Origin of the sequence: Clostridium sp. CMCC3677, from assembly GCF_023845585.1 — a bacterium.
In the GTDB taxonomy this organism is placed as follows: Bacteria; Bacillota; Clostridia; order Clostridiales; family Clostridiaceae; genus Clostridium; species Clostridium aquiflavi.
The window spans coordinates 1-105,248 of record NZ_JAMQHS010000011.1 but is presented as its reverse complement, the minus strand read 5'-3'; the positions used below and the strand labels follow the sequence as shown (position 1 = coordinate 105,248).

Genomic DNA, 105,248 nt, shown 5'->3' with positions numbered 1-105,248 from the left:
GTAAGCTAGTAAGACCCCTTGAAGACTACAAGGTTGATAGGTCAGAGGTGTAAGTGTGGCAACATATTTAGCTGACTGATACTAATAGGTCGAGGGCTTGACCAATAAATAATTGTTATATACAATTTATGTGCAATTTTGAAAGAACATTCTTTCAATCCGAATCTGGTGATGATGGCATAGAAGTAACACTCCTTTCCATTCCGAACAGGACAGTTAAGATCTATAGCGCCGAAGGTACTGCACGGGAGACTGTGTGGGAGATTAGGACGTTGCCAGGTAAGGGATCTTTAGCTCAGTTGGTTAGAGCAACCGGCTCATAACCGGTAGGTCCGGGGTTCGAGTCCCTGAAGGTCCACCATTTTGGGGGTATAGCTCAGTTGGGAGAGCACCTGCCTTGCACGCAGGGGGTCAAGAGTTCGAATCTCTTTATCTCCACCATTTATTTAAAAGCTATGAAGCTAATTCATAGCTTTTTTTGTTATAATTAAAAGTATCTAACTTTTTATTAGGAGAAACAAATTATGTTATATAGAATAAAACAATTTATTTTAGGGGTGTTATCTTACTTTGAAGATGATGATATTGATTTTATAAATAGATATTTAAGTATAGAAGAAAAAAAATTATTTATGAAATTAAGTAAACCAGACAGAATTCATTCATTTAGAGTATGCAAAGAAGCAATTCTTATGGGAAAAGATTATGATACTATAGATGAATTTAAAATGGCTAAATGTGCATTGTTACATGATATAGGTAAGGTGAAAATTTCATTAAATATAATTGAAAAAGGGACAGTAGTAATTATAAATAAAGTTACTAAGGGCAACTTTTTAAAGTATAATAAATATAGTAGAATGACTAAATATTATAATCATCCTGCAATTGGTAAGGAATTATTAGAAAAGATAAACATTGAAGATAAAGAAATATTATATTGCATAGAAAATCATCATAAAAATTTAGACGAAATTGAAGAAAATTTATATTTAAAGATATTAAATATATGTGATAGTAAAAATTAAGCCTAAATAAACATAATAAGTTATGGAGGGTAAAATTTATGAATTCTATTGAAAGAAGAGAAAGTATACTTAAAAGTTTAATTCAAAGTAAAACCCCATTAAAAGGTGTTGAAATAGCAAATAAATATGGAGTAACAAGACAAATAATAGTAAAAGATATAGCTATACTTAGAGCTAAAGGAAATAATATAATGGCTACTCCTGATGGATATATTATTAATAATGAATTAAATAAAATAAAAGCTATAATAGCCGTAAGTCATAAAGAAGAAGAATTAGTTGATGAAATGGGTATAGTTATTAAGTATGGTGGTACTATTGAAGATGTTATAGTAGAGCATCCTTTGTATGGAGAAATAAGAGGGATGTTAATGATTAAGAATTATAATGAATTGAATAAATTTGCAGAAAAATATAAGAAGCAAGAAGGTAGATTATTATCTGTGTTAACTAATGGTGTACACATTCATACTATATCAGCAGATACTCAAGAAGATATAAATAGTATTATAAATGAATTAAAGGAAAATGGATTTATAGTATCTGATTAGGAGGAAAGTATATATGGATTATGACGTACTTATTTTAGGTGGAGGCATAGTAGGATGTGCTGTAGCTTATCAATTATCAAAATATAATATTAATATAGCATTAATAGAAAAGGATTATGATGTAGCAGATGACATATCTTTTATAAATACAGCTGTTATTTATGATGGGTCAGAAACTTCTAATGATATGATGGCAAGGCTTGAAAGCATAGGTAGAAGATTAATTGAAGAACATTGCAAAAAGTTTAATGTATCATATGAAAAAACAGGAGCTTTGAGAATAACATCTAATAATAATCAAGATTATAAATTAGACATTATGTATAAAAGAGCTAAAAAAAGAGATATAGAAGGTGTTCATTTAATAGAGAATGATAAAGAACTTCTTTATAAGATTGAGCCTAACTTAAATATAGAAGTTAATAAGGCACTATATTCTGAAAATGTAGCAGTTATTTCTCCATATGATCTAGCGATATCTTATGCTGAAGTTGCTGCTGATAATGGAGTAAACTTTAAATTAGAAGAAGAAGTAATTGATATTCAAAGTCTTGTTAGTGGTTTCAAGGTAACTACTAATAAAAATAAGTTTACTTGTAAAGTTGTAGTTAATACAATACCTGATGAAATATCTTTTAATCATATTCAAGAGGAATATGATTATAAAAATATGAACTATATAATGTTTGAAAATAAATCAGAAGACAAATTAAAAACAATTCTTATAGACGATATAGATGATACGACTTTTGTTATAAATAATCCTAAATTACAAAATGGTAATTTAATAGGAATAAAAAGTAATCATATTTTATCTTTAGAAGAGGGAATTGATATGTCTGCAAGTATATTTCCTGAAGGTAAAAAGGATTTTGTGAGTAATATGTTTGCAGAAGTATATAATAAAGATATAATGATAATAGATGATAGTAAGTTAGATAATGGATATATAAAGATTACAGGAACTCACTATGGTAAAATTACTATTGCTCCAGCTATTGCCCTTAAGATAAAAAATACTTTAAAGGATAATTTAAATATTATTAGAAAAAAAGATTATATAGATAAAAGAAGAGAAGTATATAGATTTAAGAATTTATCAAATGAAGAAAGAAATGAAGTTATTTCTTTAGATAAAAGATATGGTAATATAGTTTGTGTGTGCAACAATATATCTGAAGGTGAAATAATTGATAGTATTAGAAGACCTTTAGGTGCTCGTACTGTTGAAGGTGTAAAGAGACGTACTGGTATTGGTAGAGGAAATTGTAATGGAGCTTATTGCGATATAAAGATAATAAAAATATTAGCAAGAGAAATGGATAAAAATATTTTAGATATAGTGGAAGACTCTAAAGATTCAAATATAGTATCTAGTAGAATTAAGGAATTTAAGGAAATATAGAATTTAGGAGATGTATTTATGAGCAGTAAGGATATTTTTACTAGTTTAGTTAGAGTAAAAGGAAGCCCCAATCATAAAGTTGTTTCTGTAAAAAGCAATAATCCTATAGAAAAGGAATTATGGAGGGAATTTTCAAAAGTTCTCAGTAGAATTTATGTTAGTGCACCTATAGATATTGGTGATATAATATGTAAAAACATAATGAATACGGGAATAGATATTATATGTACTAAAAAAATTGATAATAATATATAAAAAAACTTATAATATATTGACAAATATAAGCATTTTAATATAATATATTTAATACAAGTTAATATGTAAACCTTAGATAAGGCTAGTAGTAATATCATGATTTTTAGAGAGTTAGTGGTTGGTGTAAACTAATATTCATGTATTGTGAATCCACCTTTGAGGGACTGTGATTTAAGCAGTACGGTAATATCGTTAAATTTTAGAGTGAATAACATTTATGTTATTAATTAGGGTGGCAACGCGGAGTTTTTCGTCCCTTTTATAGGGGAGAAAGGCTCTTTTTTTATATAAAAAATTAAAAGGAGAGAATAATAATGTTAGATTTAAAGAGAATAAGAAATAATCCAGAAGAAATAAAGAAATTATTATCAAATAGAGGAGAAGATTTTGACGTAGCAGTTATAGATGAAATTGTAACTTTAGATGAAGAAAGAAGAAAAATATTAGTTGAAGTTGAAAGCTTAAAGAGTAAAAGAAATCAAGTTTCAGCAGAAATACCTAAGTTAAAAAAAGCTGGCGAAGATGTTACTGAAATAATGAATGATATGAGAAAACTAGGAGAAGAAATTAAAAATTTCGATACTAGAGTAAATGAGATAAATGAGAGAATAGAATACATAATGCTTAGAATCCCTAATATTCCAAATCCAGAAGTTCCAGATGGAGAAACTGATGAAGATAATGTTGAAATTAAAAAATGGGGAGAACCTACTAAATTTAATTTCGAACCTAAAGCTCACTGGGATTTAGGAACTGATCTTAATATCTTAGACTTTGAAAGAGGTGGAAAGGTAGCTGGATCTAGATTTACAGTATACAAGGGATTAGGAGCTAGATTAGAAAGATCAATAATAAACTATTTCCTAGATAAACACACTACTGAAAATGGATATACTGAAATATTACCACCTTACATGGTTAATAGAGATAGTATGACAGGAACTGGTCAATTACCTAAATTTGAAGAAGATGCATTTAAAGTAGAAAATAATGGATACTTCTTAATACCAACAGCAGAAGTACCAGTTACAAATATGTATAGAAATGAAGTTTTAAGTGGTGATATTTTACCAATAAAACATGCAGCATATTCAGCTTGTTTTAGAGCAGAAGCAGGATCAGCTGGTAGAGATACTAGAGGCCTTGTAAGACAACATCAATTCAATAAAGTAGAATTAGTTAAGTTCTGTAAACCAGAAGATTCTTATGCTGAATTAGATAAATTAGTAGAAGATGCTGAATCAGTTTTACAAGGATTAGGATTACCTTATAGAATAGTTAGAATATGCAAAGGTGATTTAGGATTTACTGCAGCATTAAAATACGATATAGAAGTTTGGATGCCAAGTTATAATAGATATGTAGAAATTTCAAGTTGTTCTAACTTTGAAGATTTCCAAGCTAGAAGAGCTAATATAAAATATAGAGAAACACCAAAAGATAAACCTAAGTTTATCCATACTTTAAATGGCTCAGGTGTTGCGATAGGTAGAACTGTAGCAGCAGTACTAGAAAACTACCAAAAAGAAGATGGAACAGTTGAAATTCCAGAAGCAATAAAAAGATTTATGAACGTAGATTTTATAAAATAATTAATTTAAGATAGATATAAAGTAGTCTATATTGACACGGTAAGTTGATGTAGGCTACTTTTTATTGAATGAAATTTTTATAATAAAAATTAGTCATTATAATAGTATTAAGTTTTTAGTTTAATATTATAACTTATAATAAATTCTGTTTTTACAAGTGTAAAATAATTATAAAGATAGCATATAAAGCTTATTTTAGATCTAATAAATTAATGAAATGTAGTAAAATAGATTATTTAGAGGGATGTATAAATTCATAAATTATAATTTATATAAAAATATAAAATTTTTTAATAAATTATGTTGACAGAGTATATATATGTTGATATAATAACTCATGTAGTCACGGAGAGATGGTCGAGTTGGTTTAAGGCACCGGTCTTGAAAACCGGCGTGCGTGTGAGCGTACCTAGGGTTCGAATCCCTATCTCTCCGCCACTTTTTTTTTATATAGAATTATTTAGAAGGCACATGGAGAATTACTCAAGTGGCTGAAGAGGCGCCCCTGCTAAGGGCGTAGGTCGGGCAACTGGCGCCCGGGTTCAAATCCCGGATTCTCCGCCAAAACATCTAGTATTTTTACTAGATGTTTTTTTATGTATAGGAAATTATAGAATTTTAAAGCTTGAAAGGCTGATGAAATTTAAGGTTATGGATATATTTTTGAATTGACAATGAACAATTGACAATTTAGGTTGAAATAACAACGTTATTTCTAAATATATATTTTTTAAGGATTAAGAAGTAAAACCTAAAGAATAAAAAATCGATTACGTTATATTAGATATAATTATACTTAATTAAAAAATCATAACTAAATTTTTTTAATTATATTGACATATTAAATATTAGTTGTTATAATAAACTTCGTAAGTTGTGGAGAGATGGTCGAGTTGGTTTAAGGCACCGGTCTTGAAAACCGGCGTGCGTGTGAGCGTACCTAGGGTTCGAATCCCTATCTCTCCGCCATTAATTTTATATAAAAATTAATTTAGAAGGCACATGGAGAATTACTCAAGTGGCTGAAGAGGCGCCCCTGCTAAGGGCGTAGGTCGGGCAACTGGCGCCCGGGTTCAAATCCCGGATTCTCCGCCAAAACACCTAGTATTTTTACTAGGTGTTTTTTTGTTGTATAAAATTATAGAGTTTATATAATTTGCAGGATTAATTAACTTTCTAATTTTAAGTTAGAAATAGATTATAAATATTTTTTTGAATTTAGATAGTAATATTTACAAATATGATGCAGCATTTTTATTAGAGATAGTATAATAATAATATAAGTAATTCTTAAGAAGGTGAACTATGCTTAAAGGGGAAAAAGTTTATTTGAGATTAATGCAAGCTAGCGATATTAAACGATTATCTGATTTATCTAACGATTATGAGGTAAAAAAATATAATGATGAGATGTTAGATATTGATAAAAAAATTCATATTGATGAAGATTCAAGTAATGTTAGCATATGTAAAAGAAAAGCAGTAAGTATAATTAATAAGAAGAATGTTTTAGTAGGATTTATGACTTATAAACCAAATGATTATTGCAACAATGTTTATTCAATAGGTATTACTATAGGAAAAAAATATTGGAACAGAGGGTATGGTGAGGATTCTATAAAGACATTAATTAAGTATTTGTTTGATGATTTAAATGCAAAAAGAATACAATTAGAGGTTGCGGCAGAAAATATAAGAGCTATAAAATGTTATAAGAAGTGTGGGTTTATTGAAGAGAAAATAAGAAAAGCTATATATTATATAGATGGAAAGTATACAGACATAATAATTATGGGCATTCTAAAAAAACAGAGGGCTTTATAAATTATTAAATAAAAATATAGGAGTAATTATGAGTATAAGGTTTATTTATGGAAGAGCAGGTAGTGGAAAGAGTTCATTTTGTATAAATCAGATAAAAAAGTTAATAGATTTAGATAAAGAAAAGAAAATAATATTATTAGTTCCAGAACAGTATACTTTTACTACTGAAAATAAGGTTTTAAATAATATAGGTGAAAGAGCATTTTTAAATACTCATGTATTGAGCTTTAGAACTATGTGTCAAAAGGTATTTGAAGAATGTGGTGGAAGAGTAAAACAAATTATAAAAGACACTGGTAAGCATATGTTAATTAACAAAGTATTAAATGAAAAGATAGATGATTTAAGCTATTTTAAAAAAATGTCTAGAGAACAAGGCTTTAATAATATAATATCTGAATTAATTACTGAATTTAAAAAATATAATATAGATATAGATGCTTTAAGAGATTTAACAGATAAAATAGATGATAATGAATTAGTTGAAAAGATAAGAGAATTATCTTTAATATACGAGGAGTTTAATGTAAAAATGCACAGCTCTTATATAGATACTGATGATGAGCTTACTTTATTAGCTAAAAAGTTGTTAGATAATAACATTTATGCAAATAGCGAAATTTGGATAGATGAATTTACAACATTTACTCCTCAACAATTAGAGATTATAAGGATACTTTCTAAGACATCAGTGGTTAACATAACTTTTTGTATGGATAAAGTAGAAAATAGTGATGTTGAAGATATAACTAATGTATTTAGTAGTATTGAAAATACAGAAAATAGGTTGTTAAAGTTAATGGAGGAAAATAATATAGGTTATTTAAATCCTATTAATTTAAATTCTAAATTACCATATAGATTTAAAAATAGTGAAGAGTTAGCTCATATAGAAAAGTATTGTATAACATATCCATTTAAATCTTATAAGGGAAAAAATAAGGATGTAAGATTATACAAAGCAAATAACACCTATGATGAAATTGAAAAAGTAGCTCAGGATATAATTAGATTAGTAAGGGATAGAAATTATAGATTTAGAGATATATCTGTGGTGTGCAGAAATATAGAGGACTATAACAAGATAATTTCTGTTATTTTTAATGATTATGAAATACCATTTTTTATGGATCAAAAAATAAAATTATTAAATAACCCATTAATTATTTTAATAACTTCTGCATTTGAAGTTTTATTAAAAAATTGGTCATACGAAAGTGTATTTAAATACTTAAAGAGCGGATTAACAGGCTTTAATACTTATGATATTGATAGATTAGAAAACTTTGTATTAGAACATGGAATAAAGAGTTATAAATGGAATGAAGAAGAGATTAAAAAACTTAAAAATATAAGCATAGAAAATGGTGCTACTGAAGAAGAACTCACTATATTCAATGTGATGGAAGAGGTCAGAAATTCTCTTATATCATTCCATAAATTAATAGAAGGTAAACATAATGTTAGAGATATATGTAAAGCTCTATATGAGTTTTTATTAAGTGTTAAAGCTTTTGAAAGAATAGATGAGTGGATTATTAAATTTGAAGAATTAAAGCTAGAAGATAAGGTGAAGGAATATAAACAAGTTGAATCTATAGTAATAGATATATTAGATCAAGCTGTAGAAGTTATGGGATCTGATGTAGTAGATACTTTTGAATTTTTTAAAATATTAAATTCTGGTTTTGAAAATGAAGAAATAGGTGTTATACCAGTAGCTTTAGACCAAGTTAATGTTGGAGATATAGCTAGAATAAAAGGTAGAGAAGTAAAGGCATTATATATAGTTGGAATTAATGATGGGATATTGCCAGCTGCACATAAAGACGAGGGAATTCTATCAGATAGAGATAGAATTGAACTTAAAGAGTTTGGAGTAGTATTAGCAGCTGATGGTAGAAGCAAAGCTTTTGAGGAGCAGTTTGTAGTGTATACGGCATTAACAATCGCCAGTGAATATTTAATGCTATCATATCCTATGGCAGACTTTGAAGGTAAATCTTTAAGACCATCTATAATAATATCCAGAATAAAGAAAATATTGCCTAATTTAGTTGAGGAAAGTTCTTTATATGATTTAAGCAAAAGAAATGATCATTTTAATAAAGTTATTTCTCCAATACCAACTTTTAATGAATTAATATTTGCATTAAGAAGAGAGCTAGAGGATGAAGAGATAGATGAGGAGTATTGGGGAGAAGTATATAATTGGTTTAAAGAAAATGAAGATTTTAAATGGAAAATAGAAAATACATTTAAAGGGCTTAGATATTCTAACACAGGAGAAAAGGTGTCTAGAAATAAATTACTTTCCCTTTATAAAAATGATTTAGGAAAGTTATCCTTTAGTGTGTCTAGATTGGAGAAGTATGCAGAATGTCCATTTTCATATTTCATTCAATATGGATTGAAGGCTAAAAATCGTAAGGTATATGAATTTACTCCACCTGATTTAGGATCATTTGTACATGATATTTTAGATTCATTTACTAATAAAGTAAAGAAAGAAAAGATTGCGTGGTCAGATCTTGATATGATAAAGTGCAAAAATATAGTGTCTGAATTAATTGATACTAAGTTAAAAGAAGATAGCGGATCTATATTAAATAGCACTAATAAATATAAGTACTTTTCAAAGAGATTTAAGAGAGTTATATCTAAATCAGTATCTGTTATATCAGAACAAATGAGAAGAGGGGAATTTGAGGTATTTAATAATGAATTTTCTTTTGGAAGTTATAATGACGGAGAAGCTATTGTGCTAGAGTTGCCATCTAACGAAAAGGTATATTTAAATGGAAGAATTGATAGAATAGATACTTTAGATTTAGAAGGAAGTACGTATCTCAGAATTGTAGATTATAAAACAGGAAATAAACATTTTGATTTAAATCAATTTTATTATGGGCTTCAAATGCAATTGTTGGTTTATTTAGATGCATTACTAAAAAACTCTGAGTATATATTAAAAAAACAAGCCTTACCTGGAGCAGTACTATATTTCAGAGTTGATGACCCTATAATAAAAACTAAAGGCGACATAACTACTGAAGAATTAGAAAAAGAAGTTTTAAGTAATTTAAAGATGAATGGATTAATATTAAAAGATGCTAAAGTGGTTAAAGCTATGGATAGAGGTATTGAAACAGATGGGTATTCATTAGTTATTCCAGCTGCATTGAAGAAAGATGGCGATTTTAAAGCTGGTAGCGAAGTAGTGACTGAAGAACAATTTAATTTACTTAGAGAGTATGTAAATAAGAAAATGATTGATTTATGTGAAGATATGTTATGTGGAGACATAAAGATTCAGCCAACAAAGGATTCTGATGGTAGTCATTGTGAATTTTGTGATTTCTCATCTATATGCCAATTCGATAGTAGCATAGAAGATAATAAATATAAAATTATAATGAAAAAATCTAAGGATGAAATTTGGAATAACATAAGGGATGAATTAAGTGATGATAAAAAAGAAAATTAGCTATTTAGATAGGAGATATTAATTTATGAGTGGAACAAAATGGACTGAGGAACAGCTAAGTGCTATTACAACAAGAGATTGTAATCTATTAGTTGCAGCAGCAGCAGGTTCTGGAAAAACAGCCGTATTGGTAGAAAGAATTATAAAAATAATTACAAATGAAGAAAATCCTATAGATATTGATAAACTTTTAGTTGTTACATTTACAAGTGCAGCAGCTGCTGAGATGAGAGAAAGAATAGCTAATGCCATATCAAAAAAATTAGATGAAACTCCAACTTCTAAAAACCTTCAAAAGCAATTGACTTTATTAAATAGGTCTAACATTATGACTATTCATTCTTTTTGTTTAGGTGTAATAAAAAATAATTTTCATAAGATAGACTTAGATCCATCTTTTAGAATATGTGATCAAACAGAAGGTATACTTTTAAAGATGGAAATAATAGATGAATTATTTGATGACAAATATGATGAAGAAAATCAGGAATTTATAAAATTTATTGAGGCATTTAGTAGTTATAAAAGTGATAATGCGTTAAAAGAATTAGTTTTAAGCTTATATAATTTTACAATGGCAGGACCATGGCCTAAAAAATGGCTAAAGGATGCTTCAGAGGATTTTGATATAAAAACATTACAAGAGTTAGATGAAAGTAAGTGGGTAAGTGTATTAAAAGAAAGTATAAAAATAGAACTAGATGGATATATAAAAATGATGCAAAAGGCAATTGAATTAATAAATGAAACTGATGGATTGGAACCTTATTTTGAGGGATTTAGCAGTGAGTTAGATTTAATAGTTAATGCTTATAATAATGTTGAATCTAGTTTAAATGACTTATATAATTCATTAAGTTTAATAACTTTTAATAGATTAAAGACTATCAAGAAGAATACTGTAAGTGATGAAAATATACAAAATCTAGTTAAGCAAATTAGAGATCAAGTTAAAAAGAAAATATCAGCATTAATTGAGGGAACTTTTATAGCATCTCCAGATAAAATGCTTGATAATATAATAAAATCTTATCCATATATAAATCAATTAACAGAGCTTACTTCAGAATTTATAGATAGATTTAATGCTAAGAAGAAAGAAAAGAATATATTAGATTTTAATGATTTGGAACATTTATGTTTAAAGATTTTAATTGAGGAGAATGAGGAAAATCAAATAGTACCATCAACAATAGCACAAAAGTTTAAAGATTATTTTGAAGAGGTACTTGTAGATGAATACCAAGATTCTAATAATGTTCAAGAAGCAATAATAGAATTAGTATCAAGAAAAAATTCTTATAATCCTAATGTATTTATGGTTGGTGATGTAAAACAAAGTATATATAAATTTAGGCAAGCAAAACCAGAACTATTTATTGATAAATATAATAGCTATTCATTGGATAAAGGCATTAATAGAAAAATTCAACTTTATAAGAATTTTAGAAGCAGAGAAGAAGTTATAAATGGTGTTAATTATATATTTAAATCAGTTATGTCTAAGACTGTAGGTGAATTAGAATATACTGATGTTGAAGCTTTAAATTTAGGTGCAAGTTATCCTGAAAAGAAAAATGATGATGATATAATTGGTGGTCCAATTGAGGTTCATATTTTAGATAGAAGTGATAATAAAGAAGAAAATGATGACTCTAAATTACAGGTGGAAGAAGAAGAAATCGGTGACGTAAATTTAGAAGCAAGAATTATAGTAAAGAGAATCAATGAATTGATTTCTAAAAAAGATGGAAGTAAGTTTAAAGTGCTTGATAAAGATACAGGTGAATATAGAGACTTAAAATATAAGGATATAGTAATTCTATTAAGAGCAACTAAAAACTGGTCAGAAGTGCTATTAGACGAATTAGGATTAGCAGGGATACCTGTCTATGCGGATACAGGATCAGGGTATTTTGAATCAATTGAAATAAGGACCATTATGTCATTATTAAAAGTAATAGATAATCCTATGCAAGATGTACCTATGCTTTCATTATTGATTTCACCTATTATAGGATTAAGTGCAGAGGAACTTAGTGATATTAGACTTATAGATAAAGAAAAGTATTTTTATGAAAATATAATTAAGATTACTGAGGAAAAATTAATTTCAAAAGAACTTCAAGAAAAATGTGAATATATATTAACTAGCATTGATAAATGGAGAAAAAAATCAATATATATGCCTATAGATGAATTTATTTGGTATTTATACATGGATACAGCTTATTATGGGTATGTAGGTGCAATGCCAAATGGAGTTCTAAGACAAGCAAATTTAAAGATACTATTTCAAAGAGCAAGACAGTTTTCAGATACTAGTTTTAAAGGACTATTTAATTTTATTAATTTCATAAATAAATTAACTAAATCATCAGGTGATATGGGAAGTGCCAAGATTTTAGGTGAAAATGAAGATGTTGTTAGAATTATGAGTATTCATAAAAGTAAGGGGTTAGAATTCCCAGTTGTATTTTTAGCTGGATGTGGTAAGAATTTTAACTTAATGGATTTAAATAATAAGATACTTTATCATGAAGAATTAGGATTAGGTCCTGAATATATTAATTTAGAAAATAGAACTAGTATTACAACTTTACCTAAAGAAGCAATTAAAAAAAGAATGAAATTAGAAACATTATCTGAAGAAATGAGAGTACTATATGTTGCATTTACTAGAGCTAAGGAAAAATTAATTATAACAGGAGCAGTAAGAAATGCAGAAAAATCTATTGAAAAGTGGATTAACTCAGCAGTTTTAGATAAGGATGTTGTATTACCTTATGAGATATCAAAAGGTAAATCGTATTTAGATTGGATTGGTATGGCTTTATGCAAGCATAAAGATGGTGAAATCCTTAGAAAGAAATTAGGATTTTCTAGTGAAATGTGTAAAGATGACTTATCAAGATGGAGAATCAACATATGGAACAAACATGAATTAGATATGTATGATGAACTAGATGAAAATCAAGAGGAAGAGGATATTAAAATTTCAATTTTAGATAAAGATGTAAATAAAAAGGTTAAAAGTGAAGTTTATAGAAGATTAGGTTATGAGTATGAATTTAAAGAATCAACTAAGCTTACTAGTAATATATCTGTGTCTGATTTAAAAAGAAGAAATATGGACGATAATATTGATACCCTTGAGATATTTGATTTAGAAGAAGAGGATAATAAAAATAAAGATATAATAACTCCTAAATTTCTTCAAGAAGAAAAAGGAATATCAGCAGCAGAAAGAGGAACAGCTATCCATTTTGCAATGAAAAAAATAGATTTTAGTAAAGTTGGAACATTAGAAGAAATAAAGGGACAGCTAAACAACTTATATGATGAGGAGTTTATATTACAGGAAGAATATAGCTCAATTAATCCATATAAGATATTAAGTTTCTTTAAAAGCAATTTAGGTAAGAAAATCCTTGATGTATATAATAAGGGTGGCAAAGTTTATAGAGAAGTTCCATTCTATACTGAAATAAGTAGTTTGGAATTAGACGAATCTTTACCACAAAAGTACGCTAATGAAAAAATAAGATTACAAGGTATAATAGATTGTTTCTTTAAATGTGATGATGAAATAATTTTGTTGGATTACAAAACAGATTATGTAGAAAATGAAAAAGAATTTAAAGAAAAATATAAAAGTCAATTATTATATTATAGTCAAGCAATATTTAAAATGACAGGAAAGAAAGTTGATAAAAAATATCTATATTCATTCTATTTAGAGAAAGAAATTTTAATATAGAAATTGTCATAAGCGTATTGAGTTTATAAAGTAGTTTCTATTTCAAGGACATGGATAAGTAACTAAAAGTTGATTTCTGTATTGTACAGGTGTAAGCAAATATAGATAAAATTTCAAAAGATAAAAAACTACATTATAATATAATTGTCTTTTGAACATATAAACAGATTTTGAATAAAGAATTTAGATAAAAAACAAGTAAGTGTCTTAAATGTATGGGTAATTATAATTAAGACACTTACTTTTCTATATTTATTGGGGGGATAATTAGCTATTTAATTATGATTTTTGTATCTCTTGGGATGTTATCATATATCCATTTAGCATCGCTTAATGCTAATCTTATACATCCATGTGATGATTTTTTGTTTAAAGTAGTATCTACTACTGTAGTTTTATCCTGAGCATATGGAACTGAGTGAAATAATATATCACCATCAATTTGAGTCCAATACTTTCCACCTTGTTTAAACTTATCTGAGAAGAACCATTCACCTTTTTCTTTAATAGAAAAAGCACCACAAGGAGTTGGCTCGGAATCTATTCCAGTAGAACAAGAAAATGTTTTATCTAAATCCCATTTATTTGATTTACCTTTATAAATATAAGTTTTTTGATTGTTTATATCTATAAAAATTAAATAAGGGGTATTACTAACTAAATTTAATGTATTTATGTTTTGTGAAGAAATATTATTTATATAATAATCTGATACTGTTTTTGAATCAGCAGTTTTATCTAAATATTGTTGTTTACTAGATTTAATTTCAGCAATTTTTGTTTTTATATCTTCGTCATCATTTAGAACAGAAGGAATATTAGATATTTGATTTAATGCCTGACTATAATAATCGTTAGAACATAATTCATCACATTTAGCGAATAACTCTTCTTTAATTTGATTCTTGGCTTTCCTTAAGTAAATTAATGATTCATTGTAATTTAAATCTAAGGAAGATAAATTTGAAAAGTTAGTTATAGCTTCATAATATTCTTTGTTATTAAAATGTTCTATTCCATTAGAATAGTTGTTTATTGAATCTTGAAGACTAGAGACAGAATTAACTAATTCTATCACTTCGCTTGAATTAAAACCATATCTATTTATTTCATTAACTTTTATTAAAATTTCTTCTTCATTTAATTTAGAGGTTTCTAAATATTGCTTCAATGTAGTTATATTATCTGAAAAATATTTTTTTAAATCTCTCTTTAGCATTAAGTTTTTAAAAGGATTTAAATTTTCTTGGGTTAATAAAATATTATTAGCCTGAGAAAATTTGTTACCATCAAAATTTATCTTAAAATTATTAACTAATTTTTTATACTGATAACCTTGAAATAGTGTAGTTAATGTAATTAGTGTAAATAATAAGATATATATAATGGATTTATTTATATGAATATTTTTATTGATTTTCAAAACATACCTCCTATTTTTATCTAAAAATAAAATATACTTTTTTTATTATGAACATAAATTACTAATAATAAACATTTATATTTTATAAAATAGGAAGTATATGTTAATATATTTATTAATGACGTTCTTATTTAAAAAAGGATATTGGAGGAAATGATGAATAAAACAGATAATTTTTTTAAGAAATTTATTAATTGTATTTATAATTTAAAAGCATTAGTAACATATCCTAAATACGGAATATGGAAGGCTATATTATATGTATTATTAATGAGCACTCTTTTAGGCGGAATAAGAGGAATAACTATTGGATATAGAATAGACAAGGAATTAAATAATTTAAGTACAATACTGCAAAATGATGAATATAAATTTAATATAGAAGAAGGTATATTACATACGAAAAATTCACCATTAAAGGTAGAGGGAACGTCTAGTTTAATATATATTGATGAAAATAAAAGCTTGAGCGAAATTGATGGTTTAAGAGATACAACAATTCAGAATGATAACAACATATTATTTTTAAAAGATGGGATATATTTAGAAATAGGAGCTTATAAACAGCAAGCAGATTATAAAGATTTAATAGGTGACAATAAATTAGATAATAAGATTTTATTTGAAGAATTATCATATGTACTAAAAATAGTAGTAGCTATTGTAATTTTGTATACGATATTATTTACATTTATCAACATATTAATAAATTGTTTATTTGCAACCGCTTTTGCATCATTTGCATTGATAATTATGAGAGTATTTATGAAATATAGCATATTATATTCATTAAGTTTATATGCATGTACATTACCATTTATATTTCAAATTATATTACAAACTATTTTTCCAAATATAAATTTAGATACGATGTTTATAGTTGGCACATTAGTATATGTAATATTTATACTTAAGTATATAAAAGATGAAATGATAAAAACTAAATTAAATAAAGACGGAATGTAATAAAGGATATATCATTAAGTTTTAACCACTTAATGATATATCCTTTTTATTTATATTTATTTAGTTTTATTCTTGCTTACAAAGTAATCTACTATTAAAGATAAGGCGCCATCACCAGTAATATTAGTTGCAGTACCAAAGCTATCTTGAGCTGCATGTAATGCAATCATTATAGGCTTTTCTATGTTTCCAAATCCAAGCATAGATTCTAATAATCCAAGAGCGGCCATAACTCCACCACCAGGAACTCCCGGTGCAGCTACCATTGTTACTCCAAGCATTAATATAAATGGAATCATAGTAACTAAAGTAGGTGTTTGTCCTCTCATTAGCATTACACCAATTGAAGTTAATACTAAAGTTATAGTATCTCCTGCCAAATGTATTGTAGCGCATAGAGGAACAACTAAATCAGCGACCTCTTCAGATACATTATTTTCTCTAGTACAGCTTAATGTAACTGGTATAGTAGCAGCAGATGACTGAGTTCCTACAGCTGTAAGATATGCAGGAATCATATTTTTTAATAATTTAAAAGGATTCTCCTTTTTAAGTACACCAGCTATAGAATATTGACATAATAAATATACAAATTGCAATATAAACAATATTAAATAAATAGTAGCGAAAGATTTTATAGTAGTAAATATTTCACCACTTAAACTTAACTTAGAAAATATAGCTGCAATATAAAGCGGAACAAGTGGAATAAGAATTTTAGAAATAATCATTGAAACTATTGAACTAAATTCATGAAATCCTCTTAATAATGAGCTATTATTTATTTTTGAAAGTCCTATACCAAAAACAAATGCAAATACTAAAGCTGACATTATATTAAGCATAGGTGGTATATCAATAGTAAAATATGGTTCTACCTTAATTGTTTCAGTTGAGACTAATGTAGCTGCTTTTATTATTTTAGGAAGAAACGATATTCCTACAAAATAAGCAATAACACCAGAAATAATAGTTGATATGTAAGCTAGTATAGTAGTTCCTATAAGTACTTTTCCTGAATTTTTCCCAAGTGAAGCTATTCCAGGAACTATAAAGGCTATTATTATTAACGGAATAACAAATGATAAAAAGTTTCCAAATAAAGAACTAAAAGTGGCTAATATTCTTATTGGGAAGATTATATTTAAACTTCTACATGTTAAACCGAGTATTATTCCTAAGATTAAAAATGTAAATATTCTTTTAATTAGTGATAAATTCTTCAATTATAAATCCCCCTTTTATAATTAATGTTCATATATGAAATACATATGTATGTATTACAAGTACAAATATATCATTAAATTATTAGTGCGGTCAATAGTTATATAAAATTTTACTCGAAATAATAAAATTATCGAATATTTTACAAATAAATTACATAAAATTATAAAATAATATGTGTAAATATGAATAATTTTTTATAATTTTAGGATATTTGGAGTATTAAGGTAGAAGAAAAAATGTTAAAAAATGGTTGTTAGTATTTATAGTATGTGATAATATAAAAGTATAAAATTCAAAAAAATGGAAAATGATATTAATTATAAGGAGAAGCTGTAAATGAGTGTAGCGAAAAAAATTATAAATGATTTTATAGAAGAGGATAAAGAATTAAATAGATTAGAACTTTCTAAATTAACAAAAGAAGAACTAATAGATAAATACATGGATGTAAATAATTATAAGAATTTACAAGAAAATCTCCTTTTAAGTGTTTCTCATGATTTAAGATCGCCATTAAATGTGATTTTAAGCATACTTCAATTTTACGAATCAGGTTACATAACTGGCAATGATAACATGAATAAATATATGACTAGCATAAAGAGAAATAGTTATAGGATGCTAAAACTTATAGATAATCTTATAGATACAACACGATTAGAAAAAAAATATTATAAAATTGAAAGAAGAAATTTAGATATTGTTAAATTAATAGAAAATACGGTTTCTTCAATAGATAAATACGCAAAACAAAAAAATATATCATTAATATTTGATACTAATGTTGAAAAATGTATTATGGCAATAGATCCAGAGGCAATAGATAGGATAATTATGAATCTTTTATCTAATGCCATAAAGTTCTCTTATAATAATGGAAATATATACATTAACTTATGGAAGAGAAATAATGAATTAAATATATCAGTAAAAGATGAGGGTATGGGAATTCCAATAAAAGAACAGGATAAAATCTTTAATAGATTTGCTCAGTCATCTAATCATAAAAAAATAGAACAGTCAGGTAGTGGAATTGGATTGTCATTAGTAGAAAGCTTAACTAAAGCACATAATGGTAATATATCACTAAAGAGTCAGGAAGATAGAGGCAGTGAATTTATAATAAGACTCCCAATAATAAAATTAAGCGAGAATAATGAAGATAATCATATAATTCATGCAAAAACCAATATTGAAATATTAGAAATAGAATTTTCAGATATTTATTTATAAAAAAGAAATTTATTGAAATAAATACTTAATATTATGGAAAAATAATCTTAAGTATTTATTTTATAAACTTGCTTATTATGGTGGCTTGTGATAATATATTTCTTGAAGAAAGTTAGTTTTAAATTAATATGGAGCGTTAGTTAAACGGATATAACTTACCGCTACGGACGGTACATTGAGGGTTCGATTCCTTCACGCTCTGCCAAAAGACTTAGCTATGTTTTTAGTTAAGTCTTTTTTGTTGTATAAATAAACATGCTAATAAATGCTAATAATAAATTATATAAGTATATTAGATATTTAATAAACAATAGTGATGAAGTAAAGGTGGCAATTATTAATGAAAGAAGATATTTTAATTAATTTATTAGATGAGCATAATGAGGGGAATTTGTTAGCTACTGATAAATTTAGACCTTGTAAAGTAATTTACTTAAAGTATGAAGAAAATAGTGAATTATATGAGAAGCTAAAAAAGTATCATAAAGAAATTTTTCCGAGTATTGATATAGAAAGCTACATTATAAGTGAAGGTAATATAAAAGAAATAAACAATTTATTAAATAGCTTAGATATAGAAAAAACTATTATAAATGTAACTGGGGGAAAAAGAATAAACTCATTAATTTTATTAAATCAAGCTTTAATAAAGAAATTTAATATTGTTTATATAGATATTTTAAATAAGAGAATATATGAATTAGGAAATGATATTAAAAATAAGTCAGAAGAGTTTAAGGATATATATATAGATGACATACTTAAGATAACTGGTTCTGATATTTTGTTAGATTCTAGCAAAATAAGTAAATATTCTGATGTGATTAATATAACAGAAAAAATTTATGAAAACTTAGAATTATGGTATAAGTATAAGCAATGTCTTTATGATAATCATTTATTTATTCATGATTATTCTCAAAGTAACAAAGTTATTATTAATTTGTCTGACTTATATGGGCAAGAGGAAAAAGGAATATTAAATTCTTGCTTAAATTATCTAGAGAAAATTAATGCTATAAAATATAAAAAGAGCAAGAATGATATAGTAGTACATTTTCAACAAGATTATATGAAAGGATTTATATTTAAAAGTGGTACTTGGCTAGAAGTATTAACTAATATAGTTGTTAGAGAAATTGAAGAAATTGATGATGTTAAAAGTGGCGTTATATTTCTATGGAACAATAATGAAATCAAAGTTAAAAATGAATTTGATGTATTAGCAGTTAAGGATGATGTTTTAATATGTATATCATGTAAAGATAGTGCAAAATATGATGAAGATGCACTAAATGAATTAGATGTATATAGTAAAAGATTAGGTGGAAATAATGCGAAAAAAATATTGGTTGCAACTCAAGAACCTTATAAAAGATGTATTAAAGAAAGAGCAGAAATGATGGGGATTAGTTTAATTATATTAGATAAAGATATAGAAAAATTTAAGAATGAATTAAAAAAAGTCATTAATAAATAATGCTATGTTTTAGCAATGTGTTTATATATGCCACTTTGATTATTGCATATATAAACATGCTAAAACAGAACTTGCTTATTTAGAGATTTTAGTTCCAATCTTTTCGCCAAATAAGATTTTACATTCATATCCTTGTTTTGATTGCTCTAAAATATCAGGATCTATTTTTACTTTATTTTTTTCTAAGAACAGTATAGTTGTTGATCCACCAAATTTAAAATACCCTTTTTCATCGCCTTTTGTTACTTTTTGGTTAGGCTCATATGTTTGAATTATTGATCCAACACAAGTAGCACCTACTTCTACAGTTAAAATATCTCCAAAATTTTCTGATTTAAATATGCACCATTCTCTTTTATTTTCACAAAATAATTTTGGAATTGAATTAAGAGCTATAGGATTTACAGAATAGTAATGGCCCTTAATTTTATGAGTTTCGCAAGGTATACCAGAGTCTACAAAGTGAAACCTATGATAGTCTGTAGGACATAATCTTAATATTACACAAATACCATCTTTATATTTTTCTGATATTTCATCATTTTTTATTAATTCTCTTAAACTATAAGTTAAGCCTTTTACTTGAACAATATTATCTAAGTCTATATTATCGTAAACAGTAATTCGCCCATCTCCTGGAGAAATAAAAATATCTTCATTGTAATCTATAGGTCTTGAAGTAGAAGTCAAATTTCTAACAAAGAAGTCATTAAATGAATTAAATTCAGAAATATTTTTTTCTGCAATATTCATATCAATATTAAAGTCTTTAACAAAGTCAGGTATTTTTCTTGCACTGAATTTTGTATCACAAAATTTACCATAAAATTTTGAAAAAATCTTTCTCTTAGCAATCAATTCTGTCATACCTTTTCCAACGGGTGTTTCATAAGTCCACTTAATGAACTTTTTACCTGCCACGTTTTCCTCTTCATATTCGTTAGTAATTCTGTTATATACTTTAATCATAAATTCCTCTTTTCATTAATTTAAAAATATATTTATATATTATATACTGATTCTAACATATATATTTTAAATATCAAAAAAATGAAAGTAAAAAGTAATAAATAGTAAAATTTTAGTGGTATAATGTAATTATTATCAGTTTATGAAAATGAGGGATTGGTGTGAATAAAACAAAAAAATTGATTTTTAATTCTTCAATAGAAGTTTTTTCAAAATCAGGGTATAGGGGAGCAACAATGGATGAAATAGCAACCACTGCGGGGCTTGCTAAAGGAACACTATATTATAATTTTAATAGCAAAGAAGAAATATTCAACTTTATAGTTGATAATGGACTTAAGTTACTTAATGATGAAATTGCAGCAGTAAATGAATTAAATGATGATGCAATTGAAAAATTAAAACAAATCTGCAAAATACAATTAACATTTCTTTATGAACATAATAGCTTTTTTAGAGTTGTAATGAGTCAATTATGGGGAGATGAAGAAAGACAATTTATTTTAAGAGAAAAGGTAAAAAGTCATATAAAAGAAATAGAAATGTATATACAAATGGGGATGAAAGAAGGGTGTATTAGAAAAGGCGATAGTGAAGTAATGGCCTATGAATTTTTTGGAACATTATGTTCAACAGCAATATATGAGTTAATAAACATAGAAAAAGTTAGTTTAGAAGATATTATTAATAAGACATTAGAATTTATTTTTAATGGTTTAATAAATAAAGAAGTATAGAAAATTTTAAAAATTGAAATATGTATAAATGTTATATAATCATAGTAGTCTATCCTAAAAGTTCTTTTAGGATAGTTTTTTTTGTTTTAAATATAAATATTTAAATTATGTTGATACATATATTTCATAATATATAAAATAGTATAATTAATAGATTATTTATCCAATAAAAACTATTAATTAATACTTATTTTTAATAAATAAGTATGCTAAAATTGTAACGTTGATAAAAAATGTATTTTTAAATATTAACACACATTGAAAATATAGTTAAATAAAAAAAGTATACTAAAGACGGGGAGGTTCATTTAGTGGCATATATATTAATAAATGAAAAAGAGGTTTCTGTAAAAGAAGAGGGTAAAACTATTTTAGAAGTTGCATTAGAGAATAATATAGAGATACCAACCTTATGCTATTTAAATGATTGCAGTAATACAGGAAAATGTGGAGTGTGTGCTGTTGAAATAGAAGGACAAGAAGAACTAGCATTATCTTGTGAAACATTAGTCAAAGATAAAATGGTTATAAGAACTGATTCAGAAAAGGTACAAGAAGCTGTTAAATTAAGAATGGCAGAAATGTTAGATAAACATGAATTTAAATGTGGTCCTTGTAAAAGAAGAGAAGACTGTGAATTTTTAAAATTAGTAATAAAGACTAAAGCTAGAGCAAATAAGCCATTCATAGTTAAAGATAAATCAGAATATGTAGATGATAGAAGTAAGTCAATTGTTATAGATAGAAGTAAATGTGTGCTTTGTGGAAGATGTGAAGCTGCTTGTAGCGAAAAAACAGCTACTAATTCTATAAAAATTGTTGATGATAATTGTGATAAGAAAGTATCAACTATTGATGGAAAATGCTTTGATGATACAAATTGCTTATTATGTGGTCAATGTATAGCTGCATGTCCAGTAGATGCGTTATCAGAAAAATCTCATACTGAAAGAGTGCAAAATGCTTTAGAAGATCCAAGTAAACACGTAATAGTTGCAATGGCTCCATCAGTTAGAGCTGCTATGGGTGAAGCATTTAAAATGGGATATGGTGTTGATGTAACAGGAAAAATATATACAGCTTTAAGAATGTTAGGATTCAATAAGATATTTGATATTAACTTTGGTGCTGATATGACAATAATGGAAGAAGCAACAGAACTTATTAGTAGAGTAAATGAAGGTGGTCCATTCCCTATGTTTACATCTTGTTGTCCATCATGGGTAAGAGAAGTTGAAAATTACTTCCCAGAGTTTATAGATAACTTATCTAGTGCAAAGTCACCTCAACAAATTTTTGGTGCTGCAAGTAAAACTTATTATCCTGAAATAGAAGGATTAGATCCTAAAGATGTATTTACAGTGACAATAATGCCTTGTACATCAAAGAAATTTGAAGCTGATAGAGAAGAAATGGAAAATAACGGTTTAAGAAATATAGATGCTGTAATTACAACTAGAGAATTAGCAAAAATGATTAAAAATGCAAAAATAAATTTTGCTAGCTTAGAAGATAGTGAAGCCGACCCTTCAATGGGAGAATATACTGGTGCAGGAGCTATATTTGGAGCTACTGGTGGTGTTATGGAAGCAGCTTTAAGAAGCGCAAAAGACTTTATAGAAAATAAATCACTAGAAGAAATAGAGTATGAACAAGTAAGAGGCTTAGATGGAATAAAAGAAGCTACAGTTACATTAGGAGGACAAGAATATAATATAGCTGTTATTAATGGCGCTGCAAATGTATTTGATTTTGTTAAGAGTGGAAGAATGGACGAAAAGCAATATCATTTCATTGAAGTAATGTCCTGCCCAGGTGGATGTGTAAATGGTGGTGGACAACCTCATGTAAATTCAAAAGACAGAAATAAAGTAGATGTTAGAACTGTAAGAGCATCTGTTTTGTACAACCAAGATAAGGGATTAGCTAAGAGAAAGTCTCATGAAAATGCATCATTATTAAAGATGTATGAAACTTATATGGGCAAACCAGGAAAAGGACTAGCTCATGAATTATTACATATAAAATATAATAAAAAATAAGATGTTTATTTAAACATGGCATGGTTTAGTAGAGTGTTCATATATGCATAAATAAAGTGGACTGAGTAATTGAAATTAGGAATACTAAAATGAGTATAGTCCAATTACAATGCCACTTTACATATTGCATATATGAACACATATTTAAATATGAAGTATTTTAGACTCTATAGATATAATGATATTAGGTAATTTAATTGTTTTAATTATGTTATTTAGTATAAAATATATTTTGTAGAATCTATTTTTATATTTTAAATTAAATACTTAATTAAGAATTAAAAAATACTAGATACTAAATCAAATTCTTAGTTTATTAAAACCATTTAAAAAGTATATAATATAAAATTAATTCAAATATAAAACTAGAAAAAATTTAGTTGAGAATTGAAAGTGGGGTACATATGAAGCTTTTAGCAAGTGATTTAGATGGAACTTTAGTAGTTGGAAACAATTTAAGAAATGATAAGGATTTAACTTTAATTAATAAGCTTAAAGAACGAGGACATAAATTAATTGTATCAACAGGTAGAAGTTATGACATGGTAATACCTTTAATGGAGAAGTATGATATAGAATATGATTATTTATTACTTTGCAATGGAAGCTTAATTATGAATAGAGCACATGAAATGGTATTTGATGAGTGGGTATCTAATGAAATATCAAAGAAGATAATAAATGATTATTACAATGATGAAACCTTAGTTTATTTAGATAATTTTAAGAATTCTATTTTTATAGATAATCCTAATCTTGATAAATCTGAAATTGGTGATATGATGGATTTGTTTACAAAGAAGATATACATTGAAGATGCAACATCATCAAAAGATGATTATAAAATAATAAGTTTATCACCTGTAGATAAAGATCAGATTAAAGCAGAAAAAATAAAAGATGAAATAATTAAAAAGTATGGTGAGCATGTAGAAGCATATAGAAATCAATTTTTTGTTGATATAGTACCGAAAGGATGTTCGAAAGGAAATGCGCTTAAGAGAATATTAGAAGTAGAAGATTTATCAAAAGATAATCTTTATGTTATTGGAGATTCATTCAATGATGTTTCAATGTTTAACATAACTCATAATAGCTATACTTTTAATGATTCAGAAGATAAGGTAAAAAAATATGCTAATAATGAAGTTGATTATGTATATGAAGTTATTGAGGACTTATTATCTAAGTAATTAAAATAGGATCTATTTTAAAAATGTGTTGATATTGTAGTATAAAGCTCGTGGATATAGGAATTTACTTTTGGAAAATTACTTTTGACAAATCTCCATTAATAGTTCTAAAAAGCAAATTCCAACGCCACTGCACTCATACACAAAAATATTTACAGTCTTCTTTTAAAATGAATTTTTTTAAGTTTTATATTTTTACTTTTTATCTAAGTTATTTTTAAACCTAACTTATGAGCAAAAATTTATCATTTCACTATGAAATTCTTAATACAATTTAAATTGATCTATCTGCATAAACATGTTAAATCAATTTATTGTAAACATTCATATCTGTTTCTTTTGACATAAGCTTTCCCATCATTAGAACAATTCTAGTGAAATGTTCAGATCTCAAGTGCTTATCTAAAGAATGTTTATTTTCCCATTCTTCAATCATTGTCAGAATTTTAGCATCCTGTTCATCTTGATACATTTCATACTTTATGCATCCTTCTTCTTTTCTTGTGATTTCTACTAGTTCTTTACATAGTTCAATAATTTCGTTAATTTTATCCTCTTTGGCAAAATTTCTTGCGACTACTTTTATCATTTATATCCCTCACTTTTTTAATCTTTACCATCTATCATAATGTATTCTTGTTTTATTAAATCTATCTGCTGCTTTTCTTTCTTCATCTGGATATCCAACAGGTATTATTGATAAAGGAATTACACTAGATGGTAAATTTAGAAGTTCTTTTATTGCATCTACCCTATCTACTATTGGGTAAACACCTAACCATACTGCACCTAAACCTTTATCTTCAGCAGCTACTAATATATTTTCTGTGGCAGCTGAACAATCCTGTACCCAAAAGCCTTTAAATATTTCTTTTGATTCATCTCCACAAACTATAATTGCTACATCTGTATTTAATAGCATTTTTGAATATGGATGTACTTCAGTTATTTTTCTCATAATCTCTTTATCTCTTAAGACTATAAATTCCCAAGGTTGTTCATTTGCCGCAGAAGGTGCTGCCATACCTGCTTTTAATAATTCTTCAACAATCTCATCACTTACATTTATGTTCTTATACTTTCTTATACTTTTCCTGTTTAATATTGCATCCATTTATATATACCTCCTAATTGATATTTTTTATAATCAATGATATTATTATAAAAAATAAGTTTATATATAACAAGTACGCACTATTTTGTATTATAGTACCTAAAAGGATACTATTGAAAGGATGATAACTATGAGTTCTAATTGCAATACTTTAGAATTTAAAAATAAGAATTATAGATGTACCTTCGAAATTACAATAGACTTAATTGGAGGAAAATGGAAACCTATTATTATTTGGCATTTAGGTACTAAGGGAATACAGCGATTTAATGAATTAAAAAAAGCACTTCCTAAAATAACTCAAAAAATGCTAACTCAACAGCTAAGAGAACTAGAAGCAGATAATTTAGTTAATAGAAAAGTTTATCCTCAAGTTCCGCCAAAGGTTGAATATTCATTAACTGATGTAGGTGAGAGTTTAATGCCTATTCTTAGTATGATGTGCAAATGGGGAGATGATTATTATAAACTAAATCTTTAAAGTATTCATATTACTTGGTTTATCTATGTAACATCTAAAAACAGCTTTTCAGTTTCACCTGTAAATAATTTTGTGTAAACTGAAGAAAATAAAGAGAAAAAATTAAGGCCATTCCAATTAAGGAATAGCCTTTTAATTTTATTATTTATTTGATGCAGCAAATTCTAAGTATTCATCAAATGTCATAGCTCTATCAACAATAGAACCATCATCTTTAATATCTATAATTCTATTTGCTATAGTTTGAACAAATTGATGGTCATGAGAAGCAAAAATTATATTACTGTTATAATTTTGTAAACCATTATTTACAGCAGTAATTGATTCAAGGTCAAGGTGATTAGTAGGTTGATCTAACATTAATACATTTCCATTTGAAAGCATCATTTTAGATAACATACATCTAACCTTTTCTCCTCCAGATAATACATTAGCTTCCTTTAGAGCTTCTTCTCCAGAGAATAACATTCTTCCTAAGAAACCTCTTATGTAGCTTTCAGATTTTTCCTCTGAGTATTGTCTAAGCCAATCAACTAAAGAAAGATTACATCCGTCAAAATATTCTGAGTTATCAGTTGGGAAGTAAGAATTAGTTATAGTTATTCCCCATTTAAATTCTCCACTATCTGGTTCCATTTCTCCAGCTAGTATTTTGAATAATGTAGTTACAGCAATTTCATTACCGATAAGAGCAATTTTATCACCTTTATTTACCATGAAATTAATGTTATCTAAAAGCTTAACTCCATCTACAGTTTTAGATAAATCTTTAACTGTTAATATGTCATTACCAACTTCTCTTTCAGGTGTAAATCCTACGAAAGGATATTTTCTGCTTGAAGGTTGGATATCATCTAAAGTGATTTTATCTAATAATTTCTTACGAGAAGTAGCTTGCTTAGATTTAGATGCATTAGCGCTAAATCTTGCAACGAAGTCTTGTAATTCTTTAATTTTTTCTTCTTTTTTCTTATTTTGATCTTTAGACATTTGAAGGGCTAATTGACTTGATTCATACCAGAAATCATAGTTACCAACATAAATCTTAATCTTTCCAAAGTCAACATCAGCCATTTGAGTACAAACTGAGTTTAGGAAATGTCTATCATGTGATACAACTATAACAGTTCCATCAAAGTTTCCTAAGAAATCTTCTAACCAATTTACAGCCTTTAAGTCAAGACCGTTAGTAGGTTCGTCTAGGATTAATATTCCTGGATTACCGAATAAAGCTTGAGCTAAAAGAACTTTAACTTTTTCTCCTCCAGTTAATTCTGACACGTTTTTAAAGTGATATTCAGTTCCAATTCCTAAACCTTGTAATAATGAAGAAGCTTCAGATTCTGCTTCCCAACCATTAAGTTCAGCAAATTCACCTTCTAATTCAGATGCTTTAATTCCATCTTCATCAGAAAAATCTGGCTTTGCATATATCTCATCTTTTTCTTTCATGATTTGATATAATCTTTCATTACCCATTATTACAGTTTCTAAAACTTGACAATCATCATATTTGTAATGATCTTGTGTTAATACTGACATTCTTGTATTTGGAGCAATTATAACTTCACCAGTATTAGGTTCAACTTCACCTGAAAGTATTTTAAGAAAAGTACTTTTTCCAGCACCATTTGCTCCAATAACTCCATAACAATTTCCTGCTGTAAATTTAAGGTTTACGTCTTCAAAAAGTTTACGTCCACCAAATCTAAGACTAACATTTGATACAGTTATCAATAAATTTCCCTCATTTCATTGAATATTCATTTCGTTATTATACCACATAAAGCTACATAAAGAGAATATTTAAAGGAATTAAAAGCATCTTTATTATTGACATTTTTGTAATTTAGATGATAAAATTAAGAAAATTGTAAAGATGGAGAGTAATTATTATGATATGCACTAGATTTATATTATTAAAATTAAATAACGCATATTACTGTAACTATTATAGACAGAGCTTGTATTAATAATTTTTTATTATAGATGCGAGCTTAAAGTATGAATTTAAGTTTGTATCTGTGATGGTTAGAGTTATTCATTATTCTCAATTTTAACCACATGGATAAGCTGTGTGGATGTAGAGTATTAGTATTGTAGGCAACCACATAGTAACACTATGTGGTTTTTTTATTCTTTGGAAATTATAAAAAAAGAAGAATTTTATGATTAGTTCAAAGTAGTCTTTATGATTTTTTATTTATTTTAGGAGGGACAGTAGGAATGGCTAAAAGAGAAAATTTTAAGAGTAGGACTGGTTTTATACTTTCATGTATAGGAGCAGCAGTAGGGCTAGGAAACATATGGATGTTTCCATATCGATTAGGTCAAAATGGAGGAGCAGCTTTTTTAATTCCATACTTTATTTTTGTATTGTTATTAGGTTCAACAGGATTAATAACAGAATTTGCATTTGGAAGAAAATTTAAAGGTGGTTCAGCAACAGGAATTATAACAACATTTGCTGAAAAAAATAAAAAAGGTGGAAAGTTAGTAGCGCTAATACCTGTAATAGGATTAGCAGGTGTATTTATGTTTTACAACATAGTTGTAGGATGGATAATGAAATATTTTGCAATGAGTATTACAGGAGAACTGTTTACAGTAGATGTTAATAGCTTTTTTACAGGATTTTCAGGAACAAGTCAAACAATAGTTTGGAACTTTATAGCTATAGCTTTAACATTAGTTATAGTTTATGTAGGAGTAACAAAAGGTATAGAAACAATAAATTCAATAATTATGCCAGCATTGTTTGTAATATTTATTTTACTATCAATAAGATCACTTACACTCCCAGGAGCAATGGAAGGTGTTAAATACTTATTAAATCCTAAGTGGGAATTTTTACTTAAACCTAATACTTGGATAATGGCTTTAGGACAAGCTTTCTTTACAGTATCATTAAATGGTTGCGGAATGGTTGTATATGGTAGTTACATAAAAGATGATTTCGATATACCAAAGTCTGCTTTAAGTACAGCAATATTAGATACAATAGCAGCATTACTTGCTTCATTTGTTATAATGCCATCTGTATTTGCATTTAATTTAGATCCAATGGCAGGTCCACCATTATTATTTATAACAATGCCAACAATATTTAAGGCTATGCCTGGTGGAAGACTAATAGCGATAGTATTCTTCTTAAGTTTAATATTTGCAGCTGTATCATCATCTATTAATATGTTGGAAGGTCCAGTTGAAGCATTAATTTCACAAACAAAGCTTAATAGAAAAAAGGCATCCATTATAATAGCTATAATAGGATTTATATTATCAATACCTTTAAATTTAAGCATGGCTAGCTTTGATAATTTCACTAATTTCATCACAATAATAGTATCACCACTAGCAGCGCTTATAGTATTTTTAGTATTTTACTATGTAGGAGATTCTAAAAAGGCACTTATAGAGATAAACAAAGGGTCTAGCAGAGAGTTAGGAATTAACTTCATATATCTTGCTAAATATGTCTTTGTAATTATAACTATAGTAGTTATAATACTTGGAGTTATATATGGTGGTATTGGTTAAATAAAAAATAAACAATAAAATAAAATCATATGAAAAAGCACTACCATTTTTAGTTGAATGGAGTGCTTTTTGCTTACTAAATACTTTTTAAATTATATAATTAAAAACACAAATGAAGTGACATAGTGTTCCTAGCATTATGAAAACATGAAATATTTCATGAGATCCAAAAACGCCTATCTTTATTTTATCTTTCTTTAAGGCATATATTACCCCACCAATTGTATACATCAAGCCTCCTAAAACAAGCAGGCTTACACCTATTGGTGAAAGCGCTATTGATAATGGGTAAATTGCAAAAATAGCAAACCAACCAATAGTAATATATATAACGCTGCTTAACCATTTAGGACATGTAACCCAACAAATTTTAAATATTATCCCAACTAAAGCAGATGCGGCAACTGCTATGAAAAGTTTATTGCCAATAGAATTTTGTAATGCAATTAAGCAAAATGGTGCATAAGAACCTGCTATAAGTACAAAAATCATAGAGTGATCTACTTTTTTTAAAGCTTTAATAATTTTTGAATCTGCAATAACAGAGTGATATGTTGCTGAAGCACTATACAGTAAAATCATGCTAATTCCAAAAAGGATGATAGAGACATATTCTATCAAAGATCCTTGTGACATATTTACTTTAATTATCATTAAAACTAATCCTACTAATGATAAAACAGCTCCTATAAGATGTGTTAATCCATTAACTGGTTCTCTTAAATATTTATCCATAAATACCTCCATACTCAATACGTAGTTTTTAAAACTATATAACAATATATTAATATTATTATATATAGTTATATAAAAGTCAAAGATCATAAAAACTTATTTTAAGCTATTTAAATCATATTTTTAGCTATTTTCTTGAATTTTATAAGTAATACTATTAATATTAAATATAGACAAGATAATATGTAGTTTCAAAAACTAGATTAGGAAGTGGAATAATGACAAAAGATATATTAAATATAATGGAAAACTTAAACTTAGATAAAAAAATAAATTTAGAAGATATACCTGAGCTAGATTTATATATGGATCAGGTTATTCAATTGTTTGAAAATAAATTATCAGTCCTTAAAAGAAAGGAAGATGATAAAGTATTAACTAAAACTATGATTAATAATTATGCTAAGGCGAAATTATTAATGAGTATAAAGAATAAAAAATATTCAAAAGAACATTTAATATTAATGAGTTTAATATACGATTTAAAGGGTGCATTATCAATAAATGATATAAAGCTTACATTAGATAATATAGTTAAAAAGTATGAAAATAATGAAGAATATGATTTGAGATCTCTTTATAAAACGTACTTAGATATGAATTCTCAAGATGTTAATGAATTTAAGGAATACATGAATGACAAAGAAGAAAATGTAAAGAATCTTTTAAGCGAAAATAATATAAATGGTGATTTTGAAGAAAAATTTTTACTTGTTGGATCAATGATATCTATGAGTAATATGTATAGAAGAATGGGCGAAGCTTTAATTGATGAGTACTTTATGGGAGATGAAAAGTAAATGAAAAATTTTAATGATTTGCATAGAGATTTAATAAGTATAGATGGAAAAGGATACAAGTCATATAAGCAACTTGAAGGTAGTTATGAGTTTAATGATTATATATTAGCAATAGATCATGTACAAGGAGATCCATTTGCAACGCCTTCTAGAGTAAGAATAATAATGGATAAAAAAGTTTCAAATATCCCAGAAGAATTAGTAAATAACAATTACAAAAAGATTGCTGTTAAAGATTATTTAACTAGAACATTTTATAAAAATATATATTCATGTAGCAGTAAGATTTTTGGGTCAGGAAAAAGTGGATTAATTTCTATAAGTAAATGCACACAAGAAATTTTAGACAGAACTTCTATTGTGATAAGTGATAAAAAAATAGAAGCTAGAATAGAAGTAGGATTTCCAGCAAGGGGTAGAAGTGTTCTTGCTAAGGAATTAGAAAAGATTTTATTTGATTTCCTACCTAAAATTGTAGAGTCATCATTAATTTATAAAAACATAGATAAAGATAAACTTATAAAACAAGTGAGATTAGTTGAAGATCAAGAGTTTATAAGAAATGAATTAAAGAACAATGATTTAATTGGATTTATTGCAAATGGATCGATATTACCTAGAGAATCAGGAGTATCAACTAGGCCTTTAAAGGATGGAATACCATTTAAATCCCCTGAAAATTTAGAGGTTAAATTCAATTTACCTAATAAGGGTGAAATTGTAGGAATGGGAATTAAAAAAGGTATAACAATTATAGTTGGTGGAGGTTATCATGGAAAATCAACACTATTAAATGCATTGGAATTAGGTATTTATAATCATATTGAAGGTGACGGAAGAGAATTTGTAATAACAGACAATACAGCATTAAAAGTTAGAGCAGAAGATGGCAGAGTAATAAATAAAGATGATATATCATTATTTATAAATAATTTACCTAATAAAAAAGATACAACTAAATTTTATAGTGAAAATGCAAGTGGAAGTACATCTCAAGCTGCAAATATAATAGAAGGCATAGAGAGCGGAACTAAGGTATTTTTAATAGATGAAGATACATCAGCTACTAATTTTATGATTCGAGACGATATAATGCAGATGCTGGTTTCTAAAGATAAAGAACCTATAACACCTTTTATTGAAGTTGCTAGAGATTTGTATAATCAAAAAGAGATATCAACAATTATAGTAGTAGGAAGCTCTGGAGATTATTTTGATATTGCAGACAATGTAATACAAATGGATTGTTACAATATAAAAAATGTAACAGAGCAAGCTAAAAGTTTAAGTAATGGAAAGATACTTTCTAAAATTAAGGAAAGAAATCTTGATATAAAGATAAATTTAAATAGGGTTATTAAAAAAGGAAGTATTGAAAAAGGTTATAAAGGCGTAAAAATAAAGACTCTAGGAATAGATGGATTAGTAATTAATAAAGAAAATATAGATTTAAGAGCAGTTGAACAAATAGTGGATAGTGAGCAAATTAATACTATTGGAGAGATAATGAAGTGGGCAGAAGATAATGTTATAGATGGAAAGAAAACATTAATAGAAGTAACAAATGAAATAATGAACTATATAGAAAATAACGGAATTATATCAATTAGTAATATAAAAGGTGGTAATGGCAGATTGTCAATGCCAAGAAGACAAGAAATAATGGCCACATTCAATAGATTTCGTAGTTTGAAAATATAAAGCATGTTGATATTTGCATACGTAAAGTGGACTGAGTAATTGAACTTAGGAATACTAAAATGAGTATAGTCCCATTTTAGCTTGCTCCCAATATAAAATTGCGACAAGCAGTAAATGTGACAATACTCATTAAGTATTCTCAAAGTCCAATTACAATGCCACTTTACCTATTGCAGATATCAACATATATTTTAAATATAGTCCTACATAGAAAAATATTTTTATATATTCTAAGGTGATTGGGATTAAAAAATGAAATTTAAAATGGGTTAGAACAAGTTAATGGGGGAAGAGATGAGAGGTTTAAAAAATAAGATATTAATATTATTGATATTTATAGCTTCAATTTTGGTAGTTGGATGTAGTGAGCAAAAAGTTAATGACACTAAAAGTGAAAATGAATGTGTAGTTGAAGAAAATATTATAGAATCAGTAAATGCTATAAATTTGCCTGAGGCTATAAAATCATCAGAAGATGTTATAAGTGAGTCATTTAAATATGAGAATTCACATCAATTAAAAAATTTATTGACTTGTTATACAACAAGATATAAGGATGTTAATTTTAGATTAGATAATTTAGAAAGTTGCAGATTGGATTCTTTAGAGTTAATAACAGATTCAAGAATTTATAAAAGCTATTTTACAAGTGGAGTAGAGATAAAAAGAGAAAATGTAAGAAAATATACTGTTAAATATAATGTACAATATAAAGATCAAAGTAAAGAGCCAGAAGATAGTGGAGACTATGAGAAGATGTTTACTTTGATTAGAGAAAATAATCTAGGTGAATGGAAAATAGATGGTATTGGAGAATCATAAGAAAATCAGTGGATCTTATATAGAATAAAAATAGCAATAGAATGTTGTTCATAAATCATTCTATTGCTTAATTTTTTATTAACACATTTTTAAAATAATAAGTTTGCTATTAGTACTATTATAGGCAATGTTAAAACAGTTCTTTCTAGGAAGATTATAACTAAATCTTTGAATGAAACTGGTATTTTTGAACCTAAAAGTAATCCACCTACTTCAGACATATAAATTAATTGCGTTACTGATGTACACGCTATTATAAATCTAGTCATTTCATTTTGAATACTTGTAGCTAATACAGATGGTATAAACATGTCTGCAAAACCTACCACTAGTGTTTTAGAAGCAGCAACAGCTTCAGGAACTTGTAATAACTTTAGTAATGGTATAAAAGGTAATCCAAGCATTGAAAAGAAGTTAGTGTATTCAGCAATCATAAGAGCAATTCCGCCCATAGACATAACTACTGGTAATACTCCTAGCCACATATCTACTACATTCTTTAGACCATCTTCAACAAATGAGTGAAAGCTAAAATTATCTTCAGCTTTATCAATAGCATTTTTTAATCCCCATGTAAATGGAGTATATCCATTAGGTATAAGATCCACATTTTTTTCTAATGGTCTTCCATCAATATATGTATCAGGCTTCTTAGATAATGGTCTCACTCTTGGAAGTACTATAGCTGCAATGATACCAGATAAAGTAACTGTTAAATAGAATGGAACAAACATATGTGAAAGTCCAACTTGAGTTATAACCATCAAACTAAATGTTATAGAAACTGCTGAAAATGAAGTTCCTATAACAGAAGCTTCTTTTTTTGTATAAAAGCCTTCTTCATATTGCTTACTAGTTAGTAATATTCCAATAGTTCCGTCACCTAGCCAAGAAGTGATACAATCTATTGAAGAACGACCAGGAAGTTTAAATAAAGGTCTCATTACCTTAGTAAGTAAAGCACCTACAAATTCTAATAAACCGTGGTTAAGTAATAATGGTAAGAATAAACCTGCAAATAAGAATACGGCAGTTAATAATGGAAGAAGACTAAATAAAATCATTCCACCAGTACTATCAGACCATATAAATTCAGGTCCTATTTTAAAATAAGTCATTATAACTAAAATCATACCTACTATTCTAGCTGTTAACCAAGAATAACTAACATTAAACAATGAATTTAAAATTTTATTTTCAGTTTTAAAAACTTTTATTAATATACTTCCAATAGCAGAAATTGATATCAATATAAGAGAGATAAAAGGTAAAATGCCTTTTAATGTATCTACAAATAAATTTGATAAAAATGCTACTGGAATTGTGAATTGTCCACCTAGCATTATTGGAGTCATAAATAATACAATTCCTATAAGTGAAGGAATTATAAACTTCAATAATGAGGAAATATTTAAATTTATATTTACATCTGTATTTTTATTCATATTTATCCCCTTTTTCTTTATAAATATACAACAGTTATTATTTTAATATAGAAAAAGCAAAAAAGATAGTGCTAATTTAAAATAAAAGTTTAATTTTTATTTTGAAATATTATATTTTTTACATAAAAATTTCAACTAAAGCTATGTAAAAATTTGCAGTTTAATGCACATACTTACATATAATATATAAAAGAATTTAATTATTTATATTTTCTTTAGATTAGGATTAAATATCCAAGGAGGAAATTTATATGTACAAAAGAATTAAGGAAAAATTTAAGAATCTTTCCATAAGAAAAAAAGTAAGAAAAAGCTTTTCTATAATATTAGTATTTACATTAATTTTTATGATTATGTCATTAATAAGCTTACAATTTATATCTGAAAAAGTTAACAAATTATATAATGAACCATTTAAGGCTGTTGAAATAACTTGGAATATGAAAACTGAATTCCTGAAAATGCAAAGAGATATGTACCAAGCTTTAATTGAAAATAACGAAGATAAAATAAAGAACAATATTTCTAGTGTAGATGATCAAGTGAAGCTTTTAGAAGAAGATATAAATAATCTTAGAAAAATATATATAGACGATCATAATTTAATTGGTAAATTTGAAAATAATATAGATGAAGTTAAAGATGAACGAGAACAGATTTTTTCATTACTTTTAGAGAATAAGGATTTAGAAGCTTATGATTTAATTAATGGAAAATATAATGAAGGGATAGATAGAGCAAGGGAAAATCTAATAGATATTGGAGAAACTACTAACAACAATGCTTTAACATTTGTAGAAGAAGCTAAAAAAACCAGAAATTTAATATTTATATTAGCAGTTATAATACTAATATTAATGATAAGTTCAATTGTATTAATAAGTAGAGTAATTCAATCTAGTTTACTTGAAGGAATTAATCATGTGAAAAAAGTATCTCAAGACTTATCGGAAGGAAATTTAAGCATAGATAATAGTTATGTATCTGAGGATGAAATGGGCGAAATGAGTAGAGATTTAAATGAAACTATAAAAAATTTAAGTGGTTATGTGAATGATATTTCAAGAGTTATAGAGAATATAGCCCATGAAAATTTAGATGTTAACACATTGATAGAGTATAAAGGAAATTTTAAGCCTATAAAAGATTCTTTAGATAATATTATAAATTCATTTAACAGTATATTTAAAAATATACATCAAGCATCTGATTTAGTAGCAAGTAGTTCAGAAGAAATAGCTTCAACTACTCAAAGTTTGTCTGATGGTGCAGTGGAACAGGCAAACGCAGTAGAAGATTTATTTTCTAAATTTAATGAAGTTTTAATTAAGATAAATAAAAATACTGAGAGTACTAAAAAAGCTGATGAAGTTTTTGAAAATACTAAAAGAATGGTTTTAGATGGAAATAAAAAAATGGAAGAATTGATGCTATCTATGGAAAAAGTTAGTAAAATGTCAAACGAAATTGAAATAATAACTAGCACTATAGAGGAAATTGCTTCACAAACCAATTTATTGGCACTAAATGCTGCCATAGAGGCAGCAAGAGCTGGGGAATCAGGAAGAGGATTTGCAGTAGTTGCCGAAGAAGTAAAATCATTAGCAGAACAATCATCAAAAGAAGTTAAGCATACAAATGAAATAATACAAAACTCTATGAAGTTTGTAAAAAATAGTAATGTATTAGCGAAGGAAACTTTAAATGCATTAGGAGAAATAGTAAAAGATGTAGATACTACAGCTGAATTAGTAAAACAAATAGCCAAAGCATCTGAAGATCAATCAGAAGCTTTGGGAGATATGTCAGTTAAGGTAGATAAAATATCAGAAGTTATTCAAACTAATTCAGCAACAGCAGAAGAGACAGCAGCAGCAACAGAGGAATTAGCATCGCAAGCAGAAATTTTAGAACAAGAAATATCAAAATTTAGACTAAAGAACTAGAATTATATTTTAGCAAAGTATTGATATATGCATAAGCAAAGTGGGTTGAGTAAAATATATAGGCTATATCTTAATAAAAATTAGGGTATAGCTTTTTTAGTTACCTTGATAAGAGAAATAAGGTATAGTAATATAAATATCATAAGAATTTAACTTTAAGGAGAGAAAAAATATGGGCTTTCGTAAAAATTTAATTAATGCAAATAGAATAGTTGTAAAGGTAGGAACTTCAACATTAACCTATGATAATGGTAATATCAACTTAAGAAGAATTGAAAAATTAACTAGAGTTTTATCTGATATTGTTAACTCAGGAAAAGAGGTTGTTTTAGTAACATCAGGCGCTATAGGTGTTGGTGTAAGCAAATTAAAGTTAAAAGAAAAGCCCGAAGGTATAAGAGAAAAACAAGCAGTTGCATCAGTAGGACAATGTGAACTTATGCATATATATAGTAAATTCTTTGGTGAATATAGTCATGTTGTTGGTCAAGTTTTACTTACAAGAGATGTAGTAGAAGATGATCATATTAGAGAAAATGTATGTAACACATTTGAAACATTAATGGAAAATAAAATAATTCCAATAGTTAATGAAAATGACACAGTTTCAATAGATGAGATAGAGAATATTGTTAGATTTGGGGACAATGATAACTTATCAGCTATAGTTGCAACACTAGTAAAAGCTGATTTATTAATAATATTATCTGATATAGATGGATTTTATGATTCAGATCCTAGAAGCAATAATGATGCAAAGTTATTAAAAGTTGTAGAAGAGATAACACCAGAACTAGAAAGTTGCGCTGGAGGTGCTGGTTCAAATTTAGGAACTGGCGGAATGGTAACAAAACTTGCAGCAGCTAAAAAAGCAGTATCTTCAAGTGTAGATATGATTTTAGCTAATGGAAGTGATCCAAGCGTAATATTAAATGTTTTAGATGGTGAAGATGTGGGAACTTTATTTTTAGGTAAAAAATAGATAGTGTAAAGTACGCTATGAAAAAATAACACAAAAAATAAAATAATTGGGGGTATAGAAATGAAAGCGTTGATTTTAAAAGGTGAAAGAGCAAAGGAAGCATCATATGTTCTTATGAATGCTACAACAAGTGAAAAGAATGATGCTTTAATAAAAATGGGGCAAAAATTATTAGAAAATAAAGAGTATATTCTTGCTGAAAATAAGAAAGACTTAGAAAATGCTATTCTAAAAGGTACATCAAAGGCTATGCTTGATAGGCTGTCTTTAGATGAAAAAAGACTTGAAGATATGGCGGATGGATTAAATCAATTAGTTAATCTTAATGATCCAATAGGTGAAGTTATTTCCATGTGGAAGAGACCTAATGGTCTTCAAATTGGTAAACAAAGAGTGCCAATGGGTGTTATAGGAATAATATATGAAGCTAGACCTAATGTTACTTGTGATGCAGCGGGTTTATGCTTAAAAGCAGGAAATGCAGTAATATTAAGAGGCGGAAGTGAAGCAATAAATTCTAATAAAGCAATAGTTAAAGCACTTTGTGAAGGTATAAAAGAATCAGGACTTCCAGAGTATTCACTTCAATTAATAGAAAATACAAGTAGAGAAATTGCAAATGAAATGATGAGATTAAATGAATATATAGATGTTCTTATTCCAAGGGGTGGAGCAGGTCTTATTCAAGCTGTTGTTAAAAATGCAACTGTTCCAGTAATAGAAACAGGAGTAGGAAACTGTCATGTTTATGTTGATGAAGAAGCTGATTTTAAGATGGCAGAAGATATAATAATAAATGCTAAAACAAGCAGACCAGCTGTTTGTAATGCAGAAGAAAAATTATTAGTTAATGAAAAAATTGCAGAAGAATTTTTACCTAAGATTATTTCAGCATTAAGGGATAAAAATGTTGAGGTAAGAGGCGATAGCAAAGTAATGAAGATAGTTAATGATATAAAAGAAGCAACGGATGAAGACTGGGGCAAGGAATATCTAGATTTTATAATTGGTATCAAAATTGTAGATAATATAGATGAAGCTATTAAACATATAAATAAGTATGGATCAGGACATTCAGAGGCAATAATAACTAACAATTATCAAAATTCACAAAAATTCTTACAAAGAGTTGATGCGGCAGCAGTTTATGTTAATGCTTCAACAAGATTTACAGATGGATGCGAATTTGGATTTGGTGCAGAAATCGGAATAAGTACTCAAAAGCTTCACGCAAGAGGTCCAATGGGATTAAATGAGCTTACAACTACAAAGTATATTATTTATGGAAATGGTCAAATAAGATAATATTATGTATTTAAAATTAATCAATCATGTTTGTTTTGTATTTTCAGATATAAAGCGAATATGATTGTATTTTATTATATGGATAATTTAGTAAAAATTAAGAATTTTATGAGAGATTTTTTTGACTACTTTATTTATAATTTAAGATAAGGAGAATTTTATGGATTGGAATATTAAAAAATTTAATGAACTTACTTTAGACGAGTTATATGAAATATGCAAAGTTAGATATGAAATATTTGGATGTGAACAAAGGATATATCAAGAAAATGATTTTGATGATATAGACAAAAAGGTTTATCATTTATTTTTGAAGGATTCAGGTAAAATAGTTGCTTATTCAAGGCTTATTCCAAGTGGAATTACATATAATGAATCTTCAATAGGAAGAGTTTTAGTTTTAAAGGAATATAGAAGAAAAGGCATAGCTTTTGAACTTATGAAAAAAAGTGTAGATTTTCTTAAAAATGAACTTAATGAAGAGACAATTGTTATATCATCTCAATTGTATGTAAAAAAACTTTATGAAAATGTGGGGTTTAAAACAATTTCTGATGTATATGATGAAGTGGATATTCCACACGTTAAAATGAAATTATAAGAGAAAAATTAATTTGTATAATAAGTCTAGCATGTGTTTTATAAATAGAAAAACATCAAGGGGGAAATATGGGGAATAAGTTACACAAAAATGCTATTAAATCTTGGGTGATTTCAAGATGTATTGGAACAATATTATTTTTATTCATATCATTAATAGTATTTTATATTATGGAATCTAAATTTGAGATTCAGTGGATAGTGAAAAATTCAAAATATATTTTACTAGGAATATCGATAATAGGACTATTATGTATCATAGATACTATTATAAATCCAATAATAGAATATAAAACATGGATATATGAACTTACTAGTGACAAAATTGATTTTACTCAAGGAATTTTTACTAAAAAAAGAACTATTGTACCAATAATAAAAATAGAGCACATAAAAATTAATAGAGGTCCTATAAATTCAAGACTAGGACTTGCTAATATTGAAATCTTTACAGCTGGGGGATCGCATGAAATACCTAATATAGAAGTTAAAGTTGCAGAAGAGATAGGTGAATATTTAAATAATAAAATAAAAGAAAAGGTTGAAGAATTTAATGAGAAAAACAGAAATTTATAGAGGGCATTGGAGCAATATAATTAAAAGTATAATTTCTAATATATATTTAATATTTATATTGCTATTTGCATTAATAAAAATAAAAGAAGACTTTAATTTTATTATTTGGACATTTGCAATTGGATTTTTTATTGTGCTATATTCCATATTATTATGGAGAAGTAAGTATTTCTATATAGAAGATAACATGTTTGTTTATGTAAAAGGAATGATAGAAAAAACAAAAGAACAAATTCCGCTTAAACAAATAACTACAGTTGATTTAAAAACAACCATTTTAGATAGAATTCTCGGATCTGTGACTTTAAAATTAAATAGTGGTAATGCAACTTTAAATGAAGCAGAATTTGAATTGGTTGTAAAAAAAGAATATGCGTTACTAATACAAAAAGCTGTATCAGGACAAGATGTCAATGAAGAAGATGTTTATAGCAATGTTAAAGAGTTACAAGTAGAGTATAAGGATATAGCAATTTATGCATTAACAAAAAATAAATTTGGATGGATTATGGCTTTATTTATTATAGGAAATAAATTTAGTAAAGTATTTAAAAAATCAGTTATTAACAATGCTGAGAACTACTTAGAATCAGCAAAAGATTATATATTAAATGGTACTATTTTTGATTTAGTGTTGAAGTTATTATTTATATTTGCTTTTATATATGTTTTTTCAACAATAATTTCTATAGGAATAGAAATTTTAAAATATGGTAATTTTAAAATTATAAGAAGCGAAGATTCTTTTAATATAAGGTATGGAACAATTGATTTAAAAGAATATTCTATATCATTAGAAAAAATTCAAGGATTAAAATTAAAACAAAATTTATTACAACAATTATTGGATTTATATAAAATTGAAGCAATAGTTATAGGTGATGATGAAACAAATTCATTACTTTTTCCAAGTTTAAAAGGTTCAGAAAAAGATAAATTTATAAATGAATTTTTACCAGAATATAAGATAACTAAAGATATAGATAAAGCGTCTAAAAAATCAATTTTTAGATTTATATTTAAGAGATGTATAGTTTCTATAGTGGTTTCTTTAATATTAATTTTATTAACTAAGCAATTTTTACCTAAGTTATATATGATAAATAGTTTTAAATTTATTTTGTCATTAATATTATGTACTTCTCAAATTATATTAGGTTATATTGATTATTTAAATAATGGGATAGCAATAGAAGAAAATAATATTTTATTAACAAATGGTTCAAGAATAAAAAATACTTATATAATAAGAAAGTTTAAAGTTCAATCATTACAGGTTAAACAGTCAATACTTCAAAGATATAGAGATATATGCAACTATAAGATAGATATTGCTACAAGTTCTTTTGGTGAGACAATAGAAATAAAGAATATGGATATAAAGAAATATGAAGAGATATTATAGAGATGAAATGTGTAGATTTAATATGGTTAATCTACACATTTTTTAATATATTATAATTATGTTATTTGATATAATTTTATTAATAAATTAAAAAAACATTATATTATATAATCAATAAATTTTATAAAGAAAGTTATTTAATTTTAATATTATTAATACTGATTTAAATTAAGTTATTGTACAGAAAGAGGATGTTAAGAATTTGAGAAAGCATGCATTAATTACTGGTGGCACAGAAGGTATAGGATTAGAATTGGCTAAATTGTTTGCTAAAGATAACTGTAATTTGCTTATAGTAGCAAGAAATAAAGAAAAGTTATTACAAGTTAAAAATTATATAGAAAACGAGTATAAAGTGGATGTTGATATTTTATCTGTAGATTTATCTATCCACAATTCTTGTGAAGAAATATTTGAATTTGTGGATAAAAAAAATATAACTGTGGATTATTTAATAAATAATGCGGGAATAGGATCATTTGGATTTTTCCACAAAGGTGAATCAAGATTTGAAGAAAACTTAATAAATATAAATATAGTTTCTTTAACAAATTTAACGAAATATTTTATAGAAAAAATGGTAGAAAAAAATCATGGCGGAATAATAAATATAGCTTCAACAGCTGCATTTGTTGGTGGACCTAAGATGGTAATGTATTATTCTAGTAAGGCATATGTGTTATCACTAACTGAAGCTTTGCATGAAGAAGTAAAAGATTTAGGAGTAAATGTAAGTTGTGTATGCCCCGGACCTGTAAAAACATCTTTTCAAAGTAAGGCTGGAATAAAGAAATCTGAAAAGGCTAAAAAGTATTTAATGGATGCAGATAAAGTTGCTAAAATAGCATATAAAGAATTTTTTAAAGGAAAAGCTATTATAATTCCAGGATATAAAAATAAATTATTAGTATGGGGAACTAAATTAATTCCAAGATCAATAAGTAGGAAGATAATATTAAAAAATAATGCTTAAGTTAAGATGATATTTTAGAATAAGGCTCACTGGATAGAGGAATTTACTTTAAGAAATTTAAAAATAAATTCCAATTCCTGTCCGTCTTTATAATAAAATATTGCTCATATAAAATAGAATCATGTTTTAGGAGAATGTTGATATCTGCAATAGGTAAAGTGGCATTGTAATTGGACTTTGAGAATCGTTAAGTGAGAGTCAAAAGTAAGTGTCCAAATTTTATATTTGGGAACACGAACTTTCACACAGTGCAATTTTATATTTTGTTTCTCGAACTTACTCAGCGAAGTCGAGTTTCCTTTTAATAACCACATTTACTGCTTGTCTAAATTTTATATTGGGAGCAAGCTAAAATGGGACTATACTCATTTTAGTATTCCTAAGTTCAATTACTCAGTCCACTTTACTTATGCAGATATCAACATAGTTTTAAAATATTACTTATACTAAGATAATAATAAGTTGGGTTAGTATTTTTTAATAGCAAGTAGTAATTAGGGGGAAATTATGGAGAAATTTTTTTATGGATGTTTGTTAATTTCAGATATGGATGGAACATTATTAGATAGTGATGGTAAGTTATCTTATGAAAATAAAAAAGCAATAGATTATTTTATAAGTAAGGGTGGAAACTTTACTTTAGCTACTGGAAGAATAGTGGCATCAGCTGGGAGATTTTTAAATGATATAAATGTTACTTTACCAGTGATATTGTATAATGGAGCAAAAATATATGATTATAAAAATAATAGAGTTATTTATGAAAAGTTTATAGAAGATGAGAGAAAAAATACAATTACTTTAGTAAAAAATGATAATCCTACTCTTGGAATTGAGGTGTATTCTGAGGAAAAAGTATATATTTATTCTTCATGTAAATATACAGATAGATTTTCAAAACTAGGATATGAAGTTATATATAATTTACCTACAGAGGTTTGGAATAAAAAATGGACAAAGGTTCTTATTGTGGGAGAAGAAGAGGAAATAGATGTACTTGAAGAAAACTTTATAAGGAATTATGGTAACGGAAATATAATAAGAAGTGGTGCTAGATATTTAGAAATAGTACCTAATAATACTTCCAAAGGAAAAGCTATTGAAAAATTAGTAGATATATACAATATAAAATCACAGAATCTAATAACCATTGGTGACAATATGAATGATATTGAAATGGTTAAATTAGCTGACTATGGATTTTGCGTTAGAAGTGGAGCGGAAAGGTTAATCAATAATTCGAAATTTATAGCACCAAGTAATGATGAGAATGCAATAGATTATGTAATTAAGTGGATTAATAATAATATCATAAAATAATAGCTTAAATTACAAAATTTTGTTAAAAGAAATAAATTAAAAACGATAATTAATATAAGGATATTAAGAAGGAGAGGTTTTATATGTTTAATAATAAAAATAGGGTTATAAGTGAAGTTATAAATAATATTTCTAGATTAAAATTACCAAAAGAGAATATAAAAATAGATAGAGATGTTTTAGATAAAGTTAAAGCAATACATATGAGATTGAATAGTGGTAAGGATAAATTTCAAGATATAACTAGATTAGTTTTAAATTCTGTTATTCAGATGAGTAATTTAGATTTAACTTTAAAGGATAAAGAAGAAAAGATAGAATATGTAACTGGCGAAATAGCTGAATTAATGGAAAGTGTGTCCAACACATCTGAAATATTATCTAGCACATCAGAAGAAGTAACAGCTGCACATACTGATATGACACAATCAATATCTGATTTATCATTGAATTCTACAACTTTATTAGATTCCATAAAAAGAAGCGAGGATGAATTATTAGAAATAAAGGTTTTTTCGGACACAGCAATATCTCATTCTATTGGAATGAAAGATGATATGAGTAATTTAATTCATGTAATAGAAAATGTACAAAATGTCATAAAAGCTATAAGTGAAATATCAGAACAAACTAATCTTTTGGCTTTAAACGCGTCAATAGAAGCTGCAAGAGCTGGAGAAAGTGGACGAGGGTTTGCAGTAGTTGCAGAAGAAATAAGAAAGTTAGCTGATGAGACTAAAAATTTAACTAATAGTATGTCTGATTTTATAACTGATATTGAATCTGCATCTAATAAAAGTAATGCTAGTGTTGATGATACTGTTGATTCTTTAGGAAAGTTAAATCAAAATTTAGATTCAGTTGTTAAAACAAGTAAAGAGAATAGAGAGCGTGTTAATAATATAAATGAATCAATAACATCTATTGCAGCTAATAGTGAAGAAATAAATACATCTATGGATGAAGTAGCAACTAGTATGAGAAAATTTGATGAGGATATTGAAAAATTAGGTGAGGATACGATAGCATTAAAAGATATAAGTAATACGTTAGGAAGCATTATAGAACCCATAAGTTTAATGGAAGAAGATTTAGATAATGCATCTAAAATAATAGGTACTTTAGTTAATGATGAATATTATATGATAACTAATAATTTGTTTATAGAAACAATTAATAAAGCAATTACAGCTCATCAAAACTGGCTACAAACTTTAAGTAAAATTGTTAATGATAGAGAAATATCAGCACTTCAAGTAAATGAACATAAGTGTGGATTTGGACATTTCTATTATTCTATGAAGCCTAAAAATGAAAAAATATTAGTAATTTGGAATGAAATAGATGAAAAACACAAAGTATTCCACTCTTATGGAAGAGACATAATATCAAGATTAAAATCAAATATTAATGATAATACTATAAGAGAAATCTACAGCAAAGCAGAAAAACTCTCAGTTGATTTAATTAATGATTTTAAAAAGATAATAAATCTTGCTAAAGAGTTAGATTCTTCAAACAAGAATGTATATAATAATTAGTTTGTAAATTATTCTTATAAAATTGTTATAGTCAAAAATAATAGTAAATATATTTAAATAAAAAATAATCTATTTTTCTTGACAGTATATGTACGATAAACTACAATAAGAAACAAGGTAAATATATATAAATAAATATCTGTCTAAAGATACACTTTAAATTGGTCCAGTGAGGCCAGAAAGGAGTCTATTTCTATGATATATTATGAGTTAGAAAAAAATAATACAGCTTTGTTTAAAGCAATTAGTATACTTGATAAATATGTTTGGATAGTAAAGAGCTCTCTTTTATGGTTGTCTCTTTAGTATCCTTTTATTTTATATAAAAATATAAATTTTAAAACATAGATTAAGGAGGATTAATTATGAAAGCAAAGCTTATATTGGAAAATGGTATGGTTTTTGAAGGTAAGGCTTTTGGATATTTAAAAGAAAGTATTGGGGAAGTAGTATTTACTACTGGAATGACAGGGTACCAAGAAGTACTTACAGATCCATCTTATTATGGTCAAATAGTAACTATGACTTATCCTTTAATAGGGAATTATGGTATAAATCTTGAGGACATGGAATCAGATTCAATAAAGGTTAGAGGATTTATCGTTAGAGAAAAATGCAATTTACCAAGTAATTTTAGGTGTGAATTAGAACTAGAAGATTTCTTAAAGCAAGGAAAGGTTATTGGATTAGAGGGCATTGATACAAGAGCTTTAACTAAGGTTTTAAGAAACAGTGGAACAATGAGAGGAATCATTGCATTAGAAGATTTAGATGATAAATCTATAAAAGAAAAAATAGCTAGTTTTTCTAATAAAGAAGCAGTAAAGAATGTTACTACTAAAGAAAAGTATGTAATTAACGGAAGTGGAAAACATATAGCTATAATGGATTTTGGAATAAAACAAAATATAATAACTAATTTCAAAAAAAGAGGTTGTAAGTTAACAGTATTTCCTGCAACAGCAAGTGCAGAAGAAATTTTAAGTGTTAATCCAGATTTAGTATTTTTGTCTAATGGACCTGGAGATCCAGAGGATTTAGATTTTGTTATAGAAAATGTAAAAAAAATAGTAGGTAAAAAGCCTATTGTAGGTATTTGTCTAGGACATCAATTATTAGCATTAACTTTAGGTGGAAAAACTACAAAGCTAAAGTTTGGTCACAGAGGATGCAATCATCCAGTTAAAGATTTAGAAGAAAATATAGTTCATATAACTTCTCAAAATCACGGTTATGTAGTAGAAACATTACCAGAAGATGTTGAAGTAACTCATGTAAATATAAATGACGGAACTGTAGAAGGATTAAAGCATAAGACTTTACCAATATACTCAGTCCAATTCCATCCAGAGGCATCAGCGGGTCCCAAGGATAGCGAATATATATTTGATAAATTTTTAAAATATGCACTATAGGAGGATGAAGATAAATGCCATTAAATAAAGATATAAAAAAAGTTTTAGTTATAGGATCAGGTCCAATAGTTATAGGTCAAGCAGCTGAGTTTGACTATTCAGGAACTCAAGCTTGTGAAGCTTTAAAATCAGAGGGAATAGAAGTTGTTTTAATAAACTCTAATCCAGCAACAATAATGACTGATAAAGAAGTTGCAGATAAGGTATATCTAGAGCCTTTAACGTTAGAATTTATTGAAAAAGTTATTGCGAAAGAAAGACCAGATAGTTTACTTGCAGGAATGGGAGGTCAAACAGGACTTAACCTTGCTGTAGAATTACATGATTCAGGCATTTTAGAAAAATATGATGTAAAAGTAATAGGAACATCTATTGAATCTATAAAAGAAGGCGAAGATAGAGAGCTATTCAGAGATATGATGAACAGAATAGGAGAACCAGTTATAAAAAGTGAAATTGTTACTGACTTACAAGCAGGTATAGATTTTGCTAGTAGAATTGGATATCCAGTTATAGTAAGACCAGCTTACACATTAGGTGGATCTGGTGGCGGTATTGCAGATGATGAAGAAGAGTTAAGAACAATACTAGAATCAGGTCTTCAATTAAGCACAATAGGTCAAGTTTTACTTGAAAAAAGTGTTAAGGGCTGGAAGGAAATAGAATATGAAGTAATGAGAGATTCTTATGGAAACTGCATCACCGTATGTAATATGGAAAACATAGATCCTGTGGGTATACATACAGGTGATAGTATAGTTGTTGCACCGTCACAAACACTTTCGGATAAGGAATATCAAATGCTTAGAACAGCATCTATAAATATAATAAATGCTGTAGGTATAGAGGGAGGATGTAATGTTCAGTTTTCATTAAATCCGAATACATTTGAATATGCAGTAATAGAAATTAATCCTAGGGTTTCAAGGAGTTCAGCTTTAGCATCAAAGGCAACAGGATATCCTATTGCAAAACTTGCAGCTAAAATAGCTCTTGGATATGGATTAGATGAAATAAAAAATGCTGTAACTCAAAAGACATATGCATGTTTTGAACCAACACTTGATTATATTGTAATAAAAATACCAAAATGGCCTTTTGATAAATTCTTTGGTGCTGATAGACAGCTTGGAACTAAGATGATGGCAACCGGAGAAATAATGGCTATAGGAGCTAATTTTGAGCAAGCATTTTTAAAAGGAATAAGAAGCTTAGAAATAGGAAAATATTCTTTAGATCATAAAAAATTTAAAGAACATAGTATGTCAGAACTTAAAGAGTTGGTAATGAAACCAGATGATGAAAGAATATTCGCTTTAGCAGAAATGTTAAGACGTGATTACATGATTGAAAGAATAAATAAAATTACTGGTATAGATAAATTCTTCTTAGAAAAAATTAAATGGATAGTTGAAGAAGAACAAAGATTAAAATTAAGCAAGATAGAAGATTTAGATAAAGAATGGTTACAAAACTTAAAGAAAAAAGGTTTTTCTGATAAAGCAATAGCAGATATGTTAAAGGTAAGTCCAGAAGATATATATAGATTAAGAGATATTTGGAGCATAAAACCATCATATAAAATGGTTGATACTTGTGGAGGAGAATTTGAAGCATTATCACCATATTACTATTCTACTTATGAACAATATGATGAAGTTGAAGTATCAAACAGAAGAAAAGTAATAGTAATAGGGTCAGGTCCAATAAGAATAGGTCAAGGAATTGAGTTCGATTATGCATCAGTTCATTGTGTAAAAGCATTAAAGAAACTTGATATTGAAACTATAATAGTAAATAATAATCCTGAAACTGTAAGTACTGATTTTGATATATCAGATAAGTTATATTTTGAACCATTAACAGAAGAAGATGTTTTAAATATAATTGAAAAGGAAAATCCATATGGAGTAATACTTCAATTTGGTGGTCAAACAGCAATTAAACTTGCTAATTTCTTAAAGGAAAAAAATATTAAGACTTTAGGAACTACAGCAGATCAAATAGATATGGCAGAAGATAGAGAAAAATTTGATGAACTATTAGAAAGATTAGATATATCAAGACCTAAAGGTAAAGGTATATGGTCAGTAGAAGAGGGATTAGAAGAAGCAGAAAGATTAGGATTTCCAGTACTTGTTAGACCGTCTTATGTAATTGGTGGTCAAGGAATGGAAATAACTCATGATGAAGAAGAATTAATTTTCTACTTAACTAATGCATTTGCAAAAGATAAAAAGAATCCAATACTTATAGATAAATATTTAATGGGTAGAGAAATAGAAGTAGATGCTATATCTGATGGGGAAAATATTCTTATACCAGGCATAATGGAACATTTAGAAAGAGCAGGAGTTCACTCTGGGGATAGTGTAACTATGTATCCAAGTCAAAATGTTTGTGATGAAATTAAGGGGAAAATCTTAGAATATACTAAGAAGTTGGCTTTAGCAATAGGAATAAAAGGAATGATAAATATTCAATTCATAGAGTTTGAAGGAAACTTGTATGTAATTGAAGTTAATCCAAGAGCATCAAGAACGGTACCTTATATAAGTAAGGTTAGCAAAGTACCAATTGTTGATATAGCTACACAAGTTATGATGGGGGCTAAATTAAATGATTTAGGATATGGAGTAGATATATATAAAGAACCAGAACTAGTTTCAGTTAAAGTTCCAGTATTCTCAACTCAGAAATTACCGAATGTAGAAGTTTGCTTAGGGCCTGAAATGAGATCAACAGGAGAAGTTTTAGGAGTAGGTAGAAATTTAAAAGAAGCTCTTTATAAAGGTTTTGTAGGTGCTAATATGTATCCATCAAAGGAAAAAGGCAAAATACTCGCAACAATTAATAAGCATAATAAAGCAGAATTTTTACCGATAGCTAAGGATCTTGCTAAAGTTGGTTATAAGTTTATAGCAACAATAGGAACATGCAATTTATTAAGAGAAGAAGGAATATATGCAGAAGAAGTTCGTAAGATAGATGAAGAAAAGCCTAATATTTTAGATATAGTTAAAAATAGAGAAGTTGATTTAGTAGTTAACACTCCAACTAAAGGTAATGACTCTAAGAGAGATGGTTTCTTAATTAGAAGAGCAGCTGTTGAGAGAAATTTAGGAGTTATTACTGCATTAGATACACTAAGAGCAATTGCAGATGTTGAATTAGAAGAATTTGATAAAAGTAAGAACTTAGAAGTATTTGATATAGCTAAATAAATAAGTTATAAGTAAAAAATGTTACAATTTAATTATTGTAACATTTTTTTATGCTTCATATTTTATACTGGATATTACTATTGACAATTCAGTCAATAAATTAATACGAGATCCAATAATTTTCTTGTTATCACTTTTTAATATTTTTATTTGAGGTCTAAGAGGATAATTTGGAAAAGTCTCTTCAACTATGCCAACATCACCATTACTTAAACATACTATAGTTCCATTTGGGAACGGTATTATAACTCTAGAAAATACTTTAACCATTTCATAATCAAAGAAAGTTCCTGAGTTAGACATTATGTATTCTAATGCATCACCAGGATACATAGCACGCTTATATGGTCTATCAGACGTTAAAGCGTCATATACATCTGCAATGCTTACTATTTTAGCCATATAATTAATTTTATTTTCACTTAATCCGAAAGGATAACCTAAGCCATCTACTCGTTCATGATGCTGTAATATTATTAATTTACTATTAGAATTAATATTATATAAATTGCTTAAAAAATTATATCCTCTTTCAGGATGTTTTTTTATAACATCAAATTCTTCAGGAGTTAATTTACCAGGCTTTAATAGTATATCTTTGTCTATAAATGTTTTACCTATGTCATGAAGCAATGCACCACTACATAATTGAATTAGCTTTCTTTTTGGGAGTTTTAAACTTATTCCTAAAACTAAAGATAAAACAGCTACATTTACAGAGTGTTGATAAGTATAATTATCCATATTTTTTATATCTACTAAAGAAATTAATAAATTTTTATTAGATAATATATTATCTAATAATTCTTCTGAGATAGTACTTATATTTTCAAAATATTTTAGTTCATGTTTTGAATAATTATTAATTGAGCATTTTTCAAAGCTATGAAGTGAAGAAACTCTTTGAATATCATTAAATGTTTCTTTAAGAATTCTAATAGCTTTTTGACGTAGTTCAGGTTTTATTATATCTTCTATTTCATAATCACTATATTCATCGATTATATATATTGAAAGTATACTTAACTGCTTGATTTTTTGTATTAAAGGTTGCGTTAATTTTACACCCTTTTTTAACAAAATCCTACCCTCGGAATCATATATAGTTTTACCTAATATAGTGTCTTTTTTTACACATTCAATTGGTATTAAACGCATGATTAGCACCTCATAATTAATATTATAATATAATATTATTCCCATAAATTCAAATAAGTATATAATTATATCAGAATATAGAAAAAAGTTTTTTGTTAAACAATTACACTTTATTATATCATATATAGGATATTTAGACAAAACTTGCAATAAAAAATGGGCGAAAAAGCACAAACTTTATCACCCATTTTTTATTTAGAAAATACTTAAGATTATTAAGTTTTATATTTTAAGTATCATTTAAATACAACTTTGTTTATATATCTAAAAGATTTTTTCTATAAGAAGAATATAAATTTCTAAGAAGTCTCATTTTATCTTCAAGTTCAATATATAATTCTGATGCTTTTGCGTAATCTTTACTTACAAATGCTATCTTAATTCTTGTAAATAAACTTTTAGTAGTATAAGTATCTTTCATTATATACATTCTTAGATCATTTATTTTCATCCAGTTAGACACATCTAAGTCTAAAGCTTTATCTAATGAATGAAGTGATGAAAATGATCTTATTTCATTAATGTAATTATTAATTATTCTGTGAATAATTTCAGTAGTCCATCTTTGTAATATAGCTAATTTAAAGCTATTTATTATTTCTGATGTCATTACATTATTTTTCTTTAATATTTCAACTTTTTCAGGGTATTTATCTAATTGTGATAAATTTTCATAAATAGTTGCAGGAGCTATACCAAAGAATTTATTTCTTTCATCTTCTGAGAAGTCTTCAAATACATCTGCTTCACTTCTATAAGCTCTTTCTTTTTCAAGATAATCGGCATCTTCACCTGGTTTCTTTGATAATTCAGCAAGTAATTCATCTTCTGTTTTGTTTACAGCATATAATATACCATCTAGCATTGACATATAAGAAACTGCCATTGTAATATAAGTATTCGAATGTGGATTTGGAGATCTAAGCTCAAATCTAGTAGCTAAAGGAGAATCTAAATCCCTAATTAATCCAACTAAGATAGATCTATTTCTTGATGGATTTTCAGGACTCTTACCAAGTGAAGTTACTATACATACTGGTGCTTCAAATCCGGGTTTTAATCTCTTAAGTGAATTATTTGTTGAAGAAATAAATGGATTCATAACTTCATAGTTTTTAAGAATTCCCATTATAGCCCCATATCCTATTACACTTAAGAAGTGATTTTTAGGACCATTAAATATGTTTATTATTTTTCCGTTCTTTAATTTTAAACTAATACTTAAATGAGTATGCATTCCAGATCCAGCTACTTCTTCTATTGGTTTAGCCATGAATGTTACTTCAAGACCATTTCTTCTGAAAGTTTCTTGAGCTAATATTCTTACAAATAACTCATTATCAGCAGATTGAAGTGCATCTGAATACTTCCAATCTATTTCTATTTGTTCCATAACATGATCAAAATTACCAGATGAATTTAATTTAGCTCTTACTCCACCAACCTCTTTATGACCCATCTCAGGTTCAAAATCATATTTTTCCATTAAAAGAAGTGTTTCTTCAAGTGCTGTTCTAACAGCTCCTTTTGTTCTAGTCCAATAATGTTCATGTAGTACTTGAGACGTTGATAATTCTTCTACTTCAGCATTTTCATTAGGTGTTTTAACCCAAAATTCTAATTCAGTGGCAGAAGTAACGATTATATCATCTATATCATCAGGGGTAATATCATAAATATTTAAAAGTTCAGGTTTGTTTTTAAATAAGTTAGATAGAGTGTCCTTAACAGCAGAGACAGATGCTTTAAGAATGTGTCTAGAATCAACAGGTTTGTTATCATGGTATAAGAAGCATGGTATTCTTAATGTACCTACAGGTCTGTTAGTCTCATGGTCTATAAAGTTAAAGTTATAATCAACAAACCACTTGCTATCTAGATCAGTAATCATATCAACTTTAGCATTGTTCAATGTAGCAATACCAGGCAATACTACTGAAGAACCATCTGTTTGAACAGCAATTCCGTTTAAGTATGAATCTATATTTTCTAAGAAAAGCTTAACTGGAATTTTTTCATCAGTATCATTACCAGATAAATCAATACCAACAAATGAGACGAACTTAATTTGGCTATTTTCATTTAATATTGCATTTAGATCTTTAGCGTTATGATTCTCTTTTTTAATAACATAAAGTAAATTATTCATATAATAAGCAGTTACAGATAATTCTGTAAGTTGCTATTCACATCCTTTCGCAATTTAGATTTAATTTTGATATATGTCGAACAAACAATAAATAAAACATAAAAATATTCGTATTTATTAATTATAAAAATTCTATTACAAGTATACTATACTGTCAATATATTTAAAGCTAAATTTTTAATTTAATAATTATAGTATAATTGTAAATAGAATATGAAATAAAATTATACATAAAAAATAATTCAATATAGATTTATTTTTAATAAAGTAATAAAATGTTTATTAGATAATATAGGAAAATTGGAGTGTGAACACTTTGGAGAAAAAAAATAGGCCTATAGGATTTTTTGATTCAGGGGTAGGCGGATTAAGTGTAATGAAAGAAGCTATTCGTTTAATGCCAAATGAAAATTATATATATTTTGGAGATTCTAAAAATGCACCTTATGGAATTAAAACTGTTGAAGAAGTTAAAATCCTTACAGTTGATGCAGTAGAATTATTATTAGAGAAAAATGTAAAGGCAATAGTAGTTGCTTGTAATACTGCAACTAGTGCTGCAATAGATTTAGTTAGAAGTAAATATAAAAATATTCCTATAATAGGTATAGAACCAGCATTAAAATTAGCAACTAAGTATAATAGAAAAGGCAACATAATAATAATGGCTACACCTATGACTTTAAAGGAAAAAAAATTTAAATCTTTAATGGAAAAATACGGTGAAGATTATGATATAGTATCATTACCATGTGCTAAATTAGTTGAATTTATAGAGCATGGTATACTAAGTGGAGAAGAATTAGAAGAATACTTAAAAGAAAAGTTTAAGCCATATAAAAATAATGATATAGGTGTAGTTGTTTTAGGATGTACTCATTATCCGTTTATAAAAGAAACATTATATAAAGTAATTGATAAAGATATACCTATAATAGATGGTGGACTTGGTACTTCTCAAGAATTAAGAAGAAGGTTAGGAGAAAAGAATTTATTGAATACTGAAGAGAAACAAGGTAGTATAACTATAATAAATTCAAATGGAAGCGAAAAGACCATAGAACTTTCTAAAAAATTAATAGAAATTTCTTAATTAGCATATAAATGAATTTATGCAAATATTTTAGCTAATAATATATGTTATGAAATTGCACTAAGTGAAAATATATATTTATATTATATAAATATATTAAATATATTAAATATCGTAATGTTTGAAAGGAGAATTTTTATGGCAAATCCAATTGTTACAATAAAGATGAAAAATGGAGGAACAATAAAAGCTGAATTATATCCAGAAATAGCTCCAAATACAGTTAAGAATTTTATTGATTTAATTAATAGAGGATTTTATGATGGATTAATATTCCATAGAGTAATACCAGGTTTTATGATACAAGGCGGTTGTCCAGAAGGTACAGGAATGGGTGGCCCAGGATATGGTATAAAGGGTGAATTCACATCTAATGGATTCAAAAATGATTTAAAACATAGCAAAGGTGTATTATCTATGGCAAGAGCTATGCATCCAGATTCAGCAGGAAGCCAATTCTTCCTTATGGTTGCAAATGCGCCTCATTTAGATGGTCAATATGCATCATTTGGTAAAGTTATTGAAGGAATTGAAATTGCAGATGAAATAGTTGCAGCAAAAAGAGATATGCAAGACAGACCTTATGAAGATCAAGTTATTGAAAAGATGACTGTTGATACTCAAGGTGAAACATATGGAGAACCAGAAATAATTGAAGAATAGTTTATAAAATAAAAAAGTTTTAGTTTAAATATGTGTTGATATATGTAATTAAATTTATTAATTTATACATGTATCAACACTTTACTAAAATGTAGCCAAATTTATATATAAGTGAAGGCGGTGATATTATGATTCCTAATATTAAGTGCATATTAGCATACGGATTAGAGGATAATGAAATTAATAAAATAAAACAACGCTATGGAAAAGTTATAAAAATTAACAAGGACATGGGCAATGTTAAGATAAAAGATTTAATATCAGGCTTAGAACAAGTAGAAGAACCAGAAGATATGCTGGAAGAAAAGATGATAATATTTAATAAATTTGCAGAAGGTGAATTAAAGGGCGCGATAAAATATATAAGAGGATTTACAAGTGATGGAGTACTAGCTGTAACTACGCCAGTTTCTTGTAATTGGTCACTTAAATATTTATTGGAACACTTAATTGAAGAAAGAGAATGGCATAAAGCGGAACAAAAGGGGAGAGAATAACGTGAGCCGTGTAGGAGAAAAAATAAAACAAGCAAGAGAAAAGAATGGATTATCAGCGAAGGTATTAGGTAAAAAGCTCGGTGTAGCAGAAAAGTATATAAATGACATTGAATTAGGAAGAAAAGTAGCTAATGAAGCATTTATAGAAAGAGTATCTAAATTCTTAAAAACTGATTTGAATGATATAAATATGGTTGTTACTGATGAAGAATTGATGAAAGAAAAAGAAACTTTAAAAAAATCAGTTAATACTAAGGTAGAAAAATCAGAAGTATGGACTGATGCATTTGCTTCAGTCATAAAAAATGTACCTATATACAATTATTCATTATCTAATACTAAAGGTACAAGAGAATTAACTGTTCATTCTAATAAAGTTGAAGGATATCCACAAGATAAGGTACTTTATCTTCAAATAGAAAACGATGATATGTCTGGATTTAGAATTTTAAAGGGAGATTTAGCTTTTGCACATATGGTTAAAGAATTTAGCAATAATGGTATTTTCTTAATTGATTATAAAGGTGAGAGAAAGATAAGACAAATAAGAAGTCTTGGAAATTCCAAAGTTCTATTAATTAGCAATGGTGGTAGTTTACTTACAGAAACAACTGAAATAAAAGAGATAAATATAATTGCAAAATTAGAAAGAATAGAAATAAAACTGTAGTTTTATTAAGTAGTTATATACGTAAAAGTATATAACTACTTTTTTTAGTCAATTAATCAATTTATAGGCATAAACTTATTATATAAAAATAGTTGGGGTTGATTAAAATAGAAATTACAGAATCTAACAGAATATCATCTAAACTTGATGCTGCTATTGGATTGTTAACTAATGTACCACAAGATATATTAAATAGAATAAATACAAAGTTTTTTTCGGGAGAATTGGGTGAAGTAATTGAGCTTGTTATTTTATATAGAGATACAGCTGAAAATGTAGCAGTATTAGCTAAAGAATTAGAGGGTGAATTTCAAGATTTAGGATTTAACTTTGGACTAATTAATTTGCCACTAAAAAATTTAGTTAAATTGGCAACAAGTAATAGCATTCAGTATATAGAGTTACCAAAGAACTTATATGCAGCAGACAGTGAAGGAAATAGAGCAACCTGTGTGCCTCAAGCTGTATCAACTTATGAAGTATATGGAAAAGGTACATTAGTAGGATTTGTTGATTCAGGAATAGATTATATGCATCCAGCATTTATGGATTCTAATGGTAAGACTAGAATAGAATATATATATGATTTAAGTTTTGAAAAAAAAATTTATGATAAAGAATTAATAAACAAAGCTATAGAATCAACTGATCCATATTCAATTGTTCCGGTTTTAGATAATACAGGTCACGGAACTCATGTTGCAGGAATAGCTTGTGGTGGTGGCAATATTAGCGATATATATAAAGGTGCAGCACCAGAATCATCTATAGCTATGGTAAAAGCAGCAAGAGGCACTTGGATATTAAGTTCTCAAATAATGCAAGGAATAAAATTTTTAATAGACAAAAGTAAAGAAACTAATATGCCTTTAGTTATTAATCTTAGCTTGAGCACTAATAATGGAGCACATAATGGAAGTAGTTTATTAGAACAATATATTAGTACAGTATCTAATTTAGAAAGAGTAACTATAGTTATAGCAGCAGGAAATGAAGGTGATGCAGCACACCATACAGGTGGTGAATTAGAAGAAATTCAAACTAAAGCTTTCAATATTGCCAGTGATGAAAGCACTGTAGTCATAAATTTATATAAATCAATACTTCCAGATATATCTTTAAATGTAATATCACCAACTGGCCAAAGCAGTGGAAATATAAATATGCAAGAAGGATACTTTCATGGAGGTATAGGACGTGATAGGTATGATATATACGTATCTGGACCAAAACCATTTGAATTGAATAGTGAAATTCAAATAATAATATCTTCTATAGCATCAGGTTATTTAATTCCTGGTGTGTGGAAAATACAAATTACTACTAGTAATAACTATAAGGGATCATTTTCAATGTGGCTTCCAATATCTGAAGGGTTAAATCCTCAAACTAAATTTTTAGAGCCTATAAATTATAATACATTAGGAATACCAGCAACTGTAGAAAATATTATAGCTGTAGGAAGTTATAATTCACTTACGAATACATTATCCTCATTTAGTGGAAGAGGAGCACAAGTTCAAAGTAATTTGATAAGACCTGATCTTGTTGCCCCAGGTGTAGGAATATTAGGTCCTGTACCAAATGGAAGTTATGATTCTAAGACAGGGACCTCAATGGCAGCACCTCAGGTATCGGGAATTTGTGCATTAATTATGGAATGGGGAATAGTAAAGGGAAATGATCCGTACTTATTTGGACAAAGATTAAAGTACTATTTGGTAAGAGGTTCTAATAGAGCAAGAACTGATATAGAATATCCAAATCCACTTTGGGGATATGGAACAATTTGTGCTTATGATACCCTTTATGATATTGAAAATACAATAAATCAAATATTATCTAGAAATTATAGAGTCAGAGATATAAGTGGTGAATTTTATGTAGGAAATTTATTTGTTAGACTTCCTAATAATTAATTATGTAATTATTTAAATAATAAGATATAGGAACTAATTGGTGCTTTATTTCATATAGTATTCGTAGGAAAAAATATTAAGGAGTTATAGTTATGGCAGATAAAGGTAGTTTAAGAATTCAGTGTTTTAGTGGGGATAATTATATCCCTGTAGATAATGCTAAAATCAGTGTAAAAGAAGGTTCTTTGAATGAAAATAATCCATCGACTATAGATTTAGTTACAAATTCAATTGGATTAACTGATCAAATAGATTTAGATGCTCCTCCTATCGAATATTCTTTAGATGAAAATAGTAATAAAATTCCTTATAGTGTTTATGATATTTTAGTTGAAAGAGATGGTTTCGAGACATTGATAATAAATGGATGTCAAATATTTTCTGAAGAGGTTGCTTATCAAAGATGTAATTTAGTTGAACGTAAAAGTGCATCAAGACAAAATGAGGTTATTAATATTCAACCCAATACTCTTAATGGAAATTTTCCACCTAAAATTCCTGAAGAAGAGGAAAAAAAATTACCACCTCCAAGTTCAGGAGTTGTATTGGCACAACCGGTAGTGCCAGAATATATAATAGTACATCAAGGAGGTCCTAATGATACCTCTGCACCTAATTATAAAGTACCATTTAAAGAGTATATAAAAAATGTTGCATCTTGTGAAATATATTCTACATGGTCTGGTAATGCAATAAGAGCAAATATATTTTGTATAATTTCATTTACTTTAAATAGAATATATACAGAATGGTATAGAGGAAAGGGAAAAAATTTCGATATTACAAGCTCTACTGCTTATGATCATGCTTTTAATTATGGAAGAAATATTTATGATACCATAAGTGTAATAGTTGATGAGATATTTTCTACTTATATTAGAAGAATGGGGAAAAAACAACCACTTTTAACACAATATTGTGATGGTAAAAGTGTGACTTGTCCAGAATGGCTAAGTCAATGGGGAAGCCAAAGTTTAGGTTCTCAAGGAAAACCACCATATGAAATATTGAAGTATTACTATGGAAGTGATATTGAGCTTGTAACAGCAGAAAAAGTTGAAGGAAGTCCAAAATCATATCCAGATTATGATTTGACTATTGGATCAGTTGGAGAACCTGTTAAAACAATACAAAATCAATTAAATAGAATATCTAGAAATTATCCTCTTATTCCTAAAGTTGCAGAAGATGGTGCATTTGGACCTAAAACTGAAGAAGCAGTTAAAGTATTTCAAGGAATCTTTAATTTACCACAAACAGGGGTAGTTGATTATGCTACTTGGTATAAGATATCAGATGTATATGTAGGAGTTACAAGAATAGCTGAACTTAGATGTGATAGCTCTAATCAAAGGATATTTGTTCCACCAATGACTATTGAGCAAGCAAATAGAGAAATTCCAAATTTTAATTACTTTGTATAGAAAAAAGGTAATGCCTCAAATTATTTGAAGCATTACTTTTTTATATTCCCTCACCATTAAAAGATGGAACAAAATCTGTTGTGTTAGTTCCTTGATCTTGTATAAAGCCATTTTTCAAACCAATATTTACGGCATAATCAATTAAACTATCATAATGCTTTGGATTTAGAGGTTTATTTATTTCAGGATAATCACAAGCTTTAAACATAGGTGTATATTGATTCATTAGGCTAATATAGATATTATCTTTGTATCTGTTAAATAGTAAATCTACAATTTTCTTTGAATCAAAAAGTAAGCCTGGAAGAAGTAAGTGTCTAACAATAACACCTTTAGTAATATGAGATGTTGAATCGAATTTAACTTCACCAGTTTGTCTTACCATTTCATCTATAATTTTTATGGCATTTATACTATAATCACTAGCTTTAGAATATTTAGTAGAATATTTATTATTGAAATATTTAAAATCAGGAAGATATACATCAATATATCCATCTAAAGCTTTAATTGTATCAAGTGAATCATAAGTGTTTGTATTATATAGTATAGGTATCTTTAATCCTTTAGATTTAGAAAGTTCTAGAGCTTCAATGATCTGTGGTACATAATGAGTTGGAGTAACTAAATTTATGTTATTAGCACCTTTTTCTTGAAGTTCTAAAAATATGTCAGCAAGTCTTTCTATTGATATATCCATTCCTTTAAATTCTTGACTTATATCATGGTTTTGGCAAAAAACACAGTTTAAATTACAATGTGAAAAAAATACAGTACCAGAACCTTTTCCAGATGAAATAGGTGGCTCTTCCCAAAGATGTAAGGCAGCTCTTGCAACTTTAACCTTTTCAGAAGCTCTACAAAATCCAATTTCATTATTTAATCTATTAACTTTACACTCTCTATAGCAAAGAGTACATTCTTTTAACATACTTGAATATTTCATAATTATCTCCTCGATATTTAATATAAACACAATTCTAATACTGTTTATTATATCATGAGATTTTATTTAATAATTATGTTTAAATGAATGTTGATATATGCAATAGGGTAAAGTGGCATTGCAATTAGCATCCTTAAGTTTAATTACTCTGTCCATTTTACTTATATACATATTAACATTACTTTAATTCTTTTCTATGTTTAAAATAAAATATAACACTTTGTAGTATGAATACTAAACTCAATACTCCAAAAGCCGGATATAACTTTGTTATTAAATTACTAAATCCAATTTGAGATATTGGTAGGGCTATTGCTAAAATTATAAAAATGCCTTTTTTAAAGTCTATACTGAATGTTTGTTCTAATGTTTTACTTATTGAATAAACATCTGAAACTTCAGTAGAGAACATTTCAAGCCAAATAATTACTAATAATATAGCCTGTATTATGCAACCAAATCTATTTGCAACAAGAAGTAATGGAATTTCAAATTTGTATATATAAGGTTGATTTACTGTTAACATAAGATTTATTGCTAAACAAAGCAAAGTTAATCCAATAGCTCCAAGAGTAATTCCTATAAACATAGTTTTAGGTTTTTTCATTTGATTGCTGAGAGGAACTAGTACACCAGTACAACAAAGTGTATTATAACCAGCATATAATATAGTTGATACAGCAAGTCCGCTCTTAACAGGTCTAAATTGTCTCATGCTCTCTAAAGAGACGACATCTCTAGAAAATACAAAGTATAAAATAGTAATCAATGTTATTGTGCAAATTAAAGATGGAACAATAAATGAATTTACTGCAATTAATCCATCAGTATCTCTTAATAAGAAAAATACAGCTATACAAATCATTATTATTGATCCAACTAATTTAGGAATTCCAAAAAATTGATTTATAAGAGCACCACTACCAGCTAAAATTATAGAGGCACTTGAAATAAGATATAAAGTAGTTATAAAACCTGTAAATTTGCCCAAATAATTAGGGCTTATTACATTAATCAAATCACTATAAGAATTTAACTCATAATGAATGCTTATTTTGGCAATTATACATCCAATTACAATATAAAATATTCCACAGACTATAATGCCAAAAAAACTTTTTAGTCCAAAAGATGTAAAAAATTCAGTGATTTCTTTTCCTGAAGCTAATCCAGCTCCAACAATAGTACCTATGAAAACTACTGCAACTTGAAATATATTAACAAAACTCTTCTTCAATTCAAATTCTCCTTAACAATATTTTCACTAATAAGTATATAATGTAAACTTATCTTTTATTCTTAAATTACTCGTATAACACTACATTTCTTAGGAAAAATAAATAAAGAGCTAAATAAAGGAGGTATTTAATTTTGAAAAAGATAATTTTAATAATAATGTCTATGATGATGATTTTTATATCCATAGGATGCAGCAATCAAACTTCAAATAATGAAAAGATAGATTTATATGATAGCAAGAAAGCTATTGAAACTGCTCAAAAATACTTAATGGAGATACAAAATGAAAATTTTGAGGAAGCAAAAAAATTTTGTACTAAAGATTTTGCTTCAGCTTCAAAGATAAATGATTTAGGAAATTCTAAAATACAAGTATTTAAAACAAATAAGAGCGTAGATGGTGGAGATAAGATGTCTATAATATTTGATGTGCTTAGAGGCGAAGACTATTCTCCTAATAATAATTTAGATAAATACAACATAGACGTTATAAAAGAAAATGATGAATACAAAATAAATAATTTAAGCGCTAGTGAAGAATCAGAAGTGTATGAAAGAGAAAGTGAACTAAGATTGCAAACTTCAGGAGCAGGAGAAAGTAAGCTTATTTTAAAACTTTCAGATATTCCTAAACAGGTATATAATAAAGGAGATAATCCATTAGAAAGAGTAGATATTCCAAGTGATAAGTTTTCTAGTTGTGGTTTAAGTTATTCTAGCAATAAGGTAGCATACTCAACAACTAATGGAAAAGATAGTTTTATTGGAATATTATACATAAAAGATGATAAGTCAGTTACTACAATAGGAAGTAATCAAGACGATACTAAAAATAAATCTGATAATAAAAGTAATGCAATAGAAAAAGTTCAAACTGATAAAGTTATGAACTTTGGGATATTAAATGATTGTCAAATAGAAAGAATAGTATTTAGTGCAGCCGAAGATAATTTGGTAGTGTCTTATAAGAATTCTAATGAGGGAACAGGACTAAAAATATTTAATGTAGAAAGTGGAAAAGAATCATCATTAGATATAAAAAGTAAATTTCCAACAGACAAATATAATGTAAGGGTTATGTTTGTTAATGAAGAAGAGATTACTGTTAGAGTCACATTATTAGAAGGAGTTTCTGAAAAAAAAGAAGACTTAACAGGAATGTATGTAATAAATATAAATAAGTCTACAATAGATAAAAAATAGAGTATATTTTTTAAGGAATAATTTGATATTATAGTATAATGCCACCACGTCATTATACTATAATACAAATACATTAAAAAATATCTTATAAATGTGTATAGATGAAATTTAGGAGGCAAAATGAATAATTCTTGGAATGGAAAGAGATATCATAGTTTAAATTATTTTTTGAGAGAAAAATTTGGAGAAAAGGTATTTAAAATATCTTTAGATGGTGGCTTTTCATGTCCTAATAGAGACGGAAAAGTAAGCAAAGGTGGATGCGTATTCTGTAGTGCCAGAGGCTCTGGAGATTATGCAGGAAGTAGGAATTTTTCTATTACTAATCAATTTAATAATGTAAAAACTATGATGGCTAACAAATGGAAAAGTGGTAAGTATATAGCATACTTTCAAGCATACACAAATACATATGCTCCAGTAGATGAGCTAAGGAAAAAGTATGAAGAAGCTATAAATCAAGAAGGTGTTGTAGCATTATCAATAGCAACTAGACCAGATTGCTTAGACGATGAAGTATTAGATTTAATAGAAGAACTAAGTAAGAAATTATATGTATGGGTTGAACTTGGTCTACAAACTATAAATGATGATGTAGCTAAGAAAATAAATAGAGGATATGATTTAAAAGTATTTGATGATGCAATGGCTAGACTTAAGGAAAGAAATATAGATGTTGTTGTACATTCTATATTAGGATTGCCTGGTGAAAGTCAAGATGATATGTTAAAAACTATAGATTATATTGCTCATTCTGGAGCTCAGGGAATTAAGCTTCATTTATTGCATTTAATGAAAGATACTAAAATGGTTGAGTTATATGAAAATGGTGAGTTGCAATTCTTATCACAAGAAGATTATATAAAATTAATTTGCAGGGCAGTTTCTATGTTACCTAAAGAAATGGTGGTACACAGATTAACTGGTGATGCGCCTAGGGATTTACTTATAGGTCCTATGTGGAGTTTAAAAAAGTGGGAAGTATTAAATGCAATAGATAAAACATTAGAAGATAATGATATATATCAGGGCAAGAATTTTCATATGGGGGATATTTAAATGAAAGTAGATGTTGTAATTTCAGCAGATTACATAACTGATGATATTGTAAAAGATAAGGTTGTTGTTGTAATAGATATGTTTAGAGCAACTTCAGTTATAACAACTGCAATTAATAATGGATGCCAAAAAGTCATACCATATTTAACTGTAGAAGAAACACTTGAAGAAGCCAAGAAATATGATAAGAGTGAAGTTATATTAGGTGGAGAAAGAAGAGCCGTTAAAATAGAAGGCTTTGATTTAAGTAATTCACCATTAGAATATACAGAAGAAGTAGTTAAAAATAAAACAGTTTTAATGACCACTACCAATGGAACTAGAGCATTAACTAAATGTTTACTAGGCAAAAAGATTATTATAGCAGCAATGATAAATGCAGAAGCTGTAGCTAAAAAATTATTAGAACTTAATGATGATATTGTCATAGTTAATGCAGGAACTAATGGAGAATTTTCTATGGATGATTATATTTGTGGAGGATATATAATTAATACTATGTTAAAAGAAAAAAGCAATATAGAACTTACAGACATAGCTAAGACTTCAAATATGATTTATGAAAGCAACAAAGACATTATAAATTACGTTAAAGAAGCTAGACATTATTCAGTTATGAGATCTTTAAAATTAGATAATGATATAGAATATTGTATAAAGAAAAGCATAATAGATATGGTTCCGATTTATGATGGAGATAAGATAATTAAACTATAAAAAAAGTGGCATAAGCCACTTTTTTTATAATTTTGTTTTATCAAATACTTGGAATATGAAGAATTTTAAATAGTAACTTTCATCTGAATTCCAAAGTATTGGATGATCACAAGATTGAGTTCTAAATTCTACTTGTCTTATAAGTTTATTAGCATCTTGGCAAGCTTCTACAATAGTTTTCTTTAAAAGTTCTTCATTCATGTAATGAGAACAAGAGCAAGTTATAAAATAACCACCATGTTTAACTAATTTTAAACCTCTTAAGTTAATTTCCTTATATCCTCTTTTTGCTGCATTAATAGTATTTCTAGACTTTGTAAATGCAGGAGGATCAAGTATTACAACGTCAAATTTCTTTTCTTCTCTTGACCATGCAGGAAGAACATCGAAAGCATTATGACATTCAAATTTAACTGTATCTTGAAGATTGTTTAATTCAGCATTTTTATTAGCACAGTCTATGGCATGCTGAGAAACATCTATTCCAAGAACTGATTTTGCACCAGCAATACCAGCATTTAAAGCAAAAGAACCAGTATGAGTAAAGCAATCTAATACGTCTTTATCTTTACATATTCTATGAATAGCAGCTCTATTTTCTTTTTGATCTAAGAAGAATCCAGTTTTTTGACCATTTGCTAGATCAACTATGTACTTAACTCCATTTTCAACAATTTCAACATTAGTGTCAAAAGGTTCAGTTAAAAATCCCCTAGTTTGTTCTAAACCTTCTATTTCTCTAGTTGCTATGTCACTTCTTTCATAGACACCTTTAGCATTATATTCATTAACTAATACTTTAACAATTAAATCTTTATATTGATCCATTCCAAGTGTAGAAATTTGAATTACATAATAATCTTCAAATTTATCAACAGTTAATCCAGGAAGAAAATCAGCTTCTCCAAATATCATTCTACAAGATGAATCATCAATTATACTTCTTCTATATTCAAAAGCTGTTTTAAATCTGCTTTTGAAGAATTCCTCATCTATATTTTCATTTATATCTCTTGACATTATTCTGATAGTTATTTTACTTTTATCATTTATGTAACCTTTACCGATAAAGTAACCTTTATGATTGTATACCTCTACGATATCACCATTTTCATATTCGCCATCATATTCATTTATTTCATCAGTATAAACCCAAGGACGACCTTGTTCAGCTTTACCGCTACGTCCCTTATGTAAATAAAATTTACTTGCCATATTAAAAAGACCCCTTCCAAAATAATTATTATATGATTATAACATAATAGTCTAATTAGTATTTAATTATTTTAAGATGCTTTAGTATAGTGTTGATATATGCATAAGTAAAGTGGACTAAGTAATTGAACTTAGCAATACTAAAATGAGTATAGTCCTATTTCAGCTTGTTCCCAATGTAAAATTGTGACAAGCAATAAATATGACAATACTCATTAAGAATTCTCAAAATCCAATTACAATGCCATTTTACCTATTGCATATATCAACAGATATTTAAACATAGTAAATTAGTTTAGTTCCTTTATTAAATCATTTATTTTTTCTGAACACTTTCTTCCTTTGCAACATCCTGATCCTGCACCGGTTGCTTTTTGAACTTCTTCGTAAGTTGATGCACCATTTACTATAGCTTCTTTAATTTTTGCTCTAGTTATACTTTTACAAGTGCAAGTCTTTGTTATTTTATCTAAAATATCTTTATTTAAATTGTTATCCATATATATTTTCTCCTTATATGCTTTAAATTCTTATTTATTAAATTAAAACATCTTAATTAAAATGAGTCAATGTTAAATAATAATAATTATCCATTACATTAATAAATACTAAGTAGATATTTTACTATGATTTATAAAAATATCTAGTTAAGTAAGTATTAAGAAAACTACTGTATAATTAAAATAAAATAGTATATAAATTTTAGTTGTAAAACTATTATAAATATGGATCTAATTAGTTAAAGGGATGTTAATGCATCTCTTTTTATTTAATTTTTTGCAATTTAAATTATATGTTTATTAAGTAAATAAGCTATAAAATATTAAAAGATATGAATAGTTTATATAAAACTATAAAATTTATCATAATTAATGATAATGATTACAGTAGCATGTCTTTTTTTATAAAAACCTATATGTTATAATTTTCTATATATATAAAATTAATCAAACATATCAAAAAAATTAAAAATTTAGGAGGCAAAAATTTAATGTTTAGACGTTTTAAAAACAAAAAATTCTTATCGTCAATAGTAGCGTCAATGATGGTATTTACTTTATTTACACCAATGACAGTAAAAGCAGATACTAAAACTGATACTAATAATGAAGTAGTTGACTTAACTGAAAACAAGACAACTAGTTCTAGTAAAGAAGCTCTTTTAGCCAAAGATGGTAACGTTAACTTGCAAATTTTAACAACTACAGATACTCATGGTAGATTCTTACCGTATGATTATGCTGTAAATGTTGCGGACAACTCAGGAAGCCTTGCACAAATATCAACAGCAGTTAATGAATTAAAAGCTAAAAATCCTAATAACACAATTGTTGTTGATGCAGGAGACATTATCCAAGATAACTCAGAATCATTATTTATAAATGAGTCAAGTAATCCAATGATAGCTGCAATGAATAAAATAGGCTATGATACTTTTACTTTAGGAAATCATGAATTTAATTATGGAATACCAGCATTAAAAAATATAATGAAACAATTTAATGGTACTGTACTAGGTGGAAATGTATATGATACAGATGGTAAAACAAGAATTGCAGCACCATATGCAATAGTTGAAAGAAGTGGAGTTAAGGTTGGAATAATAGGTATGGTAACACCTAATATTACTAAATGGGATTCTGCTAATTTAAAGGGTTATAAAGTTACTAATCCAGTAGACGAAACTAAGGCTGCAATTGCAGAACTTAAAAAGAAAAATGTAAATACAATAATTGCTGTTGATCATATTGGAGAAACTCAAGAATATGGCACAGACGGATCAAGTGCTATTGAAATATTAGAACAATGTCCAGAAATAACAGCTTTTGTAGCAGCACATTTCCATGTAAAAATAGCTGGTGATTATTATTATGATCATAAAATATACTCTTTAAATCCTAGTGATAATAAGGTTAAAGCAATAACAAAAGACGGAACTATCACTGAAGCAACTATAGCTGATTATAATAAAGCAAAAACTAATGGAACAGTAATAGTTGAAGCTTATAAATGGGCTAAAACTCTTGGTCAAATTAATATTAACTTAACTAAAAATTCTAAAGGTGAATATGTAGTTGCAGATAAATCAAAAGATATCACTACAGCTCTTTATGACATGGCACCTAAGAATGGAACAGCTGTACAAGTTGATAATGAAATCGCAAAGTCATTAGAAAGTTATAATAAAAGAGCAATTGATGATGCTAATACACCTATTGGTACTTTAAAAGGTGGTAATTTAACACCTGCAAATGAAGTTAAGGGAATAGATCAAGCTAAAATTCAACCTACTCCAATGCTTAGTTTAATAAATGAAGTTCAAATGTATTATGGAGAAAAGGTAGCAAATCATAAAATAGATGTTTCATCTGCTGCAGTATTTAAAGATGGACAAAATATATTAGAAGGACCAATAAAGAAGTGTGATACTGCTAATATATATAAATTTGACAATACATTATATGCCCTTAAGATAACAGGAAGTCAACTTAAGAAATATATGGAATGGTCTTTTTCTTATTACAATAAGTACAATCCTGGAGATTTAACAGTTTCATTTAATCCAAATACACCAGGATATAATTTTGATATGTTTGCTGGCGTAAAATATAATGTAGATATATCAAAAGATGCTGGAAATAGAATAGTTAATTTAACTAGAATGGATGGAAGCAAAATAAATGATTCAGATGAACTTTATTTAACAGTTAATAACTATAGAGGAGCAACTCAATTATTAACTCCTGGTGTTATCTTTAAAGAAGGTGAACAACTTCCAACACTTGTAGGAAAATCAGAAGAAACAGCAGGTTTAGGTGAAGGAAGAATAAGAGAGTTAATTGGAGAATATATTAAAGATGTTAAAGGTGGAACTATAACTCCTAGATGTGATAATAACTGGAGTATTATAGGTAACAATTGGGATAAAGAACAAAGAAAAGCAGCAGTTAAATGTATTAATAATGGAAGCGTAACTTTATCTGGCGTTGCAGAAGAACAAACATCTTCTAATGCAAAATCTGTAACTTGGGATGACGTAAAAGGCAAATAAAATAGAATTTATTTTAAGTAAAATTTCAGTAGAATTTTTAAACACATACTTAAGATAGAGCTAAAATAAAAACATTGTAAAGTCATAGAGATACTGTAAGTTACTCCCTATGACTTTACTTGATTTTAAACATAATATTTTTTACAGTAGGAGTAATTATGAAAAAAATAGATAGAAACAAATATGCATGCATAATTATATTAGCAATAATGGTATTAGGATTATTCACATTTTCAACTATACAAGCTAATAAACAAGAACTTAATATTAATAAAAATTATTCCTTTGCAAAAGCAAGAGTGGATAAAATAACTTATGATAATATATATGAATTAGATGATGAAAGCAAAAATGTATTAGAAACTAAGCAAGAATTTGAAATTACAATACTTGATGGTGAACATGTAGGAGAAAAATATAAAATAAGAAATACAATAGAATCTATAGATATGCATCGAATAATTGTTAGTGAAGATGATGAAATAGTAATAAACTATACTGTTTCAAATGAAGGTCAAATAAATTCAATACATTTATATGAGATGGTTAGAGAAAATTACTTATATCTTCTAATAGGAATATTTATGTTTTCTGTAATTTTAATTTGTGGTAAGAAGGGTGCTAAATCTATATTAACTTTGATTTTTACAAGTTTCATGATAATAAAAGTTTTACTTCCAATATTAATAAGTGGATTTAATCCACTAATAGCAACCCTAGTAGTTTGTATTTTAACGGTGGCATCCTCTTTATTTTTTATAAATGGAATAAATAAAAAAACAATAATCTCAATAATTGGAACAATTGGTGGAATTGTAATTGCAACTATTATGGCGATTATTATAGGAAATATGTGTAAAATAACAGGCCTTGCAGAAACTGAATCACAAATGATTGCATATTCTAATTCTAGTTTAGGTCTTAATTTTAAACATATAATGTTTTCAGCAATTATAATTGGTTCTTTAGGCGCTGTTATGGATGTTAGTGTTTCAATTACTTCTGCCATGGATGAAGTATTACAAATAAAAAACAATATAAGTAAAAAAGATTTTATAAAAAGTGGTATGAATATTGGTAAAGATATTATAGGGGCTATGTCTAATACTTTAATTCTAGCTTATGCAGGCGGAGCCTTCAGCTTAATATTTTTACTTGCTGCTCAAAAAATGACATATACTAATATTATTAATATGGAAATAATATCTACAGAAATAATAACAGCTTTTGCAGGAAGTCTTGGTCTTGTTTGGACTGTGCCAATTACGGTATTTGCAATGGCTACTTTAGTTTTTAGAAATAATAAACAAAATAAAATTAAACCTATGAAATAGAAAAAAATGTGAATAGTGAGAGTAATAATGTAAATAATAATAATATGCATAAACAGAATTCTCAATATGTAATTAATGATTTACATAATAAAGGTGATTAGCTATTAATATGTGGATTAGTGAAGTTAAATAGAATATTTTTAGTTCTTGTAAATAAATTTAAAAGAAATAGAGTATAAAATTGTAAAAATATCAATAATTAATTTAAATATTTACAATAGTTTTAAGACCATGAATTGACATTTAAAAATTGTTAATATATAATGTTACAATAAAAAGAAAAGACTTTGATTAGGAAAAGTAACTTAGACTTAACTTTTAGAGAATAGCTGGTTGGTGCAAAGCTATAGGGAAGCTAAGAGAAGATCACCTAGGAGTTGGAAACTGAAAGGCATTTATGTTTATTAAGTTGTCACGTGGCCTGCGTTAAAGGATAGAGTATGTAAGTACTTGAACTAAACACTATTAATAAAGTGTTAGCCTTAGGTGGTTTGCGATTTTAACTTCGTCCTGTGGGATGGAGTTTTTTTTATATTAAATTTTAAAAAGTAATAATGAAAAAGTACTAATTATGAAAGGGGAAAATAAAATGTATAAAAAAGTTGATTCTTCAAAAAGTTTTGTAAATATGGAACAAGATGTAGCAAAACTATGGAATGAAAAAAACATTATAAAAAAGAGTTTTGACTCAAATCAAGATGGTGAATATTTTACTTTTTATGATGGCCCTCCAACAGCAAACGGAAAGCCACATGTTGGTCATATATTAACAAGAGTTATGAAAGATATAATCCCAAGATATAAAGTTATGAAGGGTTATAAAGTAATAAGAAAAGCAGGTTGGGATACTCATGGTCTTCCAGTTGAACTTGAAATAGAAAAGAAACTTGGTATTTCAGGAAAAGGACAAATCGAAGAATATGGTGTAGAGAAATTCGTTAAGGAATGTAAAGAAAGCGTATTTACATATGTTAGCATGTGGGAAAAGATGACTGAACAAATTGGTTATTGGGTTGATATGGAGCATCCATACGTAACTTACCACAATCCATATATTGAATCAGTATGGTGGGCTTTAAAACAAATGTGGGATAAGGAACTTTTATATGAAGGACATAAGGTAATGCCTTACTGCCCAAGATGTGGAACAGCTCTTTCATCTCATGAAGTTGCTCAAGGATATAAAGATGTTAAGGACTTAACTGCTATTGCTAAGTTCAAAGTAGTAGGAGAAGAAAACAAGTTTATATTAGCTTGGACAACAACTCCATGGACATTACCATCAAATTTAGCTCTTTGTATAAATAAAGCTTACACATATATAGAAGCAAAAGTGGAAGAAGAAGTTTATGTATTAGCTAAAGATTTAGCTGATAAAGTTCTTGGAGAAGATTACGAAATAATAAGAGAATTCAAAGGAACAGAACTTCTTGGAACTAAATATGAACAATTAATGCCTTTTGGTAAAGTTGAAGGAAAAGCTTTTGAAGTAATTCATGGCGATTATGTAACATTAACAGATGGTACTGGTATAGTTCATATAGCACCAGCTTATGGTGAAGACGATAGTTTAGTTGCTAAAGCAAATGGAATAGCTTTTATCAATTTAGTTGATAAAGAAGGTAAATTCGTAGAAGAAGTTACTCCATGGGCAGGTAAATTTGTTAAGAAGTGTGATGATAGTATTTGCAAATGGCTTGAAGAAAATAATAAGTTATTTAAAACTGCAAGACATCTTCACTCATATCCACATTGTTGGAGATGTGACACACCACTTCTTTACTATCCAAAAGAAAGTTGGTTTGTAAGAATGACATCTCTAAGAGATAAACTTTTAGAGAATAATAACAAGATTAATTGGTGCCCTGATAACATTAGAACAGGTAGATTTGGTAAGTTCTTAGAAAATGTTATTGACTGGGGTATTTCAAGAGATAGATATTGGGGAACTCCACTTCCGATTTGGGAATGTGAATGCGGACACAAAGAATGTATAGGAAGTATTGCAGAACTTAAGGAAAAAGGAATTAATGTACCAGAAGATATAGAACTTCATAAACCTTATATAGACAATGTACATTTAAAATGTGCTCATTGTGGTAAGGAAATGAAGAGAACTAAGGAAGTTATTGACTGTTGGTTTGATTCAGGATCAATGCCATTTGCTCAATTGCACTATCCGTTTGAAAATAAAGAATTATTTGAACAAAACTATCCAGCTCAATTTATATCAGAAGCTGTTGACCAAACAAGAGGTTGGTTCTATACATTACTAGCAATTTCAACTGCTGTATTTGATAGAAATCCATTTGAAAATTGTATTGTTTTAGGTCATGTTCTTGATAAGAAGGGCTTAAAGATGTCAAAATCTAAGGGTAATGTTGTAGATCCTTTTGAAGTTTTATCTTCTCAAGGTGCAGATGCTACAAGATGGCATTTCTATACTGCAAGTGCTCCATGGCTTCCAACTAGATTCTCAACTGATGATGTAGGAGAATCTCAAAGAAAGTTTTTAAGTACTTTATGGAATGTATATTCATTCTATGTGTTATATGCAGATATAGATTCATTCAATCCATTAGAATATGCTGACTTTAAGTCTGAAAATGTAATGGATAAGTGGATAATGTCTAAGTTAAATACATTAATTAAAACTGTTGATGAGAAGTTAAATTCTTATGATATAACTGCAGCAGCATTAAGTATTGAAGAATTTACTGATGAATTATCTAACTGGTATGTAAGGAGAAATAGATCTAGATACTGGACAGAAACTGTTAATGATGACAAAATAGGAGCATATGTAACTTTATATAGAGTTCTTGTTACTTTATCAAAGGTTGCAGCACCATTTGTACCATTTGTAACAGAAGAAATTTATCAAAACTTAGTAGTTAATTTAGATAATGCAGCAGAAGAAAGTATTCACTTAACTAGATGGCCACAAGTTGATGAAAGTGCTATAAACAAGGAATTAGAAAAAGAAATGGATTTAGCTTACACAATAGTTAAGCTTGGTAGAAGTGCTAGAAATGGTGCTAATATTAAGAACAGACAGCCACTTTCAGAAATTTTAGTTTCTATAGCATCACTTCCTGAATATTATGGTGATATTATAACTAATGAGTTAAATATTAAAGAAATTCAATTTGGTGCAGATCTTTCAGAACATGTTAACTTTGAACTTAAGCCAAATTTACCTGTACTTGGTAGAACTTATGGTAAGTTAATACCTGGAATCAGAAAAGAAATAGCTGCTAGAAACCAAATGGAATTAGCTCAAAAGATTAAGGGCGGAGACGTTGAAGTTATAAACGTTGATGGAACTGAAATTGAGTTAAATTCAGAAAGTATTCTTGTAACTATGCAAGGTTTAGAAGGATATGCTTTTGCTGGTGAAGGTGAAATTGGTGTTGTTCTTGATACTCATATTACTGATGAGTTAAGAGAAGAAGGCCATGTAAGAGAAGTTATTTCTAAAATACAAAACATGAGAAAAGATAAAGGCTTTGAAGTAGCTGATAAGATAAAACTTTATGTAGCTAACAACGAGTTATTATTAGATATAATTAAAAAATTCTCAGAAACAATAAAGAAAGAAACTTTAACTTCCGATATTATTTATAATGAAACTTGTGATTATACACAAACTATTATAAATGGTGAAAACTTAGATATGACAGTTGAGGTTGTTAAGTAATAATACATTTAATAGGCTAGAATCTAAGTTACTACTTTTGACTCTAGCCTTTTATCAATAAATAGTAGTTTATATAATTACTTTAAAATATAAAGGAGGAATGGTTATGGCAGCTTCTATTAAGGACGTTGCAAGAGAAGCGGGAGTTTCGATAGCAACAGTTTCTAGAGTGTTAAACGATATTGATGTGGTTAATGAAGATACTAAAAAGAAAGTATTGGATGCAATAAAATTATTAGGATATAGACCTAATATAATAGCTAGAAGTTTAAAAACACAAAAAACAAAAACTATAGGTATACTATTACCTGATGTATCAAATCAACTTTACCCAGAAATAGTAAGAGGAGCCGAAGATGTTTCTAATATATATGATTACAATGTAATCTTATGTAATTCAGATTTAGATATAGAAAAAGAAAAAGAATATTTAAGAGTTCTTAAAGAAAAAATGGTAGATGGAGTACTTTATATGAGTAGTTCACTTCAAGAAGAAATTTTAGAATTGATTAATGAATTAAATTTAAAAACTGTTCTTGTTGAAACTAAAGATAAAGAAAGCAGATTACCAAGTGTTACAATAGACAATATAAAAGGAAGTTATGATAGCACAAAGTATTTAATAGGAAAAGGTCTTAGAAATATTGCTTTTATAGGAACTGAAAAGAATCATATGAATGCTTGGGGAGATAGATACATAGGATACGAAAAAGCTCTTAAAGAAGACGGCATTGAATTAGATCAAGAATTAGTATACTTAGATACAGTAAAAGTAAAAACAGGATATGATGCTATTGATGAATTCATAAGTAAAAATAAAAAATTTGATGGAATTGTATGTGCATCAGATGAAATTGCTATGGGAGCAATAAATAGATTAAGAGAAAAAGGATATGAAATTCCTAAAGATGTTAGTGTTATAGGATTTAATGATAACTATGCAGCTTCAATTTTCTATCCAAAGATAACAACTATTTCTCAACCAACATATGATATGGGATCAGTTGCAATGAGAATGTTAATAAAAATCTTAAATGATAAAGAGTTAGAAACAGCTCATTATGTTTTAGAACATGAATTAGTAGAAAGAGATAGTACAATTTAAATAAAAGGTATTATTATAAGTAAGATGCAATAAAAGTATTAAGTTATTTTATTGCACCTTATTTTTATATAATAAATACGGTTTTTATAGATAAAATATATTTAAGGAGGACGTGAATTAATGAAAAAAAGGGTACTTGTGTGCTTTTTAATAATAATAGTTATTTTGTTAGCAGGATTTTTTGTTAATAAGAAAAATTCAAAAGTCACAGAAGAAGAATTTAGTTATAAATTAGAATATGTTAAATCACTTAATGATATAGACAAGTCATTACCAACAGTTATATTTTTTAAAGGATTAATAAATAAAGAAGAAAGCTTAGAGTCTGAGATAATGTTAAAGGATTTGAAGGATGAGATTAATTTTAACTTAGTCCATATAAGCTTAGATTATGTAACTAATGAAGAACAACAAAATCTTATAGATAAATATAATATTACTGAAGTTCCTACTATAGTCGTACAAGATAAGCATCAAATTGACATAGAAACTTATAATCATATTACATACGAAAAACTTAAAGAATTAGTTAAAGGTTTAATTTAAAAGTTTACATTTGGTTTAAATCAACGTAATTAGCGTGAAATATTGAATTGTAAAATTTTTTACTAAATGTTAGAATGATTAGTATTGTAATTATAAGAATTATACGAAAAGAGGAGGAATTTTATTGAACGATCAAAAGAGATTAGGAGAAATCGGAATAGGAAAATTATTATTAGAATTTTCAATACCAGCTATTGTTGGAATGTTAGTAATTACTTTATATAATATAATTGATAGAATTTATATAGGCAATATTCCTGAAATAGGGAATTTAGCGATAACTGGAGTTGGGATAACATTGCCTATTATGACAATTGTTATGGCATTTGGTATGCTAGTTGGAATAGGGACAGCTACAAGAATATCAATTAAATTAGGTGAACATGATAAAGAGAGTGCAGAACATCATTTAGGAAATGCATTTACATTAATAATAATAATAAGTATATTATTAACTGTAGTAGGATTAATTTTTATGCGTCCACTTTTAATTATGTTTGGAGCAAGTGTAAACACTATAGGTTATGCAGTTGATTATATTAGAATAATATTTATTGGAACTATATTTAATATGATTGGTTTTGGTTTAAATCACTCTATAAGAAGTGATGGAAGTCCTAAAGTTGCCATGCTTTCAATGCTAATAGGAGCAATTATAAATATAATATTAGATCCAATATTTATATTTGTACTAGATCTTGGAGTAGCAGGCGGAGCAATTGCCACTGTAATTTCTCAAATAGTATCAGCTATATGGATTTTATACTACTTTACTAAAGGTAAGGGTATACTTAAAATAAGAAGAAAATATCTAAAATTAAATAAAAAAGTTGTTGTTAGCATATTTTTAATTGGTATGAGTCCATTTAGTATGCAAGTTGCTCAATGTGCAGTACAAGTAATTTCAAATAATTCTCTTCAAATGTATGGAGGAGATGCTGCAATTGGAGCTATGACAATAATAAATAGTTTAGTTATGATATTTTTAATGCCTATTTTTGGATTGAATCAAGGTATGCAACCAATTGTAGGTTATAATTTTGGAGCTAAAAAATATGATAGAACTAAAAAGACATTAAAATATACAGCAATAGTAGCTACTGTAATAGTAACAATAGGATTTATAGTTGTAGAAACAATACCTGAATTATTAATTTCAATATTTAATAGAGATCCAGAGCTTTTAAGAATTGGTACATCAGGAATGAGAATCTTCTTGGTTATGCTACCATTAATAGGAGCTCAAATAGTAACAACAAATTATTTCCAATCAATAGGTAAAGTCAAAGTTTCAATGTTTTTAAGTTTATTAAGACAAGTTATAATCTTAATACCATTTTTAATAATAATTCCAAAATTCATTGGATTAACAGGAGTATGGGTTGCTGGAGCAGCTTCTGATTTGATTTCATCATTAATAACATTAATAGTATTCTTAAGATATAATAATAATTTAAAAAAAGATTCAATTAAGAAGAGCAGTACTCAAGTATTAGAAGCTTAAGTTTTATATAAAATAATCCCACATCTTAAAAAATTAAGATGTGGGATTTTATTTTTATAATATTCCTTCGTTTTTTAAAAGGTTTTCTAAATTTTGAACTGTTTCAGACAACAATATAAACTTTTCTTTTATTTGTTCTTTTGAATCAGCATTTTCACTAAGAGATTTTTCCATATCTTGTACAGTCTTTAGTGCATTTTCTATATCTTGTTGTGCTATTTTTAAGTTTTCTTCCTTCATAAAGTTTCTCCTTTAAGTCAATTTATATTGAATACATATATCCTATCACTACTAAAAAATAAGTGCAAGGCATATATATGTAAAGAATAATTACATTTTGGAGGAGAATATGATTAATTATATTTGGTTTGCTATGATTTTTTTTGGAATTTTAGTTGGCTTAATAAGTGGTAATGGAGATATAATTTCTAAATCAATAGTTAATGCATCAGGGTCAACAGTCACTTTTATAATTGAGCTTACTGGAATAATGTGTTTTTGGTGTGGCGTTATGAAGGTGGCAGAAAAAAGTGGTTTGACAGAAAAAATATCCAGAGTATTGAAGCCCTTTTTAAAACTTATTTTTAAAGATGCAGCCAAGGATGAAAAAGCTTTAGGTGCTATAGTTATGAATCTTACAGCAAATATGATGGGACTTTCTAATGCAGCAACACCTTTTGGAATTAAAGCTATGGAAGAAATGGATAGGTTAAATGGTAAGAAGGAGAGGGCATCTAATGACATGGTGCTTTTTTTAGTTTTAAATGCAGCATGTATTCAAATAATACCTTCAACAATTATATCTATAAGAGCAGCTTGCAATTCTGTTAATCCGGGAGTTATTATAATTCCTGCTTTAATATCTACAGCTACAGCAGCGACAGTAGGAATAATATGTGCAAAGATATTACAGAAATATTTTTAAGGGAGCTGATGATATATGCTTAATTATTTGAGTAAAAGTATAATTCCTATAATTTTTTTATTAATTATAAGTTATGGGATGATAGAGGGGCGTAAGGTTTATGAATGGTTTATAGAGGGTGCTAAAGAAGGCTTAAATGTATGCCTAAGAATATTTCCAGCTTTATTAGCTATGATTATAGCAGTGCAAATTTTTAAAGAATCTAATTTATTAGATGTTTTAAATAATTTAATTGCACCAATAGGAAATTTAATAGGATTACCTAAAGAAATAATACCATTAATAATTATAAAGCCACTTTCAGGCAGTGGAGCTATAGGAGTGTTTACAGATATCATAAAAAGTTTTGGAGCTGACACTAAAATAGGATTAATTTCTTCAGTTGTAATGGGCACAACAGAAACTATTTTTTATACCATTACAGTTTACTTTGGCGCTGTAAAAGTAAAGAAAATAAGACATACATTATGGGCAGCTATTTTTGCTGATTTAACAGCTATAATAATGGCAGTTTTAATGGTTAATTTATTCCTAATTAAATAAAATTTATAAATTAAACATATAATAAGATTTAATTAATATTAATTCCCATTCATAACTTAATTTAATAGTATATATTAAACATATATTTTAGGAGATGATTTTGTTGATTAAAGAAGCAAGAAATTTGTTTGTCGCTATGGTTGGAGCAACAACTATGACTTATGAAAAAGCTAATGAAGTTATAAATACATTAGTTGAAAAAGGCAAAGTAACAATAGAAGAAGGCAAAGAACTTTCAGAAGAATTAAAAAGGGAGATAAAAGAAAAAAAAGATAATGTAAAATCTAAGGCTAATGAAAAAATTAATGAAATTAAACCATTAACTAAAGATGATATTTATGACATACTTCAAGAATTTGATTTTATTACGAAAGAAGAATTTAATGAACTAAAAGATAGAATCAGCAATATAGAAGAAAAATTAAAAGATAAATAAAGGTTCTATTTTAAATAAGAAATTATTCTTCTAAGGAGGAGAGAATCTGTGGCTAATCAATCTTCAGAGAGATTTAAAAAAATAATAAAGGTTTTTGCAAGTTATGGTTTTGGATATATATTTGACAGCAAACAAGTTGAATATAAGAAATCTCCTACGAATTTAAGAAATGCATTTGAGGAACTTGGACCAACATTCATTAAACTAGGTCAAATAATGAGTACAAGACCAGATATACTTCCTAAGGAGTATATAGATGAATTAGTAAAATTACAAGATTCTGCTCCACAAGAAGATTTTGAGGTAATGAAATCTGTTCTAGAAAGCTCATTAAATATCTCCTTAGAAGAATATTTTGAAAATATTAATGTGATTCCAATAGCATCTGCATCTATAGCTCAAGTTTATGATGGTGTATTAAAAGATGGAAGAAAGGTAGTTATAAAAATACAAAGACCAGACATCTATGAAAAAATACATTTGGATATAGCTATCTTAATGAGAATATTTAAATTTACTAAAACAAAAATTACTTTACCCATTGATCCTATAGAGGCTTTGAGAGAATTGAAAATGACTGCAGAAGAAGAATTAAATTTTATTTTAGAAGGAAAAAATATTGAAAAATTTAGGCTTAACAATAAAAATATTGTACCTATTTATGCACCTTATATAGTAAAGGAATTATTAAGCAGCAAAGTACTAGTATTAGAAAAAATAGAGGGATTTAAAATAAATGATTTACAAAGAATTAAAGATGAAGGATATGATAATAAAGATATTGCAAAAAAATTAGCATTATCTTATTGTAAGCAAGTATTTAAAGATGGCTTTTTTCATGGAGACCCTCATCCGGGAAATTTATTAATAAATTGCGGTAAAATTTGTTTTATTGACTTTGGCATTGTAGGGCAATTGAATGATAGTACGAAGAAAACTTTAAATTCAATGATGTTAGCTATAGCAACTAGAGATAAGGAAAAACTTATAGAATATATATTAGCGGTTTCAATAAAAAAGGGAAAAGTAAATAAAATGCATTTATATGATGGAGTATCATATATGTTTGATACATATCTAACTACATCAATAAAGAATATAAAAATATCTGTATTATTACAGGAGATATTTTATTTAACAAAGGAAAGCAATTTACAGTTGCCAAGAGAATTAGTATCACTAATAAGAGGAGTAGTAATATTAGAAGGGGTTATAGCTGAAATAGATCCTGAGCTAGAAATTATAGATGTTATAATATCTTTTATAAAAGCAAAAAACAAGGATATAATATTTGACATTCTTACAAGTGAAGAACTAATAGTATCACTATATTCATTTGGAAGGGATGGTATTAGGATACCCTCTAAAGTATCAGAGTTATTAACTAAAATGTCTTTAGGAGAAGCTAAATTACAACTCATAGTACAAGATAAAAATTATATATTTCAGGAGCTAAATAAAATGGTAAATAGGATGATAACAGGATTATTGATAGCGTCATTAATTATAGGTTCATCTCTAGTAATAACTAAAAATGTAGGACCTAAGTATAATGGAGTATCATTAATTGGTGTTGTTGGCTATAGCATTTCAACTATTTTTGCATTAATACTTTTAATAAATATGATAAAATATTGGCGTTTTAATATGAAACAATAATATTTATAATAAAGAATATATTTAAATTGTGATATAATTAATAAGATATCAAGAATAGTTGGTATCTTATTTTTATTTTATAAATATGGGTTAAATTATTTAGAGAAAGGTAATGAATTATATGAGAACTTTTGAAAAAATACAAAAATTAAGAGAAATAATGAAAAATGAAAATATAGATTACTATGTAGTTCCTAGTGGTGATTTTCACCAAAGCGAATACGTAGCTGAACATTTTAAATCAAGAGCATACATAACAGGATTTACTGGCTCAGCAGGAACAGCTTTAATAGGAAGAGAAAAAGGAATTCTTTGGACGGATGGTAGATATTTTATTCAAGCTGAGCAACAATTAAAAGATTCAGGAATTGAATTATATAAAATGAGAATACCAGGATGGCCAACATTAAATGAATGGTTAATGGAGAATATGAAATCAGGAGAAACCTTGAGTTTTGATGGAAGACTATTTTCTATAAATGAATATAAAGAATTTAAGAAAATAAAAGATAAAAAAGATATAAATATAGTGATGGACAAAGACTTGATTCAAGAAATATGGACTGATAAACCACAACTACCTAAAGAAAAAGCTTTTTTACATGATGTAAAATATTGTGGTAAATCAGCAAAAGAAAAGATTCAAGAAGTTAGAGCTGAAATGAAAAGAATTGGTGGAGATTCATATATTATATCTTCATTAGATGACATTGCTTGGCTTTACAATATAAGAGGAAATGATGTAAAAGATACTCCAGTTGCATTAGCTTATGCAATAGTGAGTGAAGAAAAAGCTACATTATATATAGATAAAAATAAACTATCAAATGAAGATGAAATAAAGTTAAACAATGAAGGTATTAAGGTAGAAGAATATAATAAAATATTTGAAAATGCTAAAGAAATAAAAGATAGCGTTATAGTAGATTCTAATAAAGTAAGTGCTTATATATATACATTAATAAATGATGATGTAAAAGTAATAGAAGAAGAAAATATAACAACAAAATTAAAGGCTATAAAAAATAGTGTTGAAATAGAAAATCTTAGAAAATGCCAAATAAAAGATGGTGTAGCTATGGTTAGATTTTTAAAATGGCTTAAAGAAAATGTAGGAAAAGAAAACATAACAGAACTTACTGTATCGGAGAAGTTATTAGAATTAAGAAGCAAAGGTGATCTTTTTGTAGAAGAAAGTTTTGGAACTATTGCAGGATATAAAGAACATGCAGCTATGATGCATTATTCAGCTACAAAGGAAAGTGCTTATGAATTAAAACCAGAAGGAATACTTTTGGTTGATTCTGGTGGACAATATTTAGATGGAACTACAGATATAACTAGAAGCTTTATTTTAGGAAAACTAACAGATGAAGAAAAAAAAGATTTTACTTTAGTTTTAAAATCTCATATAAATCTTATGAAAGCAAAATTCTTAAAAGGAACAACAGGTTCAAACTTGGATGTATTAGCAAGAACTATTTTATGGGATGAAGGTATGGATTATAAATGTGGAACAGGACATGGAGTAGGATTTTTCCTAAGTGTTCATGAAGGACCACAATCAATAAGACCAGTCCCTAACACTGTAGTTTTAGAACCCGGAATGATATTAACAAATGAACCAGGAGTATATAAAGAAGGAAAGCATGGAATACGTACTGAAAATGTAATGTTAGTAGCTAATGACATAGAGACCAATGATGGTGGAGAATTTTACAAATTCGAAGTAATGTCATATTGTCCAATAGATTTAGAAGGTATAGATGAATCATTATTAACAGAAGCAGAAAAAAAATGGTTAAATAATTACCATGCAGAAACTTATGCTAAGTTAAGTCATTATTTAAATGATGAAGAAAAGAACTTTCTTAAGAATGCAACTAGAGAAATATAAATTTAAATAGTTAAAAAAGAAACTATTAAGTGAATTTTAACTTAATAGTTTCTTTATATAATTAGATATTATTTCAATTCCAGTAACAATAGGAGTTATAGTATTTTTATTTTCAAAAGAATATATTTAAAGATTACTTATAGATTAGAGGTGTATGCATGAGAATTGTTAGGAAAATAAAAATTGACAATAACAAAAAGTATTTAGATTTTGAAGTAGTAGTATTTATTATAAAAAAAATTTTTGATTTAGAAGAAACATATAATGTTAAAATAATTCTCGATATTAAAGAGAGAGGAGAAATTCCAGCTACAATAATATTAGGTTATATACTTTTAAACATATCAGAAGCGAAGGAATTAACTTTAATAATAGATGGAAGTAATGACTTAGAATTAGTATTTAAAAATATAGAAGTGTTATTAGAAAGTTATATTAATGAAGATAATCTTTTAGAGGATATTAATATATACAATACTTATGGTTTAGTAATTAACAATAAATTAAATGATAATGAGGTTAGTATTTCCAATAAACCTGATAAGGCATTTAATAAATTTATAGGAAAAAGTAATAAAATTTTAGATATATTAAATTTAGCGACTAAATCAGCTAAAAGTTCTGCAACAGTACTTATCAGAGGGGAAAGTGGTACTGGTAAAGAATTGATTGCAGAAGGAATTCATAATGCAAGTAATCGCAAAAAAGGCCCATTTGTACGCGTTAATTGTGCAGCTATACCAGAAAATTTAATAGAAAGTGAATTATTTGGACATGAAAAAGGTTCATTTACTGGTGCTATAAAAAGAAAATTAGGGAAATTTGAATTAGCGAACAATGGAACTATATTTCTTGATGAAATAGGTGAAATGGATAAAAATACTCAAGCTAAAATTTTAAGAGTATTGCAATATAAAGAATTTCAAAGAGTTGGTGGGGAAGAAACTATAAAGGTGGATGTTAGAGTTATAGCAGCAACACACAGAAATTTAGAAGAAATGGTTAAGTCAGGTGAATTTAGAGAAGATTTATATTATAGATTAAATGTTATTCCAGTATTAATTCCTTGCTTAAAGGATAGATCAGAGGATATTCCTATGTTAGTTAATCATTTTATTAATAAATTTCAAAAAACAGGAGAACATAAGCAATTTTCAAAAGATGTAATTAATATATTTATGAATTATTCATGGAATGGTAATGTCAGAGAGTTAGAAAATGTAATAGAAAGAATATTAGCTTTAAATGAAAGTGAAATTATTACTATAAAAGATATACCTTTGTATATAAATGAAGCAACACAAAAAGAAAGTAAAAATAATATTAAAATATTTACTGAGAACGATTTTAGAGGATCTTCTAAAAATGAAATTTTAAATACGATTCAAGAATTAGATGAAGTATTGCCAATGAAAACATATGAAAAGATGATAATAGAAAAAGCATTGAGAAAGTATGGTAGTTTTAATGCAGCAGGTAAAATATTAGGGTTAAATCATAAGACAATAGCAGCAAAGGCTAAGGAATTTGGAATAGAAAAAACAGTTAATTGGAGAAGAAAATAAATTTATATCTGTGAACCATAAATGTATTAAAATTGTAAAGATATTGTAACAATTTCAGAATAAATCTTCTATAAAAGTATTGATAGGTTATAATATTAGCAGTGTATTAGTTAGAAAAAGTTTTAATGATATGAAATAAGTGCGATTAATAGATTTTAAATACAGATTATTGGAATAAATATAAGTGCAAAAAATATAATTTATTGGTAAAAAAGCGCAATATAAACGTTTTCACTTGGGAATTTTGACCAATATTATGAAAAAACACCAATGTATATAATGATGAAATATTGTGTAAAGGTACTGTTTGTCCTAAATGTAACAATTAGAATATTTTGGCATGATTATTGCTACTAATATAAGTGTAAATAAATAATTTATAAAATGGGAGGTATTATTTATGTCAATTTTTATGGCTGAATTAATCGGGTCAATGTTACTTATCCTTCTAGGAGATGGCGTTGTTGCAAACGTTGTTTTAAAGGATTCAAAGGGTACAGGAGCAGGTTGGATAGTTATTACAACTGGTTGGGCACTAGCTGTTGCTATTCCAGCATTAATGTTTGGAGGATACAGTGGAGCTCACTTTAATCCAGCATTAACAGTAGCACTTGCTGCAATCGGAACTATTCCATGGTCAGTGGTTCCAGAATATTTTGCAGGTGAATTCTTAGGAGCTTTCCTAGGAGCTATATTAGTATTTATTATGTACTATGATCAATTTAAAGCAACTGATGACAAAGATGGCAAATTAGCAGTATTTTGTACAGCTCCAGTAATAAGAAATACTGGAATAAACTTCATGGGTGAGCTTATTGGAACATTCATGTTAGTATTTGGTATATTAGGATTAGGCGCTGTTCAAATGGCACCAGGACTTAACACATTATGTGTTGGTGGATTAATCTTTGTAATAGGTTTAAGTTTAGGTGGTCCTACAGGATATGCAATTAACCCTTGTAGAGATTTATCACCAAGAATAGCACATGCTATTTTACCTATACCAGACAAAAGAGATTCAGACTGGGGATATTCTTGGATTCCAGTAGTAGCTCCAATAGTTGGTGGTTTAATCGGTGCTTTCTTATGGCAAGCAATTGTTTAATTAAATAGCTATTATTATAAAGTTAAAATAAAATCAAAGGTCTTGCTGGATAAATTCTAGCAAGGCCTAAAATTATATATTTAGGAGGCGTTTAATAATGAAGAAGTTAATAAATAATCCAGATAATGTTTTATCAGATATGTTAGAAGGTATTGTGGCAGCACATCCAGAGTATTTAAAAAAATTGGATAATGCTAATGTATTAGTAAGAAGTGAAAAAACAGAAAATAAAGTCGCAATAGTTAGTGGTGGCGGTAGTGGACATGAGCCAGCACATGGAGGATATGTTGGCTTCGGAATGTTAGATGGCGCAGTTTGTGGAGAAGTATTTACATCACCTACTCCTGATCAAGTGTATGAAGCAATTAAAGCAACTGACAATGGAAATGGAGTTCTTCTTGTTATAAAAAATTATACTGGAGATGTTATGAACTTTGAAATGGCAAAGGAAATGGCTGAAATGGAAGGTATAAAGGTAGAACAAGTTATAGTTAATGATGATGTAGCAGTTGAAAATAGTTTATATACAGCTGGAAGAAGAGGTATTGCAGGAACAGTATTTGTTCATAAATTATCTGGAGCTAAGGCTGAAGCTGGTGGAAATTTAGAAGAAGTAAAAAGTGTTGCTGAAAAGGTAATTGAAAACGTTAGAAGTATGGGAATGTCTTTATCATCTTGTATAGTACCAGCAGCAGGTAAAGCTAACTTCACTTTAGGAGAAGATGAAATAGAAATTGGTATGGGTATTCATGGAGAACCAGGAACTCATAGAGAAAAAATATCAACTGCAGATCAGGTTGCAGAACATTTATTAGGTAAAATTCTAGAAGATATAGAAATTTCAAGTGGTGATGAAGTAGCTGTTATGATAAATGGATTAGGATCAACACCTTATATGGAATTATATATTGTAAATAAAAAAATAAATCAATTATTGAAAGATAAAGGAATAAGTATTCATAAAACTTTTGTTGGAGAATTTATGACTTCACTAGAAATGGCAGGATGTTCTGTTTCAGTACTAAAACTTGATAGTGAACTTAAAGAATTACTTGATGCAAAAGCTGATACTCCAGGATTTAAGGTTATTTAGTATCATCATATTAGAGGAGGGTTAATTATGGTAACAGTAAAGGAAGTAAAAGACATTCTAATAAAAGTAGAAAAAGTTATAGAAGAAAATAAATTATATTTAAGTGAATTAGATGCAGCAATAGGCGATGGTGATCATGGTCTAAATATGAACAAAGGTTTTAAAGCTGTTATTGAAAAAATAAAAGATTTACCTGAAGATGATTTGGGAAATATATTTAAAAACTCTGGTATGGCTTTAGTGTCTAATGTAGGAGGAGCTTCGGGTCCGTTATATGGAACTGCTTTTATGAAAGCTGCTATGGTAGTCAATAAAAAAAGTGAAATGGACATAAATGATTTTATCAAAGTTTTAGAAGAGGCTTTAGGTGGAATAAAGATGAGAGGTAAAGGTCAAGAAGGGGAAAAAACAATGATTGATACTTTATCACCATCAATTGAAGCAGCTAAAAAGTCTATTGGAGAAAATAAATCTGTTAAAGAAGTATTACTTGAAATTAAAGAGGCAGCTAAAAATGGTATGGAACATACTAAAGATATAGTTGCAACTAAAGGTAGAGCGAGTTATGTAGGAGAAAGAAGTATAGGACATATCGATGCAGGAGCTACTTCAATGTATTTAATCTTAAATACTATAGTAGAAGAATTAACTAAAGAGGAGAATTAATTATGGTTGGTATAGTAATTGTTTCACATAGTAATTTTATAGCAAAAGGTGTTAGAGAAGTTGCACTTCAAATGGCGCCAGAAGTTTCAATTGTAGATGCAGGTGGAACTAGTGATGGACGAATAGGCACAGATATTTCTAAGATAACTAGTGCAATAGAGTCTGTTTATAGTGATAATGGTGTACTTGTATTATTTGACTTAGGTAGTGCATTTATGAACACGGAAATGGCTATAGAATTTTTAGATGATAACATTAGAGAAAATGTAGAAATTATAGATGCTCCTTTAGTAGAAGGTGCAATTACTGCAGCTGTTGAAGCTAGTATGGATAAATCTTTATCAGAAATTAAAGAAGTACTTAAACCTATGTCTTTGAATAAGATTTCTTAATATATAAAGTAGCTGTATTGTATTAAGTTAAAAACTTAATATAATGCAGCTTTTTATTTGACAGGAAAATATATTTATTCTATTATAATAAGTATATAAATGCTATGAAGAGAAGAGTAATGAAAAGGAATTTTTAAAGAGAGCTAATGTATGGTGAAAGTTAGCAGAAGAAATTTTCATGAAGATGGCCTCGGAGCATATTTCCCGAGCAATATTTGTTAAGGAATTTACGGCAGCATCCGTTATAATGCAAGGTGATGATAGTCACCTATTGAGTTATTTATTGTGAAATAAATAAAAAGTAGAGTGGTAACACGTATATACGTCTCTATATAGGTTTAATATACCTATATAGAGACTTTTTTGATTTATAACAATTGTCTATTATAAGCTGCTAATTGTATTGTACATTAAAGCATGGTTCAGCTACTTTATTAAAATATCAACACTATATTAAAAATGCTAAAAACAATACCTAGAGTATTGTTTAAAATAAGGAGGATTATTTAAAATGTGCAAAGATTGTAAAAAACCATATTATATAACTACACCAATTTATTACCCATCAACGAAGCTACATATAGGAAATACTTATACTACAGTAGCTGCTGATGCGTTAGCAAGATTTAAAAGATTAACAGGATATGATGTAATGTTCTTAACAGGTACTGATGAGCATGGTCAAAAAATCCAAAGAATAGCAGAAGAAAAAGGAATTACTCCAATAGAACATGTAGATGAGATTGTAGCAGGTATTAAAGATCTTTGGAGCATGATGAATGTAAGCTATGATAAATTTATTAGAACTACAGATGATTATCATGTAAAAGCAGTTCAAGATATATTTAAAAAATTACATGATCAAGGGGATATTTATAAGAGTTCTTATGAAGGTTGGTATTGTACTCCATGTGAATCATTCTGGACAGATACTCAATTAGTAAATGGAAATTGTCCTGATTGTGGCAGACCAGTTGAAAAATCAAAAGAAGAAGCTTACTTCTTTAAGATGAGCAAATATGCTGATAGATTAATTAAGTATATAGAAGAAAATCCAAACTTCATTCAACCAGAATCAAGAAAAAATGAAATGTTAAACAATTTCTTAAGACCAGGTCTTCAAGACTTATGTGTTTCAAGAACTAGCTTTGATTGGGGTGTTCCAGTAACATTTGATGAAAACCATGTTGTTTATGTATGGATAGATGCATTATCAAACTATATTACTGCACTTGGATATGGTCAAGATAATAAAGAATTATATGATAAATTCTGGCCAGCAGATGTACATTTAATAGGAAAAGATATATTAAGATTCCATACAATATATTGGCCAATAATGTTAATGGCATTAGATTTACCACTTCCAAAACAAGTATTTGGTCATGGATGGTTACTTGTTGATGGTGGAAAGATGTCAAAATCTAAAGGTAATGTTGTAGATCCAGTTGTATTAGTTAACGAATTTGGAGTAGATCCAGTAAGATATTACTTATTAAGAGAAATTCCATTTGGCGCAGATGGTCTATTTAACAATGAAATATTCATAAAAAAGATAAATTCAGATCTTTGTAACGATTTAGGTAACCTTTTATCAAGAAGTGTCGCAATGATTGAAAAATACTTCGGAGGAGAAATTCAACCACAAGCTGAAAGTGGAGAATTTGATGAAGAATTAATAAACTTAGCATTAGCTGCTCCAAACAAAGTTCAAGAAGCTATTGATGAATTAAACATTCCTTTAGCACTAGAGCATATATTTGAATTAATAGGCAGAGCTAATAAGTATATAGATGAAACAACTCCTTGGATTTTAGCTAAAGATGAAAGTAAGAAGTCTAGATTAGGAACAGTACTTTACAACTTAATTGAAAGTTTAAGATTTGCTTCAGTAATGATTTCATCATTCTTACCAGATACAGCTAAGAAGATTAATGAACAAATTAATACTTCTGAAATATCATGGGAATCTTTAAAGTCATTTGATGGAATAAAAGCTGGAACTAAGGTAGTTAAAGGCGAAAACTTATTCCCAAGAATAGATGTAGAAAAGAAACTTGAAGAGTTAGAAGCATTAAAGGCAGCACAAGCACCAGCTAAAAGAGAAATAACTCCTATAAAAGAAGAAATCACAATTGATGATTTTGAAAAAGTGGATTTAAGAGTTGTTAAGGTATTAGCATGTGAACCAATAAAGGGTGCTAAAAAACTTTTAAAATTAAAGGTTGATTTAGGTGGCGAAGAAAGACAAGTGGTGTCAGGAATTGCTAAATACTACAAACCAGAAGAATTAATAGGTAAAAATGTAGTTTTAGTTGCAAATTTAAAACCTGTAAAACTTAGAGGAGAATTGTCGCAAGGTATGATTTTATGTGCAGCACCTGATGATGATAGTGAATTAAAGATTGTAGATCCAGGTGAAATTTTAAGCGGAAGTATAGTTAGATAAATATAAAATAAAAGGAACACCTCATTTAGGGGGTGAGGTGTTCCGTAACCATTAATATATAATGGTTAAAAGGGGTAAATAATAATGCTTTAACTACTTTACAATTTAAATATACTATTTGAATATGTCAAATCTGTGACAATTTAAAATTAATTTAAAATTTAACATTGAATATTTGAAAGTAAATTAAGGAAGAGATATATTCAATATTTGAAAGGATATGCTGTTATGGAAAAAATATTTAAAATAATAGATAGTCATGCTCACTATGATGATGAATCTTTTGAAAATGATCGTAAAGAAGTATTAGAGGAAATTCAAAAAAATGGTGTGGTTAGAGTCTTAAATTGTGCAGCATCTTATAATAGCTTAAAAACTACTTATGAATTGACTAAGGAGTATGATTTTATATATGGAGCATTAGGAATACATCCTGAAAATGCCAATGAATTTAAAGATAATACGTTAGATGAAATTAAAGAATATATAAAATCTAATGACAAAATAGTAGCTATAGGAGAAATTGGATTAGATTATTATTGGGATGAAAACCCATCAAAAGAAATTCAAAAGGAAGTATTTAGAAAGCAAATGAATTTAGCTAAAGAACTTAATTTGCCAGTAATAATTCATGACAGAGATGCGCATCAAGATACATTAGAAATAATAAAAGAATTTCCAGATGTAACAGGTGTTGTACATTGCTTTTCTGGAAGTGTTGAATTTGCAAAGGAATGTATTAAGTTAGGGTATTATATAGGATTTACAGGTGTTGTAACATTTAAAAATGCAAAAAAAGTTGTTGAGGTTGCAAAGGAAATACCGTTAAATAAAATGTTGGTAGAAACTGATTGTCCGTATATGGCGCCGGAGCCTAATAGAGGAAAAAGAAACAAATCAGACTATATAGAATATATAATAAAAAAAATAGCTCATATAAGAGAAATCGATCCATATGAATTGAATATGAGATTTAATGAGAATTTTTATAGCTTGATTAAAAAGGAAAAATAAGGTAAAATATTAATTGTAATATTTTAGAAAAATAATTTTGTTTTTCACTTAATTTCTAAAATAATTCATAAACAATTTATAATTTTTTGATTCAATAACATTGATATAAAAAACCCATAAATATCGCTATTATAATTATTATATTTAATTATTTTAAAAAAATTATGCAAAAGTGCATTATTACAGGGGTTTATAAGGTGCAAGAGATTATCAAATTTGACAAGATTAAGTCTTTAGGATATAATTCAGTATACGCTCTTGCCAAAGGAGGGAAATCAATGGTAGAAAAATTAAAAGATTATTTTAAGAAAAGTTTTTCTAACGGTCCGAAGGCAAAAATCATAATAACAACAATTGCTGTGGCGATTGTTATTACAGCGACATTAATGAGTGTAAGGAAAACACTTACTATAAGTATAGACGGAAAAGAAGAAAATTTTGTCACGTATAAATGGACTGTGAAAGATGTGTTACAAGATAATGGAATAGAATTGGCAGAAAAAGATAAGGTAGAACCATCATTGGATTCTAGAGTATCTGAAAAAGAATTAATTACAATTAAGAAAGCTATTCCAGTAAATATTACTTTTAGTGATAAAGTTGTAACATTAGAAACAGCAGAAGATACTATTGGAGATATGCTACAAACAGAATCAGACGTACTAAAAGAGCAAGGTGTAGAATTTGAAGAAGGAACAGATGAAGTATTACCTTCTTTAGATACAGGAATAGAACAAAACTTAGACGTTAAGATTGTTAAGGTAGAGACTAAAGACATTGTAGAAAAGGAAAAAATAAACTTCGATACAGTGGTACAAAAAGATTCAAGTCTTGATAGTAGCGTTCAACAAGTTAAGAGTGAAGGAACTAATGGAGAAAAACAAATAACATATAAAGTTATTATTAAAGATGGTCAAGAGATTTCTAAAGAAGTAAAAAGTACTAAAGTTATTGCTGAACCTGTAAATAAGATTGTTGTAAAAGGGACAGGCAATGTATATGCAAGTAGGGGAGCAGGTAATATAGCATATAAGAAAAAATTATCTGTTGTTGCAACTGCATATAGTGGACATAGTACTACAGCTACAGGCAGAAGACCTGTTAGAAATTCTAATGGATTAAGTACAATCGCTGTTGACCCATCAGTTATTCCTTTAGGAAGTAAAGTTTATGTTGAAGGATATGGATACGCCATTGCAGCTGATACTGGTGGTGCAATAAAAGGAAATATAATTGATTTATACTTAGATTCATCAAATGAATGTATAAAATGGGGAAGAAGACCCGTCAATTTATTCATAGTAGCTTATCCAGGAGAATGGTAGTTGATTTTTAGGAGATAACATGTTAGTTATCTCTTTTTTTTATTTAAATAATTTGAAGTTTGATATACTATTATTAGTAGGTATATTAATCATGCAGTAATGAAAGGAAGTATAAGATTGATTAAAGAAGTAATTGTGGTTGAAGGAAGAGACGATGTTGATGCTGTTAAAAAAGCATTAGATGCTGAAATAATAGCAGTAGGTGGATTTGGAATAAATGCTAAGGTTATAGAGAGAATAAAAGAAGCTCAAAAGAGAAAAGGTGTAATAGTTCTTACTGATCCAGATTTTGCTGGTGAAAAGATAAGAAGAATTATTTCTAAAAGAGTAGAAGGAATAAAGCATGCGTATATTTCTAAAGAAGATGGTCTTAAAGATGGAGATATAGGGGTGGAAAATGCTTGTCCTGAAGTAATATTAAAAGCACTCGAAACAGCTAAAATAACTGTTGAGGAAAAAAGAAACTTTTTTACTATGCAAGATATGTTTTACTTTAAATTAACAAATGACTCAACATCTAAAGTAAGAAGAAGTATGCTTGGTAAAATTTTAGGTATAGGATATTGTAATACAGCTCAAATGATTTCTAGATTAAATAATTATGGAATAACAAAAGAGGAATTTGCAGACGCTATAGAAAAAATAGAAAAACAATTGGAAGTAGGGATAAAATAGATGGATTTAATGGATATAAAAACTAAAGAATTAGTTAAAAAATATAATTTTAGGTTTTCAAAAAGTTTAGGTCAAAACTTTTTATTAGATGATTCTGTTCTTAGAGATATAGTAGATGGAGCAGACGTTAATGAAAATGATTTTGTTATAGAAATAGGTCCGGGAGTAGGTACTTTAACAGCTAAGTTATTGCAAAAAGCTAAGAGAGTAACTTGTATAGAATTAGATAATGACTTGATTCCTATTTTACAACAAGAATTAGGTGAATATGATAAATTTGAATTAATACATAATGATGCTTTAAAAGTAGACTTTAATGAAATAATGAAAGATGAAGAACATGTTAAACTAGTTGCAAACCTTCCTTATTATGTTACAACACCTATAATAGTAAAGTTACTTAAGGAAAATCATAAGTTTGAATCTTTAACTATAATGATACAAAAAGAAGTGGCTGAAAGAATAAATGCGGAACCTAATTGTAAAGAATACGGAGCATTATCTGTTTTGGTTCAGTATTATTGTAATACTAAAATTATAAGAAAAGTATCACCAGAAAGTTTTATGCCAAGACCTAAGGTTGATTCTATAGTTATAAGATTAGACAGATTAAATGAACCAAGAGTTAACGTACAAGATAAAAAACTTTTATTTGATATAGTTAGATCAGGTTTTAATATGAGAAGAAAAACTTTGTGGAATGCTACTAAGTTAATAGGTCTTTCGAAAGAAAATTTACAAAAAGCTTTTGATTCTTGCAATATAGATCCGAAAAGAAGAGCGGAAACATTAACTATTGAAGAATTTGCAGCTTTAGCAGATAGCATATATGATCTTAGAAAAAATAATTAAATTATATATTTAATTTAAAATTAGTGTTGATTTTTGAGTATAAAAGCTCATAGATAAATATAAATATTTAATTAAAAGACGATCTAGCATTATAGTATTTAATCATAATCTATCAATAAAAGCATATACTTTATTGAATAAATATATGTGGAGGGATTATGGTAGTGGCACATAATAAATTATATAGAAATTTTATAATTTTACAGCAAGATGAAAAAATCAACTCAGAGTCTACCGAAAAAGCTTTGTCTGGATATGCTAAAGTGGAAGCAAAGGGAGATAAGTGTAAAATATCTTTTTATGCTCAAAATCTGAAACAAGAAGAAGATTATTCCGTAGTACTTATCTGTTGTAAAAAGGACATGAAACAATTAATTGATTTGGGGTCTCTAAAAATAAATGATGTTGGAAAAGGAGATACAAGTAAAGAATACTATATAAATAACATAGCTGGTTTAGGCATATCTTATGAAAAAATAAATGGCGCTGCTATTTGTAAAGCAAATTCAGGAGAAGTTGCATTTATGATGTATGGCTTCATAAATGGAGAAGAACCAAAAGAAAATTGGAAAAAGCTTAAAGTTGCAAAAGAAGATGATGCTTCAGAGAAAATAACTACCAATGATACTAGAAGTAAAACAATTATAAAACCAGAAGATACTGGAAGTAAAGTATCTATAAAATCAGATACTACCTCAAATATGAAAGATAAAGGTAGTGAAAAGAAAGAGTCTATAAACAATTCTGATAAGATAAATATAGATATGGATTTTGAATGCAACGAAGATGATAATCGCAATAAAAATAAGAAGTACAAAGAAAAATGTGAAGATGCCTGTGAAGATAAGTGCGAAAAGAAATACAAAGAAAAATGCGAAAAGAAATGCGAAGATGTCTGTGAAGAAAAATGCGAAAAGAAATGTGAAGATGTCTGTGAAGAAAAATGTGAAAAGAAATGTGAAGAAAAGTGTGAAGAAAAATGCAAGGATAAGTGTGAAGTAGTAAAAGAAGAACATAAAAAAGAATATAAAAAAGAAAAGAAGAATGAAGAAGAGAAAACAAAGAAAGATAAATATAATTTTAGCGAAACTGAAAAATGCAAAAAAATTATTGATGAGTTAAATGACGAATCTTATTGTACAAAGACAGTAAATCACAGAAGAATAGAAGAAAATACTAGAATTGATGGTGCTGATTTTGAACAATATGAAAAAGATATTGAAAAGTTAAAGATGGAGTCATCAAATAGCTTTAATATAAAAGGCAAAATTGGTGAATACTTTGAAAAAATTGCACAAGGATTTGAAGAATATCATGAAGGATTAGATGGTATTAAAAATTGTAAATGGTATAAGGTACCTATAAATAGAATTGATGATTTATTTAATATATCAGATTACAACAAATATACATTAGTATATTATCCGATGTTAAATTATTATCCTTATATAAGTAAAACTAAGTATTTTCTATTAGGATATAAGTGTAATTCTGTAGGAGAATTGACTCATATTGTTTATGCAATACCAGGAAGTAAAGATCTTTCAGAACAACCATATGAGGGCAAAACAGGATATGTTACATGGGCACATAACGATACTAGAAGCTCTGGCTATTGGCTTATGTTCTATGATTTCCAAAACTCAACAGTTGTAGTTCCTATGAAGTAGAAGAGGCAATATGAATAAAAAGCAAATACTAATATTGTCCATTTTACTTTCATTAATGATAGTGTTAGGTGTAACACAATCGTTTTTTAAAGAAACATTTACAGAAGTTGCTCTTGTAGAAAATGGGATAAACGAATTTAAGGATTATAATTTTGATGAGGGAAGATATATATTTTCATTACCAAGTGAATGGAGCGTATCGGAAAAGGAAAGCCAAGGACAGTATATTAGTTATAAGGCAAATTTTAAAGATAAAAATGATAAAATCACTGGATACTTAGAGGTTATAAATACTCAAATTGATCTTGGGAATTTTGCAGAAAGTGACTTGAAAAATTTACCTTTATCATATAAAAATGAGCAAATAATGCCTTTTAAATTAGAAGAAACATCAGGAGTTTTATCTCAATATAAAACTAAAGTAAAAAAGGGTTATACATTTGAAAATAGTTGTTATTATTTAAATAGTAATGATGGTAAAATTATAAAAGTTTTATTTAATGTAAAAGAAGACGATTATAAGGAAAATGTAAAAACTGTTTTTAATACTATAATATCTAGGATAAACATACAAAGTTAATAAAATTTGATATTAATATGTATAAGTATTATAATTTAAGTATCATGGAGGGATTAAGAATTCATCTATGATACTTAAATATTTTAAGGAGATACGCATGAAAATAATTTTATTTAAGGCGTTTGGTCTAGAAATAAAAAGTTACGGTTTAATGATTGCTATAGGAATACTTGTGGCAGCATCTTTGCTTTTAAAAAAAGGAAGAGAAAAAGGATATGATGAAGATTCCTTATTAAATCTAATTATTTTAACTGTAATCGGAGGAGTAGTAGGGGGTAAACTACTTTTTATTGTAACTGAATTTAAAAGTATATTAGAAGATCCAAGTATATTGTTGAATTTTGGTTATGGATTTGTTGTGTATGGAGCATTAATACTGGGTGCATTAACAATATATTTATATTGTAAAAGTAAGAACTGGAAAGTACTTAAGATTTTAGATTTAGTTGCACCAGGGTTAGCTATTGCACAAGGATTTGGACGTATAGGATGTTTTTTAGCTGGATGCTGTTATGGAAAAGAAACTAATCTTCCAATAGGGGTAGAGTTTCCAATAAATTCACTTGCACCAGCAGGTATTCATGTACATCCAACTCAAATTTACTCATCAATTTTTGATTTTTTACTAGGATTTTTCTTGTTATATTATTCTAAAAAAGAAAAGAAATCAGGTAAAGTAGTTTCTATGTACTTGATAATATATAGTATAGGAAGATTTATGGTAGAATTTTTTAGAAATGATCCAAGGGGGAATGTTGGGTTATTATCAACATCTCAATTTATAGCTGTATTTACATTAATTCTTGGATTAGCTATTTTTAATTTTCATAAATTTTTTAAGGGAGCGAAGAAATAAGTTGTTTAAGAAAAAAATTTTTATATTGCTTCTAACTCTAATTACTATTACTTCTATTTTGGTTGGATGCAGTACTTACGATAAATTAGCCATCACACTAGGGATTAAAAACAATAATTTCGAATATGTAAATCAAAGCAAAGTGGATAAAATTGTAATTCAAAGTGCTAGAGATACTGGATTTAGATTTATAATTACTGAGCCTAATGCAATAAATGATATGTACAAATTATTGTCAAATGGTAAAAAAGTATCTGAACGAAGCTCATTAGATGCAGATTATTATTTTGAAATTTGCATGGGAGATGAGGTTAAAAAGTATGACTATATAGTTGGTGCTGATGAAAGAGGAAAAGGAAATTTCTTTAATGATGAAGAATGTTTTTCAATTTCAAACCGTTTAGATGATACAATAATACAAAACTTATCTTTTGTAAGAAAACCAAGAAATTTTGAATATGTATATTATCAAACTATTTTAGCAGTATTGGAATCTGAAAAATCTAAAATAGATGCTTCTAATAAAGTAGGAATAGATATAAGTGGTGATATTGATTGTTTAAAATACATACTTTCAACAGATTTGAAACAATTTGAAAAAAATATTGATAAAGTCATTCCAAATGCTAAACTTGTTAAAAACAATTCTAATGAATTTGATACAATAATTAAAGTTAAAAACAGAGGATATAATAGTACCATTTTTAAAACTATGATTACCGTTGATAATAAAAAGGATAAAGTTTTCAATACTTATTATATATCAGCAGAATATAATTTTAGAAATTGGGATATCGATATTGGAGAAGTGAATAAAATGCCAAATGAGTGGTAAGAGGAGGAACAAATAATGGGAAGCTGTGACAATTGTCCAAGTAAAGATTCATGTGGATCAAAAGGTCAAGGATGTGAAAATTCTATACCTAAAATCATACCTACATATGGAAAAATTAAAAATGTAATAGGCGTTATTAGTGGAAAAGGTGGAGTAGGAAAGTCTACCGTTACAGGAATAATGGCAACTACTTTAGCTAAAAAAGGATATAAAGTAGGAGTTTTAGATGCAGATATAACAGGACCATCTATGCCTAGATTTTTTGGCATTAATGAAAAAAGAGGAAAGATAATTCCATTAGAAAATGATATGGTAAAGTTTGAACCTGTAATTACTGATTCAGGAATAAAAGTTATATCTATGAATCTTTTAACAGCAGTTGAAGAAGATCCAGTTATATGGAGAGGACCTGTAATTACAGGAGTATTAAAGCAAATGTTTATGGAAACTAATTGGGAAGAATTAGATTATTTACTTATAGATATGCCACCAGGAACTGGTGATATAGCTCTTACAGTAATGCAAGAATTCCCTATTACTGAGGTAATAATAGTATCAACTCCACAAGACATGGTATCAATGATTGTTAAAAAGCTAGTTATAATGGCTCAAAAGATAGGAATAAAAATTAGAGGCGTAGTTGAAAATATGGCATATATTACTTGCCCAGACTGCGATAAGAAGATAAGAGTATTTAGTACAAAATCTTCTGATGAACATGCAGAATATTTAGGATTACCTTTAATAGGTGAATTACCTATAAATGTAGAGTTAACAGAGGCTCTAGAAAAAGGTAAAGCAGAAGCTTACGTTATAGATAATGATTTATATTCATTAATATTTGAAGCTTTATATTAATATACATAACTCATCTTTCTTATGGAAATACTATAAATGTAATTTTATAATGAAAGGGTGAGTTTTTTGAAAGCAAAAGTAGATAAAGATACTTGTATAGGATGTGGCTTATGCCCATCAATATGTCCAGAATGTTTTGATATGCAAGACGATGGAAAAGCTGGTTCTATAGTTGAAGAGGTACCAAGTGCATACCAAGATTCTGCAAAAGAAGCAGAAACAAGTTGTCCGGTTAATGCAATCTCAGTAGAATAAAAAAATGTGGTGTTAAAAATTAAATTTTTAACACCACATTTTTTTATATCTATTAATCACATTTAGTATTATATATTACAGAATTTAATTTACTCAGTCCACTTTGCTTATGCATATATCAACACTCTGCTAAAACATAGCCTATTATAAAAATGAAAAATATATTGTTATAATATTTAATCTATGTTGTTACTCTATTATTATCTGATACGACTGAAATTATTCTTGCCATAGGAAGAGCAGCAACTATAACTAAACAAATGACTCCTTCTATTCCGATTATAGGAGCATTTACTGATAGAGAATATAATGCTGGAGACATTCCTTCAGGTGCAAAAGATCCAAAGAAAGCAACTCCAGATATAAAGTGGCATATAAACCTGCCTAACACTGCGAGTGTTACGCCTAAATACTTTTTATTTGGAAAAAATCCAGCGATACCTAAACATAGGAATGGTAATGGATAATCAAATAATACTTGAACAGGATGTAGAATATAAGGATCCATAACTAAAGTGATCATTCCATAAAGGAATCCAGTTAGGAATCCAACTTGTGGTCCATACATAAATGCAATTAGCAAAATAGGAACCATACTACCAAAGGTTATACTTCCGCCTTGTGGAAAATGATAAATTCTAAGAATTTTTAGAATTGTTGCCAATGCTAAGGCTATACCGATTCTAGCAATTAATTGAGGTGTAAATTTAATTTTTTTTGCTTTTACTAATACAACTAGTATAGCAATACACCCTAATAAAGTAATAAGTGATAATGGATTAGAAATAATAGTTTGTACATTTTCGGGCAAATGACTGTACAATTTCGAAATTTGTTTCGCCCAATCGTTAAAAATATTCATAAAAAAAACCTCCTTAATTGTGCTTAGGAGATTGTTAACCAATAAATATAAATTTTTATTATTCAAATAGAACAATAAAATATACTAAAAGACTTTTAGTGTTTATTAGTATAATAAATATATATTAAGCGGTTATACTTTCCTACGCCAGAATTAACTGGATCAGGTTCCGAGGGTTTATGAAATAAATCAAATCTCAGCACAAAGGCTCCCCTAGCACTATAATATATATTTATTTTACCCATATAACTATAGGTAGTCAACTACGTTATATGGGTTATATTTATTGTCTTTATTATAATGAGTGATATAACTTGATGAAACATCATTTAAATGGATTTTAGAACCATTTAATGAATTATTAGGAATATTATTACATGGCACTGTAGAATTAATATTATTTTTATCTATTACAATATCTTCTTTATAAGTTGAATCAATAATAAAGCCTTTCATAAATTAACACCATCCTTTAATAGTATTTTTAGTATTATTTAAATAAATATACATTAATAGAATTAAGGAATTTTGTGATGTTAAATTTAATTACTCTTTCCAGCTGTTCTTATATAGATATAAACACTCTGTAAAAGTATAGTTTAACTAAAAAGTGCCTTGCTTTAAAATATAAACTATTTTAAAACAAGGCACAAAATTAGTAAAGGTCATTATAAATTATTTTAAATACTTCTAAGGATTCTTCGATTTTAGGTTTTAGAAGTTTTTTCTTATGTTCATATTCTATTTTTCCTTTTGGAGTTAAATGATATATTTTTTGAAATTTTTTATTGGGATCATCCCATATTCCAACAATAAGAGCTTCTTTTTCTAACTTTTTTAGTAGGGGGTATATTCCACCAGTACTAGGAATCCATTTGTTATTAGTTCTTATACCTATTTGATTTGAAATTTCATTTCCGTTTGTGGGATTTAATGATAATATATATAAAACATATATAGGCAAAAGACCTTTGGTAAATACTTGCCCTACAGCTTCCTTTTCTTTCTTAACTTTTTTTAATTCAGAAATTTTACTCTTATATTCTTGGTATAATCTTTTTTCTTCATTTTTTATATCATCTATATGAGAAAAATTAAAGTCAGACATATTAATCTACCTTTTCAACAATGAATCCAAAAAGACCAGGTCCAGTATGAACTCCAAGTGCAGGTCCTATACTATACCCTAAATTACATTCTATTACATTATTTAAACTCTTAATATTTTCACATAATGCTTTTGCATCATCCAGTGCATTACCATCCATAACCCAGAATTTACATTTATTATTCTCGGTATAAGATTTAGCGACTTTTAATAATTTTGATGCAGATTGCTTTTTACCACGAGCTTTACAGTAAGTATGGAAGCAACCATTGTTATCTATTGTTATAACAGGCTTTAAGTTAAGAACGTCCCCGATAGTTCCAGCAACTCTACCTATTCTTCCACCTTTTTTTAGATATTCTAAAGTATCTATAGTAAAATATATATCTATATTAGATCTTAGTTTAGGAATTATCTTTACTATCTCATCAAATGATTTTCCTTCTTCAATAAGTTTTGCGGCTTCTAATACTATTACACCTTCTGCCATACTTAAACTTTTTGAATCATATACAAAGGTTTCTATACCTTCAAAGCTTTCACATGCTAATCTCATTGAATTATATGTTCCTGAAAATTCACTTGATAATGTTACTATAATTGCATGTGTATATCCCTCAGCAATTAATTGATTAAGAGTGTTGTTAAGTCTTTCGATACTTGGTAATGATGTTTTTGGAATTTCTCTAGGAAGTAATTCATAAAGAACATCAGAAGTTATTTCCAATTTATCATCATATTCTTTATCAGAAAAGATAATTTTAAAAGGTAATAATTTTATATTATATTTATTTAGGTCCTCAGTACATATATCGGATGCACTGTCAGTTAGTAATGCAATTTTATCCACTAAAAATTCCTCCTAGTAATATATTCTATTTATTAATTATATCACTATTGATAACTATATCAATAGTGATATAGTTATCAATAGTGATAAGTTCTTGTATAATGTTAATTATAAGAAGTCAAATTGAAAACAACCTTAAAATTTAACCAAATATAGAGATAAAAAGATATATTCACTAATAATTAAAAAATATCACCAATAAAACTAAACATTAACGGTATTGCTAACGCATATTTAATCAAGTATAATAGTACAGTATTATTAAAGTACTATATATTGTGTTGTGGAGGTAAGCAAAATGCTATATGTTGTAAAAAGAGATGGAAGAACGGTTGAGTTTAACGGAGAGAAGATTTCTCAAGCGATTAAAGGTGCTGCGCTAGAAATTGGGGTTACTTTAAGAGAAAGCCAAGTTTTGGAAACTGTACAAAAGGTGATTACTTATATAGAAGATACGAAAAAAGAAAAAATTACAGTAGAAGCAATTCAAAATTTGGTTGAGAAAGCTTTAGGTGAAGAGGATAAAAATATAGCTTTTGCATATTCATCATATAGAAGAGAAAGAACAAGAGTAAGAGACATAAAGTCAGATTTAATGAAAGCAATAGAAAAAATAGGTGTTGAAACTGATAGAGATAATGCGAATGTAGGAAACAATTTTAGTTCTAAGTTATTAAGAATAGCTTCTGAATCTAATAAATGGCATAATTTATCTACTATGCCCAAACATTTATCAAAAGCTCACGAAACAGGTGATCTTTATTATCATGATTTAGATAGTTATAATTTAACTACTAATTGTCTTCATATACCTACTAAAGAAATTCTAATTAATGGTTTTAATACAGGATATGGAACAATAAATGCACCTAAGAGAATAGAGACAGCTGCAGAATTATCATGCATATTATTACAATCTACTCAAAATGATATGTTTGGGGGGCAATCTCATCCAGACTTTGATAATGATTTGGCAGTTTTTATTCCTCCAACAAGAGACGAGATAAAAAAAGAATTAGAAGAATTAGATATTCCAAAAGAAAAGATGAACAGACTTATAGAGAAAACTTTAAGAAAAAGAGTTCATCAAGCAATGCAAGGTGTTATTTATAATTTAAATACTATGCATAGTAGAGCTGGATCACAAGTACCTTTTAGTTCTGTAAATATAGGAATACCAACTAATGATGATGCAGCATTAGTTTGTGAAGTATTTCTTTTAGAATATGAAAGAGGATTAGGTAAAGGAGAACAACCTATTTTCCCTAACATAATTTTTAGAGTAAAAGAAGGGGTTAATAGAGAAGAAAATGATCCGTACTATTATTTATATAAATTAGCTTGTAGAGTAGCAGCTAAAAGAATGAATCCTACTTTTATGAACATTGATGCAGATTTCAATAAAGAATATTATGATAAAGGATATGTTCCAGCTACTATGGGATGTAGAACTTATCTTATGAAAAATGTAAATGGAGAACCAGGATGTAAAGGAAGAGGAAATATAGCTCCTACTACAATTAATTTACCTAGAATAGGATTACAAGCCAAAGGTGATGTAGATAAGTTCTTTAAAATTTTAGATGCTAGATTATCTTTATCTAAGGAATCTTTATTGCATAGATATAATGTATTAAAGAATCTAAAGGTTAAAGATTTACCATTTATAGCAGGTCAAAATTTAATGGTGGGTTCAGAAAATTTAAAGCCAGAAGATTCTATTGAACCTATATTAAAACAAGGAACTTGGGGTATCGGATTTATAGGTCTTGCTGAGACATTAACAGCATTAATAGGTAGTCATCATGGAGAAACTGAAGAAGCAAGAGAATTAGGATTAAAGATAATTGGTCATATAAGAGAGTATTGCGATAGATTAACAGAAGAATATAGTTTAAATTGGAGCTGTTATGCAACTCCTGCTGAAGGATTATCAGGTAAATTTATAAAGCAAGATCAAAAAACATTTGGAATGATAAAAGGTATTACTGATAAAGAATACTATACAAATAGTTATCATGTACCAGTAGGGCATGCCATATCAATTAAGGATAAAATTGATATAGAAGCTCCATATCATAAACTTTGTAATGGAGGACATATAACTTATATAGAAGTTGATGATTTCCCAACTGAAGATGTTATTATGGATATAATAAGTTATGCATATAAAAACACTAATATAAGTTATATGGGAGTAAATTTCCATATAAGATATTGTAAAGATTGTGGAACTTATTTACACAGTAACGAAAGTAAATGTCCAACTTGTGATAGTACTGATATACAAGGTGTAAGTAGAGTAACAGGATATTTAAGTTTAGATGAGAGATTTGGTCCAGGAAAGTATCAAGAAAGAGCAGATAGAATATCTCATTTAGAAAGTCATAAGAAACATTATTAAAAAATTAGGCTCTGTTTTAGCAGGGTGTTGATATATGCATAAGCAAAGTGGACTGAGTAATTGAACTTAGGAATGCTAAAATGA

General features: G+C 27.6%; 86 protein-coding genes, 7 tRNA genes, 2 rRNA genes, 1 riboswitch and 3 other annotated features. Of the genes, 76 read left to right on the top strand and 19 right to left on the bottom strand.

What is annotated here, in order from left to right; translation table 11 throughout:
- From NG901_RS14165 to addA, 16 genes are all read left to right on the top strand, one after another.
- Window positions 1-105, top strand: a 23S ribosomal RNA gene (locus tag NG901_RS14165); the annotation flags it as partial.
- 59 nt (window positions 106-164) lie between these two features.
- Window positions 165-281: ribosomal RNA gene (gene rrf, locus NG901_RS14160) — 5S ribosomal RNA — on the top strand.
- A gap of 3 nt (window positions 282-284) precedes the next feature.
- Window positions 285-361, top strand: a tRNA-Ile gene (locus tag NG901_RS14155).
- 4 nt (window positions 362-365) lie between these two features.
- Window positions 366-441, top strand: a tRNA-Ala gene (locus NG901_RS14150).
- Between the two features lie 83 nt (window positions 442-524).
- The gene (locus tag NG901_RS14145; protein ID WP_252215877.1) at window positions 525-1,028 is read left to right on the top strand and encodes an HD domain-containing protein; all 504 of its coding nucleotides are present in this window, start codon (window positions 525-527) and stop codon (window positions 1,026-1,028) included.
- A gap of 38 nt (window positions 1,029-1,066) precedes the next feature.
- Complete coding sequence (locus NG901_RS14140; RefSeq protein WP_252215876.1) at window positions 1,067-1,579, top strand: transcription repressor NadR; 513 nt, start codon at window positions 1,067-1,069, stop codon at window positions 1,577-1,579.
- 13 nt (window positions 1,580-1,592) lie between these two features.
- A complete protein-coding gene (locus NG901_RS14135; protein ID WP_252215874.1) occupies window positions 1,593-2,984 on the top strand; it encodes an NAD(P)/FAD-dependent oxidoreductase in 1,392 nt (463 codons plus the stop codon).
- A gap of 18 nt (window positions 2,985-3,002) precedes the next feature.
- Entirely contained in the window at window positions 3,003-3,239 is a 237-nt protein-coding gene (locus NG901_RS14130; RefSeq protein ID WP_252215872.1) for a DUF1667 domain-containing protein, read from the top strand.
- Window positions 3,240-3,303: 64 nt separating this feature from the next.
- Window positions 3,304-3,500, top strand: a binding site (T-box leader).
- Window positions 3,501-3,553: 53 nt separating this feature from the next.
- Window positions 3,554-4,831, top strand: a complete 1,278-nt coding sequence (gene serS, locus NG901_RS14125) for a serine--tRNA ligase (protein ID WP_012424888.1) — start codon at window positions 3,554-3,556, stop codon at window positions 4,829-4,831.
- Window positions 4,832-5,178: 347 nt separating this feature from the next.
- Window positions 5,179-5,269 (top strand) — tRNA-Ser (locus NG901_RS14120).
- 35 nt (window positions 5,270-5,304) lie between these two features.
- A tRNA-Ser gene (locus NG901_RS14115) sits at window positions 5,305-5,395 on the top strand.
- Window positions 5,396-5,709: 314 nt separating this feature from the next.
- Window positions 5,710-5,800: transfer RNA gene (locus NG901_RS14110), tRNA-Ser, on the top strand.
- Between the two features lie 35 nt (window positions 5,801-5,835).
- Window positions 5,836-5,926, top strand: a tRNA-Ser gene (locus tag NG901_RS14105).
- A 210-nt stretch (window positions 5,927-6,136) separates the two neighbouring features.
- A complete protein-coding gene (locus tag NG901_RS14100; protein WP_252215870.1) occupies window positions 6,137-6,655 on the top strand; it encodes a GNAT family N-acetyltransferase in 519 nt (172 codons plus the stop codon).
- A 28-nt stretch (window positions 6,656-6,683) separates the two neighbouring features.
- Entirely contained in the window at window positions 6,684-10,142 is a 3,459-nt protein-coding gene (gene addB, locus NG901_RS14095) for a helicase-exonuclease AddAB subunit AddB (RefSeq protein WP_252215868.1), read from the top strand.
- A 25-nt stretch (window positions 10,143-10,167) separates the two neighbouring features.
- The gene (addA, locus tag NG901_RS14090) at window positions 10,168-13,902 is read left to right on the top strand and encodes a helicase-exonuclease AddAB subunit AddA (protein WP_252215865.1); all 3,735 of its coding nucleotides are present in this window, start codon (window positions 10,168-10,170) and stop codon (window positions 13,900-13,902) included.
- Between the two features lie 271 nt (window positions 13,903-14,173).
- On the opposite strand, the gene NG901_RS14085 is transcribed toward addA, so the two are convergent.
- On the bottom strand, window positions 14,174-15,325 hold the full coding sequence (locus tag NG901_RS14085; RefSeq protein ID WP_252215862.1) for a L,D-transpeptidase: 1,152 nt from the start codon (window positions 15,323-15,325) through the stop codon (window positions 14,174-14,176).
- Between the two features lie 156 nt (window positions 15,326-15,481).
- On the opposite strand from NG901_RS14085, the gene NG901_RS14080 reads away from it, so the two are divergent.
- A complete protein-coding gene (locus NG901_RS14080; protein ID WP_252215859.1) occupies window positions 15,482-16,291 on the top strand; it encodes a DUF1189 domain-containing protein in 810 nt (269 codons plus the stop codon).
- A 56-nt stretch (window positions 16,292-16,347) separates the two neighbouring features.
- On the opposite strand, the gene NG901_RS14075 is transcribed toward NG901_RS14080, so the two are convergent.
- Window positions 16,348-17,517, bottom strand: a complete 1,170-nt coding sequence (locus NG901_RS14075; RefSeq protein ID WP_252215857.1) for a dicarboxylate/amino acid:cation symporter — start codon at window positions 17,515-17,517, stop codon at window positions 16,348-16,350.
- Window positions 17,518-17,854: 337 nt separating this feature from the next.
- On the opposite strand from NG901_RS14075, the gene NG901_RS14070 reads away from it, so the two are divergent.
- The 3 genes from NG901_RS14070 to NG901_RS14060 all read left to right on the top strand — a co-directional run bounded on the left by NG901_RS14070 (window position 17,855) and on the right by NG901_RS14060 (window position 20,231).
- Window positions 17,855-18,751 (top strand): sensor histidine kinase, encoded by an 897-nt coding sequence (locus tag NG901_RS14070; protein WP_252215855.1) that lies wholly within the window; start codon window positions 17,855-17,857, stop codon window positions 18,749-18,751.
- A 130-nt stretch (window positions 18,752-18,881) separates the two neighbouring features.
- Window positions 18,882-18,956: transfer RNA gene (locus NG901_RS14065), tRNA-Arg, on the top strand.
- Window positions 18,957-19,091: 135 nt separating this feature from the next.
- Complete coding sequence (locus NG901_RS14060; RefSeq protein ID WP_252215852.1) at window positions 19,092-20,231, top strand: Card1-like endonuclease domain-containing protein; 1,140 nt, start codon at window positions 19,092-19,094, stop codon at window positions 20,229-20,231.
- A gap of 75 nt (window positions 20,232-20,306) precedes the next feature.
- Here the strand turns inward: NG901_RS14060 and NG901_RS14055 are convergent, their stop codons facing one another.
- Entirely contained in the window at window positions 20,307-21,200 is an 894-nt protein-coding gene (locus NG901_RS14055; RefSeq protein ID WP_252215849.1) for a phosphatidylserine decarboxylase, read from the bottom strand.
- Between the two features lie 161 nt (window positions 21,201-21,361).
- On the opposite strand from NG901_RS14055, the gene NG901_RS14050 reads away from it, so the two are divergent.
- The 3 genes from NG901_RS14050 (at window position 21,362) to NG901_RS14040 (ending at window position 25,172) form a co-directional block, all read left to right on the top strand.
- A complete protein-coding gene (locus NG901_RS14050; protein ID WP_252215846.1) occupies window positions 21,362-21,937 on the top strand; it encodes a TetR/AcrR family transcriptional regulator in 576 nt (191 codons plus the stop codon).
- A gap of 311 nt (window positions 21,938-22,248) precedes the next feature.
- Window positions 22,249-23,979, top strand: coding sequence for a ferredoxin hydrogenase (locus tag NG901_RS14045; RefSeq protein ID WP_252215843.1), 1,731 nt, complete (start codon window positions 22,249-22,251; stop codon window positions 23,977-23,979).
- A 404-nt stretch (window positions 23,980-24,383) separates the two neighbouring features.
- On the top strand, window positions 24,384-25,172 hold the full coding sequence (locus NG901_RS14040) for an HAD-IIB family hydrolase (protein ID WP_252215840.1): 789 nt from the start codon (window positions 24,384-24,386) through the stop codon (window positions 25,170-25,172).
- Between the two features lie 301 nt (window positions 25,173-25,473).
- Here the strand turns inward: NG901_RS14040 and NG901_RS14035 are convergent, their stop codons facing one another.
- Both NG901_RS14035 and NG901_RS14030 read right to left on the bottom strand, forming a co-directional pair.
- Complete coding sequence (locus NG901_RS14035; RefSeq protein ID WP_252215837.1) at window positions 25,474-25,761, bottom strand: putative quinol monooxygenase; 288 nt, start codon at window positions 25,759-25,761, stop codon at window positions 25,474-25,476.
- 24 nt (window positions 25,762-25,785) lie between these two features.
- On the bottom strand, window positions 25,786-26,286 hold the full coding sequence (locus NG901_RS14030) for a nitroreductase family protein (RefSeq protein ID WP_252215834.1): 501 nt from the start codon (window positions 26,284-26,286) through the stop codon (window positions 25,786-25,788).
- 130 nt (window positions 26,287-26,416) lie between these two features.
- Between NG901_RS14030 and NG901_RS14025 the strand changes: the two genes are divergently transcribed.
- On the top strand, window positions 26,417-26,767 hold the full coding sequence (locus NG901_RS14025; protein WP_252215831.1) for a winged helix-turn-helix transcriptional regulator: 351 nt from the start codon (window positions 26,417-26,419) through the stop codon (window positions 26,765-26,767).
- 141 nt (window positions 26,768-26,908) lie between these two features.
- Here NG901_RS14025 and NG901_RS14020 read toward each other — a convergent pair whose 3' ends face one another.
- Complete coding sequence (locus tag NG901_RS14020) at window positions 26,909-28,504, bottom strand: ABC-F family ATP-binding cassette domain-containing protein (protein WP_252215827.1); 1,596 nt, start codon at window positions 28,502-28,504, stop codon at window positions 26,909-26,911.
- A gap of 489 nt (window positions 28,505-28,993) precedes the next feature.
- Here NG901_RS14020 and NG901_RS14015 point away from each other — a divergent pair, with 489 nt between their 5' ends.
- Window positions 28,994-30,307 carry a sodium-dependent transporter gene (locus tag NG901_RS14015; protein ID WP_252215824.1) on the top strand — a complete coding sequence of 438 codons (1,314 nt, stop codon included), beginning with the start codon at window positions 28,994-28,996 and terminating at the stop codon, window positions 30,305-30,307.
- A gap of 87 nt (window positions 30,308-30,394) precedes the next feature.
- Here the strand turns inward: NG901_RS14015 and trhA are convergent, their stop codons facing one another.
- The gene (gene trhA / locus NG901_RS14010) at window positions 30,395-31,042 is read right to left on the bottom strand and encodes a PAQR family membrane homeostasis protein TrhA (protein ID WP_252215821.1); all 648 of its coding nucleotides are present in this window, start codon (window positions 31,040-31,042) and stop codon (window positions 30,395-30,397) included.
- Window positions 31,043-31,260: 218 nt separating this feature from the next.
- Here trhA and NG901_RS14005 point away from each other — a divergent pair, with 218 nt between their 5' ends.
- From NG901_RS14005 to NG901_RS13995, 3 genes are all read left to right on the top strand, one after another.
- On the top strand, window positions 31,261-31,842 hold the full coding sequence (locus tag NG901_RS14005; RefSeq protein ID WP_205449058.1) for a DUF1836 domain-containing protein: 582 nt from the start codon (window positions 31,261-31,263) through the stop codon (window positions 31,840-31,842).
- Window positions 31,843-33,543, top strand: coding sequence for an ABC-ATPase domain-containing protein (locus NG901_RS14000; protein ID WP_252215806.1), 1,701 nt, complete (start codon window positions 31,843-31,845; stop codon window positions 33,541-33,543). It begins immediately after the preceding gene.
- 294 nt (window positions 33,544-33,837) lie between these two features.
- Window positions 33,838-34,365: a DUF4829 domain-containing protein gene (locus tag NG901_RS13995; protein WP_252215803.1), complete on the top strand. Its 528-nt coding sequence runs from the start codon at window positions 33,838-33,840 to the stop codon at window positions 34,363-34,365.
- An 89-nt stretch (window positions 34,366-34,454) separates the two neighbouring features.
- On the opposite strand, the gene NG901_RS13990 is transcribed toward NG901_RS13995, so the two are convergent.
- Window positions 34,455-35,810, bottom strand: coding sequence for a YjiH family protein (locus NG901_RS13990; RefSeq protein WP_252215801.1), 1,356 nt, complete (start codon window positions 35,808-35,810; stop codon window positions 34,455-34,457).
- A gap of 251 nt (window positions 35,811-36,061) precedes the next feature.
- Here NG901_RS13990 and NG901_RS13985 point away from each other — a divergent pair, with 251 nt between their 5' ends.
- The 11 genes from NG901_RS13985 to carB all read left to right on the top strand — a co-directional run bounded on the left by NG901_RS13985 (window position 36,062) and on the right by carB (window position 51,097).
- Window positions 36,062-37,756, top strand: coding sequence for a methyl-accepting chemotaxis protein (locus NG901_RS13985; protein WP_252215798.1), 1,695 nt, complete (start codon window positions 36,062-36,064; stop codon window positions 37,754-37,756).
- Window positions 37,757-37,928: 172 nt separating this feature from the next.
- Window positions 37,929-38,738 carry a glutamate 5-kinase gene (proB, locus tag NG901_RS13980; protein WP_252215795.1) on the top strand — a complete coding sequence of 270 codons (810 nt, stop codon included), beginning with the start codon at window positions 37,929-37,931 and terminating at the stop codon, window positions 38,736-38,738.
- 60 nt (window positions 38,739-38,798) lie between these two features.
- Window positions 38,799-40,043 carry a glutamate-5-semialdehyde dehydrogenase gene (locus NG901_RS13975; protein WP_252215779.1) on the top strand — a complete coding sequence of 415 codons (1,245 nt, stop codon included), beginning with the start codon at window positions 38,799-38,801 and terminating at the stop codon, window positions 40,041-40,043.
- A gap of 160 nt (window positions 40,044-40,203) precedes the next feature.
- Window positions 40,204-40,644: a GNAT family N-acetyltransferase gene (locus tag NG901_RS13970; protein WP_252215777.1), complete on the top strand. Its 441-nt coding sequence runs from the start codon at window positions 40,204-40,206 to the stop codon at window positions 40,642-40,644.
- Between the two features lie 68 nt (window positions 40,645-40,712).
- Window positions 40,713-41,219, top strand: a complete 507-nt coding sequence (locus NG901_RS13965; protein ID WP_252215775.1) for a PH domain-containing protein — start codon at window positions 40,713-40,715, stop codon at window positions 41,217-41,219.
- On the top strand, window positions 41,197-42,624 hold the full coding sequence (locus NG901_RS13960) for a PH domain-containing protein (RefSeq protein ID WP_252215774.1): 1,428 nt from the start codon (window positions 41,197-41,199) through the stop codon (window positions 42,622-42,624). Before NG901_RS13965 ends, NG901_RS13960 begins: the two co-directional genes overlap by 23 nt.
- A 202-nt stretch (window positions 42,625-42,826) precedes the next feature.
- Window positions 42,827-43,597, top strand: coding sequence for an SDR family NAD(P)-dependent oxidoreductase (locus NG901_RS13955; protein WP_252215773.1), 771 nt, complete (start codon window positions 42,827-42,829; stop codon window positions 43,595-43,597).
- 507 nt (window positions 43,598-44,104) lie between these two features.
- Window positions 44,105-44,917: an HAD family hydrolase gene (locus NG901_RS13950; RefSeq protein ID WP_252215772.1), complete on the top strand. Its 813-nt coding sequence runs from the start codon at window positions 44,105-44,107 to the stop codon at window positions 44,915-44,917.
- An 83-nt stretch (window positions 44,918-45,000) separates the two neighbouring features.
- Window positions 45,001-46,458, top strand: coding sequence for a methyl-accepting chemotaxis protein (locus NG901_RS13945; RefSeq protein ID WP_252215770.1), 1,458 nt, complete (start codon window positions 45,001-45,003; stop codon window positions 46,456-46,458).
- A gap of 365 nt (window positions 46,459-46,823) precedes the next feature.
- Window positions 46,824-47,873 (top strand): glutamine-hydrolyzing carbamoyl-phosphate synthase small subunit, encoded by a 1,050-nt coding sequence (carA, locus tag NG901_RS13940; protein ID WP_252215768.1) that lies wholly within the window; start codon window positions 46,824-46,826, stop codon window positions 47,871-47,873.
- Window positions 47,874-47,887: 14 nt separating this feature from the next.
- On the top strand, window positions 47,888-51,097 hold the full coding sequence (carB, locus tag NG901_RS13935; protein WP_252215757.1) for a carbamoyl-phosphate synthase large subunit: 3,210 nt from the start codon (window positions 47,888-47,890) through the stop codon (window positions 51,095-51,097).
- Window positions 51,098-51,145: 48 nt separating this feature from the next.
- On the opposite strand, the gene NG901_RS13930 is transcribed toward carB, so the two are convergent.
- Window positions 51,146-52,255: an HD-GYP domain-containing protein gene (locus tag NG901_RS13930; protein ID WP_252215746.1), complete on the bottom strand. Its 1,110-nt coding sequence runs from the start codon at window positions 52,253-52,255 to the stop codon at window positions 51,146-51,148.
- Window positions 52,256-52,511: 256 nt separating this feature from the next.
- The gene (locus NG901_RS13925; protein WP_252215744.1) at window positions 52,512-54,404 is read right to left on the bottom strand and encodes a type I glutamate--ammonia ligase; all 1,893 of its coding nucleotides are present in this window, start codon (window positions 54,402-54,404) and stop codon (window positions 52,512-52,514) included.
- Between the two features lie 316 nt (window positions 54,405-54,720).
- Here NG901_RS13925 and murI point away from each other — a divergent pair, with 316 nt between their 5' ends.
- The 6 genes from murI to NG901_RS13895 all read left to right on the top strand — a co-directional run bounded on the left by murI (window position 54,721) and on the right by NG901_RS13895 (window position 60,670).
- Window positions 54,721-55,497 (top strand): glutamate racemase, encoded by a 777-nt coding sequence (murI, locus tag NG901_RS13920; protein ID WP_252215742.1) that lies wholly within the window; start codon window positions 54,721-54,723, stop codon window positions 55,495-55,497.
- A gap of 138 nt (window positions 55,498-55,635) precedes the next feature.
- A complete protein-coding gene (locus NG901_RS13915; protein ID WP_205449062.1) occupies window positions 55,636-56,160 on the top strand; it encodes a peptidylprolyl isomerase in 525 nt (174 codons plus the stop codon).
- A 128-nt stretch (window positions 56,161-56,288) separates the two neighbouring features.
- Window positions 56,289-56,657: a DUF3783 domain-containing protein gene (locus NG901_RS13910; protein ID WP_252215739.1), complete on the top strand. Its 369-nt coding sequence runs from the start codon at window positions 56,289-56,291 to the stop codon at window positions 56,655-56,657.
- A 1-nt stretch (window position 56,658) separates the two neighbouring features.
- Complete coding sequence (locus NG901_RS13905) at window positions 56,659-57,327, top strand: helix-turn-helix domain-containing protein (protein WP_252215737.1); 669 nt, start codon at window positions 56,659-56,661, stop codon at window positions 57,325-57,327.
- Between the two features lie 92 nt (window positions 57,328-57,419).
- Window positions 57,420-59,246 carry a S8 family peptidase gene (locus tag NG901_RS13900; protein ID WP_502800138.1) on the top strand — a complete coding sequence of 609 codons (1,827 nt, stop codon included), beginning with the start codon at window positions 57,420-57,422 and terminating at the stop codon, window positions 59,244-59,246.
- A gap of 92 nt (window positions 59,247-59,338) precedes the next feature.
- On the top strand, window positions 59,339-60,670 hold the full coding sequence (locus NG901_RS13895; RefSeq protein WP_252215734.1) for a peptidoglycan-binding domain-containing protein: 1,332 nt from the start codon (window positions 59,339-59,341) through the stop codon (window positions 60,668-60,670).
- 40 nt (window positions 60,671-60,710) lie between these two features.
- Here the strand turns inward: NG901_RS13895 and NG901_RS13890 are convergent, their stop codons facing one another.
- Window positions 60,711-61,616, bottom strand: a complete 906-nt coding sequence (locus tag NG901_RS13890; RefSeq protein WP_252215732.1) for a radical SAM protein — start codon at window positions 61,614-61,616, stop codon at window positions 60,711-60,713.
- A 178-nt stretch (window positions 61,617-61,794) separates the two neighbouring features.
- Window positions 61,795-62,853: a YkvI family membrane protein gene (locus NG901_RS13885; protein ID WP_252215730.1), complete on the bottom strand. Its 1,059-nt coding sequence runs from the start codon at window positions 62,851-62,853 to the stop codon at window positions 61,795-61,797.
- 134 nt (window positions 62,854-62,987) lie between these two features.
- Here NG901_RS13885 and NG901_RS13880 point away from each other — a divergent pair, with 134 nt between their 5' ends.
- From NG901_RS13880 to NG901_RS13870, 3 genes are all read left to right on the top strand, one after another.
- Window positions 62,988-64,058 carry a hypothetical protein gene (locus NG901_RS13880; RefSeq protein WP_252215728.1) on the top strand — a complete coding sequence of 357 codons (1,071 nt, stop codon included), beginning with the start codon at window positions 62,988-62,990 and terminating at the stop codon, window positions 64,056-64,058.
- A 120-nt stretch (window positions 64,059-64,178) separates the two neighbouring features.
- Window positions 64,179-65,117, top strand: coding sequence for a tRNA modification radical SAM protein MnmL/YtqA (gene mnmL, locus NG901_RS13875; RefSeq protein WP_252215727.1), 939 nt, complete (start codon window positions 64,179-64,181; stop codon window positions 65,115-65,117).
- Window positions 65,118-65,834: a 2-phosphosulfolactate phosphatase family protein gene (locus NG901_RS13870; protein WP_252215724.1), complete on the top strand. Its 717-nt coding sequence runs from the start codon at window positions 65,118-65,120 to the stop codon at window positions 65,832-65,834.
- 24 nt (window positions 65,835-65,858) lie between these two features.
- Here NG901_RS13870 and NG901_RS13865 read toward each other — a convergent pair whose 3' ends face one another.
- A complete protein-coding gene (locus tag NG901_RS13865) occupies window positions 65,859-67,049 on the bottom strand; it encodes a class I SAM-dependent rRNA methyltransferase (protein ID WP_012450657.1) in 1,191 nt (396 codons plus the stop codon).
- 290 nt (window positions 67,050-67,339) lie between these two features.
- Window positions 67,340-67,549 (bottom strand): (2Fe-2S)-binding protein, encoded by a 210-nt coding sequence (locus tag NG901_RS13860; protein WP_012451448.1) that lies wholly within the window; start codon window positions 67,547-67,549, stop codon window positions 67,340-67,342.
- 491 nt (window positions 67,550-68,040) lie between these two features.
- Between NG901_RS13860 and NG901_RS13855 the strand changes: the two genes are divergently transcribed.
- The 6 genes from NG901_RS13855 (at window position 68,041) to NG901_RS13830 (ending at window position 78,290) form a co-directional block, all read left to right on the top strand.
- A complete protein-coding gene (locus NG901_RS13855) occupies window positions 68,041-70,101 on the top strand; it encodes a 5'-nucleotidase C-terminal domain-containing protein (RefSeq protein ID WP_252215722.1) in 2,061 nt (686 codons plus the stop codon).
- Between the two features lie 158 nt (window positions 70,102-70,259).
- Window positions 70,260-71,435, top strand: a complete 1,176-nt coding sequence (locus tag NG901_RS13850) for a YibE/F family protein (RefSeq protein WP_252215719.1) — start codon at window positions 70,260-70,262, stop codon at window positions 71,433-71,435.
- A 278-nt stretch (window positions 71,436-71,713) separates the two neighbouring features.
- Window positions 71,714-71,951, top strand: a binding site (T-box leader).
- A gap of 73 nt (window positions 71,952-72,024) precedes the next feature.
- Window positions 72,025-75,135: an isoleucine--tRNA ligase gene (gene ileS / locus NG901_RS13845; protein WP_252215715.1), complete on the top strand. Its 3,111-nt coding sequence runs from the start codon at window positions 72,025-72,027 to the stop codon at window positions 75,133-75,135.
- 106 nt (window positions 75,136-75,241) lie between these two features.
- Entirely contained in the window at window positions 75,242-76,240 is a 999-nt protein-coding gene (locus NG901_RS13840; protein ID WP_252215713.1) for a LacI family DNA-binding transcriptional regulator, read from the top strand.
- 120 nt (window positions 76,241-76,360) lie between these two features.
- Window positions 76,361-76,786, top strand: a complete 426-nt coding sequence (locus NG901_RS13835; protein WP_252215711.1) for a viral A-type inclusion protein — start codon at window positions 76,361-76,363, stop codon at window positions 76,784-76,786.
- A 124-nt stretch (window positions 76,787-76,910) separates the two neighbouring features.
- Window positions 76,911-78,290, top strand: a complete 1,380-nt coding sequence (locus NG901_RS13830; RefSeq protein ID WP_252215708.1) for an MATE family efflux transporter — start codon at window positions 76,911-76,913, stop codon at window positions 78,288-78,290.
- Between the two features lie 54 nt (window positions 78,291-78,344).
- Here the strand turns inward: NG901_RS13830 and NG901_RS13825 are convergent, their stop codons facing one another.
- Window positions 78,345-78,530, bottom strand: coding sequence for a hypothetical protein (locus tag NG901_RS13825; protein WP_252215706.1), 186 nt, complete (start codon window positions 78,528-78,530; stop codon window positions 78,345-78,347).
- Between the two features lie 109 nt (window positions 78,531-78,639).
- Here NG901_RS13825 and NG901_RS13820 point away from each other — a divergent pair, with 109 nt between their 5' ends.
- The 21 genes from NG901_RS13820 (at window position 78,640) to NG901_RS13720 (ending at window position 99,940) form a co-directional block, all read left to right on the top strand.
- The gene (locus NG901_RS13820; RefSeq protein WP_252215705.1) at window positions 78,640-79,215 is read left to right on the top strand and encodes a nucleoside recognition domain-containing protein; all 576 of its coding nucleotides are present in this window, start codon (window positions 78,640-78,642) and stop codon (window positions 79,213-79,215) included.
- A 15-nt stretch (window positions 79,216-79,230) separates the two neighbouring features.
- The gene (locus NG901_RS13815; protein WP_252215703.1) at window positions 79,231-79,758 is read left to right on the top strand and encodes a nucleoside recognition domain-containing protein; all 528 of its coding nucleotides are present in this window, start codon (window positions 79,231-79,233) and stop codon (window positions 79,756-79,758) included.
- Window positions 79,759-79,861: 103 nt separating this feature from the next.
- Window positions 79,862-80,194, top strand: coding sequence for a phasin family protein (locus NG901_RS13810; protein WP_252215701.1), 333 nt, complete (start codon window positions 79,862-79,864; stop codon window positions 80,192-80,194).
- 48 nt (window positions 80,195-80,242) lie between these two features.
- Window positions 80,243-81,853 (top strand): ABC1 kinase family protein, encoded by a 1,611-nt coding sequence (locus NG901_RS13805; RefSeq protein ID WP_252215700.1) that lies wholly within the window; start codon window positions 80,243-80,245, stop codon window positions 81,851-81,853.
- A 121-nt stretch (window positions 81,854-81,974) separates the two neighbouring features.
- Window positions 81,975-83,750, top strand: a complete 1,776-nt coding sequence (locus NG901_RS13800; RefSeq protein ID WP_252215879.1) for an aminopeptidase P family protein — start codon at window positions 81,975-81,977, stop codon at window positions 83,748-83,750.
- 158 nt (window positions 83,751-83,908) lie between these two features.
- Window positions 83,909-85,315, top strand: coding sequence for a sigma-54 interaction domain-containing protein (locus tag NG901_RS13795; protein ID WP_252215699.1), 1,407 nt, complete (start codon window positions 83,909-83,911; stop codon window positions 85,313-85,315).
- Between the two features lie 400 nt (window positions 85,316-85,715).
- Window positions 85,716-86,420: an MIP/aquaporin family protein gene (locus NG901_RS13790; RefSeq protein WP_252215697.1), complete on the top strand. Its 705-nt coding sequence runs from the start codon at window positions 85,716-85,718 to the stop codon at window positions 86,418-86,420.
- A 97-nt stretch (window positions 86,421-86,517) separates the two neighbouring features.
- Entirely contained in the window at window positions 86,518-87,513 is a 996-nt protein-coding gene (gene dhaK, locus NG901_RS13785) for a dihydroxyacetone kinase subunit DhaK (protein WP_252215696.1), read from the top strand.
- 27 nt (window positions 87,514-87,540) lie between these two features.
- Entirely contained in the window at window positions 87,541-88,179 is a 639-nt protein-coding gene (gene dhaL, locus NG901_RS13780) for a dihydroxyacetone kinase subunit DhaL (RefSeq protein WP_252215694.1), read from the top strand.
- Between the two features lie 2 nt (window positions 88,180-88,181).
- The gene (gene dhaM, locus NG901_RS13775) at window positions 88,182-88,571 is read left to right on the top strand and encodes a dihydroxyacetone kinase phosphoryl donor subunit DhaM (RefSeq protein ID WP_252215692.1); all 390 of its coding nucleotides are present in this window, start codon (window positions 88,182-88,184) and stop codon (window positions 88,569-88,571) included.
- Window positions 88,572-88,666: 95 nt separating this feature from the next.
- Window positions 88,667-88,904 (top strand) — a binding site (T-box leader).
- A 178-nt stretch (window positions 88,905-89,082) separates the two neighbouring features.
- Window positions 89,083-91,020 carry a methionine--tRNA ligase gene (gene metG / locus NG901_RS13770; protein ID WP_252215690.1) on the top strand — a complete coding sequence of 646 codons (1,938 nt, stop codon included), beginning with the start codon at window positions 89,083-89,085 and terminating at the stop codon, window positions 91,018-91,020.
- 228 nt (window positions 91,021-91,248) lie between these two features.
- Window positions 91,249-92,034: a TatD family hydrolase gene (locus NG901_RS13765; RefSeq protein WP_252215687.1), complete on the top strand. Its 786-nt coding sequence runs from the start codon at window positions 91,249-91,251 to the stop codon at window positions 92,032-92,034.
- A gap of 278 nt (window positions 92,035-92,312) precedes the next feature.
- Window positions 92,313-93,359 carry a resuscitation-promoting factor gene (locus tag NG901_RS13760; RefSeq protein WP_252215685.1) on the top strand — a complete coding sequence of 349 codons (1,047 nt, stop codon included), beginning with the start codon at window positions 92,313-92,315 and terminating at the stop codon, window positions 93,357-93,359.
- Window positions 93,360-93,476: 117 nt separating this feature from the next.
- The gene (gene rnmV / locus NG901_RS13755; protein ID WP_252215878.1) at window positions 93,477-94,034 is read left to right on the top strand and encodes a ribonuclease M5; all 558 of its coding nucleotides are present in this window, start codon (window positions 93,477-93,479) and stop codon (window positions 94,032-94,034) included.
- Window positions 94,035-94,886: a 16S rRNA (adenine(1518)-N(6)/adenine(1519)-N(6))-dimethyltransferase RsmA gene (rsmA, locus tag NG901_RS13750; RefSeq protein WP_252215683.1), complete on the top strand. Its 852-nt coding sequence runs from the start codon at window positions 94,035-94,037 to the stop codon at window positions 94,884-94,886.
- Window positions 94,887-95,044: 158 nt separating this feature from the next.
- Complete coding sequence (locus tag NG901_RS13745; protein WP_252215681.1) at window positions 95,045-96,556, top strand: DUF7922 domain-containing protein; 1,512 nt, start codon at window positions 95,045-95,047, stop codon at window positions 96,554-96,556.
- 10 nt (window positions 96,557-96,566) lie between these two features.
- A complete protein-coding gene (locus NG901_RS13740) occupies window positions 96,567-97,136 on the top strand; it encodes a hypothetical protein (RefSeq protein ID WP_252215679.1) in 570 nt (189 codons plus the stop codon).
- 97 nt (window positions 97,137-97,233) lie between these two features.
- Window positions 97,234-97,992, top strand: coding sequence for a prolipoprotein diacylglyceryl transferase (locus tag NG901_RS13735; RefSeq protein ID WP_252215677.1), 759 nt, complete (start codon window positions 97,234-97,236; stop codon window positions 97,990-97,992).
- A 1-nt stretch (window position 97,993) separates the two neighbouring features.
- Window positions 97,994-98,827, top strand: a complete 834-nt coding sequence (locus NG901_RS13730; RefSeq protein WP_252215674.1) for a YhfM domain-containing protein — start codon at window positions 97,994-97,996, stop codon at window positions 98,825-98,827.
- Between the two features lie 15 nt (window positions 98,828-98,842).
- Entirely contained in the window at window positions 98,843-99,685 is an 843-nt protein-coding gene (locus NG901_RS13725; RefSeq protein ID WP_252215673.1) for an Mrp/NBP35 family ATP-binding protein, read from the top strand.
- Window positions 99,686-99,751: 66 nt separating this feature from the next.
- Window positions 99,752-99,940 (top strand): ferredoxin, encoded by a 189-nt coding sequence (locus NG901_RS13720; RefSeq protein WP_252215669.1) that lies wholly within the window; start codon window positions 99,752-99,754, stop codon window positions 99,938-99,940.
- A 181-nt stretch (window positions 99,941-100,121) separates the two neighbouring features.
- Here the strand turns inward: NG901_RS13720 and thiT are convergent, their stop codons facing one another.
- The 4 genes from thiT to NG901_RS13700 form a co-directional block, all read right to left on the bottom strand.
- Window positions 100,122-100,802 carry an energy-coupled thiamine transporter ThiT gene (thiT, locus tag NG901_RS13715; protein ID WP_252215667.1) on the bottom strand — a complete coding sequence of 227 codons (681 nt, stop codon included), beginning with the start codon at window positions 100,800-100,802 and terminating at the stop codon, window positions 100,122-100,124.
- A gap of 122 nt (window positions 100,803-100,924) precedes the next feature.
- A riboswitch (TPP riboswitch) is annotated at window positions 100,925-101,027 on the bottom strand.
- Between the two features lie 24 nt (window positions 101,028-101,051).
- The gene (locus NG901_RS13710) at window positions 101,052-101,258 is read right to left on the bottom strand and encodes a hypothetical protein (RefSeq protein ID WP_252215664.1); all 207 of its coding nucleotides are present in this window, start codon (window positions 101,256-101,258) and stop codon (window positions 101,052-101,054) included.
- A 199-nt stretch (window positions 101,259-101,457) separates the two neighbouring features.
- Entirely contained in the window at window positions 101,458-101,910 is a 453-nt protein-coding gene (locus NG901_RS13705) for a PadR family transcriptional regulator (protein ID WP_252215662.1), read from the bottom strand.
- A gap of 1 nt (window position 101,911) precedes the next feature.
- Window positions 101,912-102,760, bottom strand: coding sequence for a DegV family protein (locus NG901_RS13700; RefSeq protein ID WP_252215661.1), 849 nt, complete (start codon window positions 102,758-102,760; stop codon window positions 101,912-101,914).
- A gap of 298 nt (window positions 102,761-103,058) precedes the next feature.
- Between NG901_RS13700 and NG901_RS13695 the strand changes: the two genes are divergently transcribed.
- Complete coding sequence (locus NG901_RS13695; RefSeq protein WP_252215660.1) at window positions 103,059-105,164, top strand: anaerobic ribonucleoside triphosphate reductase; 2,106 nt, start codon at window positions 103,059-103,061, stop codon at window positions 105,162-105,164.
- Window positions 105,165-105,248: the final 84 nt, after the last annotated feature.

Excerpts from the sequence above, each read along its gene's own strand:
- NG901_RS13820 (WP_252215705.1), top strand. The coding sequence starts at position 78,640 with ATGATTAATTATATTTGGTTTGCTATGATTTTTTTTGGAATTTTAGTT.
- NG901_RS13925 (WP_252215744.1), bottom strand. The coding sequence starts at position 54,404 with ATGAATAATTTACTTTATGTTATTAAAAAAGAGAATCATAACGCTAAA.
- NG901_RS13890 (WP_252215732.1), bottom strand. The coding sequence starts at position 61,616 with ATGAAATATTCAAGTATGTTAAAAGAATGTACTCTTTGCTATAGAGAG.
- dhaM (WP_252215692.1), top strand. The coding sequence starts at position 88,182 with ATGGTTGGTATAGTAATTGTTTCACATAGTAATTTTATAGCAAAAGGT.
- NG901_RS14100 (WP_252215870.1), top strand. The coding sequence starts at position 6,137 with ATGCTTAAAGGGGAAAAAGTTTATTTGAGATTAATGCAAGCTAGCGAT.
- NG901_RS13910 (WP_252215739.1), top strand. The coding sequence starts at position 56,289 with ATGATTCCTAATATTAAGTGCATATTAGCATACGGATTAGAGGATAAT.
- NG901_RS14030 (WP_252215834.1), bottom strand. The coding sequence starts at position 26,286 with ATGGATGCAATATTAAACAGGAAAAGTATAAGAAAGTATAAGAACATA.
- proB (WP_252215795.1), top strand. The coding sequence starts at position 37,929 with ATGGGCTTTCGTAAAAATTTAATTAATGCAAATAGAATAGTTGTAAAG.
- mnmL (WP_252215727.1), top strand. The coding sequence starts at position 64,179 with ATGAATAATTCTTGGAATGGAAAGAGATATCATAGTTTAAATTATTTT.
- NG901_RS14000 (WP_252215806.1), top strand. The coding sequence starts at position 31,843 with ATGAAAAATTTTAATGATTTGCATAGAGATTTAATAAGTATAGATGGA.
- metG (WP_252215690.1), top strand. The coding sequence starts at position 89,083 with ATGTGCAAAGATTGTAAAAAACCATATTATATAACTACACCAATTTAT.
- dhaK (WP_252215696.1), top strand. The coding sequence starts at position 86,518 with ATGAAGAAGTTAATAAATAATCCAGATAATGTTTTATCAGATATGTTA.
- NG901_RS13800 (WP_252215879.1), top strand. The coding sequence starts at position 81,975 with ATGAGAACTTTTGAAAAAATACAAAAATTAAGAGAAATAATGAAAAAT.
- NG901_RS13760 (WP_252215685.1), top strand. The coding sequence starts at position 92,313 with ATGGTAGAAAAATTAAAAGATTATTTTAAGAAAAGTTTTTCTAACGGT.
- NG901_RS13915 (WP_205449062.1), top strand. The coding sequence starts at position 55,636 with ATGGCAAATCCAATTGTTACAATAAAGATGAAAAATGGAGGAACAATA.
- thiT (WP_252215667.1), bottom strand. The coding sequence starts at position 100,802 with ATGAATATTTTTAACGATTGGGCGAAACAAATTTCGAAATTGTACAGT.
- carB (WP_252215757.1), top strand. The coding sequence starts at position 47,888 with ATGCCATTAAATAAAGATATAAAAAAAGTTTTAGTTATAGGATCAGGT.
- NG901_RS13870 (WP_252215724.1), top strand. The coding sequence starts at position 65,118 with ATGAAAGTAGATGTTGTAATTTCAGCAGATTACATAACTGATGATATT.
- rsmA (WP_252215683.1), top strand. The coding sequence starts at position 94,035 with ATGGATTTAATGGATATAAAAACTAAAGAATTAGTTAAAAAATATAAT.
- NG901_RS13765 (WP_252215687.1), top strand. The coding sequence starts at position 91,249 with ATGGAAAAAATATTTAAAATAATAGATAGTCATGCTCACTATGATGAT.
- NG901_RS13725 (WP_252215673.1), top strand. The coding sequence starts at position 98,843 with ATGGGAAGCTGTGACAATTGTCCAAGTAAAGATTCATGTGGATCAAAA.
- serS (WP_012424888.1), top strand. The coding sequence starts at position 3,554 with ATGTTAGATTTAAAGAGAATAAGAAATAATCCAGAAGAAATAAAGAAA.
- NG901_RS13970 (WP_252215777.1), top strand. The coding sequence starts at position 40,204 with ATGGATTGGAATATTAAAAAATTTAATGAACTTACTTTAGACGAGTTA.
- NG901_RS13710 (WP_252215664.1), bottom strand. The coding sequence starts at position 101,258 with ATGAAAGGCTTTATTATTGATTCAACTTATAAAGAAGATATTGTAATA.
- NG901_RS14130 (WP_252215872.1), top strand. The coding sequence starts at position 3,003 with ATGAGCAGTAAGGATATTTTTACTAGTTTAGTTAGAGTAAAAGGAAGC.
- addA (WP_252215865.1), top strand. The coding sequence starts at position 10,168 with ATGAGTGGAACAAAATGGACTGAGGAACAGCTAAGTGCTATTACAACA.
- NG901_RS14080 (WP_252215859.1), top strand. The coding sequence starts at position 15,482 with ATGAATAAAACAGATAATTTTTTTAAGAAATTTATTAATTGTATTTAT.
- NG901_RS14040 (WP_252215840.1), top strand. The coding sequence starts at position 24,384 with ATGAAGCTTTTAGCAAGTGATTTAGATGGAACTTTAGTAGTTGGAAAC.
- NG901_RS13840 (WP_252215713.1), top strand. The coding sequence starts at position 75,242 with ATGGCAGCTTCTATTAAGGACGTTGCAAGAGAAGCGGGAGTTTCGATA.
- NG901_RS13960 (WP_252215774.1), top strand. The coding sequence starts at position 41,197 with ATGAGAAAAACAGAAATTTATAGAGGGCATTGGAGCAATATAATTAAA.
- NG901_RS13945 (WP_252215770.1), top strand. The coding sequence starts at position 45,001 with ATGTTTAATAATAAAAATAGGGTTATAAGTGAAGTTATAAATAATATT.
- NG901_RS14140 (WP_252215876.1), top strand. The coding sequence starts at position 1,067 with ATGAATTCTATTGAAAGAAGAGAAAGTATACTTAAAAGTTTAATTCAA.
- ileS (WP_252215715.1), top strand. The coding sequence starts at position 72,025 with ATGTATAAAAAAGTTGATTCTTCAAAAAGTTTTGTAAATATGGAACAA.
- NG901_RS14060 (WP_252215852.1), top strand. The coding sequence starts at position 19,092 with ATGAAAGAAGATATTTTAATTAATTTATTAGATGAGCATAATGAGGGG.
- NG901_RS13865 (WP_012450657.1), bottom strand. The coding sequence starts at position 67,049 with ATGGCAAGTAAATTTTATTTACATAAGGGACGTAGCGGTAAAGCTGAA.
- NG901_RS14135 (WP_252215874.1), top strand. The coding sequence starts at position 1,593 with ATGGATTATGACGTACTTATTTTAGGTGGAGGCATAGTAGGATGTGCT.
- NG901_RS13860 (WP_012451448.1), bottom strand. The coding sequence starts at position 67,549 with ATGGATAACAATTTAAATAAAGATATTTTAGATAAAATAACAAAGACT.
- NG901_RS13965 (WP_252215775.1), top strand. The coding sequence starts at position 40,713 with ATGGGGAATAAGTTACACAAAAATGCTATTAAATCTTGGGTGATTTCA.
- NG901_RS14055 (WP_252215849.1), bottom strand. The coding sequence starts at position 21,200 with ATGATTAAAGTATATAACAGAATTACTAACGAATATGAAGAGGAAAAC.
- NG901_RS13835 (WP_252215711.1), top strand. The coding sequence starts at position 76,361 with ATGAAAAAAAGGGTACTTGTGTGCTTTTTAATAATAATAGTTATTTTG.
- NG901_RS13975 (WP_252215779.1), top strand. The coding sequence starts at position 38,799 with ATGAAAGCGTTGATTTTAAAAGGTGAAAGAGCAAAGGAAGCATCATAT.
- NG901_RS13930 (WP_252215746.1), bottom strand. The coding sequence starts at position 52,255 with ATGCGTTTAATACCAATTGAATGTGTAAAAAAAGACACTATATTAGGT.
- NG901_RS13815 (WP_252215703.1), top strand. The coding sequence starts at position 79,231 with ATGCTTAATTATTTGAGTAAAAGTATAATTCCTATAATTTTTTTATTA.
- NG901_RS13790 (WP_252215697.1), top strand. The coding sequence starts at position 85,716 with ATGTCAATTTTTATGGCTGAATTAATCGGGTCAATGTTACTTATCCTT.
- NG901_RS13745 (WP_252215681.1), top strand. The coding sequence starts at position 95,045 with ATGGTAGTGGCACATAATAAATTATATAGAAATTTTATAATTTTACAG.
- NG901_RS14005 (WP_205449058.1), top strand. The coding sequence starts at position 31,261 with ATGACAAAAGATATATTAAATATAATGGAAAACTTAAACTTAGATAAA.
- NG901_RS13850 (WP_252215719.1), top strand. The coding sequence starts at position 70,260 with ATGAAAAAAATAGATAGAAACAAATATGCATGCATAATTATATTAGCA.
- NG901_RS13985 (WP_252215798.1), top strand. The coding sequence starts at position 36,062 with ATGTACAAAAGAATTAAGGAAAAATTTAAGAATCTTTCCATAAGAAAA.
- NG901_RS14035 (WP_252215837.1), bottom strand. The coding sequence starts at position 25,761 with ATGATAAAAGTAGTCGCAAGAAATTTTGCCAAAGAGGATAAAATTAAC.
- NG901_RS14070 (WP_252215855.1), top strand. The coding sequence starts at position 17,855 with ATGAGTGTAGCGAAAAAAATTATAAATGATTTTATAGAAGAGGATAAA.
- NG901_RS13795 (WP_252215699.1), top strand. The coding sequence starts at position 83,909 with ATGAGAATTGTTAGGAAAATAAAAATTGACAATAACAAAAAGTATTTA.
- NG901_RS13995 (WP_252215803.1), top strand. The coding sequence starts at position 33,838 with ATGAGAGGTTTAAAAAATAAGATATTAATATTATTGATATTTATAGCT.
- NG901_RS13895 (WP_252215734.1), top strand. The coding sequence starts at position 59,339 with ATGGCAGATAAAGGTAGTTTAAGAATTCAGTGTTTTAGTGGGGATAAT.
- NG901_RS13855 (WP_252215722.1), top strand. The coding sequence starts at position 68,041 with ATGTTTAGACGTTTTAAAAACAAAAAATTCTTATCGTCAATAGTAGCG.
- trhA (WP_252215821.1), bottom strand. The coding sequence starts at position 31,042 with ATGGATAAATATTTAAGAGAACCAGTTAATGGATTAACACATCTTATA.
- NG901_RS13695 (WP_252215660.1), top strand. The coding sequence starts at position 103,059 with ATGCTATATGTTGTAAAAAGAGATGGAAGAACGGTTGAGTTTAACGGA.
- carA (WP_252215768.1), top strand. The coding sequence starts at position 46,824 with ATGAAAGCAAAGCTTATATTGGAAAATGGTATGGTTTTTGAAGGTAAG.
- dhaL (WP_252215694.1), top strand. The coding sequence starts at position 87,541 with ATGGTAACAGTAAAGGAAGTAAAAGACATTCTAATAAAAGTAGAAAAA.
- NG901_RS13735 (WP_252215677.1), top strand. The coding sequence starts at position 97,234 with ATGAAAATAATTTTATTTAAGGCGTTTGGTCTAGAAATAAAAAGTTAC.
- NG901_RS14025 (WP_252215831.1), top strand. The coding sequence starts at position 26,417 with ATGAGTTCTAATTGCAATACTTTAGAATTTAAAAATAAGAATTATAGA.
- NG901_RS13990 (WP_252215801.1), bottom strand. The coding sequence starts at position 35,810 with ATGAATAAAAATACAGATGTAAATATAAATTTAAATATTTCCTCATTA.
- NG901_RS13950 (WP_252215772.1), top strand. The coding sequence starts at position 44,105 with ATGGAGAAATTTTTTTATGGATGTTTGTTAATTTCAGATATGGATGGA.
- NG901_RS14145 (WP_252215877.1), top strand. The coding sequence starts at position 525 with ATGTTATATAGAATAAAACAATTTATTTTAGGGGTGTTATCTTACTTT.
- NG901_RS13740 (WP_252215679.1), top strand. The coding sequence starts at position 96,567 with ATGAATAAAAAGCAAATACTAATATTGTCCATTTTACTTTCATTAATG.
- NG901_RS14015 (WP_252215824.1), top strand. The coding sequence starts at position 28,994 with ATGGCTAAAAGAGAAAATTTTAAGAGTAGGACTGGTTTTATACTTTCA.
- addB (WP_252215868.1), top strand. The coding sequence starts at position 6,684 with ATGAGTATAAGGTTTATTTATGGAAGAGCAGGTAGTGGAAAGAGTTCA.
- NG901_RS13705 (WP_252215662.1), bottom strand. The coding sequence starts at position 101,910 with ATGTCTGACTTTAATTTTTCTCATATAGATGATATAAAAAATGAAGAA.
- NG901_RS13825 (WP_252215706.1), bottom strand. The coding sequence starts at position 78,530 with ATGAAGGAAGAAAACTTAAAAATAGCACAACAAGATATAGAAAATGCA.